Raw genomic sequence first — 104,202 nt, 5'->3', positions numbered from 1 at the left:
TCGACACAGTGGAGCATCAAAAACTACACCGTGCTGCGGGCAAAATGCTCCGACCATTACCCGCTGCTGGTTACACTGGAACTGCCTGAACAGCCAGTTCCTGCAAAATAAAGTCTTTCACGTCCACAAGGCGCGCCGGCCTCTTCATGACGTGTTTTGCCCCTGCCACAATCAGCGGAACAAGCGAATCGCGCTTGTGCAAGGAGCCATGGCTGCCGCCGCCAAGATGCGTGGGCGCATACTCGGAATAAAACTCGTATGCCGGGGCAGCCGTAACGATCACCACCTCGTCATTTCGGGCAAAAAGCGCGCCATACAAGCGGCTCAATGCATCGGGATAGCTGTCAAAGCAAATGTTCCCCTGTGAATCGAGCTGCAGATCAAGGATTTTCAAATCCCCCTCGATCGTCCACTGCATTCCATAGCAGTCGGACTGCCCGCCACCTTTTCGATACCTGAGTGTGTGGTGCTCCCGTCCGCCATTTTGCACATGAACCCACCCGTTCTCCTTCCAGGCAATGAGGTCAATTCGAGGCTCACCCGAAACGGCAGCCACGATCTTTGGCGTCAGTCCATCGTTCATCGGATACAGATAGGTCATCCGCTCGTTGTTGCAGATAACGATCTCATCTTCTTTTTGGATTTCCTCGCCCAACTTATGCAATCGAAACGAGGCGAGCAACGTTTCCAGGTCGATATTATGGGACTCATCTGCGCCGATCGTCGTTTGCCCATGATCGCTGATAAAGATAAAAACATTTTCCTCAAGAGCCGCATCCCATGATTGAAACGTGTCGAGAAAGCGGGCGATCTGCCGATCGACAGCCGCCAAGTGTTCAGTGGCTTTCATGGGAGAGCGGTGCAGCTTGTGGTCGTTATCCGGTAAATACACAAGCGTAAAATCCGGCTGTTTCCCGCTTGCAACCACCTCGATCAGAACATCGATTGCGTATGCGTCGTTGATTCCGTAGGAACCGAGCGAGGTATGTCCCATCCCCCACGGAATCGGGCGAAAAATATTCGGCACCGCCATGGTCCCCATGCTGAAAATCGTCGGTCCGCTCACTTTCCGCGGCATCTGTCCGCCCGTCACGGCTTGCAGCGCGAGAGGCAACTGCAAGGTATGCTTTTTATGTCCGCGGTGGGCAATCACATTGATGGAGCCGGAAACGAAGCCTTGCTCCTCCAGCACCTCATGAATCGTTTTGACGTATCGGCTCAAATGCTGCTCATTCAAATCATAGAGCACGTTTTGTGCACAGTGGGCGATCCCGATTTTGGCAACAGGCATGGCACCATTGATGTAATTGATGATTTTTTTCGTATCCGGATCGTACCAAACAAGGCCTGGCACCGTATGTCGATCGGGATAGACCCCTGTGACAAGCGAGCAGTCGATGGAGGCTGTCATCGTTGGAAAAACGGTCGCACAATCATTCATGTACTGACCGTGCTCCATCATGTATTGAAAGGCTGGTGCTTTATTTTCGGCAACACATTGCTCCAGGACATCGGGCATCATTGAGTCAACAAGGAAAAGAAGTACCTTTTTCATCCTGTACCTCCCTCACCCCCTACGAGAGTCAATCCGTATCCGTTAGTCTTGGCCTTTGCCGATCATCTATGCATGGATGTGCTTACTGCTTATCGATGCGGATGCTGTTTTTGTTTACAGTCAGTTGCAATCCGGCCGCTTTCACAACAGCATCGGTCAATGATGTGTACACGGGATCATTTGCACTTTCCGGCTGATTGCCTTGCAGTTGTTTCAGAACACTCGTGCGGATCGAAACATTCGCTCCCTGTTTGGTGAACAGCGGCGCGGTCGCCGGAAAAGCAACCCCGTTGATAAGAATCTGCTCGTCCTGCTCCTCGACGCGGAATTTCTTCACACCCTCGGTTTTCAACCCCGCAATCACTTGGGCAATATCGTCAGAGACAATGACATCCGGTGTCAAACCGACATGGTTGACGACACGATGCTTCGGTGTGAAATATTCATGCAGCGTAATTTTCAACGCATCGCCATCGACGAGCGGGATCACCTGCTGGGCGCTCCCTTTTCCGAATGTTTTGGTGCCAACCAGTTTGGCGATCCCGTTGTCCTGCAGCGCGCCGGACAGCATCTCAGAGGCCGAAGCGGTGGAATCGTTGACGAGGATGCTCACAGGAAATTTGACGGTTTGACCGTTGTAAACGCGGGTGGACACCTCAATTCCATTGCGGTTGGTGGTATACATCAGGATGCCATCCTCCATGAACAGGGATGCGATATCCCGGGCCGAGCTTAAATACCCCCCGCCGTTGTCCCGCAAATCAACAATCAGCCCTTTCAGCGGCCGGTTGCCTTGGGTTAGCGTTTGCAGCGATTTTTGGAACTGCTCTCCGGCATCGGAGCTGAATGTATCCAAGCGAATATAGCCGATGTCATCCGTAAAGCGACCAGCCGTCGTTTCCGGAATTTCCAATACGGCACGGTTCATCTTGACGGTGAACTGCCGTTTTTCTTCCGCACGGTAAAAGACGAACGACGCGCCCGTCCCTTCATCTCCTTTTAGAAACGTAAAAACGTCTTCAAACGACTTTCCCTTCATCGCCGTTCCATCGACGGACAGCAGCAAATCTCCCGCTTCCACGCCAGCCGCTTCAGCAGGCGAATTGGCAACCACCTCGCGGATCATCGGCAGATCGCCCGACATGCGCAGTTTGAAGCCGAATCCGACGATTTCATTTTCGACCGCTTCCTGAAACTGTTTCAGTTCTTCCTTGCTGAAAAACATCGTGTACGGATCGTTCAATGTGCCAAGCATTCCGGCAATCGCGAGCCGTTCCAGCTTTTTTTGATCGAGGCCGCTCTGCTTTTGCCACTCCGCCAATCGTGTTTTCAGCTCGGGCAACGTATCATCGTCGGCAGCGTACAAATACGCCCCTTTTGTTTGTTTGCTCAATTCCTCGCTGACCGCCTTTAAGGCGCCCGTTACGAGCTGGGCTGCCTTCGGCTTGCTGATATGGAAGGATACGAGGTCAAAAAAGATGTCATCGAACTCATTGGCCGTTGTCGGTTGCCCCGCTGCCTGTGCGATTGGCACAGCGCCGAACAGCAGCACCAGCGAGAGTGAGACGGACTGCAGCATTTTCTTCATTTCTGTTCCACCGCCCCTTTCAGCGTATCTTGCGGAATGCGCAGTGCACTGGTTCCGTAACCCTGGTACGTATCACTGCCCGAGTACGCTGCGTATTCTTTGTCGTATATTTCTTCATAGCGCCAAACTTTCCGCACGAGCTGATTGGTCTTGTGATCGATGTAATACTTGGTGACAAACGTCGGGACGCTCTTCAGCCTTCCCGCTCCCAACTGCAGCTTGGCGGATTGGGCTCGCAGCTGGTCGGACGGAATCCATTCCGTGATGACATCGTAATCGCCGAACGACTGCTTCAAGTAACGGGCATTGAGCTTTGTCATCCGATCGAAGACCGATTGCTTGTCCACCCATTCGTGCATGTAATCGATCGCCGATTTCGATTGTTTGGACCAAGTATCCTCTTCGAAATCGTGCAAATATTCGACGTTTGCCGAATCGTCATAGTACGTTTCCAGCTTTTGCGGCACGAGGCTTTCCGGCGCCTGGTAGTAACCTGTAACATGGCTGAACTTCCCCTCGTTGTCCACCGTTTGCTGATACTTAAAGGAGTACCCGTTCAACTGCGACTCGCCCTGGATGGTCACATTCGGTGCATTGTCGGTGCGGTGCAGCGCATAGGACAAGTCATTCGCGAAGCTCGATTGCTGTGCGAGCAAATTCAATTCCTGCTTGATCGAATCAATCAGCAAGGCATGATGCATCTGCGTCTCGGTATCTTTGCTCGTGTCAAGCAGCTGCTGAATCTCGCTGTCTTTTTTCAATTCGTGCAAATAGTATACGGCATTGAGCAGCGCATGGTCGTTTTGCGGAAACTGTTTATATAGATCGATCGCCTTCTGCGTATTCCCGCGTTTCGCTTCCATTGCCGCCTCATATGTCGCAAGCGCCTGCCATTCTTGGCTTTGCGGTTTGATTTTGGGTTCGTAGGTGCGCAGATGGGCGAGCGCTGTGTCAAAAATCGCAGGATCTTCCGTTTCGATTTTCAGCGCGAGATCGTACACATTCGCAACCAATAATTCCAGTGTGTCCGGGAGCACAACCTTATCCGCAAAATAAGCGTCTATGGCCAGAAAAGCTTCCTTCATATTCTCCTGCAACGGCACTTCCGGATTCCAGCTTAAATAGTAGTGAACCCCGACCTGGTTGTAAAATTTCTCGTCGGCCAGCTTTTGCAGCGTCTTCCACGTGTTCGCTTCGTCATTGTAATTGCGGATTTTGGCTGCTGCTTTTACATAAAGCGATTCATCCGGACTGATTTGATCGGTATACACGCCAAAGAGCGGAAAAATATCTTCAATCTCAGGCACGATCGGGAATTTCGTCTGATTCGGATCGAGCAGCGGCAAAATCGGCTCTGCCGCCATGTAGCCCAGCATGTTGACCGCAAGGATGGCACCGTCTCCCCGCGTCAGCTTGTCCGTTTGTTGGCCTGCTTGCAAAAGCGAAAACAGCTTCTTGCTCGTGTCGTCATTTGCGGCCGGGCCCGAATGGAACAGTGCAAACAGTTGGGCAACTTCACCTTTTGTAATCGGCTGATTGGGAAGAAACTCCTTGCCGGGGAAAATCCGCTCCAATGCATTGGGACCGTACATTTTGTTAAAGGCGATCTCCATTCGGAGCACCGGCTGGTACAGCCATGTCAGCCGGTCGACATCCACATAGGGCAGATGCGGCTCGTCAAAACCTTCCCCAAGGCCGAGTTCGTCATGCTCCGACAGCATGAGCAATGGATAAAACGCCTGTTCGTTTTGTGAAAACAAACGATCCAGAACGACCATGAATTCCCCTCGCGTCATGTATCGGTCTGGCTCAAATTTCGCACTTCCTTTTGCACCGCTGAACAAGCCATTTTCATAGCCGTACACGATCGCATTTTTTGCGTAATGCTTGCTGATATCGCCAAAAGGCAACGGAGCAGGTGCAGCCCCCGCCACCGTTGGCAAGAGCAGTGATCCGATCAGGGCGCATCCGGAAATGATTTTTTTCATTGACACAGGCATCCTCCTATACGAGAATCCGTCCACATTCATCACAATGTACCAAACCTTTCCCCCTGCGCCATTCATTGCGGTTATGAAGGGAGAGCGCGCGGAAACAACCGGTGCAAGCCTCTCCCTTTACTTCTACAATCGGGTTTTGCTTCGATTTCGCCAAGCGGTAATATTCGGCAACCCATTCTTCCGGCAAGCTTTGGCCCATTACAGCCAGGTCAAATTCAAGCTCCTGCACGCGCTGCAGCAGCTTGAGCAACTGCGCTTCCTGTTCGCCGTCGAATTGGGCGAGTGCTTTACGCGCTAGCCATAACTCCTGTTCTGCAAGCAGCTTGGCGATCTCCGCATCAGGCGTCGCCGGATTCTCAATCTCCGCCGCCTTTTGTTCACAGAGAGCAACGCTTTGCGCAAGCTCCCGCTGCTTTTTCTCCCATTGCGCATGAGCGGCACGCGCCGCTGCCAACGCTTCTCGCTTCACATGCCATTCCCACAGCTGCTTTACAGGCGCCATGCCTCTCACCCCTTTTACATATACGTGAACGGATCGGTATGAATGGCTGACGCCACAACTTCCGTCGCGTAACCGTTTTGCACAAGTCGGTCGCGCAAATAATCGGCCACTTTGCCCTTCATGATTTTTTCAATGTTATGTCCCGCATCGATCACATGCATGCCATCTGCCATGGCGTCGTGTGCCGTATGGTAGTAGATGTCGCCGGTAATGAGCACGTCTGCACCGCGGAACGCGGATTTGCCGACAAAGGAGTTGCCGTCGCCGCCGACAACCGCCACTTTTTTGATCGTTGCATCCAGCGGTCCGACAACGCGCAAGCCAGTCAATCCGAACACTTGCTTTACGTGCTGCGCCAGCTCCTTCAACGTCAGCGGCTGTGGCAGCTTGCCGATGCGGCCGATGCCGTACGACTTGCCAGGCAGTTCGAGTGGATACACATCATAAGCGACTTCCTCATAAGGATGGGCCGCCTTCATCGCTTTCACAACAGCAATCTGCCTGGATGCCGGCATAATGGTTTCCAATCTCACTTCTTCCACTTTTTCGAGCTTTCCCTGTGTTCCTATGTATGGGTTCGTGCCTTCTTGTGCCAAAAACGTCCCGGTTCCCGGCGCAGCGAACGTGCAATGGCTGTAATTGCCGATCGCTCCTGCACCTGCCTGAGCGATTGCATCGCGGACGGCATCCAGATGGGTCGTCGGCACGAATACCACCAGCTTTTTCAATGCGTCTGTATAGGAAGGATCGAGCACTTCCACCTGTGTCAGGCCGATTGCCTCCGCCAGCCAATCGTTAATCCCGCCATCCGTGGCGTCCAAATTCGTATGGGCCGTGTAAACGGCAATGTCATGCTTGATCAGCTTTTCAAACGTTTTGCCAGCGGCCAAATCGGTGCGCAAATGCTTCAGCGGACGAAAGATGATCGCATGATGGGCGATGATCAAATCCACCCCTTGCTCGATCGCTTCATCGACCACGTTGTCGAGCACATCAAGCGCGACCATCACCTTTTTGATCGGCTTTTGCAGCGTTCCCACGTGCAAGCCGATCTTGTCCCCTTCCATTGCGTATGCTTTCGGAGCAAGCTGCTCCATATATTGAATTACGGTTTGTCCGTTTGCAAACATGCGATCACCTCATTCATCCAGTCCAAATCTGCTTGTATATGCATAAGCTTTTCCGCCGCTTCCGTGCGTGCCGAGCTTTCGATCTGCTTTTGAATCGATTCCCACTTGGTTTTTTCCCGCTCCCATTTTTGCGCGAGGATGGCAGGCTTTTTTTGCCATAAAACCGGACCGATGCGGAACAGCTCGGTTGTCATCCGGTCTTGTCCCTCGTATGGCACGGACGGCTCCCCTGGCTCTGCCACCAATATCTCGTAGATGATGCCATCCTCTTCAAGGATCGTTTCGTCGATCAATTGCCAGCCGTTTTCGTACAGCCAGCGCCGCACAAGCTCCTCACCGACATTAGGCTGCAGCACCAGCCGCTTCACACCCGGAAGCTTGTGACGCCCTGCCTGCAAAATGGAGACGATCAACTGTCCGCCCATCCCGGCGATGCAGATTACATCGACCTCGCCCGGGGACAGGACGGCAAGCCCGTCTCCTTTTCGCACCTGCGCGCGATCGCGGGTCGCCAGCCCATTGATTTGGCGGCAAGCCGCTTGGTATGGCCCTTCGTTCAGCTCCCCCAAAATCACATGGGACGCGATATTGTTCAGTAACAAATAAGCAGAAAGCAGTGCATGATCCGATCCGATGTCGGCTACGCGAGCACCGGCAGGGCAATACGCTGCAATCGTTTGAAGTCGTTTGGATATAGGAATGGTTGTCATTTCTTTCCCCCGCTGCATTGCTGTTATTCTCCACTATTCTACCTTATTTACTGGCAAAAGCCTAACAAAAGAAACCCCGTCAGCTCGACAAAAGCTGATCGGGGTTTCTCGTCTGGATTCAACAACCAATTTGACGGGCGATGACAGTACGCAAGATTTCCGACGTTCCTTCGCCAATTTCCAACAAGCGGGCATCGCGGAAAAACCGCTCTACCTGATACTCTTTCATATAACCGTAGCCGCCGTGGATTTGGATGGCCTGGTGCGTAGCAGCCATCGCCACCTCGGATGCGTACAGCTTTGCCATTGCCGCTTCTTTTGAAAAGGGGCGGCCTTGGTCTTTGAGCCATGCAGCTTTGTACACCATCGTCCGGGCAAGCTCGATTTGCATCGCCATATCCGCCAGCTTGAACTGAATCGCCTGGAAGTTGGAGATGGACTGACCGAACGCCTGGCGCTGCTTGGCATACGCCAGCGCTTTGTCAAAAGCCGCCTGGGCGATCCCGACTCCCATCGCGCCGATACCGATTCGGCCGCCGTCAAGGGTGATCAGGAACTGCTTGAAGCCTTCCCCCATTTTGCCCAGCACCATGTCCTCGTCCACCTGTACCCCTTCAAGCACAAGCTCTGTCGTGTTCGAGCTATGCAGCCCGAGCTTTTCGTAATTGTCGATGACGCTGAAGCCTTCCGCGTCGGTCGGCACGATAAATGCCGTAATCCCTTTCGCCCCCTTGCTCTTGTCCGTGACGGCCGTCAGCGCAAGGAACTTGGCATAGGAAGCATTGGTGATGAAGCATTTGGAGCCATTGATCACCCAGCCGTTGTCGGTCTTTACAGCAGTGGTGCGCGTACCGCCTGCATCGGAACCGGCACCAGGCTCCGTGAGACCGAATGCACCCATGCTTTCACCGGAGCAAATCCGCGACAAGTAGCGCTGCTTCTGCTCCTCGGTACCAAATAATGCGAGGGGAGCGCCGCCAAGCGAAATGTGGGCGGAATACGTGATGCCTGTCGAACCGCATGCGCGGCTGAGTTCTTCTACCACGATCGCGAAGCTGATCGTATCCGCCCCTGCGCCTCCGTAGTTCTCCGAAAACGGCAGGCCCATCAGCTCGAGCTTCGCCATCTCCTGGAAAATCTCTACCGGAAAGCGCTTACTTTTATCCCTTTCATCAGCACCCGGAGCCACGACTTCATCAGCGAATTCCCGAATCATGTTGTAGAGCATCCGTTGTTCTTGTGTCAATTCAAAATTCATTTGTGCGCACCTCACCTTGTCATTTTTTCCGTTATTCTCGTTGACTGAGCGTTTGTTCAGAATGATAGTTTTATTATACACAAGCGAGTTACAATTGTGTGTGAATTGAAAAAAGCCCGAAGAGCGAAAAAAAAGACCCCGCCTGTTACAGGCGAAGCCACGTGAACCATTGCTGTCGCGTAAAGAAAAAAAACAGCGAGCTCATGAAAATTTTGATAAAAAGCAACAGCTGAATCGTATCCTGCTTGGCCTGCGAAATGTACAGCGATTGCACCTCAGCACCGAAAAAAAACAAAATGCCGCAGATGCAAAGCGCTCCGGCGATTCGCGGATTGCGCTGATTGAGCAGAAAGCCGGCCCCGATCATAAACAAGGCAAGCGGCACCCAGTACAGTTCAGCGAGCCACCAGCTGTACGATGCGCTTACCCGCTCCAGCGTCACATATCCGTAGAGCAGGCCCAGGCCGATGAAGCCGCAGTATACCAAATACAAGAAACGAAAAATAAGTCCATTCAAACAAAACAGCAAACAGATCGCCAGCAAAAATATCATCAGCATACCCGTCGCCGCATCGATCTGCTTCAGAAAATAGACGCCGCCGAAAATCAGCAGCAAAAAGGATAGAAGCAAGGCGACGTGTGTAAAGACGGGTGAAAACCGTCGACAAACGTGTGCCAATATGTAGAAAAAGAGTGTGATGCAGGAAGAAATGGTAATTTGCATTAGAAAGCTGAAATCGTTAAAATGAAAGGCAAGCAAGATGAAGCCGGCGATGACGGCGGCGCCAACGAGCCAGAACAGGATCATTTTCCACGATACGGCGTTGTTCCAGCCTGCTCCTGGCTGATTGCCTGAACTGTTTTTTGATCGGCCACCGACAGCCTGACCCGCCGCGACTTGCGAATCTGCCTGCGCCCGCTCCCCTTCCGTATACAGGTTGAGCAAAAAAATGCAGTAATGCTCGGGCAGCAAATGATTTTTTCGCCAATGCTCAATTTCTTTGACAATGATCTTCTTACGCTGATCCTCCATGGAGAACCCCCTTACAAAACGAGTGAGGATGAGGGAAATACAATAGAAAAGCCTACGCCCTCCCAAATGCGAAAGCGTAGGCCAGCATCTATTTAATTATCGGCTATTCAAGAAAATCTTTTAAGCGTTTGCTGCGGCTCGGATGGCGCAATTTGCGTAGTGCTTTCGCCTCAATTTGTCGAATGCGCTCACGGGTGACACCAAACACTTTTCCTACCTCTTCCAGTGTGCGTGTGCGTCCATCGTCGAGGCCAAAACGCAGGCGAAGAACGTTTTCTTCCCGATCGGTCAATGTATCCAGCACGTCTTCAAGCTGCTCTTTCAACAGCTCATAGGCTGCTGCATCGGAAGGAGCGAGCGCTTCCTGATCCTCGATGAAATCGCCCAGGTGGGAGTCGTCTTCTTCCCCGATCGGCGTTTCCAAGGATACAGGCTCTTGCGCAATCTTCATGATCTCCCGTACTTTTTCCGGAGTCAGATCCATCTTTTCCGCAATCTCTTCAGGCATCGGTTCTCGTCCAAGCTCTTGGAGCAATTGGCGTGACACACGGATCAGCTTGTTGATCGTTTCCACCATGTGCACCGGAATCCGGATGGTGCGCGCCTGGTCCGCAATCGCACGAGTGATCGCCTGGCGAATCCACCATGTGGCATACGTACTGAACTTGTAGCCTTTGCGATAGTCGAATTTCTCCACCGCTTTGATCAAGCCCATGTTCCCTTCTTGGATCAAGTCAAGGAAGAGCATACCGCGTCCAACGTACCGCTTGGCGATACTGACCACGAGACGCAGGTTGGCTTCTGCCAGACGGCGCTTCGCTTCCTCATCACCTTGCTCGATACGCTGTGCCAGCTTGATCTCTTCTTCAGCAGAAAGCAGAGGAACACGGCCGATCTCTTTCAAATACATGCGAACCGGGTCGTTAATTTTGATTCCAGGCGGGACAGAGAGATCATCGAAATCGAATTCCTCGGAATCCTCGTCCTTCATCATCATTTCATCGACATCTTCTTCGTTCTCGTTCGATACTTCAACGCCCTGATCCCCAAGGAACTCGAAGAACTCATCAATTTGATCCGAGTCTTGCTCAAATCCGGAGAGACGATCAATGATCTCCTTGTATGTCAGTACGCCACGTTTTTTGCCTAGCTCAACCAGTTGTTCCTTTACCTGTTCAATGGATGTGGCCTCCATGTCAGGAGTCATGTTTTGCTTGTTCATCTACTTTCCCTCCTTCCTCGGGAATGTTAATGATCCTACCCTTCCTTTAAAGCATTTTCTAATTCATGAATCTTCATTCCCACAAGGCGAGCTTGATCCATCAATTGCTTACGTCGTTCTTCCTCTTCACATTCGCCGCGCTGAGTCATCAGGAAATTGTACTCCTCGCGCAAACGTTCCAACTCAAAACTTTGTAACGGGTAGATATTCACTTGTCTGATGTAGTCACTAATCTCTTTGTCAGAAACGTCTTCGTTGCACTCCATCATAGCCAATCCCGAGGCTAGTTGCTTTAAGTTTTCATCGTCCAGATAACGGATAAAATCACCAGGATCTTCCGGATTGCCTTCGGCATAGAAAGCATAAAGATAAGCCGCTAGCGCGTTGTGTTCGTCCTGCTGGAAATCCACCTTGCATTCTTCCCGCACACGGTCAGCGACATCCTGGCTTTTCATCATATAATGGAGCAGCATTCTCTCCGCTTTTGCATGAGCCGTCACAGGAGGCGAATTTCTTGCACCCACAAATTTGCCATTATTTATACTATTATTCCATACTGGCTCTACTTTATCCCTTTGCTCATTTATTTTTTGCTTGTTCTTGTGCACCTGGCGCGCTTCTGCCTTGATGGTCTCCAAAGGCACCGTAAATTCATCAGCCAGCTGCCGCTCATACATGTCCCGCTCAATCGGGCTGCTTAGCTGCGTGATGATCTCCAGCGCCTCCTGGATGTACTTTGCCTCATCATGCTTATCATGTAATACGCGCTTGCCCCGCAAATGTTTCAACCGAAACTGTGTGACAGGCATCGCCTGCAAAATGACTTTTTGCGAAAAGGCGTCTGCTCCGTACTTTTTGATAAAGTCATCGGGATCAATTCCCTGCGGCAATGGTGCAATGCGCACCGTGCATCCTGCCTGCTGCAAAATTTCCAGCGCCTTCGCAGTCGCTTCCTGACCGGCAGAATCACCGTCATAGCAAAGGATAACCTGTTCTGCATTTCGTCGGATCACGCGGGCATGTTGCTCCGTAAAAGCCGTGCCTAATGTCGCGATGCCGTTTTTGATCCCTGCTTGCCACGTCGAGATCACATCCATATATCCTTCAAATAAAATGGCTTGATTCCGCTTGCGGATGTGCGTGCGCGCGCGGTGCAGGTTAAAGACGGTTCTGCTCTTGTTAAACAGGCTTGTTTCCGGACTGTTCAAATACTTGGGCTGTATATTTTCTGTTGCCCGCCCGCCAAACCCGATGATCTCTCCCTGGGAATCCTGGATCGGAAACATGATCCGCCCTCGAAACCGATCAAAGATTTTCCCGTTGTCATTTTGCGCCAAAAGTCCCGCCTCGACCATTTCCCGGGGCTCAAACCCTCTCTTTTTCAAAAAATGAGTCGTAAAGTCCCAGGAATCCGGCGCAAAACCGATTTGAAATTCATCAATGATCTGTCTTGACAGCCCCCGTTTCTCCACATAGCGTAACGCTGCTTGTCCGTATGGCGTGGACGTAAGTACGTGATGATATAGTTTCGCCACGAGACGATGCGCTTCATACATGGCTGCCTTACTGTCCTGCTCCATTGGCGACTCCGCCTGCTCATAAGGCATTGTCAGGCCAACGCGCTCAGCCAGCTTTTTGAGCGCTTCCGGAAAGGTCAAACCCTCGATCTGCATGACGAACGAAAACACATCACCACCGGCGCCGCAACCAAAACAGTGGAAGAATTGCCGTCCCCCGTTCACATTGAACGACGGGGATTTCTCGGAATGAAACGGGCACAGGCCCACGAGCGCTCTTCCGCTTTTTTTCAGTTGAACATATTCGCCGATGATATCGACAATGTCCACCGCTGAACGAACCTGCTGGACAAATTCGTCATTGGATTTAGCCATGCGTGTTAGCACCTTTCTTGTACAGATAGGAAACCTATCCAGTATAAGTGCAACCAAGGCTTCGCCGCAAAGCAAAGCTTGACGAGCCTGTTTTCTACAATGAGTTAATGTAGTTCGTCAAATTTCGGCAAATTCCTGCTGCCCTCGTTATTTTTTCGCCTGATTTCTCTTGATAATCTCCAAAATGATGTTTGCCGTCTCTTCGACAGCCTTTTGCGACACATCGATGATGGGACAACCGATACGCTCGATGATTTTGCGCGAAAACTCCAGTTCCTGGTTAATCCGGTCCAGATTGGCATAATTGGCTTGGGCTGTAAGTCCCAGCGCTTTTAGCCGCTCCGTCCGGATGGCATTCAAATGCTCCGGATTGATGATCAGTCCGATGCAGCGCTCTTTCGGCACCTGGAACAATTCTTCCGGCGGGTCAACCTCCGGCACGATCGGCACGTTGGCCACTTTCAGCCGCTTGTTCGCCAAGTACATGGACAGCGGCGTTTTGGAGGTGCGCGATACGCCGATCAGCACGACGTCGGCGCGCAAAAGGCCCCGCGGGTCCCTGCCATCATCATATTTGACTGCGAACTCGATGGCATCGACTTTCCGAAAATACTCTTCATCGAGACGGCGCACAAGCCCCGGCTTGCCGGTTGGCGACACGTTCAGCGTCTCTTGCAAGGTCGACAGCAGCGGGCCCATGATGTCGATGATCGGAATGCCCGCCGCTGCGGCACACTCCATAATGTACGCTTTCAATTCCGGAATCACCAGCGTAAACACGATCATCGCCTTTGATTCTTTTGCCGAGGCGATCACCTCGTCAATCGACGTTTTATCTTCAATATAGGGGTACTTCTGAATGTCAATCAGCCGAGAATCAAACTGACTGACTACGGCGCGAACGACAAGCTCGGCCGTCTCGCCGATGGAATCTGATACGACGTAGATAATTTGACCCGATTGATCGTTGCTCATCGCTTCTCCTCCTACAAAAAGGGCTCGCTGCCAAGCTCGACAAAAGCTCTGGCAATGGTTGTCTTGGTTACCCGGCCAATCAGCTCCGATTGACGGCTGTCTTCCTCGGCCGGCCTGACCACAGGAAGCGAATCAATCTGGAAGTCGATCAGTTTTTTCGCCGCCATAAACAGGCTCTCTTCCGGAGCACAGGTGACGATGTTGGGCATACGCGTCATGATAATGCTGACAGGAATCCCTTCCAAACCTTTGTTCCCGAGAGATGCGCGCAGCAAATCCTTGCGGGAGACCACACCGGCCAAATACCCTTTTTGGTTTACCACATACAAGGTCCCTACATCCTCGAGAAAGAGCGTTACGATGGCATCATATACGGAAGCGTTCTCCTGCACGACGATCGGCACGGCCTTGTAATCGTTGACGAGCATCTTGTGCAGTCGCTCGCTGATCACCGTTCCCGCTTGTTTTCCGGCATAAAAATAGCCGACGCGCGGTCTTGCATCCAGATACCCGGACATGGTCAAAATCGACAAATCTGGTCGAAGGGTTGCCCGTGTCAAATGAAGTCGTTCTGCAATCTGCTCACCGGTGATTGGCCCATGATCTTTCACGATCTGTAAAATATGCTCTTGTCGTTTCGTCAGTTCGATGACAAATCACCACCGATCCTTACATCTTGATATGTCTAGTATTACTCTCTTTTTCGCAAATCTCCTGCTTTGCGACAGAAAAATGTAAAGCCCCCGTTTCAATCGGAGGCGAATCTGCTAGAAAAAAGTCGAATCCTGAAAGGGAAGTGGGCGAGCAAAATGCCCGCCCACACTTGATCATACGGCGTGGATTGCTGTTTTATGCAAACACGATCTTGGCAAAATCCGCATAGGCAAAAATCGTTTTCGCCACATTGGCGAGCAATGCAAGCCGGTTTTGGCGCACTTGCTCATCCTCGACCATGACCATGATCTGCTCAAAGAAGGTTTGGATCGGTTCGCGCAAGGACGCCAGAATCTCCAGCGTTTTCACAAAATCGCCAGCCGCTTCCACCAATGACAGCTCTTGTCTTACTGATACATATGCCTGATGCAGCGATTTTTCCACCTCTTCGATGAATACCGCCTCGTCAATTTCCAGGCTGGTCGCTTTTTGCGCCAGATTGTTCACGCGATTGAACTGCTCGACGGTCAGCTTGAACGAATCGTCGCGAACGATTTCCATCAACGCTTTCGCGCGCGCCAGCACGTTTGGCACTACCGACAGGTCGGTAGCCAGCACCGCGTCGATCACATCGTAGCGGACGCCTTCTTCTTGCAGCACGTTTTTCAGGCGGAGCGCAAAGAAGTCGAACAAGTCTTTTTTCACGTCAGCCGCTTCCCGCTTGTTCACTCCTTGTGCCTGATAGTTAGCCAGGGCGATATCAAACAGCGCGTCGAGCGACAGCGTCCAGTTGCGCGCAACCAGAATATTGACGATCCCTGCAGCCAGGCGACGCAAGCCATACGGGTCTTGCGAGCCGGTTGGAATGATGCCGATCGCGAAGCAGCCGACGATGGTATCGAGTTTGTCGGAAATGGAGACGACAGCGCCCTCAGCCGATTCCGGCAAGATGTCGCCGGCAAAACGCGGCAGGTAATGCTCAAAAATCGCCTGTGCAACCGCTTCGGTTTCTCCCGCTTTTTTGGCGTAATCTTGCCCCATGATCCCTTGCAGTTCCGGGAACTCGTTGACCATGTTGGTGACCAGGTCGAATTTGGCGATGGAAGCCGCGCGTTCGACGGTCGCGATATCGGCCATGACCGCATCTGCGATTTGATCGGCATTTTTCACGGTACGGCGCACTTTGTCGGCGATGGTGCCCAATTCTTCATGGAACACGATGTTTTCCAGCTTCGCGATGCAGTCCGCGATCGCCAGCTTCTGGTCCTCGGTATAGAAGAACCGCGCATCGGCCAGACGGGCACGCAGCACTTTTTCATTCCCTTTTGCAACCGTCTCAAGCGAGCGGGAATCCCCGTTGCGCACGGTCACGAAATGGTTCAGCAGCTTGCCTTGCTGATCTTGTACCGGGAAGTAGCGCTGGTGCTCACGCATCGAGGTGATCAGCACTTCGCGCGGGATGTTGAGGAAGTCCGCCTCGAACGTTCCGAACAGCGCCGTCGGGTATTCGACGAGATGAACGACTTCATCCAAAAGGCCTTCATCGATCGGGATGATCCAGTTTTGCTTTTGCTCCAATTCTTTCAATTGGCGCACGATCACTTCTTTGCGCTCCTCAGGGTCAACCATCACGAACTGGTCGGCAAGCAACTGCTTGTAGTCCGCCGCATTCGTAACGGTGACGTCGTGGCCGAGGAAACGGTGTCCACGGCTGATGCGGCCTGTTTGCACGCCTTCGATTTCAAACGGGATGATGTCGTCGCCGAACAATGCGATCATCCAGCGGATCGGGCGGGCGAATTTGAGTTCATGCGCGCCCCAGCGCATGTTTTTCGGAAAGCTCATACCGGCGATTACGTCTTTGATTGCAGGCAGCAGCTCGAAGGTTGCCCGTCCCACTTCATTTTTACGGGCATGGACGTATTCCACACCGTTCACTTCTTTGAAATAAAGCGCATCCGGATCAACGCCATTGCTGCGCGCAAAGCCGAGCGCCGCTTTCGACCAGTTGCCCGCTTCGTCTTGGGCGATTTTTTTCGCGGGACCTTTCGCCTCGTCATTGCGGTCCGCCTGTTGTTCACTCACGCCCGCCACCAGCACGGCCAAGCGGCGCGGAGATTCGTACAGGTTGATCTGATCGAACGAGATCCGTTCGGTTTGCAGCCATTTTTCCAGCTTTTCCTTCAGTTGCGCTGCAGCCGGTGCGACGAAACGGGCTGGCAGCTCTTCCATTCCGATTTCCAGTAATAGATCGCGTTTACTCATGGCTATTCGCCCCTTTCGCAAGCATCGGGAAGCCGAGACGTTCCCGCTCTTTGTAATAGGTACTCGCAATTTCACGCGCCAGGTTGCGCACCCGCGCGATGTAGCCGGTACGCTCGGTTACGCTGATCGCGCCGCGCGCATCGAGCTGATTGAACGTATGGGAGCATTTCAGCACGTAGTCATAGGCCGGGAACACGAGCCCTTCCTTCATGACGCGCTTCGCTTCCGCTTCATAGGTGTTGAACAGCTTGAACAGCATGTCGGCATCCGATACTTCGAACGTGTATTTGGAATGCTCGTACTCCGGCTGATGGAACACATCGCCATAAGTAAAGCCATTCACCCACTCAAGGTCAAACACGTTTTCTTTTTCCTGAATGTACGAAGCCATCCGCTCCAGACCGTACGTAATTTCTACGGCTACCGGCTTGCAGTCGATGCCACCCACTTGCTGGAAGTAGGTGAACTGGGTGATCTCCATCCCGTCCAGCCACACTTCCCAGCCGAGACCCCACGCACCAAGCGTCGGCGCTTCCCAGTTGTCTTCGACAAAACGGATGTCGTGATCGAGCGGTTCGATGCCGAGCGCGCGCAAGCTGTCCAAATACAGCTCCTGGATATTGTCAGGCGACGGCTTCATGATCACTTGGAATTGGTGATGCTGGTACAGCCGGTTCGGGTTTTCCCCGTAACGTCCGTCAACCGGACGGCGCGAAGGCTCCACATAGGCGACGTTCCACGGCTCCGGTCCGATACTGCGCAAAAATGTCATCGGGCTCATCGTGCCCGCGCCTTTTTCCACATCGTATGGCTGAACGATGATGCAATTTTGTTTTGCCCAATAATTTTGCAGGGTTAAAATAATGTCTTGAAAATTCATTTTCATCTTCTTTCCACCTCCGTAAAAAGTTCCATGCCAGCAAACCTCTCCGCAACCTGGACGACCGTTCAGGCGCGTACGCAAAACTTGTTCATCTCACCCATGGTGTAAGCGAATGCGCGTAAGAGGCAAAATAAAAAACCTCTCCATCCGCTATACCATGCTTCGACGAGCCGGTATAGGGACGAGAGGATCTCCCGCGGTTCCACCCTATTTGGCGCAATGTCATTTAGACATTACACCCACTTTGGTTCAAGATGCTCCGGAATGCCGTTCATTGTCTTGACTACCGGGCTTTCACCTTCCCCGGTTCGCTATGCAGCCAGTGGACAACTACTCTTTTCCTTCATTGCATCGCAATATGTACATAATGCTATTGCAAAATATCATAGCGAAAAACAAAATCTCTGTCAACAGGGCGCTTGTCACGGCAGCTTTTCCATCTGATCGAGAAAATTGCGGCTTTTCAAACGGATATCCAGATGCTCGTCGATGAAGCGGCGAAGCACGTGCTTCAACTGGCTGCGCGTCGCCGGCTTGACGTCGATTTCGCCCAAACGCTCGAGATCAAACATTTGAAACAGGCGCAGCAGCTTCCAGGTCGTCGGGGTTACCGTGATGGAATACGGGTCGTGAACCTGGCAATTGGGGCACAGCAACCCGCCGTGCGTGACGCTGATCACAAACGGCTCCTGCGTGCTGCCGCAATCGGCACAGGCGTGCAGCTGCGGCTTGATCCCCGCCACGATCAGCATTTTGCTTTCAAAGATGCGGCAGAGCACCTCCGCATCCCGGCCTTCATCGAGATAGCGCAGCGTGAGCAAGAGCAGCTGAAACAGAAAAGGATTGACCTCACCTTCGTGGGTCAATCGGTCAAAAAGCTCGACGATGTAGGCCGTATATGCGGTCAAGAGCAGGTCTTGGCGCAGATCGGCAAATGACTCGACGATCTCGCCTTGTGTCAGATCAGCCATGCCGAAACCGCCTGTTTTCACGAGAAAGTAGCCATAGGTGAATGGTTGAGACACGGCAGCCAGACGGCTTCGCGGCTTCTTCGCGCCTCGAGCCATAACGCCGACTTTGCCGTGTTCTCTGGTGAAAAGAGTCAACACTTTGCCCGCTTCTCCGTAGTCAACGGTGCGGATCACGATACCTTCCCATTTTGCAAGCATGTTTACGATTCACCCAGTTCTCCCTGGATCGAATCAGGCTCCTCTTGAATGACTGGGATCGGCTGTTGATCGTGTTCCCGGTACAAGAGATAAGCTTGGATGTCACCGGTGGAAGCGAAATAACTCCAAGAAAAGTCACGAAGCAAAATGCATCATCCTTTCCTGTTACGGGCTGTATCCACTTCCTCTATAGCATCCGCTCTCTCGCCTGATTCTATCCTTGAAAAAAATGTCTTACCCGATCCTGTTACTTTTCATCAAAAAAGCCGAAATTGCGCAGCATCCGATCCTGGTTGCGCCAATCTTTCTTCACCTTGATCCACAGCTCCAAAAAGACTTTGTCGCCCATCAGCCGCTCGATGTCCATGCGCGCGCGTCTGCCAATTTCTTTGAGCATGTCCCCTTTTTTGCCGATCAGGATGCCTTTTTGCGAATCGCGCTCGGTATAGATCGCCGCATAAATGTACAGCGTTTTGCCGTCGTCGCCGCGCTTCATCTCCTCGACGGTGACCGCAATGGAGTGCGGAATTTCTTCGCGCGTCATCTGCAGCACCTTTTCCCGAATAAGCTCTGCCACAATAAAGCGCTCCGGATGATCCGTCACTTGATCAGCCGGGTAATACATCGGCCCTTCTTCCATCTCGTTGTAGATGGCCGCAAGCAGCGATTGCGTATTGTTTCCTTCCAAAGCGGAAATCGGCACGATCTGCTTGAACGACAGCTGCTGGCGGTAATCGTCGATGATCGGCAAGATCGCTTCGGGATGAATCTTGTCGATTTTGTTAATGACAAGAAAAACAGGTGTCTTCACCTGCTTCAGCCGCTCGATGATATATTCGTCCCCTGCTCCCCGCTTTTCGGTGGCGTCGATGACAAACAGCACGAGGTCAACTTCATTGAGGGTGTTTTCCGCTATCGAGACCATGTAGTCCCCCAGCTTCGACTTGGGCTTGTGAATGCCCGGCGTATCAAGGAAGATGATCTGCCCCTCAGAAGTGGTATGCACCGCCGTGATTTTGTTGCGCGTCGTCTGCGGCTTGTTTGACATGATCGCGATCTTTTGACCGACGATATGGTTTAAGAGCGTTGATTTGCCGACATTCGGCCGGCCGACAATCGAGACGAAGCCCGATTTGAACACTTGTTTGGTCTTGCTTTTATCCACGTAAATCCTCCTTGGTGAATGCCCCGGGCAACAGGGTTTGGACACTGGTTACACTGACATGATCTTGCAGGTTGGCGAGAATGACCGGCATATCGGCAGGGCACAGCTCCGCGAGCACCTGGCGGCATGCCCCGCATGGCGAAACCGGGCCAGGCGTGTCGGCTACAACCGCAATTGCGGCAAAAGAGTTTTCCCCTTCCGAAACCGCTTTGAAAATCGCTGTGCGCTCCGCACAATTGCACAGCGGGTATGCGGCGTTCTCGATATTGCAGCCGAGATACACTTTGCCAGAGGTCGTCAAAAGCGCTGCCCCGACGGGAAACTTGGAATACGGCACATAGGCGGTTTTGCGAGCCGCTACGGCCTGCTGAATCAGTTCCTTCTCGTTCATACACGTCTCCCCTTTTCTTTACTCTCCCCCATGGCTTCCTTACATCAGCCACTCCGCAATTTTGCGGTACAACGGCGGGCCGAACACGATGATTCCCGCGACAACAGAAGCAGCGGCTGCCACCAGGACAGCCCCAGCCGCCGCATCCTTGGCCGCTTTGGCCAGTGGATGCAGGTTGGTCGTCACCAGATCAACCGCTGCTTCAATCGCCGTGTTCACCAGCTCAAGCGACAGCACCAGCGCGATCAACAGCAGCAAAATCAACAGGTCATTTCGCGGTATGGCCAGCCACCAGGCACCGGCAAGCACAGCTGCCGTAAAAAAGAGATGGATGCGCATGTTGGGCTGCGTCATCGCCGTATGGCAGATTCCCGCCCATGCATACCGCAAACTGCACAGGAACCGAAACAATCCCTTCCGCTCTTTCACCGGCCTTCTCCTATCTTGTCAGGCCAATTGATTGCAAAATCTCTTCCTGACGGGAAAACATCTCTTTTTCATCCGCTTCCGTCATATGATCGTAGCCGATCAGATGGAGGAAACCGTGCACGGCGAGAAAGCCCAGTTCCCGTTCAAAGGAATGGCCGTAGTCGGCCGCCTGCTCGCGCGTTTTGGGGATGGAAATGACGATATCCCCAAGCATGTTCGGGAAATCGTCGAGTTCCTCTTCATCCACGTAGATGTCGAGTTCATCCTCTCCTTGCTCATTCATCGCAAACGAGAGCACGTCTGTCGGGCGGTCCACGCCGCGAAAATCGCGGTTCAGCTCATGAATCCGCTCATTGCCGACAAATGTAAGGGAAACCTCGCCCGATACCTCTTCGCGCTCGGCTGCTGCCTGTAAACACCGCTCCACAAGCGCCAGATGCTCATCGGTGAGCGCTTCCTCATACTCATTCGTCATTTCGATTTGCAACATGTCATTCACTTCCTCTAGGCGAAACGAAATCCGCCGTTTCTTCCACATTGTATGCCCGGATGATTTTTTGGACGAGGCTGTGACGTACAACATCCTCTTCCTGAAAGCTGATGAAGGCGATCTCCTTGATCGGCTTCAAAATGCGTTCGGCTTCGCGCAGGCCGGATTTTTTGCCTCTTGGCAGGTCGATCTGCGTAATATCGCCGGTCACGACCATTTTGGAACCAAAGCCGAGACGAGTCAAAAACATCTTCATCTGTTCGCCGGTCGTGTTTTGCGCTTCGTCCAGGATGACGAACGAATCTTCGAGCGTGCGACCGCGCATATATGCCAATGGAGCAACCTCAATCAAGCCGCGCTCCATCATTTTGGTTACCTGCTCATTGCCCAGCATATCGTATAGAGCATCGTACAACGGCCGCAAATACGGGTCAACCTTCTCTTGCAGATCGCCCGGAAGGAAGCCGAGGCTTTCTCCCGCTTCCACAGCAGGGCGGGTGAGCACGATTTTTTTCACGCGTCCGTTTTTCAGCGCGTTTACGGCCATCACGACAGCCAGATACGTTTTCCCTGTACCCGCCGGACCGATGCCGAACACGATGTCCGACCGTTTGATCGCCGCCAAGTAATGGCGCTGTCCCAACGTTTTCGCGCGGATGACTTTTCCTTTCTGCGTGCGGGCCACCTCTTCATCAAATACGTGGAGCAATTGCTCGGCGTCGCCTGTTTTGGCCAATTGCAACGCATAGGAGACATCCCGCTCCGACAGCGTGATTCCGCGGCGGATCAGCTGCAGCAGAATGTTAAACAGCGATGCCAGCTTCTGTGTTTCCTCCCTGTCGCCCTGAATGACGATTTCGCCATCCTTGGTGACAATTTTGGCGGTGGTGTGTTCCACGATCTTTTGCAGATACGTATCATGCGGTCCAAACAACATGAGTGCTTCTGCTGCATCCGTAAATGGGATTGTTACCTCATCTCTTACGTGCAAAAGGCTTCCATCTCCTTGGTACGGTTCATTCCGTAATTCGTATTATGGGAACTGGTCTATGGGGCAGGCTGCACATTCGTGAACGGCTGCTCCGCCGCAATGTCTTCGATGACTGTATAATGCAGATCTAAGTAAACTTTACCATTCTCTTCTTTTATCTGCAAAACTTTTTCGTCCGCGATTTTCGCATCCTTCTCTGCCTGGCGCAGCACATCCTGCCTGGCGACCTGCTTTGCCAGCTCGATGGCTTGCTCTTTGGACAGCATGCGGATTTGCGGCTCGGTTTCCATCTGGTCGGAAGATGTGATGCCAATCGGCAGCAAAAACCGCCCTAACGACAGCAGCGTCTGTTCGTTTTTCGTCTCGTAGCTGGCAAAGCCCTCGCCTTGCAGCGGCCAGATTCGGATCGATCGGGAACCAAGCGTGAGATAGAGGTTATTCTGATTGTGGCCGGTAAACATGTAGCGTGTCTGGTTGAGCGGAACGGTAACCGTTGTCTGGTACCATACCTCCCCCTCCACCTTGCCGCGTGCCGCAACGACGGCCTGACGCGTTTCATTCCCGATGATGCCCGAAATCAGAACTTGTCCTTTCTGCACAAATTGATCCTTCTGCACCATAGTTTTACCCTTTTCCGCAAGAATAGTGTGCACGACCGCTTTTTTCTTGGCGATGATATTGCGCGGCCCCTCCGCAGGCGGTTTTTCCGGCTGCTCCTTTTCGACTACCTGGATGATGATCTTTGTCCCATTTTTCTCCACGCCGATCCAGGAAGCCTCCGGCAGCATCCCCAGCAGTTTTCGCTGCAAGGCAGTCGGCTCGCCGAGCGCTGGCTGCCATGCCCCTCTTTTGATTCCGTATTGTTCGGCCGCCTGCAGCACTTTGTAGACCGGCAGTTTTTTCGTCCCTTTCACTTCCACCGACCAGACAAACGTGGACAGCATGTACACCCCGACGAGAAACAGCAGCGCACCGATCGCAAATCCGAGTCTGCGGTATACCATCCGCAGCCAAAACGGTCCGCCATTCCGTGCATGGACGTGCGTGCGACAGCCTGTCTCACGCAAGAGCGGGCGTATTCGCTTGTAATCCTCCACCAGCATGTCAAACTGGCCAGACTCTTCGCCCAGCCGTTTGATGTTCCAAATATGCAAGCCTTCTTTAACCGCCCGGTTGATGAAGCGTTCAAAGCGTTTGCCGCGGATGTTGATTGTCACATGGCCGCCCAGCCATTCCCGAAGCGCATTTCGCATCCGTGTTCCCCCCATGATTATTGCGGCTGCAAATATTTCACACCGCCGATTCGTCCTTCCAGCAGCAGCTCTTCCGGCAAGATCGCCCGGATCACCAGCTGTTCCCCGTATACGATCAACTGCCCATTTGTTAAAAGCAAGCGGAGTTCACTCTCGGTAAAATGGAGCACCCCACGATGGTTTTCGATATACATTTGCAATTGGCCAATCATGGTGATTCGCGGGACTTCCAATACCACATCTTGCGGTATATCCAGCACCCCTACTGCCAAATGGCGAAGTCGGCGGCCCCAACGCTTCATGGGTAAGCCCCCTTTCTCTTTTATAAACCTATGAGCCGGGAAATGAATTCATGCGAGGAAACCTTTTGGCGGCGGGGAAAAAAATAAAAAGAGCGCAGGCACGCGCTCTTTTTCGAATTCACTGTCTATTCACTGTTTTTTATATCGTTGAACCGGGCGATAGGGAGCCTTGGAACGCGGTTCCGACAAGATGATCGCCCACTTCATCCCTTCGCGCAGCTTCTCTTTCGGAATTGCGCTTGGCGGTTCGACGGTCACATGCGTTTGGAGAGGCGCTGCATCTCGCAGGCTGGGGACCACATGCCGCTGCATGTCTGCGCCGCTATCTTCCACATAAGTAAGCGGGGCTTGCGGGATCGGCTTCCAGTCGGCTTCCCCTTCCGTCCACTCTTCCGGCTGCGGGGTCGTTTTCGCAGGCAGCGGCTGCGACGGAATCGTGTCAGGCCGTTGCCCGACCGTCATGCGTCCGGACTGCCCGCCATCTGTCGTGGGCGTTAAAGGCGGTATCCGGCTTTGCCCCTTTTTCTTCTTGTCGAGACCCAGCATCCGAACAACCACATAGCCGAGAATGAGAAACCAAAACTTCCCTGCCAGCGCCAAGAGACCGAATATAAGATCTAGCAGGCTGTCCATCGTTCTCCCCCTTACTTATGCTGATCGTCCTCACCTGGTTTTTGCTTGTCACCGGTATGCCCAAACGATTCGCGCATCGTGGTGTCCGCAACCAAATTTTGCAGATTGTAATAATCCATGACACCCAGTTTGCCGGAGCGAAGTGCTTCGGACAGTGCGAGCGGTACCTCGGCCTCCGATTCGACCACTTTCGCCTTCATCTCCTGCACCCGCGCTTTCATTTCCTGCTCGGTTGCAACTGCCATCGCGCGGCGTTCCTCGGCCTTCGCCTGGGCGATCCGTTTGTCCGCCTCCGCCTGGTCTGTTTGCAATTGGGCCCCGATGTTTTTGCCTACATCTACGTCCGCGATATCGATGGAGAGAATTTCAAAAGCCGTTCCCGCATCCAACCCTTTGTTCAACACGGTCTGCGAGATGCGATCCGGATTTTCCAGCACTTCCTTATGGTTGTTGGAGCTACCGATCGTCGAGACGATCCCTTCCCCGACACGCGCGATGATGGTTTCTTCGCCCGCACCACCGACCAGTCGATCGATATTGGCGCGCACCGTCACCTTTGCCTTGGCCTTAAGCTCGATCCCGTCCTTTGCCACAGCAGCGACAACAGGTGTCTCAATCACTTTCGGGTTAACGCTCATTTGCACGGCTTGCAGGACATCGCGTCCCGCCAGGTCAATCGCAGCCGCCCGTTCGAAGCCGAGCGGAATGTCAGCGCGCTGTGCAGCTACAAGCGCGTCCACGACGCGGTCAACGTTACCACCGGACAGGTAATGGCTCTCCAGTTGGTTCGTATCCAGCTCCAGGCCCGCTTTGCGCGCCTTGATCAGCGGATTGACGATACGAGCCGGATACACGCGACGCAACCGCATCGCGACCAGCGTGATGATGCCGATTCGCACGCCAGACGCCATTGCTGAAATCCACAGCATAACAGGTACGAATGAAAAGAAAACCGACAAGACGATCAACGCTACCACAATCATTAAAACAAGTGGCAGTAAACCCGATTCCAACATACATCTCACCTACACTTTTTTTATTTACTGTTCTCGTTCCTGCACGACAATGCGCGTTCCTTCCACCTGGATGACACAGATCGGCGTGCCCGCTTTGATAAAGCCGCCTGCGCTTACCGCATCAATCCGCTTGCCGTCGATACGGATCATGCCCGACGGATGCATCGGCGTGATGGCAATCCCTTCTTTGCCCAGCAGGGAACTCTGGTCACGCGGTGCGACATAGCCGCTCTCTTTGCTTTGTTCGGTCTTCAGGATGAATTTGCTCCACATCCCGCGCACGCCCAAATATTTGACGAGAACGGCGATGACGACAGCTGTAATCAGCGCAGCGATCCCCAGGGAGGCCAACCCTTGCTCCGTATCGTAGGCAGCGAGCACCAGGCCGGTCACCATGCTGATTACACCCAGCGTGCCGACGATGCCGCCCGGCAGGAAAATCTCCATGATCAGCATCAGGATACCGATGACAAACAGCGCGATATGGATGCCGCTGGCAAAGCCTGCAATTACGTGCCCAAAAAAGTAAAGGGCAAAGGCACTAATCCCTATTGTACCAGCAATGCCGAATCCTGGCACGATCAATTCGATCGCCAAGCCGACAAGGCCGATGACGAGCAAAAGGCTCATGACATAAGGACTCGTGACGATTCGCGCCACTTTTTCACCCAATGTCGGCGTAATATCTGTCACCTGATCCTGGCTGACGCCCAACGCCTGATAAAGCGCTGCCTCGTTTGCAACCAGCCGGTCCGCATAGCCGACTTGCTTGGCATGCTCCGCTTCAAGCGAGAGAACCGTGCCCTTCGGCTTGATGCCTGGAAACGCCGTCTCTACCTCAACCATGGCCCGGGCGATATCCGGATTGCGGTGGTTCAGCTTGGCTGCCGCCTCCATTTTTTCCGACCACGCTGAGATCGTCTTGATGTCTGCCGTATTGCCAGCCTGATCGATTGGCGCCGCCGCTCCGATGCTCGCGCCCGGCGTCATCACGATTTCGTTGGCGTTGAGCGCGATGTAGGTTCCTGCCGAGAAAGCCTGGTTATCGATAAACGCGATGACATGCATCGGGGCCTGGCGGACAAGCGCTCCGATTCGGTCGGCGGCATTTACCTCGCCGCCCGGCGTATTGATGTCCAAAATCACCAGATCGGCACCTTGCTTCTCAGCCGTAGCGAATGCGCGTTCCAGAAAGCTTTCCAGGCCGCGCTCGATTCCTTGGTCTACCGGTATGCGGACTACTTTCTTATAGTCCGCAGCATAGCCGTTCTGGGAATAGGCCAACCCGACGAAGAGCAGGGCGACGAGCGACAGCCAACCGATCAACCGGCTGCGGCGAGCGGTTCGCTTCGTATCATACACTCCGTTTCCCTCCTTCTTTACGTGTCGTATCTTCTGTATGAATTACGGCAGAAATGTGGAAAAGTTTCAAGATTCTTTTCGCGCTTATGGAAAAACCCAGCCTCATGAGAGACTGGGTCTTGGTTCGTATCTATACTTACGATGGTAGAAGCTCGGAAACAATTTTTTGCACGAGGTTGCCATCGGCTTTGCCTTTGACTTTCGGCATCATTGCTCCCATCACCTTGCCCATCTCTTTTTTCGAGGAGGCTCCGACTTGCGAAATAACTTCGGTTGCAATCTGACGGATTTCATCTTCGCTCAATTGAGCAGGCATGTAAGAAGTCAACACAATGATTTCTTCACGGATTTTCTCCGCCAAATCTTCACGACCGGCCTTCTCAAACTCTTGGAGGGATTCACGGCGTTGCTTTAACTCACGGGTCAAGATGGAAAGCTCTTCATCTTCGGACAAAAGGCTGCCTTTGTTTATCTCTTCGTTCTTAATAGCGGCCTTGACCATGCGGATAACGGAGAGTTTAGTTGCTGCTTTGTCCTTCATCGCTTGCTTTAGATCTTGATTGAGTCGCTCCATTACACTCATGATTCGCCCTCCGAAAATTAGAACTTGCGCTTACGAGCCGCTTCGGATTTTTTCTTACGCTTAATGCTAGGCTTTTCAAAGTGGCGGCGTTTGCGAAGCTCAGCCATCACACCAGCCTTTGCACTTTCACGCTTAAAACGGCGTAGTGCGCTTTCCAAGGACTCGTTTTTACGAACGCGAATTTCTGCCATCTGTCTTCCCTCCCTCCGCTTGAAACCGTGGGACAACTGTATAAGCACAGACTGTCAAATTACATTATAGGACAGATGCCCACCTTTGGTCAACCTACAATGCGAAGGTTATCCCAAAAATTTGCCAGAATGCACCAAAACCACTGTTATCCCGTACATAGCTCATGGTGATTCACCATACATTTACTGTGTTGACGATGATTTTATAACCAATGCTTGCTATGCTCACCTTAGCATGATAGCATGGCTTCGATACTTTTGGGAAGAAGGAGAGCGAACAATGAATCCGATTACCATTCAACAGGTGGCGAAAATGGCAGGCGGGCTGCTACTGTGCGGAGATCCCGCGCTTGCGGTCAATCACTTTCATTTCGACAGCCGCGAGCTTGCAAGCGGCGGTGTGTTCATTGCGATCAAAGGTGATCGGGACGGTCACGACTTCCTTGGAGCCGCCATTGCCCAAGGCGCTTGTGCCGCGATCATTTCCGATCAAGCGAAGCTGCCCCGCAATCTGCCAGACGGCTTTGCCCTGGTGCTGGTCAACGACACCCTGCGCGCCTATCAAAAAGTGGCCGAGGGGTATCGCAACACGTTTGACATCCCGTTTGTAGCCGTCACCGGCAGCGTCGGAAAAACATCGACAAAAGATGTCATCGGGCATTTGCTGGCAAGCAAACTGACCATTTACAAAACGTATAAAAATTTGAACAACCATCTCGGGGTACCGTTCTCCTTGCTGCAGCTGGAAAACGCGCATCAGGCCGCCGTGATGGAGCTTGGGATGAACCACGCGGGCGAAATCGATCTGCTCGCCTCCATCGTGCGTCCGCAATACAGCGTGATCACGAATATCGGCGAGGCCCATCTTGAATACTTCGGCACCAAGGAAAAAGTGGCGTTGGCGAAAGCGGAACTGTTGCCGCATACCGATCCGAACGGCGTCGTGTTCCTCAACGGCGACAATGAATATTTGCGCCGCATCAGCCATCTGTACGACGGACGCATTCTGTACTACTCGGTGGAAGGCGCCGCAGACATTTGGGCGGAAGACATCGCCAGCACGCAAGACGGTACGCACTTTACATACGTATCGGCCGACGGCGCGCGCTTCCCTGTGTCTGTGCCGTTGTTCGGGAAGCATAACGTCTCCAATTGCTTGCCGGCAATTGCGATCGCGCTCCGCTTCGGCCTCAGCATAGAAGAGATTCAGGCCGCTCTGGCGACTGTAAGCCTCTCTGCCATGCGGTTCGAGATCATCAAGTCACCTGCCGGCGCCATCTTCATTAACGACGCTTACAACGCAAACCCAACGTCCATGCGGGTTGCAATCGAAACATTTGCAGGCATTTTCCCCGACAAGAAGCGCATTCTGGTCCTCGGCAACATGCTGGAGCTGGGGCCTGACAGCGATGCGATGCATGCCGGTATCGGCGAGCTTTTGAATGGCTACCGCGACCGTTTCGCACTTGTCGTCACCATTGGCACGGAAGCGCTCCACATCCACAATGCATATATGGGAGAAAAGAAGCATTTCGCGACCAAACAAGATTCCGCTCCGCTTTTGTCATCACTTGCGGTTGACGGCAACGCGATTTTGTTCAAAGCATCCCGCAATACGTTGCTGAAAGATTTCCCTGCGGAGCTGTCTGCGGTATTGTAATCTTTCTTTGCTGCGTAAAAACCCGAGGCAATCGACCATGCCTCGGGTTTTTTGTCTTTCCGTACTATTCCAGCTCTTCAGCGGCGACGATGTTTTTCTCTTTTTCGCGGTGACGCTCCAATGCCAGCGTAACCAAGCGGTCGATCAGCTCGCTGTACTCGATGCCGGCCGCCTGGAACAGCATCGGATACATGCTGAACGGCGTAAAGCCCGGCATCGTATTGATCTCGTTGATATACAGCTCATCGCTTTCTTCATCCCAGAAAAAGTCGACGCGCGACAAGCCGGAGCCGTCGATCGCTACGAACGCCTGCTTCGCGATGTCAGCGATTCGCGCGGACACGGATTCCGGGATTTGGGCCGGGATCTGCAATTCGGTTCCCGCGCCTTTATATTTCGCTTCATAGTCGTAAAATTCCTTCGCCGGAATCACTTCGCCCACGACCGATGTGATCAGCTCGTCATTTCCCAAAACGCCGATCTCGACCTCGCGTCCCTTTGCGAACGCCTCGACAACGAGGCGTCGGTCGAACTTGGCTGCCAGCGCAAGCGCTGCGCGCAGCTCCTCGCGATTTTTCGCTTTGCTGATCCCGACAGACGAACCCATGTTGGCCGGTTTGACAAAACATGGATAGCCCAGCTCCCGCTCGATTTGCGCGACGACCTGCTCCTCTTCCCGTTCCAGGCGGGAGCGCAGTACGCCGATGAATGCAACCTGCTTGAGCCCTGCTTGCGCGAACACGTTTTTCATCATCCATTTGTCCATGCCGACTGCCGACGCCATCACGCCTGTGCCGACGTATGGCAGACCTGCCAGCTCCAGCAAGCCCTGGATCGTGCCATCCTCGCCGTTCGGTCCATGAATGACCGGAAAAATCACATCGACCTTCCCGCCCAGATTCAAGAGCGACGATTGCTTCGTTTCCACCTTTTGCAGGCCGGTTTCCGCCGCGCCAGCTGCAGCTTCTCCCGGCTGTAAGCGAAGCCGCTCGACACTGTCGATCCGCTCGGCGATCGGGTTGCCCTGCACCCAGCCGCCTTCAAGCGTCACGTAAACCGGTATCAATTCGTATTTATTTGGATCGACCGCCTTCATAATGGAATGCGCCGTCCGGAGGGAGACTTCGTGCTCCGATGATTTGCCTCCATATATGATGCCCAGTCGAATTTTGTTCCCCATGTTTCAATCCCTCTCTTTACTACCGTCAGTACAATCTTGATCTCTTTGTCATGGTATGCCAGGCGGACGATCGATGCGCCTATCCGTTGTCTGTCATTTTTTCTTTCCAAGCATACACTCTCTCCCCTGCCAATTCAAGAGCCCAAGCATTTCACGACTTTTGGCCCAGCCACATAAAGTAACAATAGCAATTTGACCAGTTGAGCCCACTTACTTAGGAGGAAGCAGGGATGAGGGACTATCTGCTTTTTTGTACGTACTGTTCGAATTATACGCTTTTGCACGAGTTCGAAAAGGAAACGGGCAACTTTCTAGGCGAGTATTCTCTTTTGTTCAACGACTATACACACAACAGCATTGTGCTGAACAAGTTTTTACTCGCGCATTTGGGGCACACCTTGCGAGTCATCCCCTCCCAAACGGATGAATACCGCACCATCATCTGCACGGCGGCACACTTTTTGGAGGATGACATCGACAAATACGTGGAGGAAAGCAAGGCGCAGAAGGAATTCAACGAACGCGACCGCAGGAAGCAGCGTGAAATCGGGCGCGTCCAGGTGCATATCATCGACCATTTGCTCCGCTATGAGCTGGAACAGATCAGCTCAATGAAAGGAGCGACACCCGCCGAATCACAGGTTCTGTTAGGAAAAGAGCTGGCGATGAAAAAAGCGCTGGAGGTCGTTCTGCGTGTCCTGCACGACAAGCAATTTGCGTAGCACAAAAACCCGACCGCTCCTTTTCAGAGCATGGTCGGGTTTGTTGTTTTCTTCGCGTTTCGCTTACACGTTCACGAAGTCTTTTTCTTTTTTGAACGGGCGATCTTCTTTTTTGCGTTTGCCGCGCAGTTCATCGTAGAAGCCGCGCTTGCCGCCGCCTGGCTTGCTGCCATAGCCCGGTCTGCCGCCTGCACCTGGTTTGCCGCCGCGGAAATCGTCGCGACGACGGTTGCCTTGGTACGAGCCTTGGCTGCCACCACCGCCGAATTTCGGCTTTTTGCTGCGCAAAGGCGCTTCTGGCGTAAGCTCGATTTGTACATTGTTGGTTTCGCGCGTCAACAGCTTCAGTGCAGCCGCGATCAAACGATTGGAATCATGCTCATCCAACAGCTCATTTGCCATCGTGATGTACGTATCCAATTCGTGAGATTCCATCGTATCCACGATTTTTTCAACGGCATTTTGCATTTGTTTGTTGACTGCATCAGCGAATGTCGGCATTTGCCGCTTGGCGATTTTAAATTTGCTGATACGCTCAATGAAATGCAGATGCTCGGTTTCACGCGGAGTGACAAACGTCGTTGCAGTACCTTCGCGGCCCGCGCGTCCGGTCCGGCCGACACGGTGCGTGTAGCTTTCCGGATCTTGCGGAATGTCAAAGTTGTACACGTGCGTCACGTTGGAAACGTCGATTCCGCGTGCAGCTACGTCAGTCGCAACCAAAAGCTCGATCTGGCCGTCGCGGAATTTGCGCATGACTTGGTCGCGCTGATTTTGCGACAGGTCGCCGTGCAGGCCCTCAGCCATGTAACCGCGTTTTTGCAACGCGCCAGCCAGCTCATCGACGCGGCGCTTCGTGCGTCCGAAAACGATTGCCAGGTCAGGACCGTCAATATCGATCATGCGGCAGAGGGCGTCAAATTTTTGACGCTCCGACACTTCACAGTAAAACTGTGCGATGGTCGGCGCCTTCACTACTTTCGGGATGACCGAAATATGCTCAGGATCGTGCAGGAACTGATCTGCCAGCTTGCGGATCGGCGCCGGCATGGTCGCAGAGAACAGCATGGTTTGTCTCTCAGTCGGCACTTGAGACAAGATTTTCTGGATTTCCTCGAGGAAGCCCATGTTCAGCATTTCGTCCGCTTCGTCCAATACGACGGTTTCCACGTCACCCAGACGAACGGTATGCCGCTCCAGATGGTCAATCAGCCGTCCAGGTGTCGCGATGATCAGATGTGGACGGTTTTTCAGCGCACGGATTTGGCGCCCGATGTCCTGCCCGCCGTAGATGGGCAAAATCTTCACGCGTTTATGCGCTCCGATTTTGGACAATTCTTCCGCCACCTGGATCGCCAGCTCGCGTGTCGGTGCGAGAACGAGACCTTGCACCTTATCATTGTCTATATCTACTTTTTCAAGAAGCGGGATACCGAATGCCGCCGTCTTACCAGTTCCGGTTTGAGCCTGGCCGATCAAATCGCGGCCGGCCAGTGCCAGTGGAATTACCTGGGCTTGGATCGGCGTAGCTTCTTCGAATCCCATCTCGGAAATGGCACGAGTTAAAGAATGGTGTAACTCAAAATCTTGAAAGGTTTTCACGTGTAAATTGCTCCTTTTACCGCCAAGTGTCACAGAATATCAATACTACCAGAAAAACTTCAGAAAAGAAAGCTATTTGCGGGGGCGAACTTCAAAAATTGCAAATTTCAGGTAGTGACCCTCATCTTGCCCTGTAATTTGCGGATGATCTTTGCCTGCTCCGCGCCATTCCACCAGGCGCAAAATTTTCTTCGCGTCATAGGCAGCCTCCTGGATTGTTTCCAGAAACAGCTCCTCCGACATGTGGTACGAGCAAGAAGCGGTGACCAAATAGCCGCCGGGACGGACAAGCTTCATGCCGTGCAGGTTGATGTCTTTGTATCCGCGGGTTGCACCCTTTACAGCCGAGCGGGACTTGGCAAAGGCAGGGGGGTCCAGAATCACCACATCCCACGATTTTTCCGCTTCCACCGATTCACGCAAATAATCGAACGCGTTCGCCACGACAAAATCGACGCGATGCAAAAACCCGTTCATCGTGATATTTCGGCGGGCTGTCTCTATAGCATGCTCCGAAATGTCCAAAGCAGTCACTTTTTTTGCCCCGTGTTTGCAAGCATTCAATGTGAAGGATCCGGTATGGGTAAAGCACTCCAATACTTCAGCGCCGTCCCAAAAAGGATTTTTGATCACTTTTCCTTTTTTGTCAACCGGTACCAAAGCACCATTTTCGCCCTGCGGCTGCAGCGTGATGCCATGCGAAGCCCCCCACCCTTTCATCAAGGGAGCGATCGACGCGCGGTTCTCGCGTTGGTCATAGAAAAATCCGGTTTTTTGTCCCTCCACAATATCAACGACATAGGACAGCTCATTTTCCTGAATGGTGATCTCGCGCGGACACTCCCCGTACAAAACCTCTTTGGCCTGCGTGAGGCCTTCCAGCTCGCGCACCGGCACGTCATTGCGCAGATAGATGCCCTTTGGCGCGAACACGTGGACCAGTGCATCGCGAATAAAGTCGCGGCGCACTTCCATGCCGAGCGACAAAATTTGCACCACCAAAATATCGTTGTAGCGGTCGACGATCAGGCCAGGCAAAAAGTCGCCTTCGCCGTAAACGACGCGGCACGCTTCCGGATTGCTGACAAACCGCGTGCGATAGGCGGCTGCCTGGGAGATGCGGCGGATGAAAAAATCGAGGTCGATCTCTTCTTTCGGATCGTAGCTCATCACTCGCACCATTAACTGCGAACTCGGGTTGATATATCCTTTTGCCAGGAAGTGCCCTTGATGATTGACGACCTCCACGATGTCGCCTGGCTCATATTCGCCCACGACTTCCTGAATTTCCGATTGATAAATCCACGGATGCCCGTTTTCCAATCGTTTTTTACGGTTTTTCACCATGAATACCTTTGCCATTTTGCTTACGCCTCCTTGTCATGCCTGTCTTAGTCCAAGCATAACGTTTTACTATCGACCAAATGTGAGGAGGAATGGACGTACCATGTCGCCATTCTATAACATAGCCGTTCCTTTTGCCCTCGGCCTTACCTTTTTTCTGCTCGGTATGTATGCGATGCGCATCGGCTTCCAAAACCTCGCCGGCGAACGGATGAAAGCGTTGATGATGCGCTTTACCCGCACGCCGGTGCACGGTTTCTTCTCCGGGCTGATTTCCACGTTTGTGCTGCAAAGCTCCGGCGCTGTCACCGTGCTTACAATCGGCCTGACACAAGCGGGGATCATCCGGTTTGCCCAGACGATCGGCATCATTTTGGGAGCCAATATCGGCTCCACCATCACGACGCAGCTGATTGCGCTGCGCCTGGAAAAGCTTGCTGTGCCGATGCTGCTGATCGGTGTGATCTTTTGGCTGCAATCCCGCAAGCTGTACCGCTGCATCGGGCTGATCATCGCCGGTTTCGGGCTGATTTTTCTTGGGATCGACACGATGCAGGTCATGGCCCGCCCGCTGGAGGAATCCCAGACGTTTCGCAGCCTCTTTTTGGAGAGCAGCCATTCCATCTGGATCGGCCTGATCACCGGCACGCTTTTCTCCGGATTGATCCAGAGCGGATCTGCGACGATTGCGATCACAATGAACCTTTTGGCCCATGGCGTGATGAACATGGACACCGCGCTCGCCGTCGTGCTCGGCGCCAACGTCGGAACATGCTTTACCGCCCTCATCGCCAGTATTGGCACAAATCGCGCTTCTCAACAGGTCGCCTGGTTCCATACGCTGTTCAACCTGGCCGGCGCGATCTCTTTCATTCCGCTGTTAGGTAGTTTGGCCAGCATCACCGCAGCGCTTACGGACGATCCGTCCCAACAGATCGCACACGCCCAATCGATTTTCAATGTGGCGTGCTCCCTGATCGCGCTGCCGTTCGTGTCGATTCTGGCCAAATGGATGGACTGGATCATCCCAAATGGAAGGGAACCAAATAAAGTGACGTAATGATCCCTGCCATAATCATCGCAAGCGTGGACGCCGCCACTTTTTGCTGCTCCTCCTGCGGAAAGCCTGCGGTTCCGATCGCATGTGCGGTCGTACCGACAGCGATGCCGGCTGCCCACGGGTCGTTGATGCGGGCAATTTTCAACAGGCTGCGCGCCATGCTTGCTCCGACCAAACCGGTTCCTGCCGTGAACAAGGCCGCAAGCGACGGATTGCCGCCGACCGCCTTCGCCAGTTCAACAGAGATTGGCGTCGTGACCGATTTGGACAGCATGCTGTGGAGTACGACAGGATCGCCGCCAAGCAAGCTGACAAGCGCCCACACGATGGCGATGGATGTGCCGCAGCCGATCCCGACGCCAAGCAAGATGCCCGGCCATAACGTTTTCAGTTCCTGTAACTGTTTGGCAAGCGGCACGGCGAGCGCCACCGTCGCCGGGCCGAGCCAGACGGAAATCCATTGCCCGCCAGCGGCGTATGCGGCCCAATCGCCGCTTGTCACATACCAGATCACCCCGATTACCACCGATGCCGCGATAATCGGATGAACCCATTTCAACCGATGGGAAAAGCGGCGCACCGCTGCATACACGATCAAGGTAAGAATAATGGCTGCTGCGCTAAGCATTGCGGCGCACCTCTCCCTCTTCTGACACGATTGAATGTTGGCTCTCTTTTGCTTTTTTGCGGCGCATGTATCGTTCCATGACCGTCCCCGAGACAAGCATCACCACTGCCGTGCCGACCGTCAAAGCCAAAAGAATGGGCCACGGATTTTGTTCAATCACATGGAATTGCTGGCTCACGCCGACCATGATCGGCACGAAAAACAAAAGCATATGCTTCATCAAAAACGATGCTGCTTTTTCGACAACATCAAGCTTGATCCAGCCAAACGCCAAAAAGACGACAAGAAAGAGCATTCCAAGCAAATTGCCCGGAAATGGAATGTGCAGCCACTGGTTGCAAACAACCCCAAGGCCCCAAAACGCAAAGATAATGACCCATCCCCACATCTCTCCTGATTCCCCTTCCCAAGCAAGTCGATCGGGCAAAAACGAAAAACCCGACCATTTTGGTCGAGTTCTAACGCCTAGTAGCCGCTTTCTGCAGCTTCTTCTCCCGAAACGATCGAAACGCCCGCACAAGCCCCAATCCGGATCGCACCCGCTTCCCCCGGCGCAAGCGAGGCGGTGTCTGCGCAAAATTTGTCAAACACGACTGCTGCGGCTTGCGGTTTGAGAAGCGTATGGTCGATGGAATTGTTGAGCTTCATGCTTACACCTCGATCCCGAAATGGTGAAGCGCCAGTTTCATCACGTGATCATTGTTCGAATAGCCTTGTGTCACCTGATCGCGCCAAGCATCAGCAGGGCTGCGCCAGTGAACCGCATTTATCTCCTCGATTTGGGCAGCAAGCGTGCCTGACAGCGCCTCGATGAGATAGTAGTGCACTTCCTTGTCGACCAGCTCCCCGGTCTTTGCGTGCTTGTATTGATAGTGGACCGTATGGAGCGGCTTGATGATCCGGCCGCTGACACCCGTTTCCTCCCACACTTCACGCAGCGCATTCTCTTCAAGCGTTTCGCCCGGTTCCTGCTTGCCTTTGGCCAGCGTCCGCTTGCCATACCGGTCTTCGATCAGGAGAAACTGCAACTCGCCGTTTTCTTCCTTGTAGACAACTCCGCCTGCCGAAATTTCGATCATACGGCTTTGTCCCCTACCAAAGCCGCAGCGTCGTCGAGGACGCGAACAAACGTGCCATGGCAGTATTCAGAACCCACTTCATCAAGGCGAACTTTGCACACTTTCCCGATCATGTCTTCCGTTCCCGGGAAGACGATGTTGAGATAGTTGTCGGAGTAACCCATCAGCATGCCGCTCTCGGGGTCCTCTTTATACAACCGTTCCGGAATGACTTCCAGCACATCGCCGACGAATTGCTTGCCGTAATTGATCGTCAATTCCTCGTTGTTCAGCGCGATCAGCTTCGCAACGCGCTCACGCTTGATCTCTTCCGGAACCTGGTCTTCCATCCGTGCGGCAGGCGTACCTGTGCGCATCGAATACGGGAAAACATGCAGTTCGGCGAAACCGATTTCCTTGATAAAGTTGTAGCCGTTGACAAATTGCTCTTCCGTCTCGCCAGGGAAGCCGACGATCACGTCCGTCGTCAGCGCAACGCCTGGCAGCGCTTTGCGGACCTTCACCATCTTCTCTCTGAACTCGGCGGTCGTATATTTGCGGCGCATCCGCTTCAGCACATCGTCATCGCCCGCTTGCAGCGGTACGTGCAAATGGCGGCAAATCAGGTCGGAGCCATCGATGACGGAAATGACCTCATCCGTGATTTGGCTTGCCTCGATGGAGCTGATGCGAATCCGCTTCAAGCCTTCCACCTGATGCAGATCAACCAGCAATTTCGCCAGATTGTAGTCTTCCAAATCTTCGCCATAGCCGCCTGTATGAATGCCGGTCAGCACGATTTCCAGATAGCCGGCCGCCACGAGGTTGCGCGCTTGCTCCAGAACGCTCTCCGGCTTGCGGGAACGCATCAGTCCGCGTGCCCAAGGGATGATGCAGAAGGTGCAGAAGTTGTTGCAGCCTTCCTGGATTTTCAGGGAAGCGCGCGTGCGGTCGGTAAACGCCGGCACGTCAAGCTCCTCGAAATCGCGGGCTTTCATGATGTTGCCTACCGCGTTGATCGGCGTGCGCTCCGCTTTGATCTGCTCCACATAGTCGAGCAGCTTGTCTCTTCCTTGCGTGCCGAGCACGATATCGACGCCGGGAATATCGGCAATCTCTTTCGGGGATGTTTGCGCATAGCAGCCTGTCACGGCGATGATCGCCTCCGGGTTGCGACGGATGGCGCGGCGGATGACTTGCCGGCTCTTTTTGTCCCCCGTATTGGTGACCGTGCATGTGTTGATCACATAGACATCGGCCGTATCTTCTTCAAAATCTACGCGCTGGTAGCCGTTTTTTTCAAAAAGCTGCCAGATCGCTTCTGTTTCATAGCTGTTCACTTTACAGCCGAGTGTATGAAAAGCAACGGTAGACATTGCTGATCCTCCTTCCAACCTAGTTACATCTCAAACTGGTACGAGACAGCAGACAGCACGTACTGGCTGGCTGTCTCCGTCCGCAAAATACGAGGCCCGCATGTGACAGAACGGATGCCTGCCGCCTGTGCCCGACGCACTTCATCTTCGCTGAAGCCGCCTTCCGGGCCGATCAGCACCAGAAGGGAATCTCCCGGCGCAAGGCCGCCAAGCACACCGCGCAAGCCGTTCTCCTCTTCCTTTTCATAGGCGATGACAGCAGCTGTATACTCCTTCGATGCTTTCAGCAGCGCTTCAAAGCTGACCGGTGCGTAAATCTCGGGCAAAACCGCACGGTGCGACTGCTCCGCAGCTTCCTTGACGATTTTTTGCCACCGCTCCAGCTTCTTCGCTTCTTTTTTGGCATCCAGCTTCACGATCGTGCGCTCCGATGAAAAAGGAAAAAAGGCGAACGCGCCCAATTCCGTTCCCTTTTGCAAGATCCATTCCATTTTGTCGCCTTTTGGCAAGCCTTGCGCGATCGTCACGCGCACCGGCAGTTCACGCTCACTTGCGAGCGGCTCCACGATGACAGCGACCACTCGCTTCGGTTCAATGACGGCCAGGCGTGCCAATGCAGCTTTGCCTGCACCATCGCTTACGATAATTTCCTCGCCAACGGCTGATCGCATCACGTTGACGATATGATGCACATCGTCTCCGGTGATTTCCACCTGATCATGTGACCATTGGCTCGGATCAATAAAATATCTTTGCATAGGGATTGACCTCAATATTTTAACGTTTTTTCGCCACAATTGCTACCCAGTCGTCGATGTAAACTGTTTCTATGATCGTAAGCCCGCTTTGCTCCAGGCCCGCGATGACGTCTGCTTCACGCGCTTTGATGATGCCGGACGCAATGAAAGTTCCGTCAGGCAGGAGCAATCTGGCCACGTCATCCGTAAAGCGCAGGATCACTTCCGCCAAAATGTTGGCGACGATCACTTCCACCTGTTCCTCGATGCCATCCAGCAGGTTGTTTTGTTTCACGTTGATTTTATCGGCAACCTTGTTGATCTTGATGTTCGCTTCGGCGGAGCGGACAGCGACTTCATCGAGATCCATCGCCAAAATGCGGCTGGCACCGAGTTTGGCTGCCGCAATGGACAAAATCGCCGTTCCCGTTCCTACATCATACACGCGGTCGCCCGGCTGCAAGTATTTTTCGATCGAACGAATGCACAGTACAGTTGTCGGATGTGTCCCTGTGCCGAAAGCCATCCCCGGGTCCATCTCGATCACCAGCTCATCGGCGCTCTTTGGCTGATACTCTTCCCAAACCGGGCTGATGGTGATCCGCTCGGAAATGGTGACAGGCTTGTAATACTTTTTCCAAGCGGTCGCCCACTCATCTTCATGCACTTCCGTCACGGTGATGGTGCCGCTGCCCAGGTCAAGCCCATAGAGCAATAGCTCGTTCAGCTGCCCTTTGATCTCTTCCACCGTCTCTCCCAAATAGCTGTTGACCGGCAGATACGCTTTGACCAGCACGCCTTCTTTCGGAAAATCATCCGGGGAGAGCTGATAAATCTCGCCAAATGGTGTATCCCATTCACGGTAGAGCACTTCCGGATCTTCAATGACAACCCCGTTCGCTCCTGCTTCATGCAAAATGTTCGAGACGGCTTCCACTGCCTCAGCCGTTGTATGGATACTGATTTCTGACCACTTCATCGCTTCTCCCCGTTTCTTACACCCTATCGCCATGTGACGATAGGGTTGCAAAAGTAAATTTATTCGCCACGGAATGCCCGTTTCATTCGATCAAAAAAGCTCTCATCCGATGCGGGCGTTTCCACGACCGCATTTTCGTTCATCTCAAAAAGCTCCATCACCAATTCTTTTTGGCGATCCGTCAGCTTCTTCGGCGTCACGATGCGCACTTTCACATGCTGGTCGCCCCGGCCGCTTCCGCGCAGGAACGGCACGCCTTTTCCGCGCAGACGGAAAAACGTCTCGGTCTGCGTACCGGCTGGAACTTTCAATTTCACACGGCCATCGACCGTAGGCACTTCGATTTCTGCCCCCAATGCCGCTTGCCCGAAGGAAATCGGCACTTCGCAATAAATGTCGTTGCCTTCGCGTTCGAAGAAGTCGTGTTTTTTGACGCGCAGCACCACATACAAATCACCCGCCGGCCCGCCATTAAAGCCAGGCTCCCCTTCGCCGGACACGCGCAGCTGTGCGCCGTCGTCCACACCGGCAGGAATGTTGAGATGGATTTTGCGGCGCACTTTTACGCGGCCGTCGCCGCGGCACGTTCCGCATTTTTCCTTGTACACTTTTCCTTTTCCTTCGCACGTTTGGCAAACGCGACGGTTGACGATTTTGCCGAATGGCGTGTTCGCCTGCACTTCCTGCTGCCCGGTGCCGTTGCACGTTTTGCACGTTTCCACAGCAGCGCCAGGCTTGCCGCCTGTTCCGTGGCACGTGTCGCATTCCGCTTCCTTCGGAATTTCCACATCCACTTCCTTGCCGAACACCGCTTCCGTGAATTCGATCGACATGCTGTATTGCAAATCAGAACCTTTGCGCGGCGCATTCGGATTGCTGCGCCGTCCGCCGCCACCGCCGAAGAACATGTCGAAAATGTCGCCAAAACCGCCCATGCCGGAGCTGTCAAAGCCGCCGAATCCGCCCTGGCCGAATCCCTGGTTCGGATCTTGGTGGCCAAATCGGTCGTACTGCGCGCGCTTCTGGGAATCCGACAGGACATCGTAAGCTTCTTTGACTTCTTTAAATTTCTCTTCTGCGTTCGCTTCTTTATTTACATCGGGGTGGTACTGTCTCGCCAGCTTTCGGTACGCTTTTTTGACTTCTTCCGCGTCCGCGTCTTTCGCCACTCCGAGCACTTCATAATAATCGCGTTTCATGCAACCAATCACTCCCGTGTCGAAAACAGTCAAATGTTATCATAGCACGCAATCATCAAAGCTTCAATGAACGCGCGTATGCCGATGGAGAAAACCTGAGTTTAATCGCCTTCCCAGGATGCAGACAGGAAAAAAGCCAAAGCCAAGGTAGCTTGACTTTGACTTTTTTCACATGTCCAGCCTTATTTTTTCTCGTCTACAACCTCGTAGTCTGCATCCACGACGTTGTCTTTTTTGCTGTCGGATGCGTCAGCGCCGCCTTGCGCGTTTTGCGCTGCTTGCTGTGCTTGAGCCGCTTGCTCATACAGCTTCACAGACAGCTGCTGCACGATCCCGGACAATTCGTCTTTCGCTGCTTTGATCTCGTCGAAGTTGCCGCCAGCCAGTGCCGTTTTCACTTTTTCCTTGGCTGCGTTCGCTTTGTCGATCTCCGCCTGATCCACTTTGCCTTCCAGATCTTTCATGGTTTTTTCGGTCGTGAACACCAGTTGATCCGCTTCATTGCGCACTTCTGCTTCTTCCTTGCGCTTTTTGTCCGCTTCCGCATTGAGTTCTGCGTCTTTTACCATGCGTTCGATATCCGCATCGCTCAAGCCGGAGTTGGAAGTGATCGTGATGCGCTGCTCACGTCCGGTTCCCAAATCTTTCGCACGCACGTTTACGATACCGTTCGCATCGATGTCGAATGCCACCTCGATTTGCGGAACGCCGCGCGGTGCTGGCGGGATTTCGTTGAGGGTGAAGCGGCCCAATGTTTTGTTGTCCGCCGCCATTTGGCGCTCCCCTTGCAGCACGTGGATCTCAACGGATGGCTGGTTGTCAGCCGCAGTGGAGAACACTTGCGATTTGCTCGTCGGGATCGTGGTGTTGCGGTCGATCAGCTTGGTGAATACGCCGCCCAATGTTTCGATACCCAAGGAAAGCGGTGTTACGTCGAGCAGCACCACGTCTTTTACATCGCCGGTCAAGACGCCCGCTTGAACAGCGGCACCGAGCGCAACTACTTCGTCCGGGTTCACGCCTTTGTGCGGTTCTTTGCCTGTCAGCTTTTTGATCGCTTCCTGTACAGCCGGGATCCGGGTGGAACCACCGACCAGAATGACGCGGTGCAGGTCGCTTGGGGACAGGCCAGCGTCTTGCAGCGCCTGGCGAGTTGGGCCCAATGTGCGCTCAACGAGATGAGCGGACAGCTCTTCGAATTTGGCGCGAGTCAGGTTCAGCTCCAAGTGTTTTGGACCGGTTGCATCTGCCGTGATGAATGGCAGGGAAATCGTTGTCGTCAGCACGCCGGACAAGTCTTTTTTCGCTTTTTCCGCTGCGTCTTTCAAACGTTGCATCGCCATGCGGTCTTTGGACAGGTCGATGCCGTTGTCTTTTTTGAACTCGGCTACCAGGTAGTCGATGATCACTTGGTCAAAGTCATCGCCGCCCAGCTTGTTGTCGCCGGAAGTCGCTTTTACTTCGAAAAAGCCATCGGACAGTTCGAGGATGGAGACGTCGAACGTACCGCCGCCCAAGTCATAGACAAGAACCGTTTGGTCTTCCGTTTTCTCCATACCGTACGCGAGCGCAGCTGCTGTCGGCTCGTTGACGATACGCAAAACTTCCAGACCCGCGATTTTACCTGCGTCTTTTGTTGCTTGACGCTGGCTGTCATTGAAATAAGCCGGAACGGTGATAACCGCTTGGGTGACCGGCTGGCCCAAATACGCTTCTGCGTCAGCCTTGAGTTTTTGCAAAATCATTGCGGATACTTCTTGCGGTGTGTATTCTTTGCCTTCCAGCGTTACTTTATGGTTTGTCCCCATCCAGCGCTTGATGGAGATTACGGTGTTGTCAGGGTTGGTGATCGCCTGGCGCTTCGCCGCTTCACCGACGATGCGCTCGCCGTTTTTGAATGCCACAACGGATGGTGTGGTGCGGTTGCCTTCCGGATTGGCGATAACGACTGGCTCTCCGCCTTCCATTACCGCAACACAAGAGTTGGTTGTACCTAAGTCAATACCGATTACGCGACTCATGAAAAAAAACCTCCTTGAATGATCACAGAAAAGTGTAGTTGCCTGTTGGTGTTCTTATCCGTTTACTTTTACCATTGCCGGGCGAATGGTCCGGTCTTTGAATTGGTAACCTTTTTGCAGTTCTTCCACAACCGTCCCCGGCTCATACGCCGAATCTTCCACCTGCATCACTGCCTGATGGATGTGCGGGTCAAACGGCTTCCCTACCGATTCGATCGGTTGCAGGCCTTCTTTCTCAAATACTTGCACCATTTGGCGGTACACCATGTTGATGCCTTGCAGCAAAGAGTCGACCGTCAGATTTTCCTTATCGACGGCCAGGGCGCGCTCGAAGTTGTCGATCGCGGGAAGCAATGCTTCCACTACCGGCAAAGCTGCATACTTCTGCATATCTTCCTGCTCTTTGCGGAAACGGCGGCGCATGTTTTCCATATCGGCCATGGCCCGCAGCAGTCGGTCTTGCGTTTCCTCAGCCTGTTTTTTCCAGCGCTCCGCTTCCTCTCCCGCATGAGCTGCATCAGCAGGCTGCTCAACCTGTTCCTGCGCGTCTTCGGGAAGATCCGCCTGGTTTTGCTGGTCCACAGCTGTTTTTTCGTCGCTCACCTTGATACCCTCCTGGTTCAAAAACCGGACTGCCCCACGCTTGTTGGCAGAGCTATCGGTTTTCTTATACTGGACAAGAATGTTGATGGATTCCTGTCTGTATGAAATGTCTTCTAAGTAGGGGCTCTTAAAAAACAAGAGCCGGTTGCGCTTATGTGCTTACTTGGAATCGAACTGTTTGGCGAGCAAGCGCGACAGTCCGTGCCCGATGTAGTTCAATGCTGAAATCACCTTGTTGTAATCCATGCGGGTCGGCCCAAGAATACCTACTTTCCCCACCGGCTTGCCGTCGAGATAATAGGATGTTGTAATGATCGAGCAATCTTTCACGGCATCCACCTGATTCTCCTGTCCGATACGAATCTGCATGCCGTCCTGAGGCATGCCAAACAGGTTGACAAGCTGGTCGCTCTGCTCGAGAAGCTCCAATATATCCTTTACCTTTTCTACGTCGCGAAACTCCGGTTGGTTCATAATTTTGGTTATGCCATGCAGGATAAAACGATCGGAGACATCCTCCTCGAATGTTCCCTCGATCATGTGCAGCATCTGTTCGTACTGCTCCATATGACGCTTCATCTCGTCGGCAATCTCCTGGTACAACCGTTGGCGCAGCTGCCACACCGGCACGTCCTGCAAGCGGTGGTTCAATAAATTAACCAGCTTCTCCACTTCCGAGGCGGGAACGCCCGCCGGGATGTCGATCAGCTTGTTTTCCACCCGACCTGTGTGCGTCACCACGATCGCTACCGCCTGGTGTTCCGAGAGCGGCACGATCTGGATATGTTTCAACCGGTGCTCAAACATCTCCGGTCCCAAGACAATCGAGGTGTAGTTGGTCATTTGCGACAGCATGGCCGCTGTGTAATCAAACACTTGCTCGTACTGCATGATGCGCTCGGCGAATACCTGCTTAAAGTTTCCCAAATCCTCTTCCTTAAATCCTTGGGGTTGGAGGAGATGGTCCACATAAAAACGGTAGCCTTGCGTGGAAGGAATGCGTCCCGCCGATGTATGCGGCTGCTCAAGATAGCCCAGCTCTTCGAGGTCGGCCATCTCGTTGCGGATCGTAGCGGAACTGAATCCAACATCATCGCGCTTCGATATGGTTCGGGAGCCGACTGGTTCTGCGGAACGAATGTAATTGTCGATAATCGCACTCAAGATCAAACGTTGTCGTTCTGATAACATAACGGTCGCCTCCCTTTGACAAACGATGCAAGATCGCTTTGTTAGCACTCAGCGCGATTGAGTGCTAAATATAGTATTAACTTATCAAGTGAACGATCATTTGTCAACGTCTCCAGGGTGTTTCCTTCCGAAACTTTGTGCACAAAAACGACGCAATGGACCGTTTCTACTCGTCTATGCCAATGAATTTGGCAAAAACCTCGTTGCCGAGCGGGAGTGCCTGCTGCGTCAACCGCAAAAAGCCATCGCTTTCCTCCAGCATCCCTTTCGCCTTCTCCGCCTCGATCACCGCACCGAATGTTTGCGTCATCGGTTCGCCGAATCTACGCTCGAATTCGGCGATGTCGACGCCTGTGCGAAGGCGCAGCCCCAATATCATCTGCTCCTCCATCTGTTCCACGCGCGTAACCGCAAACTGTTCCACGCGCGGCAGCCCGTCTTTGGCCAGCTGCATGTACATGGCGAGCGGCCCTGCATTCACATGGCGCTGCCCGTTCACATACCCGTGCGCGCCAGCTCCCAAGCCATAATAGGCTTCATTGCGCCAATACGTCTGGTTGTGCCGGCTTTCAAAGCCCGGCTTGGCAAAATTGCTGATTTCATACATCCGATAGCCTTGCTGCTCCATCCGTTCGATCAAAAGCAGATACATGGCAAGCTCGGTCTCTTCGGTCGGCAGCGGCAGCTGGTCTTTTTGATAGAGCGTATGAAACAGCGTGTTTTCCTCGACTTTCAGGCTGTAAGCGGAAAAATGCGTGGTCGGCAGCTCGAATGCCCGATCAAGGGAATGCGCAAACTTGTCCATCGTCTGGTCCGGCAAGCCGAACATCAAGTCGATGGAGAGATTGTCAAACCCTTCGCGTCTGGCATTCTCGATGCTTTTGCCGATCGCAGCCGAATCGTGGATGCGTCCGATCCGCTTCAACAGCTCATCATCGAACGATTGGGCGCCGAACGAAAGGCGGTTGACGCCGAAGCTGCGCATCACCTTGAGCTTCTCGCGGTCTGTCGTGCCCGGATTGGCCTCCATGGTAAATTCCAGATCGCTCGCCAGATGTTGCCCCAGATTCTCTTGGATGGTTTGGAGGAAAAAGCGCATCTGCTTGGCATCGAGAAACGTCGGTGTGCCGCCGCCAACAAAGATCGTCTTGATTCGTTCCGGCGGCGTCTGGGCAAATGTCAGCTGCATCTCTTTTTTCAGCGCCTCCAAATAGTCCCAGACGAGCTGCGGGTTGTTGGTGACAAACGAGTTGAAATCGCAATAAAAGCATTTATTGGTACAAAACGGAATGTGAATGTAAACCGATTGCGGGGTCACTGCTGTTCCCCTCCTGTCTGTTGATGTCATGCCGCTCCTGGGTAAAGGACCTGCGATAAAAAGAGGACCTGACGCATTGCTTTCGTCAGGTCTGTGCAACTCCCTATTTTTTATCATCCATGCGGAGCACGGCCATGAACGCTTCCTGCGGTACTTCGACGGAACCAACGGCTTTCATCCGCTTTTTCCCTTCCTTCTGCTTCTCCAGCAGTTTCCGCTTCCGGCTGATGTCACCGCCGTAGCATTTCGCGAGTACGTTTTTGCGCATCGCGCTGATCGTTTCGCGGGCAACGATCTTTTGCCCGATCGCTGCCTGGATCGGCACTTCGAATTGCTGGCGCGGAATCAGTTCCTTCAGCTTTTCGCAAATGACCTTGCCTCGCGGATACGCCGTATCTTTGTGAACGATGAAGGACAGGGCGTCCACCTCTTCGCCGTTGAGCAAAATGTCCATTTTGACCAGCTTGGATGGTTTGTAGCCAGCCAGCTCGTAGTCAAAGGATGCATAGCCTTTTGTGCCCGATTTCAACAGATCGAAGAAATCGTAGACGATCTCGGACAACGGCATGTCGTATTTGAGCTGCACACGGTTTTCGCCGAGGTATTGCATGTCGAGGAAATCGCCGCGTTTGCCTTGGCACAGCTGCATGACATCGCCAACGTATTCTTTCGGTACCATGACGGTCGCTGTCACATACGGCTCTTCGATCTTTTCGATCTTTTGCACTTCCGGCATTTTGGACGGGTTGTCGATTTCGTACGTTTCCCCGTTCGTTTGCGTAACGCGGTAAATAACGCTCGGTGCGGTCGTGATCAGGTCAATGTTGAATTCACGCTCAATGCGTTCCTGGATAATCTCCATGTGCAACAGCCCCAGGAATCCGCAACGGAAGCCGAAGCCAAGCGCTTGCGACGTTTCCGGCTCGAATTGCAGCGATGCGTCGTTGAGCTGCAATTTTTCCAAGGCGTCGCGCAGGTCATTGTAATCGCTCGTGTCGATCGGATACAGACCGCAGAATACCATCGAGTTGATTTTGCGGTAGCCTGGCAGCGGTTCTGTCGCCGGACGGGCCGCATCGGTGATCGTATCCCCCACGCTCGTATCGCCAACGGTTTTGATCGAAGCGGCCACATAGCCTACATCCCCGACGGTCAGCTCTTCCACCTGCGTCTGGCGCGGTGTCGATGTGCCGACCTCGGTAACCTCGAACGATTTGCCCGTTGCCATCATTTTGATCTTCATGCCTTTTTTCAACGTACCGTTTACGATTCGCACCGATGCGATCACGCCGCGATACGGATCGAAGTACGAGTCAAAAATCAAGGCTTGCAGCGGTGCGTCCGGGTCGCCCGTCGGCGCCGGCACTTTTTTCACGACGGCTTCCAGCACGTCCTTGATGCCAATGCCCGCTTTTGCGGATGTCAAGCATGCTTCGCTGGCATCCAAGCCGATTACATCTTCCACTTCCTGTTTCACGCGATCTGGCTCCGCGCTCGGCAGGTCGATTTTATTGATAATCGGAATGATCTCCAGATTGTTGTCAAGGGCGAGGTAAACGTTCGCCAGCGTCTGCGCTTCAATCCCTTGGGCTGCATCCACGACGAGTAGCGCCCCTTCACAGGCAGCCAGGCTGCGCGATACTTCATAGGTGAAGTCGACGTGTCCCGGTGTGTCGATCAGGTGCAGGATGTATTCCTCACCGTCATCCGCCTTGTAGTTGAGACGTACCGCATTCAGCTTGATCGTAATGCCGCGCTCTTTTTCCAGTTCCATCGTATCGAGGAATTGCGCTTCCATTTCGCGAGCGGTTAATGCGCCTGTCAATTCGAGGATCCGGTCGGCAAGCGTTGATTTACCGTGGTCAATATGTGCGATGATAGAGAAATTGCGAATTTTTTTCTGTCTTTCCAGGCGATCCATTAATTCCGTTCCCTCCTGCGTTTCACGTCCTTGCCTTGCCACTGGACAAGGCATCGGTGAAAAAAACACTAAGATTTATTATAACAAAGCCGTTTTTGTGTAGCAATAAAGATTATCTTGCGGCATTGCAACGTTTTTCACCCTCCGACTGGTAATTTCATGGTATTGTAGATGGGATATGAAAGGAGAGTTACGATGTTTCAACTTGACCGATTGATTTATGCAACTGCCAAACCGGACTGGCTCCATCAATTTTTGACCGAAAAGCGCGGCCTGACGCTTGCCGCCACAGGTCAATCCTTTCCCGGCATATCGACGCGCACCTATCCGTTCCCTGGCGGCGGATTTCTTGAAGTTGCTTATGTTACGGACGAAAGCAAGCTCGATTTATCGGAAGGTGGACAAGAACTCCGCGACTTTTTGGCGGAAAACGGGGACGGCTATACCTCCCTCGTGCTCGAAACCGACGATTTGGAGCATGTGATCCGCGTCTTGCAGGAGGAGCAGTATCCGGTATCGGACAGCGGAGTACACGAGGTCGCTGATCCGACGGGACAGACCGTCAGCTTCCGCATGGCCGGCTCCTATCCGCATTTGCCATGGTTCATCCAGTATGACAAGCCGCGCCCGTCTGCGTCCGGCTTTCCCCAAGCGGCGATTCTGCTCACCACGACGCTGACCGCAGATTCCAGCCTGCTGGAGAAAATCTTGAAAATCGGCGGTACCCAACTGACATTCGCCGACATGCATGCCGCGCTTTTTCCGCTTGCGAATGCGACGCTTCGCCTGGAATCAGCCGATGCTTACTCATTCGCCTATTTTGATCCGACCGGCATCCTGCTTGACGGAAACGAGGGTGAATAAACGTCCGGGCTCTGGAGTCGCAACGCTTTTTGCATGTAACGCGTTTCTTGGATAAGATAGGAGAAAATGACTTCAGGAGGACGTGTGTTTTGCCGCCGAAATCGAAAAAAAGACGGTTAAACTCCGTACAAATTATTGTATGCTTCTATATTTGTTCGGTTTTGATCTCGTCTCTCTTATTATGGATGCCTGTTTTCCACAAGCCTGGCGTTCAGCTGACGTATTTGGATGCCCTTTTCACCGCGTCCAGCGCCATCAGCGTCACAGGACTTTCCGTCATCCAAATCGATCTGTTCTTTAATCATGCGGGGATCATTTTGCTCGCCCTGCTCTTTCAGGTCGGCGGAATCGGGATCATGACGCTGGGCACGTTTTTCTGGCTCTTGTTCCGCCAAAAAATCGGGCTTGAGCAGCGCATCTGGATCGCGACAGACCACAACCGGCCGAAACTGGCGGGGATGGTCGATCTGATGCGCAACATCTTGCTGCTCGCCGTCATCATCGAGGTCGCCGGGACGCTCTTGCTGGGCAGTTACATGCTGCTGCGCGGCTATGTGGATCAATGGTATATGGCTTATTACCACGGCTTCTTCGCCTCTGTCAGCGCGTTTACGAATGCGGGCTTTGATCTGTACGGCAACTCGCTGCTCGATTTTTCGCACGATTATGTGTTCCAGACGATTCATATGCTGCTGATCATCTGCGGGGCGATCGGCTTCCCTGTGCTGATCGAGCTGCAGCATTATATTTCGCACCGGCAGGTCAAACCTCGCTTTACTTTTTCTTTATTCACAAAAGTGACGACTGCTACTTTCTTTACCCTGTTGGCAGCGGGTGCGCTTCTGTTTTATTTATTTGAGCAGGGTGCCTATTTGGCGGATAAAGGTTTTATCCCGTCCGCCTTCTATTCGTTGTTCCAATCCGTCTCGGCACGCAGCGCCGGTTTGACGACAATGGATATCAGCATGCTCTCCACACCGACGCTGATCATGATGTCGCTGCTCATGTTCATCGGTGCGTCGCCGAGCAGCGTGGGCGGCGGAATCCGGACCACGACGTTTTTCATTCTGTGCGCAACCATTTTGTCCTACATGCGCGGGTACAAGCGGGTAAAAGTGTTTGGGCGGGAGCTGGCGGACGACGATATTTTACGCTCGTTCCTCGTGTTCTTTTTCGCAATCAGCCTGGTCATCGCCGCCGTCATCCTGCTTGCCTGGACCGAAGGGTTGCCGATGGAGCAGCTCCTGTTCGAGGTATGCTCGGCGTTCGGGACAACCGGCATGTCTACCGGCATCACCGCTTCGCTCAGCCCGTCGGGAAAAATCATCATGATCGTCCTGATGGTGATCGGGCGCATCGGGATCATCAACATGCTGCTCTTCTTGAAAAAAGGCGATCAGATCACGCATTACCGTTATCCGACCGAACGGATCATCATCGGACAATGAAAAATACGCATAAATAAAGTGCGGACAGCCATTGTGGGCTTGCCGCACTTTTTGCTTACAGAATCGTTATCCCTTTTTTGCGTGGCCGCTCGCTCTGAGCTTCTCGACGATCTCGGACGGGAAAATGGATCGGATATCCAGCCAATAGTCACTTCCGTCCCGGGGCATCTGATAATCGATCACGCGGTAATCGCCGCCCTGATACACGATGTTGAATTTCATCGGGGCTGCGACAGCCGAGCCATTCGCCTGCTCCGATTCGATCGTCACCTTTGCGTAAACCATGCGCTGATCTGCGCTTGGGCTGTCGACACCAAGCAGTTCAATGCTCACCTTGCGTTTGTCACCGATCCAGGCAAAATCGTCGGTCGTTTGCAAAAATTGCGTGATCAGGGGCAGGACGAGTGACTCATTGGATGGCGAAACGCCCGCTTTGATGGTCAAAACTATGTTGCCGAGCACTTCGTTGCGGTACCGCACCTCGATTTTCCACAAGCCGGCTGTCGGTAGCGTGAGCCCCGTTGGAAAATGTCCATCGGCATCGTACAGCTTGCTTCCGATCGCATATTTGCCCAAATCGATCCGCTCGCCCTGCTGATTTTCGCCGACCAGCTGCACCTGTTCATTTGCGGCAAGCGGACCATTCAGCAAAAACATCGCTTTTTGTCCCTGCTTTTCATACATGTCCCCTGTGATGACCCGAACCGGTTTTTCGCCCAGATAAGTGAGCGGTTTGCCGTCGACAGGTGTCGTGTGCGACGCAGAAGGCTGCCAGAGATTGCCGTCGGAAGCCGCAGGGGGCAAGGCGTTCGGGGGGGACGGCACGAGCAAGCCAAAGCCGATCAAACAGGCGCAAACGGCAGCGCCCAGCCATTTCCAGCCAATGCCTGCACCTGCCCGCGATGTGCTCGCGATCCTCTTTTGCACAGCCCGCTGCATCTCTGGCGTAAATTCCACATCGCGCAGCAAGCCTTTGTCTGCGCATCCTTTCAACTCGTTCAGCGACTTGTCGAAATCCATTCTGCCCCTCCCTCCTCTGCGGCCAGCGCCGTCTTCAACATGTGCCTGGCACGGTGCAAACGCGTCCGCACGGTTCCTTCCCGCAAGCCCAGGATTGCGGCAATCTCGCGAATTTCCTGATCCTCATAGTAGTGCAGCACGATGACTTGGCGGTATGCATACGGCAGAGCAAGCACTTGTGCGAGCAGTTGCTCCCGTTCCGATTCGCCCACCACTTCCATTTCCACCGATTTTTCGCTTGCGCGGTCGACCTGCGATTGGAAGATCAGGTTGCGGAACGACCACGATCGCATCTGCATCTTGCACTCATTGGCGGCGATTGCATAGATCCACGTTTTCACCGAGCTATCGCCACGGAAGTCCGGAAGCTTCCGGTACACCTTGACGAACACGTCCTGGGTAATGTCTTCCGCGAGGCTTCTGTTTTTCACGAACAAGGTAACGAGGCGCAGCACCCGTGTGCCATACTCTTGCATCAACTGCGCGAGCGCGGCCTCCGGGGTCTTCTGCAATTGTTCCTTACCAGCCAGCATCCTCACCTCTTTTTTCTCTCTCGCTTGTTTAGATGCAGCCGCATCACTTTTGTTACAGAATCTTTCCTAAAAAGAAAAAACGGAACGAGTCGGTTCCGTTTTTTCTCATACTATTCCATTTGTTCGATAAAAGCCGTAAGCAAGTCAACCGTGTACGCCAAGTCATCAAGATGGACGCAGCCTGTAGCGGAATGAATATAGCGGGATGGCAAGGAAATGATGCCGGTCACAGCCCCCGCTCCTGCGAGGCTGATCGTGGCTGCATCCGTTCCTCCGTTCAGCACCGTTTGATGCTGATAGGGAATGCCCAGCGATTCTGCCGTGCGCACCAGCTGTCTGGTCAGCGATTTCGGCACGTTGTTCCCCTGTCCCGTATCCGGTGTCCAGTCATAGTGCTTGATAACCGGACCGCCGCCCAGCTTCATCGGGGGCAGGGTGGCAGGCAGCGCGGGTGAATCGCCGGCAAACGTCACGTCAATTGCGATTGCTACCGCAGGCTTGATGGCAAACGCCGCCGTCCCTGCTCCGCGCAGCCCTACCTCCTCCTGAACGGACGCTACCGCATAGATCGTCGGGCGAACCTGTTTGGCGCAGAGCCGCTTCATCGTTTCAATCAAAACGGCACAGCCAGAACGATTGTCTACGGCCTTGCCCGTAAACAGCTTGCCTTCATTCAGCAAGGTTCCTTTTCGTTCAAATGTGATCATGTCCCCGATTTGCACGCCAAGGGCCATCGTTTCCGCCCGGCTGAAAGTGCCGAGGTCAAGGTAAATGTCTGCAAGCGGAATGGATCTGCGGGCCATCTCGGCCGTCAGCAGATGGGCCGGCATTGTCCCTGTGACCGCTTGGCGCGGACCTGCTTCCGTATGGATGGTCAACACCTGGTTCATCAGCATCCGGCTGTCGTGATAGCCGACCGGGTGAAAATAAACAAAGCCGTTTTCATCGATATGCCGGACGATGAAGCCGATCTCGTCCATATGCGCCGAAAGCATGAGTCTCACATCCGGTCGGCTGCCCTGTTTGACAAAAATCTGGTTGCCCAAGGCATCTTCCCAATGGCTGTCCGCAAGAGGCAGCAGTTTTTGCCGCATATAGGCCGCTACCCGTTCCTCCTCCCCGCTCACGCCCGGTATTTCATCTAGCTCGCGCAATAATACGTCCCACTCGCTCATGTGCACACTCCTTACTGATTTGGCCCGGCTTTTTTGGATTTGTTTTCATTATAACGAGCGGGCGTGGGGACGAATGTCAAAATTCACGCATTGTTTATGCAAAATTCCAGCAATTTTACACGCACCGAAAAAAAGAAAAGCCGATCCGCAATGAGAGTCCTGTGACTCCCGTGACCGATCGGCTATGATTTGTTCTTGTTTCCTTACACCCCGATGATTTGCAGCTCCTTCGGGAATCGGCTCAACACTTCGCAGCCGGTTTCCGTCACCCAGACATCGTCCTCGATTCTAACACCAGCAATGCCCGGAACATAGATACCTGGTTCGATCGTGAAAACCATCCCGGTCTGCAGCAGATCCTGGTTTTCGCCATGAACGGACGGATACTCGTGGCAATCCATGCCGAGCCCGTGGCCGAGCCGATGGATGAAATAGTCGCCATACCCTTTTGCTGCGATGACATCGCGCGCTGCGCGGTCGATACTCGCCAGGGTGACGCCCGCCTTGGTCGCCTCGATCCCTGCCAGATTCGCTGCCAGCACCGTTTGATAGATTTCCTGTTCCTTCGCCCCGACCTCGCCAACCGCAAACGTGCGCGTGATGTCCGAATAGTAGCCGTCATAGGCGACGCCCAGGTCAAACAAGAGCAGCTCGCCAGCCTGGATTGCGCGATTGCCGGGAGCGCCGTGCGGCATCGCCGACTTTTCGCCCGCCAGCACCATCGTCGGGAATGCGAGTCCTTCCGAGCCCAGCTTTTTCATTTGATACTCCAGCTCGGCTACAACGTCAAGCTCGGTCATGCCGACCTTGACTTGGCGTACGACAGCTGTCAGCGCATCCTCGGTGATTTGCAGCGCTTTTTTGATCCGGCTGACTTCTTCTGCCGTTTTTACCATGCGCATCTGGCGAATCGGCGCATCGACATCTACATAATCGGTTGCTTGGATGACCGCTGCAAGCGCTTCAAAACGGCTGACCGTCAAATCGCCTTTTTCCAGTCCCAATCGCTTGATTCCTGCAGGAAGGTGGGCTTGCAGGACTTCATACGGATTTTGCGTATCCGTGTGCGTCACGATCGCCTTTACGCTTGAGGCTTGTTGCGCTGCTTCCAGATCAAGCGCCGGTACGATCAACACCGCTTCGCCTTCTCGCGGGATCATCAATCCGAGGAAGCGCTCGTGCGGATCGCTCAAAAATCCGGTGAGATAATAAACATGCTTGGGCGTCGTGAGCAGCATGGCGTCCAGCCCTTGCTCAGTCATATATGTATGGAGCGTTTGCCATTTTTGCTGATCCATCTATGCGTCATCCTCTCCTTGGTTTCCTGTTCATCCTATCAGGAAAAAGCCCCCATCTGCAATGGGAGCTTTTTCGTTCCGACAGGCTTATTTCCAGTCTACATTTTCCAGGCTTTCCGAACCTGTTGGATGCGGTTGGTAGCCGGTGATGCCTGCTTTGCCCGCGATTGGCGGCGTTGCATGCGCGATCGGAATCAGCGGCACATCTTTGAAGATCAGTTCTTGCGCTTTTTTGTACAGCTCGGTGCGTTTCTCTTTCGACGGCTCCGATTGCGCCTGCAGCAAGAGCTTGTGCACCTCTTCATTCGCATAGCGCGAGCGGTTTCCGCTGCCGATGTTGTTTTTGTCGAGCAAGACGTACAGGAAGTTGTCAGGGTCTCCGTTATCGCCTGTCCACCCCAAGAGGTACATGTCTTGTTCGCCGTTTTTCGTTTTTTCCAGATACGTAGCCCATTCCATCGTTACGATCTCGGTTTCGACGCCGATTTTTTTCAGGTCTTGCTGGATGGCTTCGGCGATTTTTTGTCCGTCTGGCATGTATGGACGCGGCACTGGCATTGCCCAGAACTTCGTTTTGAAGCCGTTCGGGAAACCCGCTTCCGCCAACAGTTGTTTTGCTTTGTCCAAATTGTACTCGCGGTCTTTGATCGCATCGTTGTAACCCCATACAGACGGCGGCATTGGGTTAACGGCTGGCTCGCCAAGACCGGCGAAGAATGCTTCGATCAGCGCTGGTTTGTTGATGGCATACGCGATCGCTTCGCGAACTTTTGGATTGTCAAACGGCTTTTTCTCCACGTTGAAGCTGAGGAAGCCGACGTTCATGCCAGGGCGCAGGAACAGCTGCAAATCTTTGTTGTCTTTGACAGATTGCGCGTCATCCGGATTTAGACCATCCATGATGTCGATTTCGCCGGAATTGAGCGCAGTCAGGCGTGCCGAGTTGTCCGGAATGACTTTGAAGACCAGTTTGTCCAGCTTAGGCAAACCTTTGTTCCAGTAGTCCGGGTTTTTCTCGAGCGTGATGGAATCGTTGCGCTTCCATTCGACGAATTTGAACGGACCGGTACCCACCGGGTTTTCGATGTACTTGTCGCCGAATTTTTGCACGGCTGTCGGCGAGGAGATTCCGAAGCAATACATGCCCAGGTTGTTCAGGAAAGGAGATACCGGGCGGAACAGCTTGAATTCCACGGTGTTCGCATCGATCGCTTTCACCGTATCAATCACATGGTCCTTGTCGCCTTTGTAGCCGCCGAACATGTCATTGTAATAAACATAGCCGTCTTTGTTATGGAACGGATTGCTCTTGTCCATCCAGCGGTTGAAGTTCCACACGACTGCCTCGGCATTGAAATCGGTGCCGTCATGGAACTTGACGCCTTGGCGCAGCTTGAATGTGTACGTTTTGCCATCCGGCGAAATTTCCCAGCTCTCAGCCAAGCCTGGCATGATGTTGGTATTGGTCGGCTCGTATTTGACCAACGTTTCGAAAATGTTTTCCGTAATTTTGGCCGATTCGCCATCGTCCGTCTGAATCGGGTCGAGCCCGACGGAGTCGCCGCCACGGCCAAAGATCAGCTGCTTCGGCCCTTTGTTTGCTGTATCTGCAGGCGCTGGCTGAGCTGGCGTTTGCGCTGAGGAATCGGATGGTGCCGGCGTCGGCTGGGCTGTCTGCTGCGGGCTGCCGCATCCGGTCAACGCCATCGTGAGCGCCATCATGCCAGACAGTGCAGCTGTCAACAATGATTTTTTCATAAAATGAAGATCCCCCTTCTACCCTTATTGATCGCTTTTTTGCTCAAGGTACAATCGCTGCCACCCATCCCCCCTTTCAAAGCGCGCTCGCGTCAGTTTTTCATCCGCGGATCAAGCGCATCGCGCAAGCCGTCTCCGATCAAATTGAATCCGAGCACGGTCAGCATGATGCACAAGCCGGGATAGATGACGGTCCACGGCGCTTTTTGGATGTATTGCTTGGAGTCGGCAAGCATTTTGCCCCATTCCGGTTCAGGCGGCTGTGCCCCGAGTCCGAGAAAGCCGAGCGCGGCCGCTTCGATGATGGCTGTCGCGATTCCGAGCGTCCCGGAAACGATGATCGGCGCCAGGCTGTTTGGCAAAATGTGCTTGATCAAGATGCGCGAGTCTTTCATCCCGATCGCTCGCGCTGCCATCACGAATTCTTCTTCCTTCAGCGTCAGCACGCGCGACCGCACGAGCCTGCCGAATGTCGGAATGTTGATGATGGCGATGGCAAGCAAGGCGTTTTGCAGCGATGGTCCCAAAATGGCCACGATCGCGATCGCGAGCAAAATGCTCGGAAATGCCAGCATGACATCAAACACGCGAGAAATGATCGAATCAACCCAGCGGCCATAATAACCGGCCAGGAGTCCGAAAAACGTGCCGGCCACAATCGAGCCGAGAACGGAGGACGTCCCTACCCACAGCGAGATGCGTGCGCCGTAGACGACCCGCGAAAACACGTCGCGACCGTTGTAGTCGGTGCCGAACCAGTGCTCGGCGGATGGCGCCTTGTTTTTCATGACCAGTTCGCCCTCATCGAATTTGTAAGGCGCGATTTGCGGTGCAAACACCGCGACCACCACGAAAAAGAGAATGATGCCCAAGCCGACCATCGCCAGCTTGTTTTTCCGCAAAATGTTCCATGCGTCCCGCCAAGGGGAGGATGCCTGTTCCACCGGTTGCTTGATTGGGGTATGGATCGTGGTTTGAACCTCTGCCATGCAGCTGCCTCCTTAGCGGTATTTGATGCGTGGATCGACATAGGCGTACAGGAGGTCGACCAGCAGGTTGATCAGAACAAAAATGGTGGCGATCACGAGGATGCCGGATTGGATCACAGGATAATCGCGGTTGCCGATCGCGGTGTAGATGTATCGTCCAACGCCCGGCCAGCCAAAAATGGTTTCGGTCAGCACCGCGCCGCCAAGCAGCATGCCGGTCTGCAAACCGATGATCGTCAATACGGGAATCAGCGCGTTTTTGAGCGCATGCTTGTACACGACGAAAAATTGTCCAAGCCCTTTGGCTTTTGCGGTGCGAATAAAATCCGAACGCATCACTTCCAGCATGCTGGAACGGGTAATCCGGGCGATGATCGCCATCGGGATGGTGCCCAGTGCGATGCTCGGCAAGATCAAATGCAGGAAGACGTCTTTCAGTTGGTCAAAGCGGCCTGCCAAGATGGAATCGATAATGTAAAAGTGTGTGATGGGGTTGATCGGCAAACGCGGGTCGTCGCGGCCAATCGAGGGTAACCATTTCAATTCCTGGGCGAAAAACCATTGCTCCATCAGGCCCAGCCAGAAAATCGGCATGGAGACCCCGATCAGGGCGATCAGCATGGATACGTAGTCAAACCAGGAATTTTGCTTCCAAGCGGAGATAATGCCGGCGTTCACGCCAATAATGATGGCAAACAACATGGAAAAAAGCGTAAGTTCGGCGGTAGCCGCCAAATACGGGACGATTTCCTGCCCGATCCCGGCTTTCGTGTGAAGCGAATTGCCCAAATTGCCGGTAAGCACCTTGCCGACGTAATCAAAATACTGCTGGTACCACGGTAGGTTGAGTCCGAGCTGTTCGCGCAGCTCCGCGAGCGCTTTCGGGCTGGCCTTTTCGCCCAAAATGGTTTGGGCCGGATCACCCGGAATGGCATGCGTAATGCAGAAGACTACGATCGACATGCCGATCAGAACGGGAATCAGCATCATCAATCTGCGCAGGGTATACGATACCAATGCCATTTCCTCGCTTTCCAAATATTGATTCGGGTTCGTCTAAAAACGAGCGTGTATTTATTCGCCGTATAGATGGCATGCGACAAAGTGGCCGTTGCCCGCATCACGGAATGTCGGGCGGATGGAGCGGCAAATCTCTTTGACATGCGAGCAGCGGGTATGGAACGTGCAGCCGCTCGGCGGATTCGCCGGGCTCGGCACATCGCCTTGCAAAATGATGCGCTCCCGCTTTACATCAGGGTCCGGGTTCGGTACAGCGGACAGCAGCGCCTGTGAATAAGGGTGCAGCGGATTGCTGTAAAGCGCGTCTTTGTCGGCCAGCTCGACGATGCGTCCGAGATACATGACGCCGACGCGATCGCTGATGTGGCGCACGACGCTCAAATCGTGGGCGATGAACAGATACGTCAAGCCAAACTCTTTTTGCAAATCTTGCAGCAGATTGAGCACCTGCGACTGGATCGATACGTCAAGCGCCGAGACAGGCTCATCGAGCACGACCAGCTTGGGATTGACCATCAACGCGCGGGCGATGCCGATGCGCTGGCGCTGACCGCCGCTGAACTGATGCGGATACCGTTTGGCGTGATAGCTTGTCAGGCCGACAACCTCCAGCATGTCGAGCACGCGCTTCTTTCTTTCCGAAGCGCTTCCAATTCCGTGCACGATCAATGGCTCCTCCAGGATGCTCTCCACATTGTGCCGTGGATTCAGCGATGCGAACGGGTCCTGAAAGACGATTTGCATGTCACGCCGCATTTTGCGCAGCTCTTGCTGATTCAGGCTGGTGACCGCTTTGCCTCGAAACAGCACTTCTCCTTCGGTCGGCTCGATCAGACGCATGACCGAACGCCCTGTCGTCGACTTGCCGCAGCCGCTTTCTCCCACCAGTCCCAGCGTTTCACCCGTTTTCACCGTAAAGGAAACATCGTCAACGGCTTTGACCGTTCCGACGGTTTTACCGAAAACCCCGCCAGCGATGGGGTAATATTTTTTCAAATGGTTCACGACGAGCAGTTCTTCTGCCACCCTTGTTTGCCCCTTTCTACGATCGGCCTATTGATTCATCCAGCAGCGGGAGAAATGCCCCGCCTCCACTTCCAGAAGTTCCGGCATCTCCTGATGGCACTTGTCCACCGCATGCTCGCACCGTGGCGCGAAGCGGCAGCCTGTCTTGAGCGAGCCTGGGACAGGCACGTTGCCAGGGATCGAGTAGAGCCGCTCTCTTGACTCTTCCAGCTTGGGGATGGATTGAAGCAAACCGATCGTATACGGGTGCTTCGGCTTTTTCAGGATGGTTCGGACACTACCCTCTTCCACCACCTTGCCTGCGTACATGACCACGACCCTGTGGCACATTTCGGCGACCACCCCGAGATCGTGTGTGATGAGCATGATCGCGGTGCCCGACTCCTGGTTGAGCTTGCGCATCAGGTCCAAAATCTGCGCCTGGATCGTCACATCGAGCGCCGTCGTCGGTTCGTCGGCGATCAAAAGCTCGGGATTGCACGTCATCGCCATGGCGATCATCACGCGCTGCCGCATGCCGCCTGACAATTGGTGCGGGTATTCGTCGACGATCGCCTCCGCACGCGGAATGCCCACCCGCTTCAGCATTTCGATCGCCTTCTTGCGGGCTTCGCGCTTGTCCACTTTTGTATGCAGCCTCACCGCCTCGCCAATCTGGTCCCCGATCGTGTAGACGGGATTGAGCGATGTCATCGGCTCCTGGAAGATCATGGCGATTTCATTGCCGCGTATTTGGCGCATTCGTTTTTCATTGCACGAGATCAACTCTTCCCCTTTGAAGCGGATCGAGCCACCGACGATTTTGCCTGGGGGGGATGGAATAAGCCTCATAATCGATAAGGACGTCACACTTTTTCCGCAGCCGGATTCACCGACGATGCCGACGACCTCTCCTTTGCCTACGCGTATGTTGACGCCGTCTACGGAAGGAATGGCTCCCCGGTCGGAAAAAAAGTGCGTCTGCAAGTTTTCTACTTCCAAGATTGTCTGCGACATCTAGCGCACCTCTCTTACCGAAATTTAGGTATTTTGTAGGGGGGGATGGGGAATATAGGAAGCTGGTTGTGAACATTATGCCATTATTCTGCATCTTTTCGCAATACAGCAAATAAATAAAATTTTAACAAAAGAAAAAAACCTGTCAAAAAACAGGTTATGGTTGAAAAAAAGAAGACATCCAGTTCACCGCCGCCTGTGTTCCGCCCCTTACTGCCTGCCCAAGCGAAAGGCCGACCCGACTCATGTAATTGCTCATTTTCCCTTTCGCAGCGGTCGCTTTTTGCCCCATGACCGCCACTTCCATTTTGCCGTTATCCACTTTTGTGATATACACCGACTGCTTTGGCGGCTGCTGCTCCGGCAGTCCTTCGATTTTGTAGATTCCGCGCTCCGCAGTTAGCAGGCCAAGGATGACGCCGATCAAGAGAACCGCGACGAGGCTCACGACTTTCAATCTGATGTCCACTCGCTACTCACCTCTTGTCTGTTGACTCTGTCACCGTCGCATTGGCGCGCTCCGCTTGCCAATAGTATTCGGCGAACACATCCGCCAGCGCCGCTGCGCTGTTGTAGCATTCCTGCACCGTATTGCCGGTCCCGCCGAACTCAATCAGCAGACTGCCCGGCGAAATCGACTGGTTATACTCGCCATTGCCGTCCTTGCTGCCCTTCCCTGTGACGCCGCGGGACAGCCCCGGGTACTTCTTCTCCAAAAGCATATGCAATTTCGTCGCAAACTCTGCATTTTTCTCGTGGTTTTTGTTCATCAGGCCGATGACGAAAAAAAGGCGCGCATACGATTTGCCATTGATTTCGATCGTCGTTTTCTCGCGCGGCTGGTCGTCGCGGTGAAGGTCGAACAAATACCGGATGTTGCGGTTCTCCTCCAACTCGGATTTGACGACTTTGAGCGATTCCGCATACGAGAGCGTAAAGCTTCTTCCCTGGTCAACCAGCCGCTGCGTAATATCGTCGGTATTGGTGTCGACGCCGATTCCTTTCTCGCGCAAGTTATCCGCCAGCCGCTCGCCGACAAGCGTAATGTTGCGCGTAGGGCTGTCGACCGATTGGCCCACGCGCTTGGTTTCGGAGAGCCACGATTCCCGATTGTGCGAATGATAGATGAACACCACATTGCCTTTCGTCGCGATCGGGGTATTGGGCTTAGGCTCCCCCGTGCTTGTTTTCGGCGGCACCGTCGTCGCTGGCGGCGTCGTCTCTTTTTGCCCCGTCTGCCCGCCGCCGGGTGTCTGTGGCACCTCATTGTTGGGCAAGTCGTGCGGCGTGTTCTCCACGTACAGATCGGACAGCTCCGTCCCCAGTCCCGGCACGATGATCCGGGCATCGTCAAAGGTCAACAGCCCCGGGAGTTCTCGCCCGAGCAAGCTGCGCAGGTCGCCGGGCTGGATGTTGGTCATGGCCTCGAATAAAAAGCTGGTCCAGCTGCTGGACTGCGCAGCGGTCGTCTCTACCGAATCGGCAAGCGAGGGAATCTCCCTGCCGATCACTTTGAGCATGGCCAGGCTCGAGATGTTGGCTGCTGCTTGCTGAAGCGTATTGGAAGTGGGCATCACGCGGTTTCCCGACAGTGACAAAATGCCCGTCAGAACGAACAAAAAGGCAGTGCAAAGCGATAGGACTACAAAGTGCCGCTGTAGTATGGCTGCCATCTTTCTCCCTCCTCTAGCAGTCGGCTGTGTCACGACTTGTTCTTGCTCTATGAGTATGCGAATGGAAGAAACGATAGACCTGGTTTCTAGCAAAAAAATAATAGAGAAGCACCTGATGTCCGGTGCTTCTCCCGTTCGTGTGAAACGCGTTTCTTCATTACATTAGTGCGTGTATGCGTTAACGTTTTCTTGCCCGACAGCACGATGCAGGGCGCTGTTCAATCCGCTCGCAATGATGTTGGCGATTCCCTCGATGAAATCATCGATTTCCTTCGGCGTGACGACCAAATTTTGTCCAAGCGGCTGAAGCACTTCATGAATGAGCTGCTGCTTGTCCTGCTCGGACAGCTGGCCAACCAGCCCCATGAATGTTTTGCGCGACTCCATGTCAGGCAAATCCTCTTCCGTATACGGCTCCTTCCGCTCCGGTACGCTGCTTGTCGTCAGACGGTTGAAGGCGCGTTTGCTCTCTTGCACCGACTGGCCGAAGTGGCCAAGGAGGTAGGTGATCGAATCGTGCACGATCGTCGAGGCGAACACGACGGTTGGAACACCGATGGCGATGACGGGGATACCGAGCGTGGCCTCATCGATCGCCTTGCGCTTGTTTCCGACGCCCGAGCCTGGATGAATGCCGGTATCGGAGATTTGGATGGTCGTATTGACACGATGCAGCGCCCGGGAGGCAAGGGCATCGATGCAGATCACGAAATCCGGCTTGCTTTTTTCCACGACGCCAAAAACGATCTCGCTCGTCTCGATCCCGGTAATGCCGAGGACGCCTGGAGAAATGGCGCTTACCTCCCGATACCCATCCTCCACCGATTCAGGGGCCAATGTGAACAGATGCCGCGTAATCAGCAGATTTTCCACGACAAGCGGGCCGAGCGCGTCAGGTGTGACGTTCCAGTTGCCAAGGCCGACGACCAATGCCTTCTTGTTTTCCGTCAGTCCTTTCTTCTCCAAAAACTGCTTGAATTCGTGGGCAAACCGGCGCATCACCTGCTGCTCCAGCTCGGAGTCGTTATCGCGCAGCTTGGGCACCTCGATGGTCAGGTAATGCCCCGGCCATTTGCCGATTTGCCGTCCAGCCTCTTCATTTTGCACCGTCATGCGCGTTACCTTGATGCCGGGCTCCCGGTCATCCGTCTCCATCTCAAATCCGGAAAGAGGTGCCTGCTGCTCCTGCTGCGCCAATTCATGGGATTCCACCGCCAAGTCGGTGCGGATCGAATAGGCACCGAGATCAATGTTGTGCTGCATCTTGTCAAACCTCCCCTTATTCCAACTCTTACTGTTAGAATGCATAAATGTGGAACTTTTATACGGAATCCATTCTTGCAATCGTGGGTGCCGCATGCTAGAATATATTTTGTTGTATGTAAGAGCCTAAGACGCGTCTTATAGCTTTAAGGAGGTGACATTCATGCCAAATATTAAATCCGCAATCAAGCGCACCAAGCAAATCGAGAAGCGCCGTGCACAACGTGCATCGCAAAAATCCGATCTGCGTACAGCGGTGAAAAGCTTTGAGAAAGCAGTTGCAGCGAGCAACCTCGAACTAGCGAAATCTACCCTTCTGGTAGCCGTGAAAAAGTTGGACAAAGCTGCTACCAAAGGTCTCATCCATAAAAATGCGGCAAACCGTCAAAAATCTCGCTTGATGAAAAAACTGAACGCAGCGACTGTAACTGCGTAAGGTGCGCGAAGCGCCAAAACCCCCTTGAACATTATGTTCGAAGGGGGTTTTGTTTTAGCTGGGCAACTTTTGTGATGAACAGCTCGACAGCCAGCTGTTTGTCCACTTGACCGGACTTCATGCGAAAATCTTCCTCCGCGCAAATCGCAAGCAGCTTGCGCAACGCGCTCTCGTCAAAGTGGCGTGCCTGCTCCATCGCTTTTTTGACGGCAAACGGATGCACCTTCAGCATGCCGGCGAGCTGCTGCTGGGAATACCCGCGCGGCGCCCACATCTTGACCGAGAGCAAAAGCCTGACTTGCCGGGCGAACAGCGCCATCAGCTTGATCGGCTCCTCTCCCGTTTTCATATGGTCATACAAGATCCGGAACGCTTCGGCAAGCCTGCCTGAAACGACGGCTTCCACCAACGCGAATACGTCATGCTCCAGCGTCCGCGATGCCAGCAGCTCGATCGCCTGCTCCGTAATGGTCGCCTCAGGCCCGACGTAGAGTGCCAGCTTTTCCAGCTCGCGGTCCAAGAGCCTCAGTTCGCTGCCGCATCGGGCCACGAGCCTGGCAGCGTCCTCCCGTTCGATGAACGTCTTGTATTTTTTCGCCCGGCGTTCAACCCAGGCATACAGCTCTTGATCCTTGAGCGGTGCGAAGGAAATCATGACCGCCTTCTGCTGAAGCGTTTTGACGATTTTTTTCCGCTCGTCCAGCTTGTCCGCACCAACGGTAAACATGATCGTTGAAAAAGGCGGCGGATTGTCCAAATACTGGGCCAGCACTTGCGGGTCGACCTCATGCTTGATCGTGCCGGTCGGTTTCGCCCCGGACAAAAAATAGGCGTTATCCGCTACCACCAGTCGACGCTCCGCCATGAACGGAAACGTCTCGGCATCCTGCAAAATATCCGGGAGCGCCTGCTCCTGGCAGTCATATTCACTCAGATTAAAATCAGCATAATCTTTCCCGATCATCTCACTGCGCGCAAAGGCAATAAATTCTTCTTTCAAAAAGTTTTCCTCTCCGTACAGGACATAGACAGGCGCATACTGCTTGTCGCGAATCGCTTTGACTGCTGCACGCAAATCCATCTGCGCAAGCCCCCTTTCCCCATCTTGTCTATTGTAGAGGAAAAAACGGGGTGAGCCAAGCCCGTCCCGTTTCAAGAAACCATCATTCAAATCGTAAACTGGCCGATCAGCCCTTTCAATCGCGTCGCCATGCTGCTCATTTCCTCAGCGGACGCTTCCATCTCTTTAAACGTTTGCAAATGTTCCTGCGCCGATTGCGCGACGTCGCTAGCGGATCGGGCAGACTTCTCAGCGATTTTGGACAGCTCCAAAATGGAGGCGGATACTTGCTCGCTGCCAGCGGACATTTGTTCCGAAATGGCCGATACGCCTTGCACCTGATCGTTCACACTCCGCGCCGCGTCGACAATGCGCCCGAACGCATCGCCGCTTTCCAATGCGACGCGAATCCCTTCATGAACCTCTTGCATCTCCTGTTCCATCGAATCAACCGTAATGGTCGTGTCCGACTGAACCTCGGTGATCAGCTTCGCGATCATGCCCGCAGATTGGTTGGTTTGCTCGGCAAGCTTGCGAATTTCATCCGCGACAACGGCAAACCCTTTTCCGCGCTCTCCTGCACGTGCAGCCTCGATGGCAGCATTTAATGCCAGCAGGTTGGTTTGCGACGAAATTTGCGTAATGACGCTGACGATCTGGGAGATTTCCTCCGAGCGGCGATGGAGCCGCTTGATGACGCCGGACGTTTGCTGCACAGACAGGTTGATGGTATCCATTTGCCGGACGACGTTGGAAACCGCATTGGTTCCAACCTCTGCCTCACGTTCCATCGTGATCGATGATTCCGCCATCACCTGCGATGCCTCCGCCACCCGAACGATGCCCAGTGCCATCTCTTCCATGGCAAGCGCGCTTTCCCGGGAGCCTTGCATTTGATGATGGGTGCCTACCGCTACCTGTGCGATGGCATCGGTGACTTGTTCGGATGCCCGCGCCGCTTCCTTCGCTTTGCGCGCGGAAGCAGCCGCATATTCCTGCACCTGCTGCGCGTTTTGATCGACATGCTGGAAAATCCCATGCAGCTCGCGCGTAAATTGGCTGAGTGCGGTGACCACCTCGCCGATTTCATCCTTGCGTCTGGAATGAAAGCTTGTCGTCAAATCCCGCTTTTTCACCATCTCAAAGATCGCCGTGCTCAGATGTTGCAGGGGAAGGGTCACTTGCCGATGGATAAAAATGTACAGCAGCAGCAGGAAAACACAGAGCGCTCCCAGGAACAATGCTGTGCTCTTGTACAAGTTTTGATTGATCGGGTCCATCAATTCCTGCAATGGCAGCACGGTGACCAGCACCATCCCTGTACTGCCGATCGGCGCATACGTCACAAAGCTCGGCTTCCCTTTGATTGTGGCCTCCGTCATCGCGATTTCACTCGCCTTGGCGATTTTTTGCCCCAGCTCGTTTTGCTGATAATCTTTGTCGTCTGATATGGTGCGCTTTTCCTGGGCATTCGCATCAACGGACGTAACCATCGCGCCGGTTTGCGAAACGACGAAGCCGTATCCTGTAGTCCCTACTTTCAGTTTTTCCACGCTTTTTTTCAAATCGGCAAGGCCGATGTCCATCGTGATGATCCCGATGATCTTGTTATCTTTGCGGATCGGACTGGACGCCGTGATCATCTGGATTTTCGTTACCGGATCGGCGTATGGCTCCGTCCAGGCGTACTGCTTGTCCACAAAGCCGGTCCGGTACCAGTCATCGTGCAGGTAATCGTAAGCCCCGCTGTACTGCGGCACAATTTTGGCACCGGCTTGGTCCTTCAGCGCATAGCGGGCGTACAGGCGCTTTGTCGGATCAAACTGATTCGGCTCCATCCAAAAGCCTCCGCCGAGGATGGTGCTCTCCGATTCGACTACGCCCATTACGGTTTTTTCCACAGAGGAGATATTTTGCGGGCCTTCATGCAAAATCGTATACCCAAGCGTATTGGACACTTTGCCCGCCTTATCCAGTACGCCGAATAAATGCGTTGATTCGCTCTCGACCTGTAACAAAAGGTTGCGCTTTGCCGATGCAAGGCTCTCGCTTTTGAACTGCACATAATTAAAAATAGACAAAAGTGCAAAGGTAACCACCGAGATGATGGATAAAATGACCATGACCTTCGCTTTGATACTTTTCATTCTGTTCCCCCCGCCTCTGTTTTTCGCCGATATTTCGTACAAGCGAATCCTCCCCATGATAAAGGGCCCGCATTTTCGCGAAACAGTGCCGAAGGTTATGGACGATACTCCTGACTTGTCCACCCCTCTGTAGTCTCAGGGAATCACTGGGTCAAAAACGACCTATTCAAACCGACCGTCGGTATGTATAATAAGAAGGAAGGTTATTCAAAAAATGACGAGCAAAGTGGTGATATTTCGCATGGTTCTGGAGTATGTTCGGCAAATCTTCGGCAAATTGGAGGTTGATGAGCAAAAGGACAGGCTGCTTTTGTTTTTGCTGCTTCCGATTTTCTGTTTTGCGGAAACCGCAATATTGATGAACATGGGCTTTTTTTCTTCCGCCCATCTGCTGTTTGTGAGCGGCTATGTCACGATGTCCTTGATCGCCGTCGTCTGCAACCAGCTGTCGTTCCTGAAGCAGTGGTTCAAGCATATCTTTTTGACGCTTTTTTTGCTGTTTACCTTTTTTGAGCTTTGGCTGTTCAATTTCTTTCCGCAAGCCCCTGAAATGATTTTTGTCGTACTGACCTTATCCTTGATCTATTTACACGTAGGGTTGACGCTCTACATCGGGCTATCCAGCCTCGTCTTCTGCTGTCTGGCGTTTTTCGGCTGGAGAGAACTCTTTTTTCCGTATATCGAGTCGTTCTCCGCTTTCTTGCCAAATCTGGTGCTCCTCCTGGAGACGACGCTGGTGCTTTCAGGCGTGACCTTGCTTGGAGCGCGCTTTAGCCATTATGTCCACTCCGCTGACCATCAGCAAAAGCTGCTTCAACAGTTCCAGGAGCACAACATGCTGATCCAGCAGCAAAACAATGCCTTGCAGGAGTATGCGAAGCAGGTGGAATGGCTCACGGTTCAGGAGGAGCGCAACCGGCTTTTGCGCGAGCTGAAAACAACGGTAGGCGGCTCGCTTTCCTCGCTCTGGCCGGATGGGGAATCGCTTCATCACGCGGAGCAAGAGACAGAGCACCCCCAGCAAAAACGGGTTCAGCTTTCAACCTTTTCTGCCACTTACATTCGCTTTATTAAGGAAAAACTGGAGGAATTGAACGGAAACGTACCTGTCCCCATTCCCCATGCGCTGCGCGCGATGATCGACGATTACCAGGCCGGCCATGATGCTTCTGTCAATCTCATGGTTGTAGGCGAGGAATACGATTTTTCGCCGGCTGCGAATGTATCCATCCTCCGCTGCCTGCAAGATTTGTTTGCCTTGACTTTTCGGGAAAATCGGCTATCCCGTGTCGATCTGGTCGTGTCGTTTCAACAGGAGCACTTCATGGTTGTGGTAGATGCGGAATACGGCGGTGCCGCACGGTTCGATGAGCAAATCGTGGCGGCGATCAAACGCAGGGTGGAAAATTTGCGCGGGGATTATCACGTCCTGGAAAAAGCGCCGACCCTCCATCGGCATACGCTGCGCATTCCGATTCGGGCCAGTCAGGTTAAACAGCAGATCGGTGTGCTGCTGGTCACAAGTCATGACATGATTGCGGAAAGCATAAAAATTTTGCTGGAGTCCGAAACGGATGTGCGAATTCTTGCCCAAATGCCCGCTGGCTCGGAAGCGATTGCGGCCTCCATTGAATCCGAACCGGATATTATTTTATTTGACGTACACCAGCCTGATGAGCGAAATGCCATCGATCGGCTGAAGGAGCGGTGGCCTGCCAGCAAAATCATTGCCTTTTCCACCACCCTTGCGTTCGATTGGGCAAAGGAGGCAATCAAGCTCGATATCCACAGCTTCCTGGACAAATCGTTTCTTCTTTCCAGCCTCGTTCATATCATCCGTACGGTTCACAACGGAAACACCTTTTTGACGCTGGAGGCTGCCAGAAAAATAGCCGGCCAGCCTGCGGAACGAAACGACGATGAAACGATCGATCGCCTGTCCGACAGCCCTTCGTTTGGCCTCACCGACAAGGAGATCACGATTTTGCAATATTTGTCCGATGGCTACAAATACAAGGAAATCGCGGAGAAGCTGCATTTTTCGGAAAGCACGATCAAAAATTACATCTCGATCATTTATTCCAAGCTTGAGGTGGAAAACCGCATGAAAGCTGTGAAAAAAGCCAAAGAACTCGGCGCCATCGCATAAGCTTGTCCCCTGTACCGTTTTGGAAAAAGCCGCTGGAACACACATGCGGCTTCTTCCTAACGGGATTTTGCACCTTTATGTAAACGTTTAGGGAGAAGCCCCGGGATTCGTTCTTCCCAAACGGTAAGCAGGGGGTGCTTGGTACTTTCATGATATGCAGGCTGCTGTCAGGTGGTTCCGGTCATTTTCTCCGTGCGAAAGCGAAATTCTACTGCTCGTGATCGTCGTGTTTGTCTCCTTTGCTGCGTTCTTTTTTCTCCCCTTTCTTGTCATCTTTGCTCGTTCCCGGCTTTTGGTCCTGCAATATTTTTTCAAGCTCTTTCCAGCCTTGCGGGTCTTTGTCTTTCTTGTACTTTTGCCGATTATTCTCAATCGACTTTTTGATCAGCTCATCGAGCTTCCCCCAGTCGACCTCGTCATTGCCATCGACGCCTTTGTGCGTTTTGACATACTCCCGCAGATCGTTCAGGAACTCATTGTTTCGCTCCTGGCGGGATTTGTCCGTTTCTTTCGTTTGCGACGACTTTTCTTTTTTCGGTGCAGCAGGAGGCCGAGACTGGCTTCCTTTGCTGTCCTGCTTTTTGCCTTGGTTATTCGATACCGGCTTATCCATCTTCTTCGATTGCTGCCGGTCGGTCTTTTTGTCCTGATCCTTCTCGGTCTTTTGCTCCGTCTTTTTGTCAGGGTTTTTCTTGTCATCGGTCTTGGTTTCTTGCTGTTCCTCCGATTTCGGTGCGACGACGAAAGGCTGGTCTTTGCCTGGTATTCCCGCAGGGGCCGGCCCCTGATCGTTCTTCTTCCAAGCGCCAAAAGCGGAAAACATGCCGATCAGCAAGCATGCCGCAACCGCGCCGATCGCTGATTTGCCGAGCCAGACGGGGAGCCGTTTTTTGGCAGACTGCTGCAGCTCTGCCTGGGTTGTGTCCAGCCGCAGCACGCCAGCCGGCGTTTGCAGCCCGCGCTCGCCTTCGCGTGAGGAAAAATCGTCGTTTTGAATCGGGGGAGCGGCCGTCTCTGCCGCGATTCTCGGCAGGATCGCATCCACCAAACTGATCGGCGGTGTGACGCGCGGCAGGTTGTGCAATTCCGCGGATACCCGCTGTAAACGTTGACGGAACAGCTGGAGTTCGCTGTCTACCCGGAGCTGTTCTTCCAGTGCGATGTGTTCTTCCTGTGTCAAATCACCATCCAGTTGTCGTTGTATCAAGTCCATCGCTTCTGTCCGATTCATCGTTTACTCACTCCCCCCTGGTACTCCAATAGCTTTTCTTGCAGCTGCTGCCTCGCGCGGAACAAATAGGACTTTACCGTATTGAGCGGCAAATCGAGCGCTTCGGCAATTTCCTGATAGGCAAAATCCTGCAAATAGCGCAGCACAACCACGATGCGATATTGATCGGGCAATTGTCCGATCGCTCTCTGAATCTCCTCTGACATATCTTGCAAAAGAACCGCCTCTTCCACCGTCTGTGTGTCCGGAATCACCAACTCATGCTCCTCGATGGAAATCGCTTCTTTTTTTGCCCGATATTCATCGATGCAGACATTGCTCACGATTCTTTGTACCCAGGTAGAGAATTTGGCTTTTTCCTGAAAGGTATGGATTTTGCGATAGATGCGAATCAGGGCTTCCTGTGCCGCATCCAGCGCGTCATGTTCATTACCAAGTATATAATAAGCGCTTCGGTAGACCGAATTTTCAATTTGGCGCAAAAGATCGACCAATGCTGTCTGGTCTCCGGCTTGCGCACGTTTGATCAGCTCTGCTTCAACCATCGTGTCCTCCCCTCTATCGACGCAGGCATGAACCAAAAGGTTGCATCTCGCTTAGAATTATTTTTGCATGGCGGGTGAACGCAGCGAAACATCCCAAACAAGTCCCGTTTGATCAATCCGCACGGTAACCGCGCCGCTTTGATCGGTACGAATCGTCTGGATGCCCCGAGCCTTCAGCCGTGCCAGGATCTCAGGTGCAGGATGTCCGTACCGGTTCTTTTGGCCGACGGAAATGATCGCCAAGGCCGGGTGCGTTCGGTCGAGCAACAGTTCTGACGTCCCCGTCCTGCTGCCATGATGGCCGACCTTCAATACGTCGATCGGCGGAAGAAGTCCTTCGTTCGCCAAACGCTGCTCGACTTCTTCTTCCATATCGCCTGTAAATAAAATACGTTTGCCGTATGCTTCCAACAATAGGACAATCGATGCATCATTATCTTCAACCGATCGGTCAAGACCGGGACTCAGCCATGTCCAGCGTACATCCGGGCCGTCCTGCCAGCTTTGTCCCGTCTGCCCTGTCACGATCGGGATTTTTTTTCGTCGTAATTCATTATGCAGCTGCAGCTCCGTGTGACCGGGCTCTTTCCCGTTCACCAGCGCTGCCGCGATTTCCATATGCGGCAAAACACCGCCGAAGCCGCCAATATGGTCATAGTCGCCATGGGTCATCACCAGCCGGTCGATCCGTTCGATTCCGCGCGAGCGCAGAAACGGCAGCACCGTATCTTTGCCTACTTCAAAAGGATCGCGCCGCCTCTTCCATTGTTCGTTGGCAAAAACCGGTGTCCCGCCGCTGTCGATCACGTAGACGAGCCGGTTGCCGATCTCCACAACAGCCGAGTCCCCTTGCCCGACATCAAGAAACGTGATGCGCACCTCGCCTGCGTTCGCAAACGGATTTTTGGCCAGGGCAATGAGCAGCAGCAGAATGGCGCAATACCCAATCTTATCACGATTTCGATGGTAGCCACGCTGCCAAAATATGGGGACGGCGACCAAAAGCGCCCCGTACCCAAACATCCACCACCATGCCGGATGCCGCCAATGGGTAAAGGGAACATGCCATTCCCCCATAATGGCGAGCAGTCCATGGAGCCAGCTGAGCAGATGCTCAATTGCGGCCGCAGGCAAAACCGCCAATGCCGGATGAACGAAGCTGAGCAAAATCACCACGTAGCCGATCGGTAGTACGATAAGGGAGAGGATGGGGACCAGGAGGAGATTGACGAGCCAGGATAGCGGTGACGAGAGATGGAACCAGTAGATGATCACAGGAAATGAAACCAGCTGGGCGGCCGTCGTGACGGCCAGTGCGGAGCGCATCCACGCTTTGCGCGGAAACGGAACGCTCATGAACAGCGGCACGTAGACCAAGAGCCCCCATGTAACCAAAAAGGATAGCTGAAAACCGAGCTGCCACATCTGGTAGGGGGATACGATCAGCATGCCCAAAAGGGCGGCGCCAAGCAGCTCAAGTCCGCTCCACCGCTTGTCGAGCAAGCGTCCCCACAAATACAGGGCGCCCATCAAACCGGCTCGAATGGCAGACGGGCTGGCTCCGACCAGCATGACATAGCCGCCGATCAGAAGGGAGGTCAAAAGAAACGCGTGCTTTTCCTTCATCCGGCACAACGCAAGCGCCTGCATGCAGAACATGCTGACGAGCGTAACGTGCAGCCCCGAGATCGCCAGCACATGAATCAGCCCCATGTCGCGATAAAGATCGACCAGCGACGGATCGGGCGCTTCCTGAACGCCGAACAAAAGCGACTGCAAATAGCCTGCCGCAACCGGATCGGAGAAACATTGTACGACCCGCCGGGCAGCTTGTTCCTGCCATTCCTGGAACAACCGCTGAACCGTCGCCTCCTGCCGATAGGCGAATACGTCCGCAAAGGTACCCGAACCGGTCACCGTCACTCCTTGGGTAGAAAGGTATGCTGCATAATCAAACGCATGCGGATTTCGCGCATGCTGTGGCATTGCCAAGTCGAGAGACAATCCGAGCCGATCCGTTTGCCGATAACGTTCGACGAGCCGAATCTGGCCCTCCTCTGTCAGCCGGACCCGAACGGCAATTCGTTCCGGCCGTGCAAGCGGTTCAAGCGCTGCTTCTGTCTTGCCCGCACGCTCGGCCAACAGGTAAAACGAAAGGATGTCGCCATCCCGCTTCACCTGCGAGTCGATGCTTCCCCAGACATGGAGCCGCTCTTCGCGCTCCGCTGCCGCTTGCAGGAAAGAACGGTGGATGAAATCATAGTAAGCATAATAGGCCGAGGCAATCAGCCCTATCATCAACAAACATACGATCTTCTTAGCGTACTGTTTTGGAACAAGCAGGCAAAGTGTCAATAGGACTAGATAGAGCGAAATGACCAGCCCGAATGCAAGCGACGCGGAAAGCAAGTAGCCTGCTGCGACGGTCAAACCGCATGAAAACCACACATTTTTTTGCCCCATTTGCCGTTTCGTCCCCTCTCGCTTTTGTCTATCATCCACCAGATTAAGCGATCTGATCGAGACAAAAAAAGCGCAGCATAGGGCTCAAGCCATACAGGTGTCAGGGCGTCAGCACAGCGGTTCACCACAGCCAACAGTAAGCGCATACATGGCATTTTGCTAGTTTTACATGCTGTTTCTTCTGCGAATTTTGCCTTTTTCGGGCGTTTCATCGGTTGTTTGGCCGTGGGGAGCGTGTTATCATGAAAAGGGCTTCTCTTGATGAGTGCTTCTGTAGACAGCAGGTTCTCGTAACGAACGTAAACCGAAGCGCAAGGGTGTGGAAGATCGTGAGAAAATCGTGGGAACAATACTATATTGATTTGGCTGATGATGTTGCAACGCGCGCGACCTGCAACCGTTTGCGAGTAGGCTGCGTGATTGTAAAAGACAACCGGATCGTCGCCACCGGGTACAATGGTTCGATCCATGGACATCCGCACTGTACAGAGGTCGGTTGCCTGTTGAAAGACGGGCGCTGCATCCGCACGCTGCATGCCGAGGAGAATGCGATCCTGCATGCACGACGCGATGATTTGGTAGGAGCTACGGCCTATGTCACGCATGAACCTTGCGAAAATTGTACGAAGCGCTTGAACCAGGCTGGCGTTGTGCGCGTCGTGTTTCGCCACGCTTACAAAAGTGAGTTTAACCACCACTTTATCGAGCCGATGGAATGGATTCAATTTGAATAGCGTTACATAACGTCCGTCATGCACTTCACGGGCGTTTCTCATTTCCTGCACGTTTGTTCAATCCGTTTGCACCTGATTTGCTCGCATGATAGATTTAACAGTAGATTCATTTGAGAGGAAGAGTCTTTTTATGTGTGGTATCGTATCGCTTTACAACAAACGTCAGCAACCAGCGCAACTGGAAACGATCACAGCCATGTCCAAGGTGATTTTGCACCGCGGCCCGGATGACGATGGCTTCCATGTGGAAGAAAACATCGCTCTTGGTTTCCGTCGTTTGAGCATCATCGACGTCGCTGGCGGCCATCAACCGCTGTTCAATGAAAAGCGGGACATGTGGATTGTCGGAAACGGCGAGGTTTATAATTACAAGGAGCTGCAGGAGTGGTTGAAAGACCGCGGCCATCAGTTCCATACAGACTCTGACATCGAAACGATTTTGCATTTGTACGAAGAAGTCGGCGTTGACGCGCCGAAGCACTTGCGCGGGATGTTCGGCTTCACGATTTGGGATTCACGCCGGAAAATCTTGTTCGGCGCGAGAGATCATTTTGGCATCAAACCGCTTTATTATACGCAAACAAACGATTCCATCGGGATCGCGAGCGAAATCAAAAGCTTGCTCGAAATGCCAGGGGTAAAACGGGAAGTCAACAAGACCGGTTTTTATCATTACTTGACGTTCCAGTACGTGCCAGACCCTGAAACGATGTATGAAGGCATTTACCGCATTCCTCCTGCCCACTCCTTCATCGTGGAAAACGACCAACTGAAGCTGACGCGCTACTGGGACGTGCAGTTTGCCCCGGATGAGAGCAAGCCGTTCTCCTATTTCGTGGAAGGAACGCGGGCAGCGATGCTGGAATCCGTCGACAAGCACCGTGTCAGCGAAGTCAAGCGCGGAGCCTTTCTGTCAAGCGGCGTCGATTCCAGCAGCATCGTCGGCATGCTGCGCACGTTCGAGCCGGTCAAAACGTTTTCGGTCGGTTCCGACATTCCGGGCTACAGCGAATTGGAATATGCCCGTCGGACAGCCCAATATTTAGGTACAGAGCACTATGAGACGGTCATCTCCGCAGAGCAGTACATGGATGAGCTGCCTCGCCTGATTTGGCATCAAGATGAACCGGTTGCCGATCCATCGGCGATTTTGCTCTACTTCGTCGCACAGCTTGCCAGCGAGCATGTCACGGTCGTTTTGTCCGGCGAGGGCGCGGACGAGTTTTTTGGCGGTTACAACATTTATCGCGAGCCCCAGTCGCTTCGCATGTTTTCTGGCATGCCGGACTGGATGCGCGGCTCGATTCGCTCGATTGCAACCAAGCTGCCTGACAGCGTGAAAGGGAAAAACTTCCTGATTCGCGGCTCCAAAACCGTGGAAGAGCGCTTTTTCGGGAACGCCCTGATTTTTAGCGAAGAGATGAAGGCGCATGTCGTGACCGAAAATCTCAATCAGCTCGCCGATTACCATACACCGTGGGAAATCACCCAGGCGATCTACAAAAATGCGCAAGGGTATGACGATGTGACCAAGATGCAGTATCTCGACATCCATACATGGCTGCGCGGGAATATTTTGATGAAGGCGGACAAGATGACGATGGCCAACTCGCTTGAGCTGCGCGTTCCGTTCATCGACCCGAAAGTATTCGAATTCGCTGCGACGATCCCGACCAAATACAAAATCGCCAACGGCACGACCAAACACGTGCTGCGCGAGGCCATGAAAGACTTCCTGCCGCCGGAAATCAAGACGAGACCGAAGCTGGGGTTCCCTGTGCCGACGCGCTACTGGCTGAAAAACCAGTTTTACAAATGGGCCAAAGAGCTTATTTTCGAGTCCAAGGTCGACCATTTGATCAACAAGGCGTATGTGCTGTACATGCTCGACGAGCACCGTGAAGGGCATGGCGATTACAGCCGCAAAATCTGGACGATTTTGGTCTTCATGCTCTGGCACCAGATTTTTATTGAGCAAAAGCTTTCGTTTGAGCCGTATGTCAGCCCTGCTGTCGAGCTGCGCCGCAAAAACAGCAGTTCGATCGAGCAGATCGGCTGAACCTGATGATTGTCAGAAAACCTGGCTACGCCAAGCCTTTGGCTTAAGCCGCGGTTGCACAAAACCTTTCCTCCCTTCTTGTGGATGGAAAGGTTTTTTTGCGTCCGGCTCTGTCTTTTCGTAGGATGAATCTATCAAGCTGCGAAATGAGAAAGGAGCCTTCCTATGCTGATGGAGCTTTGGGACCGGCATCGCCGCGTATGGATCATTTTGCTTGCCCTTTTGTTCCTCTCGCTCAGTTTTTATTTCTACTATACTTCTGGCGATGAAGGGCAAACTCTCCCCTTGCGTTCGCCGGTGTATGCAACGGAAATGGACAAGCCGACGAATGTGACAGGACCAGCGTCTGTCATCGCCTCGTCACGTAAGGCCGAGCCTGTCCGGACTTCCCTGCCTTCCGATTCGGCACAGCAAGCGCCGTCTGCGGCTGAAGCCGTGTTCTCTTCCCTCTCGCCTGCCGAATCAGCCCGCACCGATGCAAAGGTAAAAACCATGTACGTTGATGTGAAAGGACAAGTAAAGCAGCCCGGTATCTACCCGTTTACTGACAATGAACGAATCGCGGACGCCATCGAGAAGGCAGGCGGATTTCTGCCTACTGCCGATCCCATGCAGGTAAACTTGGCCCAACATCTGGCAGACGGCATGTACATCATCGTCCCCGCCAAGGGAGGGAAAGCCGCTGCCGCTTCTCCGCTGCCGCTGATCGCGACGACAGGAGGGGGCGCTGGCGACGGGAATGGCAGCAGCGGCAAAAGCAGCCCGTCAGCCGGAGCTGGGTCGTCTGGCACTGACTCCCGCGCAACCACGGTTAACCTGAATACCGCTACAGCCGATCAGCTGGCAACCTTGCCCGGCATCGGAAAAACGCGGGCGGAGGCAATCCTCGCCTATCGCGAGCAACATGGAAAATTTACTAAAGTTGAACATTTGAAAAATATTTCCGGAATCGGCGACAAACTGTTCGAGAAGCTGAAAGGAAAGATCAGCGTGGACTAATCTTGCAGAAGGCATGATTCTCTTTTCTTCCACATACAGTGAAAAGAGAATACCTGTATGGGAGGCGTTTGCATGCAAGTCGGTTTCATCGGCACAGGCAGTATGGGCAGCATTTTACTTGAAGCGTTCATTCACTCCGGCGCTCTTTTACCAACCCAAATCATCGCCTACAACCGTACGCGCGCAAAGGTGGAATCGCTGGCAGAACGACATGCCGGCCTCCTGATCGCCCCGTCAAATGCAGATGTGGCACGCGCGGCCAAGCTGGTCATGCTATGCGTCAAGCCACTCGATTATCAGGAAGCAATCGGACAGTTTGCAAATGAGCTGACGCCCGAGCACATCCTGGTTACGATAACCAGTCCGGTAAAACTGGAGCAGCTGGAGTCGCTTGTTCCCTGCCCTGTGATCCGTGTTATACCCAGCATCACGAATGCAGCGCTATCGGGAACAACGTTGCTTGAATTCGGCCACGGGGTTACCGAACAGTTGCGCAGCCAAATCCTGACCCTTTTCTCGCAGATCAGCCGGCCCGTGGAGGTGGAGGAAACCTTTTTGCGCGTTGCCGCAGATTTGTCGAGCTGCGGTCCCGCCTTTGTCAGCTATTTGCTCCAGCAGATGATCGGTGCGGCCACGAAAGAGACTGGCATTTCTGAGCAAGCTGCGACCTATTTGACAACACAGATGATCATCGGCTTTGCCGAATTGGTCAAAAAAGACCTCTTTTCCCTGCAAACGCTGGAACAGCGCGTCTGCGTTCCCGGCGGCATCACGGGCGAGGGGCTGATCCCGCTGAAGCAGTCGATTCCCGGCGTTTTCAATCAAGTCTTTTTGCGCACACAGCAAAAATTCGCGCAAGATTGCCACGAGGTTTCTCTTCATCTCGCTCCGAAATAATCGTTGGTATCGGTTGTTTTTCAACGCAAAAACCAGCAAAAACACCCGGATCGTGTTTCTGCTGGTTTTTCTTCGTTCCAATCAACACATGCGATGAGCATCTTGCCTCAAAAACAGATCGCATTCTCCATCAATCGTTACCCTATGATGCAAGGAAAATCGACCGCATCCGCCGGCAATTGCCGGACACGTCGCAAATAAGCTGTGACGCGCTCCGCTTCATCGTGCGAGTACGCTACCTGCAAATGAGAAGCAACCTCTTGTGCTGTCTGGCTGAACAGCTCCCCCATCGCAAACAAGGCTCTCCACACGTCTTCATAGGTTCCATTCGCAAAAGTCGCCAGCAGTGCTTGCCAGCGCTCTTCTGGCAGGAAGTTTTCCATGTATTTGCCGCATTTTCCCACGCTTACGGAAAAATCGGTTTCAAACCCAATCTGCCATTCGAGCATCTTGTGCAGCATCGGCCTGACGTATTTGTTCAGATGCTCCTGGGCATAAAGAATCTCCCTGCGCCACAGTCCTTTCGCGACGTACGTGGACACCCACCAAAACTCATTGCAGCAATCGGCGAACATCGCGGCAGATGGACGTTTTACCCAATAGTCTTCGTCAGTCGGAGCTGGTATATGCGGCAGGCAGTTGTCTTTGTCCAGCAAAACGACCAGCAGTTTGTCTTCCTTGCAATAGTCGTCCTTTTCCTCCAATGGAATCAACGTCAGGTCGATGCGGTTTCCATCTGCGAATTGCATCAGGTAGGAATAGCGGTTCCCCAGATCGGGTGGAAACAGCGTCATATCTTCCGGCTTTTGCATGATGAGCCGTTCGCCAAACCGGTCGATCCAATGCGGCTCCTCTATAAAAGACGTCATCTCCGTTACAAGAAAGCTGATATCGTAATCTTGGAACATATCTTTTGGCACATTCGGATTGGTTCTTGAACCTTCCAACGTGACAGCGCGAATGCGTTCATCTTGCTGCGCAAAGCTCACAATCATGTCCATCATTTGTGTTTCTGTTCTCATGTTCGGTTTCCACCTTCCGTTTTTTATCGATTCGCATCCGGATGAAAGGCCGGCAGGCGGTCCGCGGATGGTGGTTTGGCAGCACGGTTACCCTTTCGTAAACGTTTTTTTCATCGGGTTTGCCCCTCCCTTCGGTAGCGTCGTTTGGTTACTGCGGGAAAGATGACGGGCATTTACGAAAAGCAAGATTTCTGCCATCAGTTTACCACGGCTGCTGCTCCCTCTTCCATCAGATGGCTGCTCTTGTTTGCAAAGCCCGGCATCTCCCAAATAGAAAAAGCCTCTTGCCCTACAGTGTCCCTGTAAGCGGCAAGAGGTTTACTCTTTGTGCGCGGTGAAAAACAGCCGTTCGCTATGCGCTTGTGGCGGCAGATCGGTAAAATCGGCGGTAACGGTGATGTCCGTGAAGCCCGCCTCCCGCAACCAGTTCAGGTGGGACGTCAGATGATAGGCGCGCTGCACATGAACTTCCTCCAACCGTCTATACAACCCGTTCTGCTCTTTCAGGAAAAAGGTCAGCTGATGCTCGACCTCGAACAGCAACGGATCATGGACGCATTGCCAAATGTAGGACAGATCATCTTCAACCCATGTAAACGTGTTGTCGGCGTACCCGTTCACGATTTTCGCTGGACTGTGTACGTCAAACAGAAACCAGCCATCCGGCTCCAAATGGTCGTACACGCACCGGTACATCTGTTTCACATCGTCCTCTTCCAGCAAGTAGCTGGACGAATCACAAAATGACAGGACACAATCGACAGGCTGGACGGAAAATTCCCGCATATCTTGACGCGTCCACGTCACCTGCACCCGTTCCTGCTGCATTTTTTCATAGGCGATCGCGAGCATCTCCTCCGACAAATCAAGGCCGAACACGGTATACCCTTGCCGGGCGAACGGAATGGCGATATTGCCCGTTCCGCAGCCCAGATCCAGGATCGTGCGCGGCCGTTTTGTTTTTTGCCAGAATGCATCTGCCCATTCAAGCCATTTCGGATACGGCGTCTCCGCCATCAACGCGTCGTAGACAGCGGCCAGATGGACATAGGACATCGGCTTACACCTGCCCGGTTAACGTGACGATTGGCGCATCGCTCCACAGTCGCTCGATGTTATAGAAATCGCGCTCTTCACGATGGAAGACATGAACGACCACGTCTTTCAAATCGACCAGCACCCAGCGTCCTTCATCCGCTCCTTCGATGCCGCGCACCGCGTAGCCGTTTTTGTGGGCTTGGTCGCGAATTTCCGTGACGATCGCCTGAACCTGGCGCTCATTATTCCCGTGGCAGACGATAAAATAATCCGCGATCACGGAGAGTTTGCTAATATCCATCACGACAATGTTTTCCGCTTTTTTGTCTTCAGCGGCCTTTACGGCCAATTTTGCCAATGTCTCAACTGCTGTAACCATCAAATTCCTCCTTGTGATTCAAAGGGCGTAGTCCCTTTGCTGACCAAATCGTTGTATGCCAATAATGTCAATGGGTAAACCGATTTTTTACGCGCGATGAGCATGGAGATGGTCCCGCCAAGCGCTTCCGCCAGGGCATGGTCCAAATCTTTTTCAGCCAGCTCGCGGATTTTTTCCACACCGGGAAAGGAACGCTGCGGCTCGATATAGTCTGCCACGCACACGACTTTTTCCAGCAGCGACATGCCGACGCGGCCCGTCGTATGGTAGCGAACGGCCTGAATGACTTCAGGATCGGTGATCCCAAGCTCCGTCTGGATCACATTGGCTCCAACGAAAGCATGCCACAGTTCCTTTTCGCCCTCGATAATATCCTGTGGCAAGTCATAACGCAAGAGATAGGTATGCAGCTTGGGGATCGGCCAGCATTTGCAGTAGTCATGGACATAGCCGGCCAGCTCCGCCTTATCCGGGTCGGCGCCATAGCGCTCTGCCAGCTTGCGTGCCGACTCTGCCACGCCCACTGTATGGAGATACCGTTTTTCATGCATCTGCGCGCGCACCTGTGCGAGCAGCTGCTCGCGCGTTGTCGGGAAAAACTCACTCATATAGCCTCTGCTCCTTTATATACTGCGCGACCGCATCCGGGACAAAATAACGAATGCTCTGACCGGCAGCGCATTTTTCGCGGATGAACGAGGAAGATAGCTCCCAATTCGGCATGTCGATGAAGTGGACATGCCGGGTATACTTGTTTTCTTCGACATGGCTGCCGGGGCGCATCAGCCCGATTAGCGGAACAAGCTCGATCAGCTCATCGATCCGGTACCATTTGGGCAAAATCTCCACCATATCCCCACCCATGATGAATGAAAAGGCGATGTCCGGAAAAAGCTCGGTCAGTTGGCTCATCGTATCATACGTGTAGGATGGCCCCGATCGGGTAAATTCGATGTCTGTCACCCGAAACGCCGGGTTATCCGCGATGGCCAGCTCGATCATGGCCAAGCGATGCGCCTCGCTGGAAATCCCTTTCCCCTGCTTGTGCGGCGGGATGCGTGCCGGCATAAACCACACTTCATCGAGCTGTGCCTGCTCGCGCGCCTGCTCCGCCGCAATCAAATGGCTGTGATGGATCGGATCGAATGTCCCGCCTAAAATGCCGACGCGCTTGCGGGATCGCTCTTCAGCAAAACGCTCGATCATGCTCAGGAAGGCAGGACGATGGTTTTATTCTCGGTCGACTCTTTGTACAGCACGACAGTATGACCGATCAGCTGCACCAGCTCCGCATCTGTGCCCTCTGCCAGCGCTTGCGCCACATCATGCTTGTCATCGGTGTTGTTTTGCAAAATCGATACTTTCAACAGCTCGCGCACTTCCAGCGCTTCTTTGATCTGCTTGAGCATGTTTTCGTTCACGCCGCCTTTGCCCACCTGAAAAATCGGGGTCAAATGGTGTGCAGCTGCACGCAGATAACGTTTTTGTTTTCCCGTCAACATTTCTTTTCCTCCTAGTTAGAAACCACTATCGCTAGTTTTTGATCGCCTGCGCATGTTTACACATTCTCATACGCTGAATTTGTTGGAATCATTGCTGAAGCTGGCGCAGTACCGTTTCTGCCATCAGTCGGGTCGGCGCCGCTTCCCCTGTCCACAGCTCGAAAGCGAGCGCTCCCTGGTTGACGAACATGCCGACACCGGAGTGTGTCTTGTTCCCCAATTCGCGCGCTTTGGCAAGCAGCTTCGTCTCGAGCGGGTTGTAAATCAGGTCGCTCACGACCAGGCCGCTGTGCAAAAATTCGGCGCTGATCGGCATCTCATCGACATTCGGATACATCCCGATCGAGGTCGTATTGATCAACAAGGTCGCATCCGCGATCGCCTGTTTGGCATCCGCCTGCTCGATCGCCACGGTCGGCACGCGACTGTTCAAGCTTTCGGCGAGACGCAGCGCTTTTTCCCGCGAACGGTTGATGATGCGGATTTCCTTCACACCGCGCTCCGCCAGTGTAAAAGCGACGGCACGCGCTGCTCCGCCCGCCCCGAGCATCGTGACGACCTGATTGGACAGGTCGATGCCTGTTTCCTCGACGAGCGAACGCACATAGCCGGACCCGTCCGTGTTGTAGCCGATCAGCCTGCCGTTTTCATTCACCACCGTATTGACGGCCCCGATGCTTTTGGCAAGCGGATCAATTTCGTCGAGCAACGGCATGATCGTCACCTTATGGGGGATCGTCACATTGACCCCGCGCAAGCCCAGACCGCGAATGCCCGCAACGGCCTCCTCCAGCTTTTCGCCTGGAATGTCAAAGGCTGCATAGGCATAATTCAGCTCTTTTTCACGGAAAGCTGCGTTGTGCATGATCGGCGATTGCGAATGTCCAACCGGATGACCAAACAGTCCGACCAGCTTGGTTTTACTCGTTATCATCGGTTTGCTCCTTTCCCGCTTACCCCATACGTTACCAATTTTTTATTTTGTGCAGATATTCCCTGTAAAAAAAGCCCCTTCATGTGGAAAGGGGCTTTCGGCTCGATCCGACAGAAGACTAAATGAGGCCCTTCCGCACGCCAACGCTTACCCCTTTTGGCGCGTGGACGACGACCGAAGCCGGTTTTTTGCCCTGCAGCGCGACCCAGCCTAATCCGGAAATGACCAGATCGGTCGGCCCGTTTGGCTCGATCTTGAACGTATGCTTCATCATCGGCGGCAGCGTCTTGCCATTCTCGCCATTCGGCGGTACTAGCAGCGTGCCGTGATGCTTGGCGAATACCTCATCCGCATTTTCCAGCTTGGTTCGGTGCAAATACAGCTGATTGGCCACATACAACACGAACGGCTGACGGTCGCCGCTGACGAAATCGACGCGGGCCAGACCGCCGATAAACATGCTTTGCCCTGCATTGAGCTGGTACACCTTCGGATTGATCCGCGCCTGCGGCGTCAATGCACGCAGGTCGGCCGGAGTGACCATATGCCCGATCTGATCGCGGTTGATAATGCCCGGCGTATCGTAAATATAGCGTCCGTCCTCAAGCGGAATCTCGATTTTGTCGAGCGTCGTGCCGGGGAACGGCGATGTTGTGATTTCCAGATCAGCTGCACCGTAGTCATGCAAAATCCGGTTGATCAACGTCGATTTGCCGACATTGGTTACGCCGACGATATACACATCGCGCCCTTTGCGCAGCTGCCCGATGCGGGCCAGCAGCTCTTCGATGCCGGCCCCTTTTTGCGCGCTTACCAACAGCACGTCTTCCGATCGCAGGCCGCGTTCCTTGGCCTCATGCTGAATCCAGTTGCGCACACGGTTCAGGTTGATGTTTTTCGGCAGCAGGTCCACTTTGTTGCCGACCAGCAAAATCGGGTTGTTGCCGACAAAGCGCGGCAAGCCGCGGAGCCAGGAGCCCTGGAAGTCGAACACGTCGACAACCATAACCACGAGGCTTTTGGTGCCGCCGATCCCGTTTAGGATGCGGAGAAAATCATCGTCCGACATGTCAACGGGCGATACTTCATTATAATGCTTGATTTTAAAGCAGCGCTGACAAATGACGACCTCGCGTTCCAAAGCCGATTTTGGCGTGAAGCCCGGCTTCGTCTTGTCAACGGTTTGAATGTGAATCCCGCAGCCCGCGCACGAAAGAGCGTGCTCTTCCTGCTCCGCTGCTATGTTTTTTCCTTCCATGAAATCATTCCCTTCTTGCGCATCCAATACAGTGCCACTCGCTCCATCCGGCGGTTAAATCGCGTAAAAAAACCGTCCGTTTGCGCCACCGGCACTACCAAAATCGTATGAAATCCGAGCAAATTCCCGCCGAGCACATCGGTAAACAGCTGATCGCCCACCACGACGGTCTCCTCGACCGATACCTTCATCTCTTCCACGGCACGGCGGAAGGCAGCGCCTGTCGGCTTCCTGGCGGACCAGATAAACCGCACGCCCAACGGATGGCAGAATCGCTCGACCCGCTCCCTGTTATTATTGGAGAGAACCGTTACCTGAATGCCTGCCTCGCGCAAGCCTTCCAGCCATGACACGACTTCAGGCGTCGCATCCACGCGATCCCATTCAACGAGCGTATTATCCAAATCGGTAATAATCGCGCGAATCTTTTGTTTATGTAAGCGGTCAGCGGTAATGGAAAAAATCGATTCTACATACTGATCCGGCATCAATTTCTCGAGCACGGGACACCTCCCGATCATTGCAGCCAAAGCCTTGGCTGGTATCGGCACTTACTATACCATACTCTTGATTACACTTGCAAAAAAAATAGAAGCCGGCCGCAGCAACGAAACGGCTGGCATCCGTTCGATCAGGCCCGCTTCTTCTCGCCGAACATGCGGTACCGGTTGTTGGCGACCCATGCGTACAGCTTGACACCGATCGGCGGAACGCCGGGAACATAGAAAAGCGGCGTCAGCCAGCAAAGCCATGTATAGGCAGTCAGGCGGCGCACCGCATAAAACCCGCGCAGCACCTGCCCGTCCGCAAGCTTGATGTGCAGCGCCTGGCCGCACGCCTTGTCGTTCAAGCCGCAGGCCGCGGCTTCTTCATAATGGCGCCATTCCACGTCTTTGCCAGGCAGGCCAAGCCGCCCGAACCACTTCTTGAAAAAGCAGCACATGTTGCAAGATTCGTCATACAGCACGATCGGCTTTTCCACAAGCCTCATCCCCTTTTGCAGGTGCGCATTGGTCACTTCCAAAACGGAAAGAGCGACAGCTGCTCGTAGCGCACTTGCTCGACTTTTTGCTCAGTCCGGTCGACAAACGCGGAGAACCCTACGCCGACGAGCCGAACGCCGGTTGAGACATCCACCTCGTCGAGCAATTCTTCCAACAGGTCGCGCCAGCCTTCCTGGGACTGCCGCTTCCGCTGTTTGCTGCGATTGGTGAAGTCGCTGTACTTGATTTTGATGGTCAGCGTTTGGGCGTCATGGTCAGGCAGCTGGTTGCGCAGATCCTCTTCCAGCTCGATCAGGAGATCCGCTGCCACCTGCAAAATCTGCTCCTTTTCAAACAAATCGAAGGACAGCGTCGTCTCCCGGCTGATCGATTTGATCGACCGGTCCATCACGATCTCCCGGTTGTCGACGCCGCGAACCCGGTCGTAGAGCGACTGCCCGTATTTGCCGAACAGCTTCACCACTTCATCAAGCGAAAGCTGCCAAAACTGCTCGACAGTGGTTATCCCCCGTTTTTCCAGCAGTTCCTGCGACTTTTTGCCGATTCCGTGGATTGCGCCGATCGGCAGTCCGCGCAGCACCTCTTTGGCCTCGTCCGGACGAATGATCACGAACGCATCCGGCTTTTTCAAATCGCTGGCGATTTTGGCCAGACTCATATTGTAGGACAGACCGATGCTGCAAGTAAGCCCGCACTCCGCCTGAATCCGGCGCTTGATTTCCTTGGCGATCGGGACGGCATCCGCATGATGGGTGACCTCCAAATACGCCTCGTCCAAGCCGACCGTCTGGTAGAGCGGCGAATACTCCTTGTAGACCGCCTGGATTTCTGCTGATTTTTCTTCATAGCGGGCGTATCGGACAGGCAAGTAAATCCCGTTCGGACACTTCTTTTTCGCCAGCGCGATCGGCATGGCGGAGCGAACCCCGAACTTGCGCGCCTCATAGCTGCATGTGGCCACGACTCCGCGGTTGTCCCTCCCCCCCACGATGACCGGCTTCCCGCGCAGCTGCGGATTGTCCAGCTGCTCCACGCTCGCAAAAAACGCATCGATATCCAAATGTAAAAACTTTTTCACGCGCGAAAAACACCACCCAAAAAACCAAACGTACATTCCCCTCCATTATCCCTTGTTTCGCTACCGGTTGCAAGGGACAGACGGAATGAACGGTGTGTGCTGCGATGTCCTCCTAGCAGAAAAAAGCCAGCAACCGCACAGGCGATCGCATGGCTTAGCGTTCATCAGTCTCGTTCCCGGTTGGTCATTTGCTGCCAGACGGACCCGCTTGCCGCCTCGCCGCGCTCAATCCGCTCGATCGCCATCCTGACTTGCAGGCTGACCTCGAATTCCGGATCATTCTCTGCGGCGCGAAGGCCTGCCAATGCGGTCTCATCGCCCTGTTCAAACAAAAAGCGGGCTGCGCGCCAACGCACGAGCTTGCTCGTATCCTGCAGCGCCTCCACCATGCTGGGAATTGCTTGCGGATCGCCCAAATCAGAGAGCGTATCGCCAGCGGTCCGGCGCACCGACACGGAAGGGTCCTTCAGCGCTGCCAACAACAGCGGCATCACCGCCTCCGTGCCAATCATGCCCAAGTAAACGACAGCCAGCCTGCGGATCGACGATTTCGGATCGCGCAGCGCTTTTGCCAAGATCGGCAGATGCTCTTCCTGCGGCTCCAATCGGTCCATCGCGGCATAGCGCTTGCGCCAATCAGGATCGTCGAGCACTTCCAGCGTGATCACCGGCTCTTGTACCGCCGGCTCGACTTGTTCCGCGGCTTCGTGTGCATCAGCAGCCGCTGCGCCCGCTTCCCGCAAAATTTCTTCCAGCAGCGCGCGCAACCGCTCGTCGTCATACGCCGCATCCACTTCCTGCGCTACTTCTTCGCCGATTTCCTTCAAGTCTCCATACCGGACGCCTTGCTCCACCCAGCTGCGCTCCTTGATCAAGTTGGGGGAGACTTTGCCTGCTTCCATCGCGATGTTGGCGAACCGCTCCGGCAAAGCGGCGCGGATTTGCTCGCCGCCGGCTTCCACCTTGACCTGCATAGGAATGGTGCGGAACATTTGCAGATAGACGATCGCTTCCCCGAATGTGGAGGCGTCCTGTACCGCAGCCTGCCCGCTTAGGAGCCCTTCCCCTTCGACATGCGCGGTGTTGAACACTTCCTTCACCGCGGCCAAAATTTCCTTCCAGCCTGCCTGTGGCAACCGGTCGAGTGCGATGAAATCCGCCGCACGGAACACGCTTTTCACACCCGGAATGTCCAACAGCTTTTGGATATAGGGCGCAGCCTGCTCTTTGTTTTGCTTGTTATATTCTTTCTGGATGCCGTTTGGCAGCGATTCATCTAGGTTGAGTTTCATTGAGTTGGGACTTGGGGTTGGCTCGATCGACAGCAGCTTCATCCTTGCATCCGCTCCTTTCACATGTGATTCCTATCCTTTCATCATACAAACTTCCGTGAAAAGAAGCAAAATGCGAGTGTGCTGCCAGTCAGTCTATTTGTTTTTGGCGTAGAGCCAGTTGTAGTAATTGGCGTGCTTCATCTCGTCGGTCATAATCTCAAAGAGGACCGGCTTGTAAATGTCGGGCAAAGCCAAATAGACGCCGCGATATTTTTCAAATGCTTTCAGTTCGCCCATCAGCGCCTGCTCAATGCCTTCCAGGTAACTGTTGGGCCGTTTGAATTCCTCTTGCTCGCCCAAACCGGGCGCCGGCTGCCGGCCGGTGAGCTGGGCATAAAGCTCACGCAGCATGCGGCGGTGCTTCCGCTCGTCATTGCGGATCGATTCGATCACCCGCTTCTCCTGCTCTGTCGGCGCAACGCTGATCAAATAATCGTAAAACAGCTCGTCGTTGCGTTCGTCAGCGATCGAACTCGAAATAACCGAAAGCACGGCTTGCATGCTTCCTGACGGCATTTGCCGATCCATTGCTGCGGGAACATACCCGTAATAGGGAGAATAAGCAGGCTGATACGCGCTGTAATAAACCACTGTGAACCCCTCCAAGAATCAATCTTCTGTTCTTGTCAGGATATTCGCCTGTGCGGCTGGCGGTTCCATTTTTTCAACACTGCCGCCGGTATTCCCCCGGACTGACGCGAAACCGCGCCTTGAACCCGCGCTGAAACGAGCTTACGCTGCCGAATCCCGCCTCAAAGGCGATGTCCGTAATCTCCCGGGCGGTTTGCCGCAACAGCTGCGCTGCGCGGTCGAGCCGTACTTGCATGACGAACCGGCCGGGCGTACAGCCGAAATGATCGCGAAACAGCTGGATCAAGTAAAACTTGTTCAGCGACGCCGCTTGGGCAATCTGATCGAGCCCGAGCGGCATGGCATAGCTGTCGTGGATAAATTGGACGGCCCGCTGCAAGGCAGGATGGTCGACAACAGGGAATGGCCGGTGCCAGCAGGCATCGTGCGAGCCGGTGTGCGTTTGCAAAAAAAGCTGTGCCAGCTGCCATTCCAGCTCCTCCAAGACAAACGCTTCCGGTTGGCTTTGCATCGAGCGGAGAATGGCATGCTCCCCCAGCTGGCGAAACCGGTCATTCTCCCCTTCGTGCCAATTCGGCAAGGCCAGCTGCGGTGGATGATGCCCGAACCTCTCTGCCCATACTTGTTGCAAAAATGCTTCGCGTAGCCCGACCAGCATGATGCGCACCGGCTCATCGTGAGCGATATGGCGATGCTCATCATCCGGCGCCACGACGAGCCGGTGGTCTGCGGAAAGCCGCCTGATCGTCTGGTTGCACTGCAACGAAACGTTCCCCGTCAAAGGGATACTCATTTGGTAATGCCCTTCATGCTTGTGCAGCGAATCCGCTTCATGCGGATGCAGCTGAAAAATCCGAAAGCCGCAGTTTCCCAATTCTAGCGAAAGATCCACCCGAACTCCCCTTTCTTTCCATGCGGCAAAAATTGCGCGAGAAACCCAATTTTTGCGTAGCGGAGCATATCACCTTCAAAGTAAGATCATGATGATTGAATCCATTTTTCGACTACTGGCAAAAAACATCCGGGCTGCCGATTGCATGGGCCTGCCGGGATTTTCGTAAAGGAGACGGATCGTATGCTGATAACCAAACAAGGATTATCCGAACAAGAATTGGCTGCCATCGCCGAGCTTGCTGACATTTGCAACAAAGCGGACGGCATCCAGTTGAAGCTCAACTGGGAAACATTGAAAAGCCGGCCGACAGATGTGACGAACGACTTCCTCTATTATGACGGCGACAAGCTTGTCGGTTTCGCCGCGCTGTATGTATTCCGCTCCACGGAAGCCGAACTCAGCGGAATGGTCCATCCCGATTATCGCCGCCAAGGCATTTTTACACAGCTCACCCGTGCCGCCCAGGACGAATGCCGCAGACGGAACATCCCCAAGCTAATCTACATCGTCTACCATCTCTCCGAGTCGGGCAAAGCGTTTGCAACGGCGACCGGAGCTGCATACGGCTTCTCCGAGTATTGGATGGCGCGGACAAAAGAGCTTCTGCCACCGGTAAACCCTGACCCGGCGAAAACGGTTTCCTTGCGTCTGGTTGAGGAACGCGACCGCGAAGCGATCGTCGCACTCAACGTGTCCGGCTTTGCCATGACCGAAGAGGATTCCCGCGAATACGTGTCCCAATCGCAGGCAAGCGAGCGCGACAAGACGTACATCTCACACTTGGGCGAAACCCCTGTCGGCAAAATCGGCGTGATGGAGGAAGCCGACAAAGCATTCATCTTTGGCTTTTGCGTCGCAAGCGAGATGCAGCGCAAGGGGCTCGGCCGGCAAATTTTGAGCAAAACGATCGAGCTGCTGAAAGAAAAAGGTTTTCAGCAAATCGAGCTGGAAGTAGCCGTCGAAAATGTGCAGGCGCTCGGCCTCTACGAATCGTGCGGCTTCGAAACGACCGGCGCGAACGATTATTACGAGCTAGCGCTCAGCTAAATACAGGCGTTGAATCTGTTTGGCAATCTCTTCGATATTATTGGAGACTTGCGGGATCGAATAGCCGACGAACAAAGGCGACGTGACGAAACGCGGCACGACCTTGACCATCCGTTTCCCGCCCAAATGATAGAAGAAGAGATTGTAGCTGGCGCAGCGCTGGTTGAAATGGTGCAAAATATAGTGCGTCAAAATCTGTACGTAGTCGGCCATCCGGTCGATCTGCGCCAGATCTTCCATAATAACGTTGAACTCGGTGAACCCGGCGCGGGGCTGGCTGGAAATATTGCAGCTGATGCCTTGCGCCGCATCGATTTCAACCCCCACGAAATGATCCAGCCGCGTATGCTCCTGATAATCCACATGCTGCAAGCCGATGATTTGCATATGTGGATGCTTGAGCGATCCGCCCGAATACGGCCCGTGATTTTTGTAAAACATGACCGAACGAAACTCCCCGCTCGCCTCCAAGTCCATCCACTTCTCCACCCCGAAGCGAAACAACTGATGCAAATGCTCTTTCGGATAGACCGACAGCTCGGAATCGCACTCATCCGTCTCGATGATCAGCGTCTGGTACGTATCCTGGAGCACCGGGTATTTGTTTTTGAGGAAAATGATCGGCCCCCGCTCCTCCAAAACACCTTCCAGACTTTCTCGATCGCAAAACGGACAGGTCGCCTCCCGATTGATGATGTTCTCCGGTTTTTGTCTCCCGATGTGCGATTCAAAATAGAGATGGGTATGCTTCACGATTATCACCTTACTATTCAAAAGTTTACATCTACTCGATCTCCAAGCTGGTCTGTTGAATTCTGTATCATCATGTTATCACAATTACAAAAAATTCGCCTTTTTGCAGCCAATCAGCAGAAATTTGTGAAAAATAGGCGTTTGCCCTTCCCTTCGGAGGAATTTCGCGTTAGAGTGGTGCATAAGGTATTTTTTTCGGTGTGGATAGGAAAATGGAGGGTTAGAGAGATGAAAGTAGCAAAATTTGGCGGCACTTCGATGGCGAGTGCGGCACAATTCCGAAAAGTGTATGACATCATCAAGGCGGATGGCGAGCGTAAAGTCATCGTCGTCTCCGCTCCTGGGAAACGATATAAGGAAGATACGAAAGTAACCGATCTTTTGATCGCGGTCGCTGACCAGTTTCTCGCCACCGGCAATGCGGATGAGGAGATGAACCGCGTCATCGCTCGCTATCAGGAGATCGCTGACGATCTGGAGCTTGGCCCTGCGATCATGGAGCGTATTTCCGGCGATTTGCGCGCATTGCTTGCGATGGATGCGACCGATTCCGCGCGGTTTCTCGATGCGGTGAAAGCGGCAGGCGAGGACAACAGCGCCAAGCTGTTCGCCGCCTTCTTGCAAAGCCAGGGCGAGGACGCCCATTATGTAAATCCGCGTGAGGCGGGCCTTTTGGTGAGCGACGAGCCTGCCAATGCACAGGTGCTGCCGGAAGCGTACGAACGGCTGAACGCATCTTTGCGCGGCCGCTCCGGCATTACGATTTTCCCCGGCTTCTTCGGCTTTTCGCCGGAGGGCGTGCTGGTCACGTTCTCGCGCGGCGGGTCCGACATCACCGGCTCGATTTTGGCGGCCGCAGTGAAAGCCGATCTGTATGAAAACTTCACCGACGTCGATTCCGTGTTTTCGGTCAATCCGAATCTGGTGAACAATCCGAAAGAGATCAAAGAGATCACGTACCGCGAAATGCGCGAGCTGTCCTATGCGGGCTTCTCCGTTTTCCATGAGGATGCGCTCTTGCCAGCTTACATGGGCCGCATTCCGGTTTGCATCAAAAATACGAACAACCCGAGCGCGCCGGGCACGATGGTCACCCTTGAGCGCCATACCGTCGCGGAGACCGTTGTCGGGATCGCGAGCGACGGCGGTTTCTGCAGCATTTACATGAGCAAGTATTTGATGAACCGCGAGATCGGCTTCGGCCGCCGCGTGCTGCAAATTCTCGAAGACGAGGGGCTCTCCTACGAGCATACGCCGTCCGGGATCGACAACATTTCCGTCATTCTGCGCGACAAAAACTTTGACGAGGAAAAAGAGCAGCGCATCACAGACCGGATCAAAAACGAGCTGCAGGTCGATGATTTCGCAATTGAGCGCGAACTGGCGCTGGTCATGATCGTCGGTGAAGGGATGCGCCGTTCCGTCGGGGTATCCGCTCGCGCAACTGCAGCGCTCGCCCGTGCCGATGTCAACATCGAGATGATCAACCAAGGCTCGTCCGAGGTGAGCATGATGTTCGGCGTCAAGGCGTACGATGCGGATCGCGCCGTCATCGCGCTGTACGAGGAGTTTTTTGGCGATAGCAAGTAACTGCAAGTGCGAAACGAAAACAGGCCGATGCTTCCCGCGATGGGGGCATCGGCTTTTTGGCGTTCACACGTATTCATGGGCCAAGATCAAGTAGACGCTGGACGTCCAGGTGAAGGCCGGATCGCGCAAGGCTCGCCCGCTTAGCGCATCGAAATTTTCGGCCATCCCGCTGGTTTGTGCCATACGGCAAAAGCGTCGGGCGATCTCACGGGCGAACGAATCCTCACCCGCTTTGCGCAGCCCGTCGACGATCAGCATGGTGGTTGGCGCCCAAATCGGCCCGCGCCAATATCCGTCGGGCACGTAGCGGGAACTCCCGATTCGCTCCGTGGCAAAGCCATGCTCCGTCAAAAATCCGTTGGCTCGTTTCAGCCCCGCAACCACTTTTTCCCGCACCGTCGCTGGCAGCCTGTCGCCCAAAACGATCGGCATCATCAAGAGCAGGCTGTCCGCTTCGATCGCCTGCCCGCTCGACGCCATGCGCGCAATGAATCGTTCCCCCGTCCAAAACCGCTGCAGCAAATCTTGCAAAAGCTGCTCGGAACGGTTATGCCACTCCCGCGCCTCAGCATGTTGACCCAGCCGCTCCGCCATCTGCGCGAGCGTCTCCATCTGCAGGCACAAGTAGGCCGCAAGATCGGGGCTTTCCACCGGGACGCCCTCGGCAAACACCGTGCTGTTGTCCCAGCCGCTGTCATTGCCGTGGTGGTAGCAATACAGCCCCTCTGCCGTCTGCTTGCGATGCACAAGCCACCATGACGTCCATTTGGCAAGCGGCTCATACAGCTCACGCAGCCGTTCCGGCGTAAAAAAGTTACTCCGCTCCATCATCCACTGAATCGCCCAGCCATGGATCGGCGGCTTGCAGCAGTTCCAGAGCGCAAACGAGTCGTTGAGAAAATCGGGCAACACTCCGCTTGCGTCCTGGCGGTCAAAGAACAGCATGAGCTGGTCAAAAGCGAGCTGCGGATTGCCCCGCGCCAATGCCATCGCATTGAAGCAATGGTCCCAGCTCCAAATATTGGTCATCCAGTTTTTGGACATGTACATCGCCGGACGCGTAAGCAACCCGCTCGGGCGAACCACGCAAGACCAGGTGATATAGGCTGCCAACTCCCGGCCCGCTGCGAATTCCTGCGGGACCGGCAGCACATGGTCCAGCCAGTCCTGGTAGGCCGACTCCTGCCTGGCGACGCACGCAGCAAACGTGTCCTGCCCCTCCTCTTCTTGACAAACAGTGATAAACTCCTCCAGCGCGCATTCGGCTGCACCCGTCTTTTCATCGGGCACAAGCGTGATCACGACGCGCGTTGACTTCACCCCATCCCAAGGCGCATCAAGCGCAAGCTCCCCTTCCCGCATGGCAAACCGCAATCGCACGGTTTGCGTGAAGCTGTTGACCAAAGCGCCCGCAGGCTCCGTCTGGCATGCGTAGTCGTACGCGCCCGTCTCCATCGCAAGCCGCACACGGACACCGTGCGAGCGCACCCGCAGCACGTCCGGAGCAGCGAAGCAAAACGTTGCGTTTCGCTCCCCTCCGGCATCAAGGATAAGCTGTGACGGGGTCATGCGGACCTCATACTGCACCGCTTCGCCGTCTTCCCCTACTAATTCGATATGAAACAGCTCGCCCCATTTCTCGTCTCCTCCGCGCACATTTCGGAGGTACAGCCCATCAGCCCGCCGCCCGGAACCGCTCGACCGCGAAAGAACAAAATACGAGCCAAAACAGCTGAACGGGATTTGCTCCAGATTCACATGCACTTTCGATCCCCCCTACTTCAACCCTGCTCCGGCCATATTCTCCACGATGTAGCGCTGGGCAAAAAAGAAAATCACCATCGGCGGCAGCGAAATCAGGCATGTGATCGCCATCAACGAGGTAGTGTCGACTACATCGCGCGTGCCCATGAGCTGGCCCAGGCCGAGCGGCAGCGTGTATTTGCTCATGTCATTCAAAAAGATCAGCGGCCCCAAATAATCGTTCCAGCAGCTCAGCATCTGAAAGACCGCGACGAGAATCAAAGCGGGTGCCGTAAGCGGCAGGATGATGCGCAAATAAATCTGGAACGAATTCGCGCCATCGATTCGCGCCGCCTCATCCAGCTCCCGTGGAATCGTCATGATGAACTGACGCAGCAAAAAGATAAAAAACGGAGCGCCGAACCATGCCGGCACAATCAACGGCTTCAAGGTGTTGATCCAGCCAAGCCAGTTGAACTCCATGTACAGCGGAATCATCGTCACTTCCCACGGGATCATCATGGTCGCGAGCAAAATCATGAACAAAACGTCACGCCCCTTGAACGTAAAGCGGGCAAATCCGTATGCCACAAGCGAGCAGGACACGAGCGTGCCAAGCGTCGCCAGCACCGTTACGATCGTGGAATTGACCAAATAAGTGGTAAACTCCGCTTTTCCCCACGCCTCGATGAAGTTGGACCAATGAAGCTGGCTCGGCACCCATTGCGGCGGGTAGGCGGTGACCTCCTCCGGCCCTTTCAGCGCGGTTGCCGCCATCCAGTAAAACGGGGCGAGAAAAAGCAGCGAGAACAGGATCAACAGCGTGTACGTGATCGCCTTTTTCACGTCGTCCCCTCCTTCTTCATCTCGCTCTCATAAAACACCCACAGCGCCGATGATTTGAACACCAGGAGAGTAAGGACGAGGATGATGAGGAACATAAACCAGGAATTCGCCGCCGAATACCCCATTTTGAAATACTTGAAGGCATTGTCATAGGCGTACATCGCGTAAAAGTAGGTCGACTGCAGCGGGCCGCCGCCCGTCAGCGTCATCGCGAGCACCAGCGTTTGAAACGCGCCGATAATCGTCGTGATCAGGTTGAACAAAATCGTCGGGCTGAGCAGCGGAATGGTGATGCGAAAAAACTGGGCAACCGCTCCTGCACCATCGATCGAAGCCGCTTCGTACAGATCGGTCGGAATGCCTTTAAGCCCCGCCAAAAAAATCAGCACCATCGATCCTTGCCCCCACAGGCTCGCGATCACCATGGCGACGAGCGCCCACTTCTCGCTGTTCAGCCAATCCGGCCCTTCGATGCCGATAAGCGACAGCAAATAATTGAGAATGCCGAACTCGCCATGATAGACCCACGACCAGATCATCGAGAGCGAGACGAGCGAAATGACGCTGGGCAAATAAAAGACCGAGCGAAAAAATCCGGTGAACCGTACTTTCTGGTTCAACAAAAGCGCAAGCAGCAAGGCCACGACGAGATTGAGCGGGACAAACAGCAGCGCGAACTTGAACGTAATCCACAGCGACTGCCAAAACAGCGGATCATCGGTGAACATGCCGATATAATTGTCCCAGCCGACAAAGCGTGCCTCACCAATAATCGGCCAGTCAAAAAAGCTGATGACAAGCGAAAATACCATCGGGCCAAACGTGAAGACGACAAAACCGAACAACCAGGGCAGGAGAAAAAGAAAGGGGGTCAAAGCCCCCCCACGCAGCTTCTTGGCAAGTTCCTTCATCGCGTGATCCCGCCTACTTCATGAATTTCTCGGAATCTTTCACCGCTTTGTTCAACAGCTCCTGCGCATTTTGCCCCAGCATGGCGGCATTGATTGCGGCGGACAGATTGCGGTTGATTTCATTCCAATGCGGATGGAGCAAAAACGCCGGCGTATCCGTGGATTGCTCCAGCATTTTGTAGAACGGAGCATAGAGCGGATCTTGGTCGAGCTTCTGCTCCTGCACCACGCTGATGCGCACCGGCAGATCGCCCGTCTTCATTTTGATCGCCTCTTTGGAGACCAAAAATTTGGTGAACTCCCATGCCAGCTCTTTGTGCTTCGAATCTTTGGCGATGGAGACAGCCGACTCCGCCACGACGCCTTTGACCGGCTTGCCGGCAAACGATGGCGTTTCGACAATGCCGAAATCGATGTTGGCTTTCTTAAACGATTCCAGCGACCAAATGCCGTTGTCCCACATCGCAAGCTTGCCCGCCTTGAACAAGTCGTTGCCGCTTTGCTGGTTTTTGGCGCCGACCAGCACCGCTGTTTTTTCCTTGACCATGTCCCCCATCGATTGCAGCACCTCGGCCGTTTCCTTGCTGTTCATGTAGCCGTCGATCGTTTTGCCGTCCGGACTGATGAAGCTCGAGCCGTTGCTCCAGATGAACTGCTGCAAATCATACGGATCGGGTTCGGAGCGGACGGCGAAGCCGAACTGCTTTTTCTCCGGCTTGGTCAGCTTTTTGGCGGCGGAGAGGAAATCGTCCCACGTCCAAGCGCTTGTCGGATAAGGAACACCCGCTTCGTCAAACAGCTTTTTGTTGTAGTACATCACGCGCGTGGAAAATCCGGAAGGCAGCCCATACAGATTGCCATTCATCCGGTTATAGACCAGAAGACCTTGATAAAAATCGTCGAGCGCCACATCCGGGTCCCCTTTGATCAAGTTGTCGAGCGGCTCCAGCGATTCGTAATACGTCGGGAAGTCCCACATGTACATGACATCGGGCGGATTTTTGGCGCCGAAGGAAGCCACCAGCTTCTGATCGAACCCATCTCCGTACGCCTCCACCTGCACCTTGACGCCGGGATGCTTTTTCTCGAATTCTTTGGCGATGGTTTGCTCGATCTTCAGCAGGTCATCCGCATCCCATGTCGCGAATCGGAGCGTGACGTTTTCGGCAGTGGGGGGAGTCGCCTGACCTGCTGACTGTCCCGCATTGCTTTGGCCTTGCGTCTGCTGCGAACTGGAACAGCCGGATAGAAATAGGGCAAATACGAGTCCACCTGTTAGGAAAGCGGATACACTTTTTTTCATCGCCTGACCCCCTCGTTTTTCTTCATTGTAACGAAAGGTCTCGTGATGCTAAACGCACGTGTGTTTTGAATTTTTCGTCAATTCGTTCGGTTTTGATCCGGGATGGCAATCATGTGCGCAAACGTGTCATTTTGTTTGATGCATGTCGTCATTTTGTTCGGCATGCTTGCGGCGGTACTCCCGCGGCGTGCATCCGGTCGCTTTTTTAAACCATTTGCTGAAATATTTGGCATCGGGCATCCCCACTTTCGCACAGATGTCGTGCACAGGCAATGTCGTTGCCGCCAGTAATTCGCATGCCAGTTTGGCGCGGCGCCGGTCGAGGAACACCCCGAAATTTTCGCCTACCGTCTTTTTGAACAAAGTGCAAAAATGGCTGCGCGACAATCCCACCCGTTCCGCTACCTCCACCGCTGTCACCGGCTCGGAGAGATTGCAAAGAACCCATGAAACAGCCTTGTCGATCGGATCATGCCTGGCTGTCGGATGAAGGTCAAACCGGGACATCAGCTCGGCCTTTTTGTGCAGTTTCCGAAACGATGCCGCTGCGTCGGTACTGGTTGCGAGCGGTCCCGACCATTCCCAGCGTGCAAAAGGATTGGCAAGCCGCCAGCTGAACAGCTCGGCTTCCACCGTCGGCTTTTTCGTCTCCGCCACCACGAAATACAAGCGTTCCTTGCCGCCAAAGATCAGTTCCGTCAGGGAGGAGGCAAGCTGCGGCAATCGCATGGTTTCAGCTGTTTGCGGGACAAAGCTCATACAGGCGTAAACACGTGCGCCACGTTCTTGCCAGATGCGGTCGAACATGGCACGGACCTCGGCTGGCGGATGCTCGCTTTGCCCTTCGAGCCATTTGAAAAAAGCTTCGTTCGGATCGGCCTCAGCGTGAGCCGCACGCACCATGTCTTTTTTCGCCGTCTCATCCAGCTCGCGGCGAAACTGCTGCAAGTATCCCTTCAGCTCCTCCTCGTCCCAAACCGTTTTCAACACGTACCCTGACACGCCGATCTGGATGCCTTGCTGTGCATAAGCGAAATCTTGATGGCAGCTGAGCAGCAGGATGCGCGTATGCGGCGCGTGCGCTTTGATCCGCTTGGCCAAGCTGAGCCCATCCAGCTCGGGCATCACGATATCGGTGATCACGATTGGGGGCATGTGCACAAGGAACGCTTCCCACCCCTTTTGGCCATTTGGCGCTTCCGCAACGATTTCCATGCCGTACTCTTCCCAAGGAACCAGGGCGCGCAGTCCTTTTCGCACGATCCGCTCATCATCGACGATCAACACCTTATCCAGCATGTGACAGCTCCTCCCGTTTGGGCCATTTCACCTGAACCGTCGTTCCCTCTCCGCGCACGGAACGCACGTCCAGGCCGTAGTCGGCGCCGAAATGCAGTTTGAACTTTTGATCGACATTTTGCATGCCGAGCCCGCCCTTGCCAGACCGAGCCTGCTGCGGTTTCAGCATGCTGCGCATCCGATCCTCCGGGATGCCTGCGCCGTCATCGATCAAGGTGAGACAGATGCAGTCGCCGCCATCCTTGATCTGCAGATGAATCGTCCCTTGTCCGTCCTCAAACGCATGGAAAAAAATATTTTCAAACAGCGGCTGCAGCGACATGCGCGGGATCAGACAGCGACCGACCCCTTCCTCCATGTCGAGCAGAAACCGGAAATTGTCGCCATAGCGGATTTCCTGCACCGCCAGGTAATGACGGAGCGTCTGCAACTCCCGCTCCAGCGTAACCAGCTCCTGCGTAAAGTCAAGGTTCCCTTCCAGCACCATGATGAGATGGTACAGCATATCGTTGATCTCGGTCGCGCCGGAAAGCCGGGCCTGCCATTGAATCGAGTTCAGTGTATTGAACAGCAGGTGGGGGTTGATTTGATAGTGGAAGGCGCGCAGCTCCGCTTCTTTTTTCAATTGCTCGGTGCGGCCGACCTCTTCGACAAGCCGCTGAAGCTGTGCCACCATCCGGTTGAAATGATCAGCCAGATTGCCGAGTTCATCCTGCGAATCGACTGCGGTCCGGGTCATCAGTTCGCCCGTGCCCACAAGCCGCATCGATTCTTTCAGCCGCTTGATGCGCCGCGTGATCGGACGGGAGAGCAAATACGCAAGCAGCAGGACGAGCAGCAGGCAGATGCCAACCGTCAGCACGGTGAGCGCGCCGATCACATTCGAGGAGCGGTAATACTGCTCATAAGGAACCCGCACTTCAATCGACCAGCCGCTCGTCTCAAGCTGCTGTGTCCAGACGATGTCATCTTCCGCTTGCATGCGATCGGTTGCCGACTTGTACATGGTCTGTCCGTGCCCGTCACGGATGACGATGGCCGCCTTCATGTCGCGCTCGAGCAGCTCAAACAGGTGAAACAGCTTTTGCGCATCCATCTCCAGTAAGATACGGCTCTGTTTCAGCACCCCGTAGCTGCTTTTGACGGGGACGACCAGCCCGAGCATTTTCCCTGTGCCTTGCGACTCATCTGCGCCCAAGCTATGCCGGGGTTCATAAAAGCCGATCCAGTATTCGCCATCCAGCTTCGCAGGGATGTTTTGCCACCATTGTTCCTTGCGCAGCTTTTCCACATCGAGACGGTTGCGCCCGTAATAATAACCGGACTGCGTGATCAGATAGATGCCCTGCATTTCAACGGTCCGGTGGGCATCCAGGTAGCGCTCAAAATTTTTCTGCGCCAAAAACCCGTTGTACGTGCGCGGAATTTCTTCGCGCAGCACGATCAGCGTCGGGTCAAGCAAGTATGTATTGATGTCGTGCGCGATGATCTGCATTTGACTGAGCGAACTGTCGATCTGAAATTGCAGCTGCGTCACAACATATTGGCCGTAATTGCCGAACTGCGTGTTGATGATGTCGGCGGATTGCCGGTATGACAGCGTGCCTAGCATAAGCAAGGGAATGATGGCGACGATCAGAAAAAAAAGAATCAGCTTGGCATGAATGCTTGTTTGGGGCAATGCGATCATTCGTTTGAAAAATCGGAAAATGGCACGCATGCACTTGTCCCCCCCCTACAGACATCGAAATCCCCACACAGATTGAGTGGGGATGCACAAAGGTTCGACGATTTGCCGGTATTTTCCTGCCTGCAATGTTACTTGCGGTACGTAAACAATTGCGCTGCAATCGCTGGCAAATCGACGCCATTGACGTCAGCGATCCGCTGCACATGCTCCGCCGGTATGGCCGAAAAGCCTGTGTAAGCGCCGCACAGTCCGCCGACCATCGCGCCGACCGTATCGCAATCTCCGCCCAGATTGGCAGCGAGCAGCACGCCTTTTGTCAAGTCGCCTTTTGCATAGTACGACAGCGCGATTGCCATCGGGACAGCTTCTGTCGTCGCCACCCCCGCACCGATCAGGTTGTACAGCTTGTCCATCAGCCGCTCTTCATCCTGCTCGCTTGCGATCAGCTCAAGCGCCCATTTGACCCGTTCTTTGGAGGAAGCGCCGAACGTATCGTTGCCGCGCTTCATGCCCTCATCGTACGCTGCGAATGCGGCGCCTAGAATCGAATCCCACTCCCGCGTCTCGATTGCAGCCGCGATCGCCGCCGCCAGCATCGCCGCTCCGGCGATCGCGATATTCGTGTTGTGCGTGCCAAGGCACACCTTCTCCACTTCGTCGACCAGGCGCACGATATTGTCCGGCCTGCAGATCAATCCGATCGGGGCAATCCGCATGGCAGCCCCGTTCGTATCCCCGCTGCCACCCGCCTGCTCGACTGGCACGCCGTTTTTGATCGCGAGCAGCGCCTTTTGCGAGCTTGGCCCAAGCGCATGGGTCGCAAATGCGTTCACCTCGTCGGCCCATTCCAGAATCGCATGGGCCACCGCCGTCGGATCGACCTCGCCTTCCCGCTGAATAATCGATTGGCAAATTTTCAGCGTCTGCGCTGTATCATCCGTAAACTGCCCGGCAGCAAAGCCTTTGACGACAAAGTGATCGTCGGGCCCGGGCAAAAATTCGGTGATTTTCCCGAATCGCGCCTTTACTTTCTGTCTCGACCACAGCTCGGATGGCATCCCCATCGCGTCTCCGATCGCCACGCCTACTAACGCCCCTTTTACACGATCCAGCGTCATCCGCCTCATCCCCTTACACGCTTTGTTGTTTTCGTACTACAAGCTGCCATAGCCGTTCCAGCGCAAATATACCAGCACCGCGAGACAGCATCCGAAAGCCACCATCGCCCAATAATCGATCCGCTTCATCTTCATTTCTTTCAGTGCCGTCCAATGCGCACTTGCCCCATAGCCGCGGTTCAGCATCGAAATCGCCAACTGCTCGGACATGCGGAGCGAGTCGACGATCAGCGGCACCATCACCGGCAAGTAATTGTAAATTTGCGCAAAGATGTTGTTTTGCGAAAATTTGGCCCCGCGTGCGCGCTGTGCCGCAAACACCTGATCCACCTTTTTTTGCATCGTCGGAATGAACCGGATGCTGGTGACGATGACAAAGGTGAGCGGCTGTGGAAACTTAAGCTTGCGCATCAGCTGGATGAACTGGTCCAGCGGGGTGGTGAACGTCAGCACCGATGTGATCAGCACCATGGAATAGATTCGCAGCATCAAGGTGATGCCAAACATCATGCCGCCCATGACGAACGGCAGCTTTTGCCCGAACCAGCCGTAAAACAGCACCTTGTTGGCCCATTGGTTTTCAAAGCTGCCCGCCGGATACGTAAACCCCGACATGATCACGATGATGACCATAATCGGCAAAATCGGCTTCAGCAGCTTGAGGACCCGCTCGACCGGAATCCGGATATAACGCATCAAAAAGGTGGCGAAACAGGCAAACAGCAAATTATAAAGCGGATCGACGAAAAAGAAGAGAAAAACCGTCAAGATGCAAAACGCTACGACTTTTGGCCGTACATCCAAACGATGGATCAGCGTGCTCCCTGGAAAATACTCAAGCATCTCTTCCCATTCCCTTCACGATCGCTTGCACCAGAGCCCGCTCGCCGCCCGGCTGCGCAACGATGCCGCTCATCGCGGCAAGCTCGCTTTCCAGCTGCACAAGCTGTGTCGGCTTGATGTTGGCTGCCTTCAAGATGGCAGGGTCCTCGAAAGCCTGCCACGGCTTGCAATCTTTCAAAATTCGCCCTTGTCCCATGATCAGGACGCGTTTGGCATGCTCGGTCACGATCTGCATGTTGTGGGTAATCAACATGATGGTATGCCCGCGCTCATGCAGCTTGCCGATCAGCTCCAGCATACTCTGCGTGCCGCGCCAGTCCTGACCGGTCGTCGGTTCGTCGATGATCAGTATCTGCGGTTCCAATGCCAGGATGGTCGCGACAGCAAGCCGCTGGCGCAGCCCTTTTCCCAAGGAGAACGGGTGCCGTTCGCTGTATGCGTCCAAGCCGACGAACGCCAATACTTCCATCGCCTTTTCCTTTTGCTCGCTTTCCGAAAACCCTTGGAGCCGCAGGCCGTACATCACTTCTTCGAGCACGGACGCCGAAAAAATCTGATGGTCCGGGTTTTGAAAGACATACCCGATGTGGCGGGCCAAATCGGCAGTATCCTTGTCCGCGATGCTTTCCCCCTGAAACAGGATGCTGCCGCCGGTTGGCGTGAGCAATCGGTTGAAATGTTTGCAGAGCGTTGATTTGCCTGCCCCGTTTTGCCCGATGATCGCGATATAATCACCGGCATACACATCCAGGTCGATGCCTTTCAAAGCCTGATGGCCATTCGTATATGTATGAGTCAGATTTTTGACGGAGAGAACCGGAGCTGCATCACGGCGCTCGCCTGCACGAGCCTCAGCGAACTGCGCTGCCGCCAAAAATGGCGCCTGTCCCTCCCTGTCGACCACTCGCACGTTCGCAAGCAAACGTGCTGCCATCTCCTGTACCGTACGCGGACAAGCGTCCCCGAGGCCGATGCCCTGCTTTTGCAATTCCCAGAACAGTGTGGCGATACCCGGAGGCCGCAGTTGAAAACGGCGGACGCTCTCCTCGTCAGCGAACAGCATCTGCGGCTCGCCGCGCCAGACGATTTTTCCTTCCTGGAGCACGACTACCGCATCGGCATGCGCCAGCACCCGTTCGGATTCATGCTCGGCCAAAAGTATCGTCATGCCATGCTCACGCTTCAGGCTGTCGACGATTGCAAAAATGGCGTCTTTCCCTTCGGGATCAAGCTCGGATGTCGGCTCATCCAAAGCCAGAATCGAAGGTCCGATGGCAAGCACCCCTGCCACCGCCAAGCGCTGCTTTTCGCCTCCGGACAAAAACTCTGTCGATCGCTCGTGAAAATGCGCCAATCCTACCCGCTCAAGTGCGGTATCCACACGCCTGCGAATCTCGTCGAGCGGTACGCCCAGGTTGCTCGGGCCAAAGGCAGCGTCTTCCCAAACCGTCAGGCCAAAAATTTGCGTATCAGGGTCCTGCAGGACGAGCCCAATCTCCTGGATCAAATTTTGCACCGGAACTTGTTGCGTCGAGTAGCCGGCAACCGTGACCTCTCCGTGGAATTCCCCCTCCAAAAATTGGGGGATCAACCCGTTGAGCGTCATCAAGAGCGAGGTTTTCCCTGCACCGGTCTCCCCCATCACGGCGATGAATGAGCCGCGGCGAATCTCCAATTGAATCTGATTCAGACTTGGCGCCTGCGCCTTATCATACGTATAGGTCAACTGCTCCACCTTGACTGCTGGCTGATCCTGCATTGCGTCTCCCCCTTTTGGCCGAAAGCAGCATGTCTTCACTTCAAGTGCGAGATTGAAGCGTTCCGATCACCTCAAGCGGCGCCTGGATCTGTGCGGCGAGCGCGGATAGCGATTCCGGCTTGGCCGCAAACAGGACACAGGTGGAAGGTCCCCCTGACTGATCCAGCGCTACGCGCGCGCTTTCGGTTTCGGCGAAGGAAAGTCCTGCATAACGCGCAAGCTGGTTCGCCTCGTACCGCAA

General features: G+C 53.9%; 100 protein-coding genes (2 of these 100 only partly in view). 14 read left to right on the top strand and 86 right to left on the bottom strand.

Features of this window, described 5'->3' with window-relative positions; genetic code table 11:
• On the top strand, nucleotides 1-111 hold the final stretch of the coding sequence (locus ACTID9_RS11085) for an endonuclease/exonuclease/phosphatase family protein (protein ID WP_441071309.1). It extends 573 nt beyond the left edge of the window; the window shows 111 of its 684 coding nt (coding positions 574-684); its start codon lies off the left edge, out of view; the stop codon is at nucleotides 109-111.
• Here the strand turns inward: ACTID9_RS11085 and ACTID9_RS11080 are convergent.
• The 28 genes from ACTID9_RS11080 to rpsU form a co-directional block, all read right to left on the bottom strand.
• Nucleotides 71-1,555: an alkaline phosphatase family protein gene (locus ACTID9_RS11080; RefSeq protein WP_441071308.1), complete on the bottom strand. Its 1,485-nt coding sequence runs from the start codon at nucleotides 1,553-1,555 to the stop codon at nucleotides 71-73. The genes ACTID9_RS11085 and ACTID9_RS11080 overlap by 41 nt on opposite strands.
• An 82-nt stretch (nucleotides 1,556-1,637) precedes the next feature.
• A complete protein-coding gene (locus tag ACTID9_RS11075) occupies nucleotides 1,638-3,143 on the bottom strand; it encodes a S41 family peptidase (protein WP_441071307.1) in 1,506 nt (501 codons plus the stop codon).
• Nucleotides 3,140-5,131 (bottom strand): S-layer homology domain-containing protein, encoded by a 1,992-nt coding sequence (locus ACTID9_RS11070; protein ID WP_441072551.1) that lies wholly within the window; start codon nucleotides 5,129-5,131, stop codon nucleotides 3,140-3,142. The genes ACTID9_RS11075 and ACTID9_RS11070 overlap by 4 nt, the downstream gene beginning before the upstream one ends.
• 16 nt (nucleotides 5,132-5,147) lie before the next feature.
• Complete coding sequence (locus ACTID9_RS11065; protein ID WP_441071306.1) at nucleotides 5,148-5,645, bottom strand: C4-type zinc ribbon domain-containing protein; 498 nt, start codon at nucleotides 5,643-5,645, stop codon at nucleotides 5,148-5,150.
• Between the two features lie 14 nt (nucleotides 5,646-5,659).
• Nucleotides 5,660-6,775: a Nif3-like dinuclear metal center hexameric protein gene (locus ACTID9_RS11060; protein WP_441071305.1), complete on the bottom strand. Its 1,116-nt coding sequence runs from the start codon at nucleotides 6,773-6,775 to the stop codon at nucleotides 5,660-5,662.
• Entirely contained in the window at nucleotides 6,751-7,485 is a 735-nt protein-coding gene (locus ACTID9_RS11055) for a tRNA (adenine(22)-N(1))-methyltransferase (RefSeq protein ID WP_441071304.1), read from the bottom strand. The genes ACTID9_RS11060 and ACTID9_RS11055 overlap by 25 nt, the downstream gene beginning before the upstream one ends.
• Nucleotides 7,486-7,603: 118 nt before the next feature.
• Entirely contained in the window at nucleotides 7,604-8,743 is a 1,140-nt protein-coding gene (locus ACTID9_RS11050; RefSeq protein ID WP_441071303.1) for an acyl-CoA dehydrogenase family protein, read from the bottom strand.
• 145 nt (nucleotides 8,744-8,888) lie between these two features.
• Nucleotides 8,889-9,776: a hypothetical protein gene (locus tag ACTID9_RS11045; RefSeq protein WP_441071302.1), complete on the bottom strand. Its 888-nt coding sequence runs from the start codon at nucleotides 9,774-9,776 to the stop codon at nucleotides 8,889-8,891.
• A gap of 103 nt (nucleotides 9,777-9,879) precedes the next feature.
• Entirely contained in the window at nucleotides 9,880-10,998 is a 1,119-nt protein-coding gene (gene rpoD, locus ACTID9_RS11040; protein ID WP_441071301.1) for an RNA polymerase sigma factor RpoD, read from the bottom strand.
• 35 nt (nucleotides 10,999-11,033) lie between these two features.
• Nucleotides 11,034-12,890: a DNA primase gene (gene dnaG, locus ACTID9_RS11035; RefSeq protein WP_441072549.1), complete on the bottom strand. Its 1,857-nt coding sequence runs from the start codon at nucleotides 12,888-12,890 to the stop codon at nucleotides 11,034-11,036.
• Nucleotides 12,891-13,037: 147 nt separating this feature from the next.
• Complete coding sequence (locus ACTID9_RS11030; RefSeq protein WP_441071300.1) at nucleotides 13,038-13,865, bottom strand: pyruvate, water dikinase regulatory protein; 828 nt, start codon at nucleotides 13,863-13,865, stop codon at nucleotides 13,038-13,040.
• Between the two features lie 11 nt (nucleotides 13,866-13,876).
• Nucleotides 13,877-14,509 (bottom strand): helix-turn-helix transcriptional regulator, encoded by a 633-nt coding sequence (locus ACTID9_RS11025; protein ID WP_122920354.1) that lies wholly within the window; start codon nucleotides 14,507-14,509, stop codon nucleotides 13,877-13,879.
• A gap of 205 nt (nucleotides 14,510-14,714) precedes the next feature.
• On the bottom strand, nucleotides 14,715-16,784 hold the full coding sequence (gene glyS, locus ACTID9_RS11020; RefSeq protein WP_441071299.1) for a glycine--tRNA ligase subunit beta: 2,070 nt from the start codon (nucleotides 16,782-16,784) through the stop codon (nucleotides 14,715-14,717).
• Nucleotides 16,777-17,664: a glycine--tRNA ligase subunit alpha gene (glyQ, locus tag ACTID9_RS11015; protein WP_441072547.1), complete on the bottom strand. Its 888-nt coding sequence runs from the start codon at nucleotides 17,662-17,664 to the stop codon at nucleotides 16,777-16,779. Before glyQ ends, glyS begins: the two co-directional genes overlap by 8 nt.
• 425 nt (nucleotides 17,665-18,089) lie before the next feature.
• A complete protein-coding gene (gene recO, locus ACTID9_RS11010; RefSeq protein WP_441071298.1) occupies nucleotides 18,090-18,836 on the bottom strand; it encodes a DNA repair protein RecO in 747 nt (248 codons plus the stop codon).
• A 2-nt stretch (nucleotides 18,837-18,838) separates the two neighbouring features.
• The gene (locus ACTID9_RS11005; RefSeq protein WP_441071297.1) at nucleotides 18,839-18,982 is read right to left on the bottom strand and encodes a YqzL family protein; all 144 of its coding nucleotides are present in this window, start codon (nucleotides 18,980-18,982) and stop codon (nucleotides 18,839-18,841) included.
• Between the two features lie 101 nt (nucleotides 18,983-19,083).
• The gene (gene era, locus ACTID9_RS11000; RefSeq protein WP_441071296.1) at nucleotides 19,084-20,001 is read right to left on the bottom strand and encodes a GTPase Era; all 918 of its coding nucleotides are present in this window, start codon (nucleotides 19,999-20,001) and stop codon (nucleotides 19,084-19,086) included.
• On the bottom strand, nucleotides 19,994-20,392 hold the full coding sequence (locus ACTID9_RS10995) for a cytidine deaminase (RefSeq protein ID WP_441071295.1): 399 nt from the start codon (nucleotides 20,390-20,392) through the stop codon (nucleotides 19,994-19,996). Before ACTID9_RS10995 ends, era begins: the two co-directional genes overlap by 8 nt.
• Before the next feature lie 39 nt (nucleotides 20,393-20,431).
• Nucleotides 20,432-20,821 (bottom strand): diacylglycerol kinase, encoded by a 390-nt coding sequence (locus tag ACTID9_RS10990; protein WP_441071294.1) that lies wholly within the window; start codon nucleotides 20,819-20,821, stop codon nucleotides 20,432-20,434.
• 10 nt (nucleotides 20,822-20,831) lie between these two features.
• Nucleotides 20,832-21,311, bottom strand: coding sequence for an rRNA maturation RNase YbeY (ybeY, locus tag ACTID9_RS10985; RefSeq protein ID WP_441071293.1), 480 nt, complete (start codon nucleotides 21,309-21,311; stop codon nucleotides 20,832-20,834).
• Between the two features lies 1 nt (nucleotide 21,312).
• On the bottom strand, nucleotides 21,313-22,302 hold the full coding sequence (locus ACTID9_RS10980) for a PhoH family protein (RefSeq protein WP_441071292.1): 990 nt from the start codon (nucleotides 22,300-22,302) through the stop codon (nucleotides 21,313-21,315).
• 56 nt (nucleotides 22,303-22,358) lie between these two features.
• A complete protein-coding gene (gene yqfD, locus ACTID9_RS10975; RefSeq protein ID WP_441071291.1) occupies nucleotides 22,359-23,555 on the bottom strand; it encodes a sporulation protein YqfD in 1,197 nt (398 codons plus the stop codon).
• 17 nt (nucleotides 23,556-23,572) lie between these two features.
• Nucleotides 23,573-23,857 (bottom strand): sporulation protein YqfC, encoded by a 285-nt coding sequence (yqfC, locus tag ACTID9_RS10970; RefSeq protein ID WP_122920364.1) that lies wholly within the window; start codon nucleotides 23,855-23,857, stop codon nucleotides 23,573-23,575.
• A gap of 129 nt (nucleotides 23,858-23,986) precedes the next feature.
• On the bottom strand, nucleotides 23,987-24,490 hold the full coding sequence (locus tag ACTID9_RS10965; protein WP_441071290.1) for a hypothetical protein: 504 nt from the start codon (nucleotides 24,488-24,490) through the stop codon (nucleotides 23,987-23,989).
• An 11-nt stretch (nucleotides 24,491-24,501) separates the two neighbouring features.
• Nucleotides 24,502-25,506, bottom strand: a complete 1,005-nt coding sequence (gene floA / locus ACTID9_RS10960) for a flotillin-like protein FloA (RefSeq protein ID WP_441071289.1) — start codon at nucleotides 25,504-25,506, stop codon at nucleotides 24,502-24,504.
• Nucleotides 25,507-25,530: 24 nt separating this feature from the next.
• The gene (locus tag ACTID9_RS10955) at nucleotides 25,531-26,868 is read right to left on the bottom strand and encodes an NfeD family protein (RefSeq protein WP_441071288.1); all 1,338 of its coding nucleotides are present in this window, start codon (nucleotides 26,866-26,868) and stop codon (nucleotides 25,531-25,533) included.
• A gap of 136 nt (nucleotides 26,869-27,004) precedes the next feature.
• Complete coding sequence (locus ACTID9_RS10950) at nucleotides 27,005-27,451, bottom strand: GatB/YqeY domain-containing protein (protein WP_441071287.1); 447 nt, start codon at nucleotides 27,449-27,451, stop codon at nucleotides 27,005-27,007.
• A gap of 17 nt (nucleotides 27,452-27,468) precedes the next feature.
• Nucleotides 27,469-27,642: a 30S ribosomal protein S21 gene (rpsU, locus tag ACTID9_RS10945; RefSeq protein ID WP_122920369.1), complete on the bottom strand. Its 174-nt coding sequence runs from the start codon at nucleotides 27,640-27,642 to the stop codon at nucleotides 27,469-27,471.
• A 280-nt stretch (nucleotides 27,643-27,922) separates the two neighbouring features.
• Between rpsU and ACTID9_RS10940 the strand changes: the two genes are divergently transcribed.
• The gene (locus tag ACTID9_RS10940) at nucleotides 27,923-29,302 is read left to right on the top strand and encodes a UDP-N-acetylmuramoyl-tripeptide--D-alanyl-D-alanine ligase (protein ID WP_441071286.1); all 1,380 of its coding nucleotides are present in this window, start codon (nucleotides 27,923-27,925) and stop codon (nucleotides 29,300-29,302) included.
• Between the two features lie 64 nt (nucleotides 29,303-29,366).
• Here ACTID9_RS10940 and ACTID9_RS10935 read toward each other — a convergent pair whose 3' ends face one another.
• On the bottom strand, nucleotides 29,367-30,482 hold the full coding sequence (locus ACTID9_RS10935) for a D-alanine--D-alanine ligase (RefSeq protein WP_441071285.1): 1,116 nt from the start codon (nucleotides 30,480-30,482) through the stop codon (nucleotides 29,367-29,369).
• 230 nt (nucleotides 30,483-30,712) lie between these two features.
• Here ACTID9_RS10935 and ACTID9_RS10930 point away from each other — a divergent pair, with 230 nt between their 5' ends.
• Nucleotides 30,713-31,204, top strand: coding sequence for a hypothetical protein (locus ACTID9_RS10930; RefSeq protein ID WP_441071284.1), 492 nt, complete (start codon nucleotides 30,713-30,715; stop codon nucleotides 31,202-31,204).
• Nucleotides 31,205-31,267: 63 nt separating this feature from the next.
• Here ACTID9_RS10930 and ACTID9_RS10925 read toward each other — a convergent pair whose 3' ends face one another.
• Together ACTID9_RS10925 and ACTID9_RS10920 are read right to left on the bottom strand one after the other, a co-directional pair.
• The gene (locus tag ACTID9_RS10925) at nucleotides 31,268-32,806 is read right to left on the bottom strand and encodes a DEAD/DEAH box helicase (RefSeq protein WP_441071283.1); all 1,539 of its coding nucleotides are present in this window, start codon (nucleotides 32,804-32,806) and stop codon (nucleotides 31,268-31,270) included.
• Nucleotides 32,807-32,878: 72 nt separating this feature from the next.
• Nucleotides 32,879-34,168, bottom strand: a complete 1,290-nt coding sequence (locus ACTID9_RS10920) for a class I SAM-dependent rRNA methyltransferase (protein WP_441071282.1) — start codon at nucleotides 34,166-34,168, stop codon at nucleotides 32,879-32,881.
• Nucleotides 34,169-34,253: 85 nt separating this feature from the next.
• Between ACTID9_RS10920 and ACTID9_RS10915 the strand changes: the two genes are divergently transcribed.
• The gene (locus ACTID9_RS10915; protein WP_441071281.1) at nucleotides 34,254-35,210 is read left to right on the top strand and encodes a Na/Pi cotransporter family protein; all 957 of its coding nucleotides are present in this window, start codon (nucleotides 34,254-34,256) and stop codon (nucleotides 35,208-35,210) included.
• Here the strand turns inward: ACTID9_RS10915 and ACTID9_RS10910 are convergent.
• From ACTID9_RS10910 to lepA, 13 genes are all read right to left on the bottom strand, one after another.
• Nucleotides 35,173-35,838, bottom strand: a complete 666-nt coding sequence (locus ACTID9_RS10910; RefSeq protein ID WP_441071280.1) for an LrgB family protein — start codon at nucleotides 35,836-35,838, stop codon at nucleotides 35,173-35,175. The two genes, ACTID9_RS10915 and ACTID9_RS10910, sit on opposite strands and share 38 nt — an antisense overlap.
• Nucleotides 35,831-36,226: a CidA/LrgA family protein gene (locus ACTID9_RS10905; protein ID WP_441071279.1), complete on the bottom strand. Its 396-nt coding sequence runs from the start codon at nucleotides 36,224-36,226 to the stop codon at nucleotides 35,831-35,833. The genes ACTID9_RS10910 and ACTID9_RS10905 overlap by 8 nt, the downstream gene beginning before the upstream one ends.
• A gap of 77 nt (nucleotides 36,227-36,303) precedes the next feature.
• On the bottom strand, nucleotides 36,304-36,486 hold the full coding sequence (locus ACTID9_RS10900) for a hypothetical protein (protein ID WP_441071278.1): 183 nt from the start codon (nucleotides 36,484-36,486) through the stop codon (nucleotides 36,304-36,306).
• Nucleotides 36,487-36,488: 2 nt separating this feature from the next.
• Nucleotides 36,489-36,917: an NUDIX hydrolase gene (locus ACTID9_RS10895; protein ID WP_441071277.1), complete on the bottom strand. Its 429-nt coding sequence runs from the start codon at nucleotides 36,915-36,917 to the stop codon at nucleotides 36,489-36,491.
• A complete protein-coding gene (gene mtaB, locus ACTID9_RS10890; protein WP_441071276.1) occupies nucleotides 36,914-38,272 on the bottom strand; it encodes a tRNA (N(6)-L-threonylcarbamoyladenosine(37)-C(2))-methylthiotransferase MtaB in 1,359 nt (452 codons plus the stop codon). Before mtaB ends, ACTID9_RS10895 begins: the two co-directional genes overlap by 4 nt.
• Before the next feature lie 23 nt (nucleotides 38,273-38,295).
• On the bottom strand, nucleotides 38,296-39,030 hold the full coding sequence (locus ACTID9_RS10885; RefSeq protein WP_441071275.1) for a 16S rRNA (uracil(1498)-N(3))-methyltransferase: 735 nt from the start codon (nucleotides 39,028-39,030) through the stop codon (nucleotides 38,296-38,298).
• A 19-nt stretch (nucleotides 39,031-39,049) separates the two neighbouring features.
• Complete coding sequence (gene prmA / locus ACTID9_RS10880; RefSeq protein ID WP_441071274.1) at nucleotides 39,050-39,988, bottom strand: 50S ribosomal protein L11 methyltransferase; 939 nt, start codon at nucleotides 39,986-39,988, stop codon at nucleotides 39,050-39,052.
• A gap of 59 nt (nucleotides 39,989-40,047) precedes the next feature.
• Nucleotides 40,048-41,187: a molecular chaperone DnaJ gene (gene dnaJ / locus ACTID9_RS10875; RefSeq protein ID WP_441071273.1), complete on the bottom strand. Its 1,140-nt coding sequence runs from the start codon at nucleotides 41,185-41,187 to the stop codon at nucleotides 40,048-40,050.
• 182 nt (nucleotides 41,188-41,369) lie between these two features.
• Complete coding sequence (dnaK, locus tag ACTID9_RS10870) at nucleotides 41,370-43,208, bottom strand: molecular chaperone DnaK (protein WP_441071272.1); 1,839 nt, start codon at nucleotides 43,206-43,208, stop codon at nucleotides 41,370-41,372.
• 54 nt (nucleotides 43,209-43,262) lie between these two features.
• Nucleotides 43,263-43,811: a nucleotide exchange factor GrpE gene (gene grpE, locus ACTID9_RS10865; RefSeq protein WP_441071271.1), complete on the bottom strand. Its 549-nt coding sequence runs from the start codon at nucleotides 43,809-43,811 to the stop codon at nucleotides 43,263-43,265.
• Between the two features lie 159 nt (nucleotides 43,812-43,970).
• Nucleotides 43,971-45,002 (bottom strand): heat-inducible transcriptional repressor HrcA, encoded by a 1,032-nt coding sequence (gene hrcA / locus ACTID9_RS10860; protein WP_441071270.1) that lies wholly within the window; start codon nucleotides 45,000-45,002, stop codon nucleotides 43,971-43,973.
• A gap of 166 nt (nucleotides 45,003-45,168) precedes the next feature.
• The gene (gene hemW, locus ACTID9_RS10855) at nucleotides 45,169-46,320 is read right to left on the bottom strand and encodes a radical SAM family heme chaperone HemW (RefSeq protein ID WP_441071269.1); all 1,152 of its coding nucleotides are present in this window, start codon (nucleotides 46,318-46,320) and stop codon (nucleotides 45,169-45,171) included.
• Between the two features lie 103 nt (nucleotides 46,321-46,423).
• Nucleotides 46,424-48,241 (bottom strand): translation elongation factor 4, encoded by a 1,818-nt coding sequence (lepA, locus tag ACTID9_RS10850; protein ID WP_441071268.1) that lies wholly within the window; start codon nucleotides 48,239-48,241, stop codon nucleotides 46,424-46,426.
• Nucleotides 48,242-48,436: 195 nt separating this feature from the next.
• Between lepA and ACTID9_RS10845 the strand changes: the two genes are divergently transcribed.
• Nucleotides 48,437-49,105, top strand: coding sequence for a VOC family protein (locus tag ACTID9_RS10845; protein WP_441071267.1), 669 nt, complete (start codon nucleotides 48,437-48,439; stop codon nucleotides 49,103-49,105).
• Between the two features lie 89 nt (nucleotides 49,106-49,194).
• On the top strand, nucleotides 49,195-50,553 hold the full coding sequence (locus ACTID9_RS10840; RefSeq protein WP_441071266.1) for a TrkH family potassium uptake protein: 1,359 nt from the start codon (nucleotides 49,195-49,197) through the stop codon (nucleotides 50,551-50,553).
• A 66-nt stretch (nucleotides 50,554-50,619) separates the two neighbouring features.
• Here the strand turns inward: ACTID9_RS10840 and ACTID9_RS10835 are convergent, their stop codons facing one another.
• The 12 genes from ACTID9_RS10835 to gpr form a co-directional block, all read right to left on the bottom strand.
• Nucleotides 50,620-51,573 carry a hypothetical protein gene (locus tag ACTID9_RS10835; RefSeq protein ID WP_441071265.1) on the bottom strand — a complete coding sequence of 318 codons (954 nt, stop codon included), beginning with the start codon at nucleotides 51,571-51,573 and terminating at the stop codon, nucleotides 50,620-50,622.
• The gene (locus ACTID9_RS10830; RefSeq protein WP_441071264.1) at nucleotides 51,552-52,106 is read right to left on the bottom strand and encodes a sigma-70 family RNA polymerase sigma factor; all 555 of its coding nucleotides are present in this window, start codon (nucleotides 52,104-52,106) and stop codon (nucleotides 51,552-51,554) included. Before ACTID9_RS10830 ends, ACTID9_RS10835 begins: the two co-directional genes overlap by 22 nt.
• A gap of 110 nt (nucleotides 52,107-52,216) precedes the next feature.
• A complete protein-coding gene (locus tag ACTID9_RS10825; RefSeq protein WP_441071263.1) occupies nucleotides 52,217-53,281 on the bottom strand; it encodes a M42 family metallopeptidase in 1,065 nt (354 codons plus the stop codon).
• Between the two features lie 203 nt (nucleotides 53,282-53,484).
• Nucleotides 53,485-54,579 carry a M24 family metallopeptidase gene (locus ACTID9_RS10820; RefSeq protein WP_441071262.1) on the bottom strand — a complete coding sequence of 365 codons (1,095 nt, stop codon included), beginning with the start codon at nucleotides 54,577-54,579 and terminating at the stop codon, nucleotides 53,485-53,487.
• Nucleotides 54,580-54,666: 87 nt separating this feature from the next.
• Nucleotides 54,667-56,337, bottom strand: coding sequence for an ABC transporter substrate-binding protein (locus tag ACTID9_RS10815; RefSeq protein WP_441071261.1), 1,671 nt, complete (start codon nucleotides 56,335-56,337; stop codon nucleotides 54,667-54,669).
• 92 nt (nucleotides 56,338-56,429) lie between these two features.
• Nucleotides 56,430-57,326: an ABC transporter permease gene (locus ACTID9_RS10810; RefSeq protein ID WP_441071260.1), complete on the bottom strand. Its 897-nt coding sequence runs from the start codon at nucleotides 57,324-57,326 to the stop codon at nucleotides 56,430-56,432.
• Between the two features lie 12 nt (nucleotides 57,327-57,338).
• Nucleotides 57,339-58,349: an ABC transporter permease gene (locus ACTID9_RS10805; protein ID WP_441071259.1), complete on the bottom strand. Its 1,011-nt coding sequence runs from the start codon at nucleotides 58,347-58,349 to the stop codon at nucleotides 57,339-57,341.
• A gap of 51 nt (nucleotides 58,350-58,400) precedes the next feature.
• The gene (locus ACTID9_RS10800) at nucleotides 58,401-59,372 is read right to left on the bottom strand and encodes an ABC transporter ATP-binding protein (RefSeq protein ID WP_441071258.1); all 972 of its coding nucleotides are present in this window, start codon (nucleotides 59,370-59,372) and stop codon (nucleotides 58,401-58,403) included.
• A 27-nt stretch (nucleotides 59,373-59,399) separates the two neighbouring features.
• Nucleotides 59,400-60,368 carry an ABC transporter ATP-binding protein gene (locus ACTID9_RS10795; protein ID WP_441071257.1) on the bottom strand — a complete coding sequence of 323 codons (969 nt, stop codon included), beginning with the start codon at nucleotides 60,366-60,368 and terminating at the stop codon, nucleotides 59,400-59,402.
• Between the two features lie 157 nt (nucleotides 60,369-60,525).
• Complete coding sequence (locus ACTID9_RS10790) at nucleotides 60,526-60,837, bottom strand: DUF3679 domain-containing protein (protein WP_441071256.1); 312 nt, start codon at nucleotides 60,835-60,837, stop codon at nucleotides 60,526-60,528.
• Nucleotides 60,838-60,844: 7 nt separating this feature from the next.
• Nucleotides 60,845-62,041, bottom strand: coding sequence for a stage II sporulation protein P (gene spoIIP / locus ACTID9_RS10785; protein ID WP_441071255.1), 1,197 nt, complete (start codon nucleotides 62,039-62,041; stop codon nucleotides 60,845-60,847).
• Between the two features lie 162 nt (nucleotides 62,042-62,203).
• Nucleotides 62,204-63,304, bottom strand: a complete 1,101-nt coding sequence (gpr, locus tag ACTID9_RS10780) for a GPR endopeptidase (RefSeq protein WP_441071254.1) — start codon at nucleotides 63,302-63,304, stop codon at nucleotides 62,204-62,206.
• A 163-nt stretch (nucleotides 63,305-63,467) separates the two neighbouring features.
• Between gpr and rpsT the strand changes: the two genes are divergently transcribed.
• The gene (gene rpsT / locus ACTID9_RS10775) at nucleotides 63,468-63,740 is read left to right on the top strand and encodes a 30S ribosomal protein S20 (RefSeq protein ID WP_441071253.1); all 273 of its coding nucleotides are present in this window, start codon (nucleotides 63,468-63,470) and stop codon (nucleotides 63,738-63,740) included.
• Between the two features lie 31 nt (nucleotides 63,741-63,771).
• Here rpsT and holA read toward each other — a convergent pair whose 3' ends face one another.
• Together holA and ACTID9_RS10765 are read right to left on the bottom strand one after the other, a co-directional pair.
• The gene (gene holA, locus ACTID9_RS10770) at nucleotides 63,772-64,821 is read right to left on the bottom strand and encodes a DNA polymerase III subunit delta (protein WP_441071252.1); all 1,050 of its coding nucleotides are present in this window, start codon (nucleotides 64,819-64,821) and stop codon (nucleotides 63,772-63,774) included.
• An 86-nt stretch (nucleotides 64,822-64,907) separates the two neighbouring features.
• Nucleotides 64,908-66,947 carry a methyl-accepting chemotaxis protein gene (locus tag ACTID9_RS10765; RefSeq protein WP_441071251.1) on the bottom strand — a complete coding sequence of 680 codons (2,040 nt, stop codon included), beginning with the start codon at nucleotides 66,945-66,947 and terminating at the stop codon, nucleotides 64,908-64,910.
• A 214-nt stretch (nucleotides 66,948-67,161) separates the two neighbouring features.
• On the opposite strand from ACTID9_RS10765, the gene ACTID9_RS10760 reads away from it, so the two are divergent.
• Nucleotides 67,162-69,096, top strand: a complete 1,935-nt coding sequence (locus tag ACTID9_RS10760) for a DUF4077 domain-containing protein (RefSeq protein ID WP_441071250.1) — start codon at nucleotides 67,162-67,164, stop codon at nucleotides 69,094-69,096.
• A 208-nt stretch (nucleotides 69,097-69,304) separates the two neighbouring features.
• On the opposite strand, the gene ACTID9_RS10755 is transcribed toward ACTID9_RS10760, so the two are convergent.
• Genes ACTID9_RS10755 through ACTID9_RS10745 form a run of 3 tightly spaced genes read right to left on the bottom strand, consistent with a single transcriptional unit; the run spans nucleotide 69,305 to nucleotide 73,335 of the window.
• Nucleotides 69,305-70,327: a hypothetical protein gene (locus ACTID9_RS10755; RefSeq protein ID WP_441071249.1), complete on the bottom strand. Its 1,023-nt coding sequence runs from the start codon at nucleotides 70,325-70,327 to the stop codon at nucleotides 69,305-69,307.
• Nucleotides 70,324-70,872: an RNA polymerase sigma factor gene (locus ACTID9_RS10750; RefSeq protein WP_441071248.1), complete on the bottom strand. Its 549-nt coding sequence runs from the start codon at nucleotides 70,870-70,872 to the stop codon at nucleotides 70,324-70,326. Before ACTID9_RS10750 ends, ACTID9_RS10755 begins: the two co-directional genes overlap by 4 nt.
• A 57-nt stretch (nucleotides 70,873-70,929) precedes the next feature.
• On the bottom strand, nucleotides 70,930-73,335 hold the full coding sequence (locus tag ACTID9_RS10745) for a DNA internalization-related competence protein ComEC/Rec2 (RefSeq protein ID WP_441071247.1): 2,406 nt from the start codon (nucleotides 73,333-73,335) through the stop codon (nucleotides 70,930-70,932).
• A gap of 329 nt (nucleotides 73,336-73,664) precedes the next feature.
• Here ACTID9_RS10745 and ACTID9_RS10740 point away from each other — a divergent pair, with 329 nt between their 5' ends.
• The 4 genes from ACTID9_RS10740 to comER all read left to right on the top strand — a co-directional run bounded on the left by ACTID9_RS10740 (nucleotide 73,665) and on the right by comER (nucleotide 78,024).
• Nucleotides 73,665-74,069, top strand: coding sequence for a deoxycytidylate deaminase (locus ACTID9_RS10740; RefSeq protein WP_441071246.1), 405 nt, complete (start codon nucleotides 73,665-73,667; stop codon nucleotides 74,067-74,069).
• Nucleotides 74,070-74,199: 130 nt separating this feature from the next.
• Nucleotides 74,200-76,128, top strand: coding sequence for an asparagine synthase (glutamine-hydrolyzing) (gene asnB / locus ACTID9_RS10735; RefSeq protein WP_441071245.1), 1,929 nt, complete (start codon nucleotides 74,200-74,202; stop codon nucleotides 76,126-76,128).
• A 165-nt stretch (nucleotides 76,129-76,293) separates the two neighbouring features.
• Nucleotides 76,294-77,127, top strand: coding sequence for a helix-hairpin-helix domain-containing protein (locus tag ACTID9_RS10730; RefSeq protein WP_441071244.1), 834 nt, complete (start codon nucleotides 76,294-76,296; stop codon nucleotides 77,125-77,127).
• A gap of 72 nt (nucleotides 77,128-77,199) precedes the next feature.
• On the top strand, nucleotides 77,200-78,024 hold the full coding sequence (gene comER / locus ACTID9_RS10725; protein ID WP_441071243.1) for a late competence protein ComER: 825 nt from the start codon (nucleotides 77,200-77,202) through the stop codon (nucleotides 78,022-78,024).
• Nucleotides 78,025-78,161: 137 nt separating this feature from the next.
• Here comER and ACTID9_RS10720 read toward each other — a convergent pair whose 3' ends face one another.
• From ACTID9_RS10720 to ACTID9_RS10655, 14 genes are all read right to left on the bottom strand, one after another.
• Nucleotides 78,162-79,046 carry an aminoglycoside 6-adenylyltransferase gene (locus ACTID9_RS10720; protein WP_441071242.1) on the bottom strand — a complete coding sequence of 295 codons (885 nt, stop codon included), beginning with the start codon at nucleotides 79,044-79,046 and terminating at the stop codon, nucleotides 78,162-78,164.
• 318 nt (nucleotides 79,047-79,364) lie between these two features.
• A complete protein-coding gene (locus tag ACTID9_RS10715) occupies nucleotides 79,365-80,102 on the bottom strand; it encodes a class I SAM-dependent DNA methyltransferase (RefSeq protein ID WP_441071241.1) in 738 nt (245 codons plus the stop codon).
• 4 nt (nucleotides 80,103-80,106) lie between these two features.
• The gene (gene rsfS / locus ACTID9_RS10710; RefSeq protein ID WP_441071240.1) at nucleotides 80,107-80,463 is read right to left on the bottom strand and encodes a ribosome silencing factor; all 357 of its coding nucleotides are present in this window, start codon (nucleotides 80,461-80,463) and stop codon (nucleotides 80,107-80,109) included.
• Nucleotides 80,463-81,071 (bottom strand): bis(5'-nucleosyl)-tetraphosphatase (symmetrical) YqeK, encoded by a 609-nt coding sequence (yqeK, locus tag ACTID9_RS10705; RefSeq protein ID WP_441071239.1) that lies wholly within the window; start codon nucleotides 81,069-81,071, stop codon nucleotides 80,463-80,465. The genes rsfS and yqeK overlap by 1 nt, the downstream gene beginning before the upstream one ends.
• Nucleotides 81,064-81,669, bottom strand: a complete 606-nt coding sequence (locus ACTID9_RS10700) for a nicotinate-nucleotide adenylyltransferase (protein WP_441071238.1) — start codon at nucleotides 81,667-81,669, stop codon at nucleotides 81,064-81,066. Before ACTID9_RS10700 ends, yqeK begins: the two co-directional genes overlap by 8 nt.
• Nucleotides 81,670-81,671: 2 nt before the next feature.
• Complete coding sequence (gene yhbY / locus ACTID9_RS10695) at nucleotides 81,672-81,965, bottom strand: ribosome assembly RNA-binding protein YhbY (RefSeq protein ID WP_441071237.1); 294 nt, start codon at nucleotides 81,963-81,965, stop codon at nucleotides 81,672-81,674.
• 88 nt (nucleotides 81,966-82,053) lie between these two features.
• Nucleotides 82,054-82,899 carry a shikimate dehydrogenase gene (locus tag ACTID9_RS10690; protein WP_441071236.1) on the bottom strand — a complete coding sequence of 282 codons (846 nt, stop codon included), beginning with the start codon at nucleotides 82,897-82,899 and terminating at the stop codon, nucleotides 82,054-82,056.
• A gap of 118 nt (nucleotides 82,900-83,017) precedes the next feature.
• Nucleotides 83,018-84,157, bottom strand: a complete 1,140-nt coding sequence (yqeH, locus tag ACTID9_RS10685; RefSeq protein WP_441071235.1) for a ribosome biogenesis GTPase YqeH — start codon at nucleotides 84,155-84,157, stop codon at nucleotides 83,018-83,020.
• On the bottom strand, nucleotides 84,139-84,678 hold the full coding sequence (locus ACTID9_RS10680; protein WP_441072545.1) for a YqeG family HAD IIIA-type phosphatase: 540 nt from the start codon (nucleotides 84,676-84,678) through the stop codon (nucleotides 84,139-84,141). Before ACTID9_RS10680 ends, yqeH begins: the two co-directional genes overlap by 19 nt.
• A 110-nt stretch (nucleotides 84,679-84,788) precedes the next feature.
• The gene (locus ACTID9_RS10675) at nucleotides 84,789-85,139 is read right to left on the bottom strand and encodes a thiol-disulfide oxidoreductase DCC family protein (RefSeq protein ID WP_441071234.1); all 351 of its coding nucleotides are present in this window, start codon (nucleotides 85,137-85,139) and stop codon (nucleotides 84,789-84,791) included.
• Between the two features lie 32 nt (nucleotides 85,140-85,171).
• Entirely contained in the window at nucleotides 85,172-86,239 is a 1,068-nt protein-coding gene (locus ACTID9_RS10670; RefSeq protein ID WP_441071233.1) for a DNA polymerase IV, read from the bottom strand.
• Nucleotides 86,240-86,403: 164 nt separating this feature from the next.
• Nucleotides 86,404-87,573: a conserved virulence factor C family protein gene (locus ACTID9_RS10665; RefSeq protein ID WP_441071232.1), complete on the bottom strand. Its 1,170-nt coding sequence runs from the start codon at nucleotides 87,571-87,573 to the stop codon at nucleotides 86,404-86,406.
• Nucleotides 87,574-87,666: 93 nt separating this feature from the next.
• Nucleotides 87,667-88,164, bottom strand: a complete 498-nt coding sequence (locus ACTID9_RS10660) for a ferritin-like domain-containing protein (RefSeq protein ID WP_441071231.1) — start codon at nucleotides 88,162-88,164, stop codon at nucleotides 87,667-87,669.
• A gap of 73 nt (nucleotides 88,165-88,237) precedes the next feature.
• Nucleotides 88,238-89,056 carry a helix-turn-helix domain-containing protein gene (locus ACTID9_RS10655; RefSeq protein ID WP_441071230.1) on the bottom strand — a complete coding sequence of 273 codons (819 nt, stop codon included), beginning with the start codon at nucleotides 89,054-89,056 and terminating at the stop codon, nucleotides 88,238-88,240.
• Nucleotides 89,057-89,239: 183 nt separating this feature from the next.
• Here ACTID9_RS10655 and ACTID9_RS10650 point away from each other — a divergent pair, with 183 nt between their 5' ends.
• Nucleotides 89,240-90,106: a GNAT family N-acetyltransferase gene (locus ACTID9_RS10650; protein WP_441071229.1), complete on the top strand. Its 867-nt coding sequence runs from the start codon at nucleotides 89,240-89,242 to the stop codon at nucleotides 90,104-90,106.
• Here the strand turns inward: ACTID9_RS10650 and ACTID9_RS10645 are convergent.
• Nucleotides 90,092-90,859 carry a DUF4931 domain-containing protein gene (locus ACTID9_RS10645; protein ID WP_441071228.1) on the bottom strand — a complete coding sequence of 256 codons (768 nt, stop codon included), beginning with the start codon at nucleotides 90,857-90,859 and terminating at the stop codon, nucleotides 90,092-90,094. The two genes, ACTID9_RS10650 and ACTID9_RS10645, sit on opposite strands and share 15 nt — an antisense overlap.
• 228 nt (nucleotides 90,860-91,087) lie before the next feature.
• Between ACTID9_RS10645 and ACTID9_RS10640 the strand changes: the two genes are divergently transcribed.
• A complete protein-coding gene (locus tag ACTID9_RS10640; RefSeq protein ID WP_441071227.1) occupies nucleotides 91,088-92,449 on the top strand; it encodes an aspartate kinase in 1,362 nt (453 codons plus the stop codon).
• 63 nt (nucleotides 92,450-92,512) lie between these two features.
• On the opposite strand, the gene ACTID9_RS10635 is transcribed toward ACTID9_RS10640, so the two are convergent.
• The 10 genes from ACTID9_RS10635 to ACTID9_RS10590 form a co-directional block, all read right to left on the bottom strand.
• Nucleotides 92,513-94,213 (bottom strand): amylo-alpha-1,6-glucosidase, encoded by a 1,701-nt coding sequence (locus ACTID9_RS10635; RefSeq protein WP_441071226.1) that lies wholly within the window; start codon nucleotides 94,211-94,213, stop codon nucleotides 92,513-92,515.
• 12 nt (nucleotides 94,214-94,225) lie between these two features.
• A complete protein-coding gene (locus ACTID9_RS10630) occupies nucleotides 94,226-95,038 on the bottom strand; it encodes a carbohydrate ABC transporter permease (protein WP_441071225.1) in 813 nt (270 codons plus the stop codon).
• Nucleotides 95,035-95,949 (bottom strand): carbohydrate ABC transporter permease, encoded by a 915-nt coding sequence (locus tag ACTID9_RS10625; protein ID WP_441071224.1) that lies wholly within the window; start codon nucleotides 95,947-95,949, stop codon nucleotides 95,035-95,037. The genes ACTID9_RS10630 and ACTID9_RS10625 overlap by 4 nt, the downstream gene beginning before the upstream one ends.
• Before the next feature lie 13 nt (nucleotides 95,950-95,962).
• The gene (locus ACTID9_RS10620; protein ID WP_441071223.1) at nucleotides 95,963-97,252 is read right to left on the bottom strand and encodes an ABC transporter substrate-binding protein; all 1,290 of its coding nucleotides are present in this window, start codon (nucleotides 97,250-97,252) and stop codon (nucleotides 95,963-95,965) included.
• A gap of 126 nt (nucleotides 97,253-97,378) precedes the next feature.
• Complete coding sequence (locus tag ACTID9_RS10615) at nucleotides 97,379-98,551, bottom strand: response regulator (protein ID WP_441071222.1); 1,173 nt, start codon at nucleotides 98,549-98,551, stop codon at nucleotides 97,379-97,381.
• On the bottom strand, nucleotides 98,541-100,271 hold the full coding sequence (locus ACTID9_RS10610) for a sensor histidine kinase (RefSeq protein WP_441071221.1): 1,731 nt from the start codon (nucleotides 100,269-100,271) through the stop codon (nucleotides 98,541-98,543). Before ACTID9_RS10610 ends, ACTID9_RS10615 begins: the two co-directional genes overlap by 11 nt.
• Nucleotides 100,272-100,369: 98 nt before the next feature.
• On the bottom strand, nucleotides 100,370-101,359 hold the full coding sequence (locus ACTID9_RS10605) for an ADP-ribosylglycohydrolase family protein (protein ID WP_441071220.1): 990 nt from the start codon (nucleotides 101,357-101,359) through the stop codon (nucleotides 100,370-100,372).
• Nucleotides 101,360-101,395: 36 nt separating this feature from the next.
• Nucleotides 101,396-102,202: an energy-coupling factor transporter transmembrane component T family protein gene (locus tag ACTID9_RS10600; protein WP_441071219.1), complete on the bottom strand. Its 807-nt coding sequence runs from the start codon at nucleotides 102,200-102,202 to the stop codon at nucleotides 101,396-101,398.
• Nucleotides 102,195-103,961, bottom strand: a complete 1,767-nt coding sequence (locus tag ACTID9_RS10595) for an ABC transporter ATP-binding protein (RefSeq protein WP_441071218.1) — start codon at nucleotides 103,959-103,961, stop codon at nucleotides 102,195-102,197. The genes ACTID9_RS10600 and ACTID9_RS10595 overlap by 8 nt, the downstream gene beginning before the upstream one ends.
• A 40-nt stretch (nucleotides 103,962-104,001) precedes the next feature.
• Nucleotides 104,002-104,202: the final stretch of an AIR synthase related protein gene (locus ACTID9_RS10590; protein WP_441071217.1), read on the bottom strand. 588 nt of this gene lie beyond the right edge of the window; 201 of the gene's 789 nt are visible here — the last part of the coding sequence; its start codon lies off the right edge, out of view; it ends in the stop codon at nucleotides 104,002-104,004.

Source organism: Brevibacillus fluminis, assembly GCF_052072235.1.
GTDB lineage: Bacteria > Bacillota > Bacilli > Brevibacillales > Brevibacillaceae > Brevibacillus_D > Brevibacillus_D fluminis_A.
The sequence above is the reverse complement of the archived record's forward strand: the minus strand, read 5'-3'. Positions and strand labels throughout refer to the sequence as shown.

Bases quoted from the DNA above. Each gene is read 5' to 3' on its own strand.
- ACTID9_RS11080 (WP_441071308.1), bottom strand. From the start codon at position 1,555: ATGAAAAAGGTACTTCTTTTCCTTGTTGACTCAATGATGCCCGATGTC.
- ACTID9_RS11075 (WP_441071307.1), bottom strand. From the start codon at position 3,143: ATGAAGAAAATGCTGCAGTCCGTCTCACTCTCGCTGGTGCTGCTGTTC.
- ACTID9_RS11070 (WP_441072551.1), bottom strand. From the start codon at position 5,131: ATGAAAAAAATCATTTCCGGATGCGCCCTGATCGGATCACTGCTCTTG.
- ACTID9_RS11065 (WP_441071306.1), bottom strand. From the start codon at position 5,645: ATGGCGCCTGTAAAGCAGCTGTGGGAATGGCATGTGAAGCGAGAAGCG.
- ACTID9_RS11060 (WP_441071305.1), bottom strand. From the start codon at position 6,775: ATGTTTGCAAACGGACAAACCGTAATTCAATATATGGAGCAGCTTGCT.
- ACTID9_RS11055 (WP_441071304.1), bottom strand. From the start codon at position 7,485: ATGACAACCATTCCTATATCCAAACGACTTCAAACGATTGCAGCGTAT.
- ACTID9_RS11050 (WP_441071303.1), bottom strand. From the start codon at position 8,743: ATGAATTTTGAATTGACACAAGAACAACGGATGCTCTACAACATGATT.
- ACTID9_RS11045 (WP_441071302.1), bottom strand. From the start codon at position 9,776: ATGGAGGATCAGCGTAAGAAGATCATTGTCAAAGAAATTGAGCATTGG.
- rpoD (WP_441071301.1), bottom strand. From the start codon at position 10,998: ATGAACAAGCAAAACATGACTCCTGACATGGAGGCCACATCCATTGAA.
- dnaG (WP_441072549.1), bottom strand. From the start codon at position 12,890: ATGGCTAAATCCAATGACGAATTTGTCCAGCAGGTTCGTTCAGCGGTG.
- ACTID9_RS11030 (WP_441071300.1), bottom strand. From the start codon at position 13,865: ATGAGCAACGATCAATCGGGTCAAATTATCTACGTCGTATCAGATTCC.
- glyS (WP_441071299.1), bottom strand. From the start codon at position 16,784: ATGAGTAAACGCGATCTATTACTGGAAATCGGAATGGAAGAGCTGCCA.
- glyQ (WP_441072547.1), bottom strand. From the start codon at position 17,664: ATGAATTTTCAAGACATTATTTTAACCCTGCAAAATTATTGGGCAAAA.
- recO (WP_441071298.1), bottom strand. From the start codon at position 18,836: ATGCTTGCAAAATGGGAAGGTATCGTGATCCGCACCGTTGACTACGGA.
- ACTID9_RS10995 (WP_441071295.1), bottom strand. From the start codon at position 20,392: ATGAACGAGAAGGAACTGATTCAGCAGGCCGTAGCGGCTCGCAAAACC.
- ybeY (WP_441071293.1), bottom strand. From the start codon at position 21,311: ATGTTGCAAATCGAAATGACGAATGAGTATGAGGAAGCGCTCACCGAT.
- yqfD (WP_441071291.1), bottom strand. From the start codon at position 23,555: ATGCGAAATGCGCTTCGGGAATGGCTGGGCGGCCATGTGACAATCAAC.
- yqfC (WP_122920364.1), bottom strand. From the start codon at position 23,857: ATGAAGCGTTGGGGCCGCCGACTTCGCCATTTGGCAGTAGGGGTGCTG.
- ACTID9_RS10965 (WP_441071290.1), bottom strand. From the start codon at position 24,490: ATGGACAGCCTGCTAGATCTTATATTCGGTCTCTTGGCGCTGGCAGGG.
- floA (WP_441071289.1), bottom strand. From the start codon at position 25,506: ATGTTGGAATCGGGTTTACTGCCACTTGTTTTAATGATTGTGGTAGCG.
- ACTID9_RS10950 (WP_441071287.1), bottom strand. From the start codon at position 27,451: ATGAGTGTAATGGAGCGACTCAATCAAGATCTAAAGCAAGCGATGAAG.
- rpsU (WP_122920369.1), bottom strand. From the start codon at position 27,642: ATGGCAGAAATTCGCGTTCGTAAAAACGAGTCCTTGGAAAGCGCACTA.
- ACTID9_RS10940 (WP_441071286.1), top strand. From the start codon at position 27,923: ATGAATCCGATTACCATTCAACAGGTGGCGAAAATGGCAGGCGGGCTG.
- ACTID9_RS10935 (WP_441071285.1), bottom strand. From the start codon at position 30,482: ATGGGGAACAAAATTCGACTGGGCATCATATATGGAGGCAAATCATCG.
- ACTID9_RS10930 (WP_441071284.1), top strand. From the start codon at position 30,713: ATGAGGGACTATCTGCTTTTTTGTACGTACTGTTCGAATTATACGCTT.
- ACTID9_RS10920 (WP_441071282.1), bottom strand. From the start codon at position 34,168: ATGGCAAAGGTATTCATGGTGAAAAACCGTAAAAAACGATTGGAAAAC.
- ACTID9_RS10915 (WP_441071281.1), top strand. From the start codon at position 34,254: ATGTCGCCATTCTATAACATAGCCGTTCCTTTTGCCCTCGGCCTTACC.
- ACTID9_RS10910 (WP_441071280.1), bottom strand. From the start codon at position 35,838: ATGCTTAGCGCAGCAGCCATTATTCTTACCTTGATCGTGTATGCAGCG.
- ACTID9_RS10905 (WP_441071279.1), bottom strand. From the start codon at position 36,226: ATGTGGGGATGGGTCATTATCTTTGCGTTTTGGGGCCTTGGGGTTGTT.
- ACTID9_RS10900 (WP_441071278.1), bottom strand. From the start codon at position 36,486: ATGAAGCTCAACAATTCCATCGACCATACGCTTCTCAAACCGCAAGCC.
- ACTID9_RS10895 (WP_441071277.1), bottom strand. From the start codon at position 36,917: ATGATCGAAATTTCGGCAGGCGGAGTTGTCTACAAGGAAGAAAACGGC.
- mtaB (WP_441071276.1), bottom strand. From the start codon at position 38,272: ATGTCTACCGTTGCTTTTCATACACTCGGCTGTAAAGTGAACAGCTAT.
- ACTID9_RS10885 (WP_441071275.1), bottom strand. From the start codon at position 39,030: ATGCAAAGATATTTTATTGATCCGAGCCAATGGTCACATGATCAGGTG.
- prmA (WP_441071274.1), bottom strand. From the start codon at position 39,988: ATGAAGTGGTCAGAAATCAGTATCCATACAACGGCTGAGGCAGTGGAA.
- dnaJ (WP_441071273.1), bottom strand. From the start codon at position 41,187: ATGAAACGCGATTATTATGAAGTGCTCGGAGTGGCGAAAGACGCGGAC.
- dnaK (WP_441071272.1), bottom strand. From the start codon at position 43,208: ATGAGTCGCGTAATCGGTATTGACTTAGGTACAACCAACTCTTGTGTT.
- hrcA (WP_441071270.1), bottom strand. From the start codon at position 45,002: ATGTTATCAGAACGACAACGTTTGATCTTGAGTGCGATTATCGACAAT.
- lepA (WP_441071268.1), bottom strand. From the start codon at position 48,241: ATGGATCGCCTGGAAAGACAGAAAAAAATTCGCAATTTCTCTATCATC.
- ACTID9_RS10845 (WP_441071267.1), top strand. From the start codon at position 48,437: ATGTTTCAACTTGACCGATTGATTTATGCAACTGCCAAACCGGACTGG.
- ACTID9_RS10835 (WP_441071265.1), bottom strand. From the start codon at position 51,573: ATGGATTTCGACAAGTCGCTGAACGAGTTGAAAGGATGCGCAGACAAA.
- ACTID9_RS10830 (WP_441071264.1), bottom strand. From the start codon at position 52,106: ATGCTGGCTGGTAAGGAACAATTGCAGAAGACCCCGGAGGCCGCGCTC.
- ACTID9_RS10825 (WP_441071263.1), bottom strand. From the start codon at position 53,281: ATGAGCGAGTGGGACGTATTATTGCGCGAGCTAGATGAAATACCGGGC.
- ACTID9_RS10820 (WP_441071262.1), bottom strand. From the start codon at position 54,579: ATGGATCAGCAAAAATGGCAAACGCTCCATACATATATGACTGAGCAA.
- ACTID9_RS10815 (WP_441071261.1), bottom strand. From the start codon at position 56,337: ATGAAAAAATCATTGTTGACAGCTGCACTGTCTGGCATGATGGCGCTC.
- ACTID9_RS10810 (WP_441071260.1), bottom strand. From the start codon at position 57,326: ATGGCAGAGGTTCAAACCACGATCCATACCCCAATCAAGCAACCGGTG.
- ACTID9_RS10805 (WP_441071259.1), bottom strand. From the start codon at position 58,349: ATGGCATTGGTATCGTATACCCTGCGCAGATTGATGATGCTGATTCCC.
- ACTID9_RS10795 (WP_441071257.1), bottom strand. From the start codon at position 60,368: ATGTCGCAGACAATCTTGGAAGTAGAAAACTTGCAGACGCACTTTTTT.
- spoIIP (WP_441071255.1), bottom strand. From the start codon at position 62,041: ATGGCAGCCATACTACAGCGGCACTTTGTAGTCCTATCGCTTTGCACT.
- gpr (WP_441071254.1), bottom strand. From the start codon at position 63,304: ATGCAGCACAACATTGATCTCGGTGCCTATTCGATCCGCACCGACTTG.
- rpsT (WP_441071253.1), top strand. From the start codon at position 63,468: ATGCCAAATATTAAATCCGCAATCAAGCGCACCAAGCAAATCGAGAAG.
- holA (WP_441071252.1), bottom strand. From the start codon at position 64,821: ATGGATTTGCGTGCAGCAGTCAAAGCGATTCGCGACAAGCAGTATGCG.
- ACTID9_RS10765 (WP_441071251.1), bottom strand. From the start codon at position 66,947: ATGAAAAGTATCAAAGCGAAGGTCATGGTCATTTTATCCATCATCTCG.
- ACTID9_RS10760 (WP_441071250.1), top strand. From the start codon at position 67,162: ATGACGAGCAAAGTGGTGATATTTCGCATGGTTCTGGAGTATGTTCGG.
- ACTID9_RS10755 (WP_441071249.1), bottom strand. From the start codon at position 70,327: ATGAATCGGACAGAAGCGATGGACTTGATACAACGACAACTGGATGGT.
- ACTID9_RS10750 (WP_441071248.1), bottom strand. From the start codon at position 70,872: ATGGTTGAAGCAGAGCTGATCAAACGTGCGCAAGCCGGAGACCAGACA.
- ACTID9_RS10745 (WP_441071247.1), bottom strand. From the start codon at position 73,335: ATGGGGCAAAAAAATGTGTGGTTTTCATGCGGTTTGACCGTCGCAGCA.
- asnB (WP_441071245.1), top strand. From the start codon at position 74,200: ATGTGTGGTATCGTATCGCTTTACAACAAACGTCAGCAACCAGCGCAA.
- ACTID9_RS10730 (WP_441071244.1), top strand. From the start codon at position 76,294: ATGCTGATGGAGCTTTGGGACCGGCATCGCCGCGTATGGATCATTTTG.
- comER (WP_441071243.1), top strand. From the start codon at position 77,200: ATGCAAGTCGGTTTCATCGGCACAGGCAGTATGGGCAGCATTTTACTT.
- ACTID9_RS10720 (WP_441071242.1), bottom strand. From the start codon at position 79,046: ATGAGAACAGAAACACAAATGATGGACATGATTGTGAGCTTTGCGCAG.
- ACTID9_RS10715 (WP_441071241.1), bottom strand. From the start codon at position 80,102: ATGTCCTATGTCCATCTGGCCGCTGTCTACGACGCGTTGATGGCGGAG.
- rsfS (WP_441071240.1), bottom strand. From the start codon at position 80,463: ATGGTTACAGCAGTTGAGACATTGGCAAAATTGGCCGTAAAGGCCGCT.
- yqeK (WP_441071239.1), bottom strand. From the start codon at position 81,071: ATGAGTGAGTTTTTCCCGACAACGCGCGAGCAGCTGCTCGCACAGGTG.
- ACTID9_RS10700 (WP_441071238.1), bottom strand. From the start codon at position 81,669: ATGATCGAGCGTTTTGCTGAAGAGCGATCCCGCAAGCGCGTCGGCATT.
- yhbY (WP_441071237.1), bottom strand. From the start codon at position 81,965: ATGTTGACGGGAAAACAAAAACGTTATCTGCGTGCAGCTGCACACCAT.
- ACTID9_RS10690 (WP_441071236.1), bottom strand. From the start codon at position 82,899: ATGATAACGAGTAAAACCAAGCTGGTCGGACTGTTTGGTCATCCGGTT.
- yqeH (WP_441071235.1), bottom strand. From the start codon at position 84,157: ATGGAAGGAAAAAACATAGCAGCGGAGCAGGAAGAGCACGCTCTTTCG.
- ACTID9_RS10680 (WP_441072545.1), bottom strand. From the start codon at position 84,678: ATGATCGGGAGGTGTCCCGTGCTCGAGAAATTGATGCCGGATCAGTAT.
- ACTID9_RS10665 (WP_441071232.1), bottom strand. From the start codon at position 87,573: ATGAAGCTGCTGTCGATCGAGCCAACCCCAAGTCCCAACTCAATGAAA.
- ACTID9_RS10650 (WP_441071229.1), top strand. From the start codon at position 89,240: ATGCTGATAACCAAACAAGGATTATCCGAACAAGAATTGGCTGCCATC.
- ACTID9_RS10640 (WP_441071227.1), top strand. From the start codon at position 91,088: ATGAAAGTAGCAAAATTTGGCGGCACTTCGATGGCGAGTGCGGCACAA.
- ACTID9_RS10625 (WP_441071224.1), bottom strand. From the start codon at position 95,949: ATGAAGGAACTTGCCAAGAAGCTGCGTGGGGGGGCTTTGACCCCCTTT.
- ACTID9_RS10620 (WP_441071223.1), bottom strand. From the start codon at position 97,252: ATGAAAAAAAGTGTATCCGCTTTCCTAACAGGTGGACTCGTATTTGCC.
- ACTID9_RS10615 (WP_441071222.1), bottom strand. From the start codon at position 98,551: ATGCTGGATAAGGTGTTGATCGTCGATGATGAGCGGATCGTGCGAAAA.
- ACTID9_RS10610 (WP_441071221.1), bottom strand. From the start codon at position 100,271: ATGCGTGCCATTTTCCGATTTTTCAAACGAATGATCGCATTGCCCCAA.
- ACTID9_RS10605 (WP_441071220.1), bottom strand. From the start codon at position 101,359: ATGACGCTGGATCGTGTAAAAGGGGCGTTAGTAGGCGTGGCGATCGGA.
- ACTID9_RS10600 (WP_441071219.1), bottom strand. From the start codon at position 102,202: ATGCTTGAGTATTTTCCAGGGAGCACGCTGATCCATCGTTTGGATGTA.
- ACTID9_RS10595 (WP_441071218.1), bottom strand. From the start codon at position 103,961: ATGCAGGATCAGCCAGCAGTCAAGGTGGAGCAGTTGACCTATACGTAT.